General features: G+C 63.4%; 84 protein-coding genes, 1 tRNA gene, 4 pseudogenes and 1 riboswitch. Of the genes and pseudogenes, 40 read left to right on the plus strand and 49 right to left on the minus strand.

Annotated features, from left to right (window positions below):
- Positions 1 to 350, plus strand: a pseudogene (locus H620_RS27095) (hypothetical protein); the annotation flags it as partial.
- Here H620_RS27095 and H620_RS0112550 read toward each other — a convergent pair.
- On the minus strand, positions 344 to 1,927 hold the full coding sequence (locus H620_RS0112550) for a methyl-accepting chemotaxis protein (protein ID WP_027907446.1): 1,584 nt from the start codon (positions 1,925 to 1,927) through the stop codon (positions 344 to 346). The pseudogene H620_RS27095 and the gene H620_RS0112550 sit on opposite strands and share 7 nt — an antisense overlap.
- 224 nt (positions 1,928 to 2,151) lie before the next feature.
- Here H620_RS0112550 and H620_RS0112555 point away from each other — a divergent pair, with 224 nt between their 5' ends.
- From H620_RS0112555 to H620_RS0112585, 7 genes are all read left to right on the plus strand, one after another.
- On the plus strand, positions 2,152 to 3,315 hold the full coding sequence (locus H620_RS0112555; RefSeq protein ID WP_027907447.1) for an efflux RND transporter periplasmic adaptor subunit: 1,164 nt from the start codon (positions 2,152 to 2,154) through the stop codon (positions 3,313 to 3,315).
- On the plus strand, positions 3,312 to 6,404 hold the full coding sequence (locus H620_RS0112560; protein WP_027907448.1) for a multidrug efflux RND transporter permease subunit: 3,093 nt from the start codon (positions 3,312 to 3,314) through the stop codon (positions 6,402 to 6,404). Before H620_RS0112555 ends, H620_RS0112560 begins: the two co-directional genes overlap by 4 nt.
- A gap of 9 nt (positions 6,405 to 6,413) precedes the next feature.
- Positions 6,414 to 7,088, plus strand: a complete 675-nt coding sequence (locus tag H620_RS0112565) for a heavy metal response regulator transcription factor (RefSeq protein ID WP_023382289.1) — start codon at positions 6,414 to 6,416, stop codon at positions 7,086 to 7,088.
- Positions 7,063 to 8,475: a heavy metal sensor histidine kinase gene (locus H620_RS0112570; protein ID WP_023382291.1), complete on the plus strand. Its 1,413-nt coding sequence runs from the start codon at positions 7,063 to 7,065 to the stop codon at positions 8,473 to 8,475. The genes H620_RS0112565 and H620_RS0112570 overlap by 26 nt, the downstream gene beginning before the upstream one ends.
- A gap of 132 nt (positions 8,476 to 8,607) precedes the next feature.
- Positions 8,608 to 8,829: a hypothetical protein gene (locus H620_RS0112575; RefSeq protein WP_023382293.1), complete on the plus strand. Its 222-nt coding sequence runs from the start codon at positions 8,608 to 8,610 to the stop codon at positions 8,827 to 8,829.
- Positions 8,830 to 9,034: 205 nt separating this feature from the next.
- The gene (locus H620_RS0112580; protein ID WP_023382294.1) at positions 9,035 to 10,366 is read left to right on the plus strand and encodes an OprD family porin; all 1,332 of its coding nucleotides are present in this window, start codon (positions 9,035 to 9,037) and stop codon (positions 10,364 to 10,366) included.
- 185 nt (positions 10,367 to 10,551) lie between these two features.
- On the plus strand, positions 10,552 to 12,048 hold the full coding sequence (locus tag H620_RS0112585) for a sensor domain-containing diguanylate cyclase (RefSeq protein ID WP_023382295.1): 1,497 nt from the start codon (positions 10,552 to 10,554) through the stop codon (positions 12,046 to 12,048).
- Here the strand turns inward: H620_RS0112585 and H620_RS0112590 are convergent.
- Positions 12,045 to 12,521 carry a ferritin-like domain-containing protein gene (locus H620_RS0112590; RefSeq protein WP_023382296.1) on the minus strand — a complete coding sequence of 159 codons (477 nt, stop codon included), beginning with the start codon at positions 12,519 to 12,521 and terminating at the stop codon, positions 12,045 to 12,047. The two genes, H620_RS0112585 and H620_RS0112590, sit on opposite strands and share 4 nt — an antisense overlap.
- 200 nt (positions 12,522 to 12,721) lie before the next feature.
- Between H620_RS0112590 and H620_RS0112595 the strand changes: the two genes are divergently transcribed.
- Complete coding sequence (locus H620_RS0112595) at positions 12,722 to 12,943, plus strand: DUF3820 family protein (protein WP_023382297.1); 222 nt, start codon at positions 12,722 to 12,724, stop codon at positions 12,941 to 12,943.
- 83 nt (positions 12,944 to 13,026) lie between these two features.
- Here H620_RS0112595 and H620_RS0112600 read toward each other — a convergent pair whose 3' ends face one another.
- Genes H620_RS0112600 through ptsP form a run of 3 tightly spaced genes read right to left on the minus strand, consistent with a single transcriptional unit; the run spans position 13,027 to position 18,563 of the window.
- The gene (locus H620_RS0112600) at positions 13,027 to 14,766 is read right to left on the minus strand and encodes a PTS fructose-like transporter subunit IIB (RefSeq protein ID WP_023382298.1); all 1,740 of its coding nucleotides are present in this window, start codon (positions 14,764 to 14,766) and stop codon (positions 13,027 to 13,029) included.
- Entirely contained in the window at positions 14,763 to 15,710 is a 948-nt protein-coding gene (gene pfkB, locus H620_RS0112605) for a 1-phosphofructokinase (protein WP_023382299.1), read from the minus strand. Before pfkB ends, H620_RS0112600 begins: the two co-directional genes overlap by 4 nt.
- Positions 15,711 to 18,563 carry a phosphoenolpyruvate--protein phosphotransferase gene (gene ptsP / locus H620_RS0112610; RefSeq protein ID WP_023382300.1) on the minus strand — a complete coding sequence of 951 codons (2,853 nt, stop codon included), beginning with the start codon at positions 18,561 to 18,563 and terminating at the stop codon, positions 15,711 to 15,713.
- Positions 18,564 to 18,847: 284 nt separating this feature from the next.
- On the opposite strand from ptsP, the gene cra reads away from it, so the two are divergent.
- Both cra and H620_RS0112620 read left to right on the plus strand, forming a co-directional pair.
- Entirely contained in the window at positions 18,848 to 19,843 is a 996-nt protein-coding gene (gene cra / locus H620_RS0112615; RefSeq protein ID WP_023382301.1) for a catabolite repressor/activator, read from the plus strand.
- Positions 19,844 to 19,845: 2 nt separating this feature from the next.
- On the plus strand, positions 19,846 to 20,622 hold the full coding sequence (locus H620_RS0112620) for a TatD family hydrolase (protein ID WP_023382302.1): 777 nt from the start codon (positions 19,846 to 19,848) through the stop codon (positions 20,620 to 20,622).
- Positions 20,623 to 20,706: 84 nt separating this feature from the next.
- Here H620_RS0112620 and H620_RS27805 read toward each other — a convergent pair whose 3' ends face one another.
- The 5 genes and pseudogenes from H620_RS27805 to H620_RS0112640 all read right to left on the minus strand — a co-directional run bounded on the left by H620_RS27805 (position 20,707) and on the right by H620_RS0112640 (position 26,520).
- Complete coding sequence (locus H620_RS27805) at positions 20,707 to 21,420, minus strand: methyl-accepting chemotaxis protein (RefSeq protein ID WP_420876032.1); 714 nt, start codon at positions 21,418 to 21,420, stop codon at positions 20,707 to 20,709.
- A gap of 144 nt (positions 21,421 to 21,564) precedes the next feature.
- A pseudogene (locus H620_RS27810) lies at positions 21,565 to 22,686 on the minus strand (HAMP domain-containing protein); the annotation flags it as partial.
- A gap of 168 nt (positions 22,687 to 22,854) precedes the next feature.
- The gene (gene ampE / locus H620_RS0112630) at positions 22,855 to 23,685 is read right to left on the minus strand and encodes a regulatory signaling modulator protein AmpE (protein ID WP_027907450.1); all 831 of its coding nucleotides are present in this window, start codon (positions 23,683 to 23,685) and stop codon (positions 22,855 to 22,857) included.
- The gene (ampD, locus tag H620_RS0112635; RefSeq protein WP_023382305.1) at positions 23,682 to 24,248 is read right to left on the minus strand and encodes a 1,6-anhydro-N-acetylmuramyl-L-alanine amidase AmpD; all 567 of its coding nucleotides are present in this window, start codon (positions 24,246 to 24,248) and stop codon (positions 23,682 to 23,684) included. The genes ampE and ampD overlap by 4 nt, the downstream gene beginning before the upstream one ends.
- A gap of 97 nt (positions 24,249 to 24,345) precedes the next feature.
- Entirely contained in the window at positions 24,346 to 26,520 is a 2,175-nt protein-coding gene (locus H620_RS0112640) for a DUF1631 domain-containing protein (RefSeq protein ID WP_027907451.1), read from the minus strand.
- Between the two features lie 242 nt (positions 26,521 to 26,762).
- Here H620_RS0112640 and nadC point away from each other — a divergent pair, with 242 nt between their 5' ends.
- Positions 26,763 to 27,611 (plus strand): carboxylating nicotinate-nucleotide diphosphorylase, encoded by an 849-nt coding sequence (gene nadC, locus H620_RS0112645; RefSeq protein ID WP_027907452.1) that lies wholly within the window; start codon positions 26,763 to 26,765, stop codon positions 27,609 to 27,611.
- An 86-nt stretch (positions 27,612 to 27,697) separates the two neighbouring features.
- On the opposite strand, the gene trxB is transcribed toward nadC, so the two are convergent.
- Positions 27,698 to 28,660, minus strand: coding sequence for a thioredoxin-disulfide reductase (trxB, locus tag H620_RS0112650; RefSeq protein ID WP_023382308.1), 963 nt, complete (start codon positions 28,658 to 28,660; stop codon positions 27,698 to 27,700).
- A gap of 328 nt (positions 28,661 to 28,988) precedes the next feature.
- Between trxB and cysZ the strand changes: the two genes are divergently transcribed.
- Positions 28,989 to 29,717 (plus strand): sulfate transporter CysZ, encoded by a 729-nt coding sequence (gene cysZ / locus H620_RS0112655; protein ID WP_023382309.1) that lies wholly within the window; start codon positions 28,989 to 28,991, stop codon positions 29,715 to 29,717.
- 74 nt (positions 29,718 to 29,791) lie between these two features.
- On the opposite strand, the gene H620_RS27815 is transcribed toward cysZ, so the two are convergent.
- Both H620_RS27815 and H620_RS27820 read right to left on the minus strand, forming a co-directional pair.
- Complete coding sequence (locus H620_RS27815; protein ID WP_390897466.1) at positions 29,792 to 30,223, minus strand: methyl-accepting chemotaxis protein; 432 nt, start codon at positions 30,221 to 30,223, stop codon at positions 29,792 to 29,794.
- 162 nt (positions 30,224 to 30,385) lie between these two features.
- Positions 30,386 to 31,108, minus strand: a pseudogene (locus H620_RS27820) (PAS domain-containing protein); the annotation flags it as partial.
- A gap of 178 nt (positions 31,109 to 31,286) precedes the next feature.
- On the opposite strand from H620_RS27820, the gene H620_RS0112665 reads away from it, so the two are divergent.
- Positions 31,287 to 32,489 carry a glycosyltransferase family 4 protein gene (locus H620_RS0112665; RefSeq protein ID WP_027907453.1) on the plus strand — a complete coding sequence of 401 codons (1,203 nt, stop codon included), beginning with the start codon at positions 31,287 to 31,289 and terminating at the stop codon, positions 32,487 to 32,489.
- Here H620_RS0112665 and H620_RS0112670 read toward each other — a convergent pair.
- From H620_RS0112670 to H620_RS0112680, 3 genes are all read right to left on the minus strand, one after another.
- The gene (locus H620_RS0112670) at positions 32,458 to 33,561 is read right to left on the minus strand and encodes an NADH:flavin oxidoreductase (protein WP_023382312.1); all 1,104 of its coding nucleotides are present in this window, start codon (positions 33,559 to 33,561) and stop codon (positions 32,458 to 32,460) included. The genes H620_RS0112665 and H620_RS0112670 overlap by 32 nt on opposite strands.
- Positions 33,562 to 33,742: 181 nt before the next feature.
- On the minus strand, positions 33,743 to 34,225 hold the full coding sequence (locus H620_RS0112675) for a glutathione peroxidase (protein ID WP_023382313.1): 483 nt from the start codon (positions 34,223 to 34,225) through the stop codon (positions 33,743 to 33,745).
- A gap of 145 nt (positions 34,226 to 34,370) precedes the next feature.
- Positions 34,371 to 34,856 (minus strand): FKBP-type peptidyl-prolyl cis-trans isomerase, encoded by a 486-nt coding sequence (locus H620_RS0112680; RefSeq protein ID WP_023382314.1) that lies wholly within the window; start codon positions 34,854 to 34,856, stop codon positions 34,371 to 34,373.
- Here H620_RS0112680 and H620_RS27635 point away from each other — a divergent pair.
- Together H620_RS27635 and pta are read left to right on the plus strand one after the other, a co-directional pair.
- Positions 34,825 to 35,158, plus strand: a pseudogene (locus H620_RS27635) (DUF3565 domain-containing protein). The gene H620_RS0112680 and the pseudogene H620_RS27635 sit on opposite strands and share 32 nt — an antisense overlap.
- A gap of 31 nt (positions 35,159 to 35,189) precedes the next feature.
- Positions 35,190 to 37,277, plus strand: coding sequence for a phosphate acetyltransferase (gene pta / locus H620_RS0112690; protein WP_023382316.1), 2,088 nt, complete (start codon positions 35,190 to 35,192; stop codon positions 37,275 to 37,277).
- Positions 37,278 to 37,358: 81 nt separating this feature from the next.
- Here pta and H620_RS0112695 read toward each other — a convergent pair whose 3' ends face one another.
- The 8 genes from H620_RS0112695 to H620_RS0112730 all read right to left on the minus strand — a co-directional run bounded on the left by H620_RS0112695 (position 37,359) and on the right by H620_RS0112730 (position 50,010).
- The gene (locus tag H620_RS0112695; protein ID WP_023382317.1) at positions 37,359 to 38,078 is read right to left on the minus strand and encodes a YiaD family glycine zipper/OmpA-like lipoprotein; all 720 of its coding nucleotides are present in this window, start codon (positions 38,076 to 38,078) and stop codon (positions 37,359 to 37,361) included.
- A 109-nt stretch (positions 38,079 to 38,187) separates the two neighbouring features.
- Positions 38,188 to 38,829, minus strand: coding sequence for an MBL fold metallo-hydrolase (locus H620_RS0112700; protein WP_041925550.1), 642 nt, complete (start codon positions 38,827 to 38,829; stop codon positions 38,188 to 38,190).
- A 356-nt stretch (positions 38,830 to 39,185) separates the two neighbouring features.
- Complete coding sequence (locus tag H620_RS0112705) at positions 39,186 to 39,878, minus strand: sensor histidine kinase (protein WP_023382319.1); 693 nt, start codon at positions 39,876 to 39,878, stop codon at positions 39,186 to 39,188.
- Positions 39,875 to 41,482 (minus strand): tetratricopeptide repeat-containing response regulator, encoded by a 1,608-nt coding sequence (locus H620_RS0112710; RefSeq protein WP_023382320.1) that lies wholly within the window; start codon positions 41,480 to 41,482, stop codon positions 39,875 to 39,877. The genes H620_RS0112705 and H620_RS0112710 overlap by 4 nt, the downstream gene beginning before the upstream one ends.
- 162 nt (positions 41,483 to 41,644) lie before the next feature.
- On the minus strand, positions 41,645 to 44,362 hold the full coding sequence (locus tag H620_RS0112715) for a winged helix-turn-helix domain-containing protein (protein WP_027907454.1): 2,718 nt from the start codon (positions 44,360 to 44,362) through the stop codon (positions 41,645 to 41,647).
- A gap of 315 nt (positions 44,363 to 44,677) precedes the next feature.
- Entirely contained in the window at positions 44,678 to 46,042 is a 1,365-nt protein-coding gene (locus tag H620_RS0112720) for a DUF1329 domain-containing protein (RefSeq protein WP_027907455.1), read from the minus strand.
- A gap of 17 nt (positions 46,043 to 46,059) precedes the next feature.
- Positions 46,060 to 47,997, minus strand: coding sequence for a DUF1302 domain-containing protein (locus tag H620_RS0112725; protein WP_023382323.1), 1,938 nt, complete (start codon positions 47,995 to 47,997; stop codon positions 46,060 to 46,062).
- Positions 47,998 to 48,327: 330 nt separating this feature from the next.
- Complete coding sequence (locus H620_RS0112730; RefSeq protein ID WP_023382324.1) at positions 48,328 to 50,010, minus strand: fatty acid--CoA ligase; 1,683 nt, start codon at positions 50,008 to 50,010, stop codon at positions 48,328 to 48,330.
- 160 nt (positions 50,011 to 50,170) lie between these two features.
- On the opposite strand from H620_RS0112730, the gene H620_RS0112735 reads away from it, so the two are divergent.
- The 3 genes from H620_RS0112735 to H620_RS0112745 all read left to right on the plus strand — a co-directional run bounded on the left by H620_RS0112735 (position 50,171) and on the right by H620_RS0112745 (position 53,020).
- Positions 50,171 to 51,136: a 2-hydroxyacid dehydrogenase gene (locus H620_RS0112735; RefSeq protein WP_023382325.1), complete on the plus strand. Its 966-nt coding sequence runs from the start codon at positions 50,171 to 50,173 to the stop codon at positions 51,134 to 51,136.
- 53 nt (positions 51,137 to 51,189) lie between these two features.
- Positions 51,190 to 52,185 carry a methyltransferase gene (locus tag H620_RS0112740; RefSeq protein ID WP_023382326.1) on the plus strand — a complete coding sequence of 332 codons (996 nt, stop codon included), beginning with the start codon at positions 51,190 to 51,192 and terminating at the stop codon, positions 52,183 to 52,185.
- 42 nt (positions 52,186 to 52,227) lie between these two features.
- Positions 52,228 to 52,348, plus strand: a riboswitch (yybP-ykoY riboswitch).
- Positions 52,349 to 52,438: 90 nt separating this feature from the next.
- Positions 52,439 to 53,020, plus strand: a complete 582-nt coding sequence (locus H620_RS0112745) for a TMEM165/GDT1 family protein (protein WP_177325268.1) — start codon at positions 52,439 to 52,441, stop codon at positions 53,018 to 53,020.
- A 38-nt stretch (positions 53,021 to 53,058) separates the two neighbouring features.
- Here H620_RS0112745 and H620_RS0112750 read toward each other — a convergent pair whose 3' ends face one another.
- The 4 genes from H620_RS0112750 to H620_RS0112765 form a co-directional block, all read right to left on the minus strand.
- Positions 53,059 to 53,874, minus strand: coding sequence for a M48 family metallopeptidase (locus H620_RS0112750; RefSeq protein ID WP_023382328.1), 816 nt, complete (start codon positions 53,872 to 53,874; stop codon positions 53,059 to 53,061).
- A 74-nt stretch (positions 53,875 to 53,948) separates the two neighbouring features.
- Complete coding sequence (locus H620_RS0112755; protein ID WP_023382329.1) at positions 53,949 to 54,569, minus strand: SOS response-associated peptidase; 621 nt, start codon at positions 54,567 to 54,569, stop codon at positions 53,949 to 53,951.
- Positions 54,570 to 54,584: 15 nt separating this feature from the next.
- Complete coding sequence (locus tag H620_RS0112760; RefSeq protein ID WP_027907456.1) at positions 54,585 to 54,845, minus strand: putative signal transducing protein; 261 nt, start codon at positions 54,843 to 54,845, stop codon at positions 54,585 to 54,587.
- Positions 54,845 to 55,030, minus strand: coding sequence for a CPXCG motif-containing cysteine-rich protein (locus H620_RS0112765; RefSeq protein ID WP_023382331.1), 186 nt, complete (start codon positions 55,028 to 55,030; stop codon positions 54,845 to 54,847). The genes H620_RS0112760 and H620_RS0112765 overlap by 1 nt, the downstream gene beginning before the upstream one ends.
- Positions 55,031 to 55,152: 122 nt before the next feature.
- On the opposite strand from H620_RS0112765, the gene H620_RS0112770 reads away from it, so the two are divergent.
- Positions 55,153 to 56,322: a 1-acyl-sn-glycerol-3-phosphate acyltransferase gene (locus H620_RS0112770; protein WP_162144447.1), complete on the plus strand. Its 1,170-nt coding sequence runs from the start codon at positions 55,153 to 55,155 to the stop codon at positions 56,320 to 56,322.
- Between the two features lie 36 nt (positions 56,323 to 56,358).
- On the opposite strand, the gene H620_RS0112775 is transcribed toward H620_RS0112770, so the two are convergent.
- Together H620_RS0112775 and H620_RS0112780 are read right to left on the minus strand one after the other, a co-directional pair.
- Positions 56,359 to 56,619: a hypothetical protein gene (locus tag H620_RS0112775; RefSeq protein WP_023382333.1), complete on the minus strand. Its 261-nt coding sequence runs from the start codon at positions 56,617 to 56,619 to the stop codon at positions 56,359 to 56,361.
- 165 nt (positions 56,620 to 56,784) lie between these two features.
- Positions 56,785 to 57,369 carry a YajG family lipoprotein gene (locus H620_RS0112780; RefSeq protein WP_023382334.1) on the minus strand — a complete coding sequence of 195 codons (585 nt, stop codon included), beginning with the start codon at positions 57,367 to 57,369 and terminating at the stop codon, positions 56,785 to 56,787.
- Positions 57,370 to 58,133: 764 nt separating this feature from the next.
- Between H620_RS0112780 and mqo the strand changes: the two genes are divergently transcribed.
- Positions 58,134 to 59,639, plus strand: a complete 1,506-nt coding sequence (mqo, locus tag H620_RS0112785) for a malate dehydrogenase (quinone) (protein ID WP_027907458.1) — start codon at positions 58,134 to 58,136, stop codon at positions 59,637 to 59,639.
- Positions 59,640 to 59,761: 122 nt separating this feature from the next.
- On the opposite strand, the gene H620_RS0112790 is transcribed toward mqo, so the two are convergent.
- From H620_RS0112790 to H620_RS0112805, 4 genes are all read right to left on the minus strand, one after another.
- A complete protein-coding gene (locus tag H620_RS0112790) occupies positions 59,762 to 60,052 on the minus strand; it encodes a PA4642 family protein (RefSeq protein ID WP_023382336.1) in 291 nt (96 codons plus the stop codon).
- Positions 60,053 to 60,120: 68 nt separating this feature from the next.
- Complete coding sequence (locus tag H620_RS0112795; protein ID WP_023382337.1) at positions 60,121 to 60,591, minus strand: hypothetical protein; 471 nt, start codon at positions 60,589 to 60,591, stop codon at positions 60,121 to 60,123.
- 112 nt (positions 60,592 to 60,703) lie between these two features.
- On the minus strand, positions 60,704 to 61,177 hold the full coding sequence (locus H620_RS0112800) for a WbuC family cupin fold metalloprotein (RefSeq protein WP_023382338.1): 474 nt from the start codon (positions 61,175 to 61,177) through the stop codon (positions 60,704 to 60,706).
- Between the two features lie 2 nt (positions 61,178 to 61,179).
- Positions 61,180 to 61,737: a hypoxanthine-guanine phosphoribosyltransferase gene (locus tag H620_RS0112805; RefSeq protein WP_023382339.1), complete on the minus strand. Its 558-nt coding sequence runs from the start codon at positions 61,735 to 61,737 to the stop codon at positions 61,180 to 61,182.
- Positions 61,738 to 61,899: 162 nt separating this feature from the next.
- Here H620_RS0112805 and upp point away from each other — a divergent pair, with 162 nt between their 5' ends.
- Together upp and H620_RS0112815 are read left to right on the plus strand one after the other, a co-directional pair.
- Positions 61,900 to 62,538 (plus strand): uracil phosphoribosyltransferase, encoded by a 639-nt coding sequence (gene upp / locus H620_RS0112810; protein ID WP_023382340.1) that lies wholly within the window; start codon positions 61,900 to 61,902, stop codon positions 62,536 to 62,538.
- A 2-nt stretch (positions 62,539 to 62,540) separates the two neighbouring features.
- Positions 62,541 to 63,815 (plus strand): uracil-xanthine permease family protein, encoded by a 1,275-nt coding sequence (locus H620_RS0112815; protein WP_023382341.1) that lies wholly within the window; start codon positions 62,541 to 62,543, stop codon positions 63,813 to 63,815.
- 77 nt (positions 63,816 to 63,892) lie between these two features.
- On the opposite strand, the gene hemH is transcribed toward H620_RS0112815, so the two are convergent.
- Entirely contained in the window at positions 63,893 to 64,906 is a 1,014-nt protein-coding gene (gene hemH, locus H620_RS0112820; RefSeq protein WP_023382342.1) for a ferrochelatase, read from the minus strand.
- A gap of 13 nt (positions 64,907 to 64,919) precedes the next feature.
- Positions 64,920 to 65,825: a TIGR01777 family oxidoreductase gene (locus H620_RS0112825; RefSeq protein WP_023382343.1), complete on the minus strand. Its 906-nt coding sequence runs from the start codon at positions 65,823 to 65,825 to the stop codon at positions 64,920 to 64,922.
- A 199-nt stretch (positions 65,826 to 66,024) separates the two neighbouring features.
- On the opposite strand from H620_RS0112825, the gene H620_RS0112830 reads away from it, so the two are divergent.
- From H620_RS0112830 to H620_RS0112850, 5 genes are all read left to right on the plus strand, one after another.
- A complete protein-coding gene (locus tag H620_RS0112830) occupies positions 66,025 to 67,011 on the plus strand; it encodes an NAD(P)/FAD-dependent oxidoreductase (protein ID WP_027907459.1) in 987 nt (328 codons plus the stop codon).
- Positions 67,012 to 67,117: 106 nt separating this feature from the next.
- Entirely contained in the window at positions 67,118 to 68,086 is a 969-nt protein-coding gene (locus tag H620_RS0112835; protein WP_023382346.1) for a YbgA family protein, read from the plus strand.
- Entirely contained in the window at positions 68,076 to 68,972 is an 897-nt protein-coding gene (locus tag H620_RS0112840; protein ID WP_023382347.1) for a MerR family transcriptional regulator, read from the plus strand. Before H620_RS0112835 ends, H620_RS0112840 begins: the two co-directional genes overlap by 11 nt.
- A complete protein-coding gene (gene phrB / locus H620_RS0112845) occupies positions 68,963 to 70,405 on the plus strand; it encodes a deoxyribodipyrimidine photo-lyase (RefSeq protein ID WP_023382348.1) in 1,443 nt (480 codons plus the stop codon). The genes H620_RS0112840 and phrB overlap by 10 nt, the downstream gene beginning before the upstream one ends.
- Positions 70,402 to 71,100 carry an SDR family NAD(P)-dependent oxidoreductase gene (locus H620_RS0112850; protein WP_023382349.1) on the plus strand — a complete coding sequence of 233 codons (699 nt, stop codon included), beginning with the start codon at positions 70,402 to 70,404 and terminating at the stop codon, positions 71,098 to 71,100. The genes phrB and H620_RS0112850 overlap by 4 nt, the downstream gene beginning before the upstream one ends.
- A 37-nt stretch (positions 71,101 to 71,137) precedes the next feature.
- Here the strand turns inward: H620_RS0112850 and H620_RS0112855 are convergent, their stop codons facing one another.
- The 6 genes from H620_RS0112855 to hemA form a co-directional block, all read right to left on the minus strand.
- Positions 71,138 to 71,656 carry an acyloxyacyl hydrolase gene (locus H620_RS0112855; RefSeq protein ID WP_023382350.1) on the minus strand — a complete coding sequence of 173 codons (519 nt, stop codon included), beginning with the start codon at positions 71,654 to 71,656 and terminating at the stop codon, positions 71,138 to 71,140.
- A gap of 104 nt (positions 71,657 to 71,760) precedes the next feature.
- Positions 71,761 to 72,558, minus strand: a complete 798-nt coding sequence (gene murI / locus H620_RS0112860) for a glutamate racemase (RefSeq protein ID WP_023382351.1) — start codon at positions 72,556 to 72,558, stop codon at positions 71,761 to 71,763.
- Positions 72,551 to 73,306: a molybdopterin-synthase adenylyltransferase MoeB gene (locus H620_RS0112865; protein ID WP_023382352.1), complete on the minus strand. Its 756-nt coding sequence runs from the start codon at positions 73,304 to 73,306 to the stop codon at positions 72,551 to 72,553. Before H620_RS0112865 ends, murI begins: the two co-directional genes overlap by 8 nt.
- Positions 73,300 to 74,130 carry a peptide chain release factor N(5)-glutamine methyltransferase gene (prmC, locus tag H620_RS0112870; protein WP_027907460.1) on the minus strand — a complete coding sequence of 277 codons (831 nt, stop codon included), beginning with the start codon at positions 74,128 to 74,130 and terminating at the stop codon, positions 73,300 to 73,302. Before prmC ends, H620_RS0112865 begins: the two co-directional genes overlap by 7 nt.
- Positions 74,130 to 75,212 (minus strand): peptide chain release factor 1, encoded by a 1,083-nt coding sequence (gene prfA / locus H620_RS0112875; protein WP_023382354.1) that lies wholly within the window; start codon positions 75,210 to 75,212, stop codon positions 74,130 to 74,132. The genes prmC and prfA overlap by 1 nt, the downstream gene beginning before the upstream one ends.
- The gene (gene hemA, locus H620_RS0112880) at positions 75,209 to 76,486 is read right to left on the minus strand and encodes a glutamyl-tRNA reductase (protein WP_023382355.1); all 1,278 of its coding nucleotides are present in this window, start codon (positions 76,484 to 76,486) and stop codon (positions 75,209 to 75,211) included. Before hemA ends, prfA begins: the two co-directional genes overlap by 4 nt.
- A 187-nt stretch (positions 76,487 to 76,673) precedes the next feature.
- On the opposite strand from hemA, the gene H620_RS0112885 reads away from it, so the two are divergent.
- The 9 genes from H620_RS0112885 (at position 76,674) to H620_RS0112925 (ending at position 85,410) form a co-directional block, all read left to right on the plus strand.
- Positions 76,674 to 78,395: a tetratricopeptide repeat protein gene (locus H620_RS0112885; protein ID WP_023382356.1), complete on the plus strand. Its 1,722-nt coding sequence runs from the start codon at positions 76,674 to 76,676 to the stop codon at positions 78,393 to 78,395.
- Positions 78,396 to 78,399: 4 nt separating this feature from the next.
- Positions 78,400 to 79,017 carry a lipoprotein insertase outer membrane protein LolB gene (lolB, locus tag H620_RS0112890; protein ID WP_023382357.1) on the plus strand — a complete coding sequence of 206 codons (618 nt, stop codon included), beginning with the start codon at positions 78,400 to 78,402 and terminating at the stop codon, positions 79,015 to 79,017.
- Positions 79,018 to 79,021: 4 nt separating this feature from the next.
- Complete coding sequence (gene ispE / locus H620_RS0112895) at positions 79,022 to 79,882, plus strand: 4-(cytidine 5'-diphospho)-2-C-methyl-D-erythritol kinase (RefSeq protein ID WP_023382358.1); 861 nt, start codon at positions 79,022 to 79,024, stop codon at positions 79,880 to 79,882.
- 19 nt (positions 79,883 to 79,901) lie between these two features.
- Positions 79,902 to 79,976 (plus strand) — tRNA-Gln (locus tag H620_RS0112900).
- 47 nt (positions 79,977 to 80,023) lie between these two features.
- Positions 80,024 to 80,965 (plus strand): ribose-phosphate pyrophosphokinase, encoded by a 942-nt coding sequence (locus H620_RS0112905; RefSeq protein ID WP_016391678.1) that lies wholly within the window; start codon positions 80,024 to 80,026, stop codon positions 80,963 to 80,965.
- A gap of 121 nt (positions 80,966 to 81,086) precedes the next feature.
- On the plus strand, positions 81,087 to 81,680 hold the full coding sequence (locus H620_RS0112910) for a 50S ribosomal protein L25/general stress protein Ctc (protein WP_023382359.1): 594 nt from the start codon (positions 81,087 to 81,089) through the stop codon (positions 81,678 to 81,680).
- Between the two features lie 79 nt (positions 81,681 to 81,759).
- A complete protein-coding gene (pth, locus tag H620_RS0112915) occupies positions 81,760 to 82,344 on the plus strand; it encodes an aminoacyl-tRNA hydrolase (RefSeq protein ID WP_023382360.1) in 585 nt (194 codons plus the stop codon).
- Positions 82,345 to 82,366: 22 nt separating this feature from the next.
- The gene (gene ychF / locus H620_RS0112920; protein ID WP_023382361.1) at positions 82,367 to 83,467 is read left to right on the plus strand and encodes a redox-regulated ATPase YchF; all 1,101 of its coding nucleotides are present in this window, start codon (positions 82,367 to 82,369) and stop codon (positions 83,465 to 83,467) included.
- Positions 83,468 to 83,688: 221 nt separating this feature from the next.
- Positions 83,689 to 85,410: a SulP family inorganic anion transporter gene (locus H620_RS0112925; protein WP_027907461.1), complete on the plus strand. Its 1,722-nt coding sequence runs from the start codon at positions 83,689 to 83,691 to the stop codon at positions 85,408 to 85,410.
- A gap of 102 nt (positions 85,411 to 85,512) precedes the next feature.
- On the opposite strand, the gene H620_RS0112930 is transcribed toward H620_RS0112925, so the two are convergent.
- The 7 genes from H620_RS0112930 to ycaC all read right to left on the minus strand — a co-directional run bounded on the left by H620_RS0112930 (position 85,513) and on the right by ycaC (position 93,691).
- Positions 85,513 to 86,532: a DUF2955 domain-containing protein gene (locus H620_RS0112930; RefSeq protein ID WP_027907462.1), complete on the minus strand. Its 1,020-nt coding sequence runs from the start codon at positions 86,530 to 86,532 to the stop codon at positions 85,513 to 85,515.
- Positions 86,522 to 87,622 carry an HlyD family secretion protein gene (locus H620_RS0112935; RefSeq protein ID WP_027907463.1) on the minus strand — a complete coding sequence of 367 codons (1,101 nt, stop codon included), beginning with the start codon at positions 87,620 to 87,622 and terminating at the stop codon, positions 86,522 to 86,524. The genes H620_RS0112930 and H620_RS0112935 overlap by 11 nt, the downstream gene beginning before the upstream one ends.
- Positions 87,619 to 89,133 (minus strand): efflux transporter outer membrane subunit, encoded by a 1,515-nt coding sequence (locus H620_RS0112940; protein WP_027907464.1) that lies wholly within the window; start codon positions 89,131 to 89,133, stop codon positions 87,619 to 87,621. Before H620_RS0112940 ends, H620_RS0112935 begins: the two co-directional genes overlap by 4 nt.
- Positions 89,134 to 89,145: 12 nt before the next feature.
- Positions 89,146 to 90,243, minus strand: coding sequence for an AI-2E family transporter (locus H620_RS0112945; RefSeq protein WP_027907465.1), 1,098 nt, complete (start codon positions 90,241 to 90,243; stop codon positions 89,146 to 89,148).
- Between the two features lie 82 nt (positions 90,244 to 90,325).
- Positions 90,326 to 92,047 carry a monovalent cation:proton antiporter-2 (CPA2) family protein gene (locus tag H620_RS25765; RefSeq protein WP_081669693.1) on the minus strand — a complete coding sequence of 574 codons (1,722 nt, stop codon included), beginning with the start codon at positions 92,045 to 92,047 and terminating at the stop codon, positions 90,326 to 90,328.
- Positions 92,048 to 92,146: 99 nt separating this feature from the next.
- Positions 92,147 to 92,965, minus strand: coding sequence for a polyphosphate kinase 2 (gene ppk2 / locus H620_RS0112955; protein ID WP_023382368.1), 819 nt, complete (start codon positions 92,963 to 92,965; stop codon positions 92,147 to 92,149).
- 105 nt (positions 92,966 to 93,070) lie between these two features.
- Positions 93,071 to 93,691, minus strand: a complete 621-nt coding sequence (ycaC, locus tag H620_RS0112960) for an isochorismate family cysteine hydrolase YcaC (protein WP_023382369.1) — start codon at positions 93,689 to 93,691, stop codon at positions 93,071 to 93,073.
- Between the two features lie 242 nt (positions 93,692 to 93,933).
- On the opposite strand from ycaC, the gene H620_RS0112965 reads away from it, so the two are divergent.
- The 3 genes from H620_RS0112965 (at position 93,934) to H620_RS0112975 (ending at position 97,363) form a co-directional block, all read left to right on the plus strand.
- Positions 93,934 to 94,323 (plus strand): YybH family protein, encoded by a 390-nt coding sequence (locus tag H620_RS0112965; RefSeq protein WP_027907466.1) that lies wholly within the window; start codon positions 93,934 to 93,936, stop codon positions 94,321 to 94,323.
- A 96-nt stretch (positions 94,324 to 94,419) separates the two neighbouring features.
- Positions 94,420 to 95,919, plus strand: a complete 1,500-nt coding sequence (locus H620_RS0112970; RefSeq protein WP_023382371.1) for a purine-cytosine permease family protein — start codon at positions 94,420 to 94,422, stop codon at positions 95,917 to 95,919.
- Positions 95,920 to 95,932: 13 nt separating this feature from the next.
- Positions 95,933 to 97,363 (plus strand): aldehyde dehydrogenase family protein, encoded by a 1,431-nt coding sequence (locus tag H620_RS0112975; protein WP_027907467.1) that lies wholly within the window; start codon positions 95,933 to 95,935, stop codon positions 97,361 to 97,363.
- Positions 97,364 to 97,630 lie beyond the last annotated feature (267 nt).

Raw genomic sequence — 97,630 nt, forward strand, 5'->3', positions numbered from 1 at the left:
TGCCTGCCATGCTCGAAGCCGCCGGCCAGACCGCCAGCCAACTGTTCGGTGGGCTGGCCGGGCTGCTCAAGGACGCCGCTAGCGGCAACCTCGACGCCGAGGTCAATCATGCCCGGGCCCGCCAGCAACTGGCCCAGGTGGCGCTGTACGACTCCATGTTTGAAGTCGACGCCTGGACCCTGGCCGCCGCGCCCCTCGCGCCAACGGATGGTCAAGTGGCGTTGGATAACTCGACCCAGGTAAAAGCTACATCTGCACGACGTGTAGGCGTTGACTCAAAAAATATGGAGCTAGTCGTTTTGGATAGAACTGAGGTGCATGTAAATGGGGGCGCCCAATCCCCCTACTGACAACGCCGCCAAAACTCATCCGCCAACCGCCGCAAGTCCTGCGCCAAATACGCCACATCACTGGCACGTGAGTGGCTATGCTGCCCCACCTCCACCGTCGCTTCACTGGCCAGACGAATACTGACGATATTGCGGTTTATGCTCTCGCTGACCTGGCTTTGTTGCTCCACCGCCGCGGCAATCTGCAAGCTCATCTCGTTGATCTGGTTGACCCGGGCGCTGATGCCATCCAGGGCGCTGCTGGCCAGTTGCGCCTGCTCGACGCTGTGTCCGGCATGCTCGCTGCTTTGCTGCATCACTTCTACCGCGGCGCGGGTGCCGTCCTGGAGGGCACCGATCATGCGCTGGATTTCATGGGTCGACTGCGCGGTGCGCTTGGCGAGGTTGCGTACTTCATCGGCCACAACGGCAAATCCCCGACCTTGCTCGCCGGCTCGGGCCGCCTCTATCGCCGCGTTCAATGCCAGCAAATTGGTCTGTTCGGCAATACCGCGGATGACATCGAGCACACCCGATATCTCGCTGCTGTGGGTTTCCAGCCGGTGAATCACCTGACTGGCCTCGGCCAACGCGCCGGCCAGACCCTGGATGGCGTTGCGGTTACGGTCCACCAACCGATGCCCGGCCTGGGTCTCGCCCTCGGCCTCATCCGCCGCCACCGCTGCCAACTGCGCGCTGCTCGCCACCTGGGCAACACTGGCGCTCATCTGGTGGATCGCCGTGGCTACCTGGTCGGCTTCGCCTTGCTGCTCGAGGCTATGGCTATGACTGGTGTGCAAGGCGTCGACCAAGGCGCCGGAATGGGCCGCCAGGCGTGTCGAGGTGTCGCCGATACGCCCCACCACCGCGCCCAGTTGGGCCTTGAGCATGCGCATGGCGAAAGCTACCTGGCCGATGTCATCACGTCGGCCGGTGTACAACTGCTGGCTCAAGGGGTTGTCGGCTATGGCCAGGGCCTGTGCGCGCAGGCGTTCGAACGGGCGTAGCAAGACGACGATCACCAGGCCGCTCAAGACTGCAGCCAGCCCCAACTCCAGCAGTGCGGGCAAGCCGCCTATACCCAGGCCCCAATGGCCCAGCGCGGCCACCGACGCCAATACCGTGCCGACGCTGAGCATCAGCCGGCTGCGTAACCCCAGCACCGGTATGCGCTGGCGCCAACCGCCACGGCCCTGGCGCAACTGCGCATAGCAACGCTCAGCCGCCGCGACCAGCTCGGGGCTGGGCTTGGTCCGTACCGATTGGTACTCGATGGTCTGGCCGCCACTGCTGATCGGCGACACGAATGCACTGACCCAGTAATGATCGCCATTCTTGCAACGGTTCTTCACCAGCCCCATCCACGAACGCCCGCCCTTGAGCGTCTGCCACATCTGCTCGAAAGCCTGGGGCGGCATGTCCGGGTGGCGGACGATGTGGTGGGCATTGCCCAGCAACTCATCATGGGAGAACCCGCTGACCTTCACGAAATCCTGGTTCGCATAGGTGATACGGCTGTCCAGGTCAGTGGTGGAAAGAATGTTGGCATCGCCGGGGTAATCCACTTCGCGACCGGTAACAGGCAAATTGCACTTCATCGGAGGCACTCGTTGTTGTAGTTGGGAAGATCGGCAGGGCATTCGACTCTAGGGGTAAAAACCGGCGTTGAATTGATCCAGCGCAGGATATTGGCAATTGGCCACCAACGAGCCGAAACTGTCGGCGCTGTCAGCCAGGCGTCACGCTGCCGACCCGGTCAGGGGGCTATAAGCTTCACTACGGACACGTGTTTCCCACCCCTCTTGGCCAAGGTGCTTGCCCCATGCGACGCCCGTCCCGCTCTCTTTTTCTCGCCGCTGTGGCGCTCCTGGCGCTGGCTGCGCTGGGCCTGTGGTTCGGCCAGCGCGAGCAAGCGCCCGGGCCACGTGCGCAGGCGGCGATTCCGGTACGGGTGGTCAGCGTCGTTCAGCAGGACGTGCCGCGTTATGCCAGTGCCATCGGCTCGGTGCTGTCGCTGCACAGCGTGGAAGTGCGGCCCCAGGTGGAGGGGGTATTGACCCAGGTGCTGGTCAAGGAGGGGCAATGGGTGAAGCAAGGCGACTTGCTGGCCACCCTCGATGACCGGGCGATTCGCGCCAGCCTGGACCAGGCCCGCGCCCTGCTCGGCCAGAGCCAGGCGCAGATCCAAGTGGCCGGCGTCGATCTCAAGCGCTACCGCCTGTTGAGCGCCGATGACGGCGTTTCGAAACAGACGCTCGATCAGCAACAGGCGCTGGTCAACCAGTTACAGGCTACGGTCAAGGGCAACCAGGCGGCCATCGCCAACGCCCAGGTGCAGCTGTCGTACACCCAGATCCGCTCACCGGTGACCGGTCGAGTCGGTATTCGCAACATCGACCCTGGCAACCTGGTGCGTACCAGCGACACCCAAGGCCTGTTCAGCGTCACCCAGATCGACCCGATCGCCGTCGAATTCTCCCTACCGCAGCACATGCTGCCGACCCTGCAACGCCTGCTCAAGGCCCCCGCCCCTGCTCTGGTCCAGGCCTACATGGACGCCGACGGCGAACGCAACCTGCTGGGCGAAGGCCACCTGGCCCTGATCGACAACCAGATTTCCGCCACCACCGGCACGGTGCGGGTCAAGGCCGAGTTCGACAATAAGGATGGCCGCCTGTGGCCCGGACAACTGGTCACCATTCGCCTGCGTACCGCCGTGGACGAAAACGCCCTGGTGGTGCCGCCTCCGGTGGTGCAACGTGGCGTCGATGGGCACTTTGTCTACCGCCTGGACGGCGACAAGGTCACCAGCGTGCCGGTCAAGCTGATATACCAGGACAGCGAGCTGAACGTCATTGCCGGGGTCAAGCCCGGTGAGCGCCTGGTACTCGATGGCCAGTCACGGCTTAAGCCGGGGTCGCGGGTCGAGGTCACCCCTGACGCCCCTGCCGCGTCGGCAATGGCCGACCGCAGGAGTCAGCCATGAATACGCGCAATGGCGTTTCGGCCTGGTGCATCGACCACCCGATCGCCACCCTGCTGCTGACATTCGCCCTGGTGCTGCTGGGCGCCATCGCCTTCCCGCGCTTGCCGGTGGCACCGTTGCCGGAAGCGGACTTCCCGACCATCCAGGTCACCGCCCAGTTACCCGGCGCCAGCCCGGAAACCATGGCATCGTCGGTGGCGACGCCGCTGGAGGTGCAGTTCAGCGCCATTCCGGGCATGACCCAGATGACCAGCAGCAGCGCCCTGGGTTCGACCAACCTGATCTTGCAGTTCACCCTCGACAAAAACATCGATACCGCTGCCCAGGAAGTGCAGGCGGCGATCAACACCGCCACCGCACGCCTGCCCCAGGACCTGCCCAACCCGCCGACCTGGCGCAAGGTCAACCCAGCCGACAGCCCCGTTCTGGTGCTGACCGTAAGCTCCTCGCAGATGCCAGGCAATGACCTGAGTGACTATGCCGAAACCCTGCTGGCCCGCCAGTTGAGCCAGATCGAAGGCGTCGGTCTGATCAACATCACCGGGCAGTTGCGCCCGGCAATACGGGTCCAGGCGCAGCCGGAGAAACTCGCAGCCATCGGCCTGACCCTCGCCGACCTGCGCCAGGCCATCCAGCAAACCAGCCTGAACCTGGCCAAGGGCGCGTTGTACGGCGAGCACAGCGTGTCGACCCTCGCCGCCAACGACCAGCTGTTCCACCCGCAGGACTACGCCAAGCTGATCGTCTCCTACCGCGACGGCGCGCCGGTGTATCTGCAGGATGTGGCGAAAGTGATCCATGGCGCCGAAAACGCCTACGTCAAAGCCTGGTCCGGCGCGCAACCAGGGCTGAACCTGGTGGTGTTCCGCCAGCCCGGTGCCAATATCGTCGACACTGTCGACCGGGTGCTGGAAGCGCTGCCAAGGCTGCAGGAGATGCTGCCTGCGTCGGTCGAGGTCTCGGTGCTGCAGGACCGGACACAGACCATCCGCGCCTCGCTGCACGAGGTGGAGCTGACCCTGTTGATCGCCGTGGTGTTGGTGATCGGGGTGATGGCGTTGTTCCTGCGGCAATGGTCGGCGACGCTTGTGGTGTCCAGTGTGCTAGGGGTGTCGCTGATCGCCAGTTGCGCATTGATGTATGTGTTCGGTTTCAGCCTGAACAACCTGACCCTGGTGGCCATCGTCATTGCCGTCGGCTTCGTGGTGGACGATGCCATCGTCGTGGTGGAGAACATCCACCGCCACCTTGAAGCGGGCGACGACAGTCGCACCGCCGCGCTCAAAGGTGCCGGGGAAATCGGCTTCACCGTGATCTCGATCAGTTTCTCGCTGATCGCTGCGTTCATTCCGCTGCTGTTCATGGGCGGTGTGGTCGGCCGGTTGTTCAAGGAGTTCGCCCTTACCGCGACGGCCACCATCCTGATCTCGGTGGTGGTGTCGCTGACGCTGGCGCCCACGTTGTGCGCGCTGTTCATGCGCCGCCCGCCTCGCGAGCAACACGGCGGCCTTGGCGAGCGCCTGGTGCGCCGGTACGCGCGTGCCCTGGACCATGCCCTGGCCCACCAGCGCCTGACCCTGGGTGTGTTCGGCATCACCCTGGCGTTGGCAGTGGCCGGATACGTGGCAATCCCCAAAGGTTTCTTCCCACTGCAGGACACCGGTTTCATCCTAGGCACCACCGAGGCGGCGGCGGATGTGTCGTACCCGGCCATGATCGAGAAGCACCAGGCACTGGCCAGGATCATCGAAGCCGACCCAGCCGTGCGCGCGTTCTCCCATTCCGTCGGCGTGACCGGCAGCAACCAGACCATCGCCAACGGCCGATTCTGGATCGCCCTGAAACCCCGTGGCGAACGTGACGTTTCCGCCAGCGAGCTGATCGACAGGCTGCGGCCAAAGCTGGCCCAGGTGCCTGGCATCGTCCTGTACATGCGCGCCGGGCAAGACATCAACCTCAGCTCCGGCCCTTCCCGCACCCAGTACCAGTACGTGCTCAAGAGCAATGATGGCATGGCCTTGAACCTATGGACCCAGCGCCTGACCGACCGCCTGCGGGAAAACCCGGCACTGCGCGACCTGTCCAACGATCTGCAATTGGGCGCCAGCGTCACCCGCATCGACATCGACCGCCAGGCCGCGGCGCGCTTTGGCCTGACCACCACCGACGTCGACCAGGCGCTGTACGATGCCTTCGGCCAGCGGCAGATCAGTGAATTCCAGACCGAGACCAACCAGTACAAGGTGATTCTCGAACTCGACGCCCGCCAACGAGGCAAGGCCGAAAGCCTGAACTACTTCTACCTGCGCTCGCCGCTGACCCACGAAATGGTCCCCCTGTCGGCGCTGGCCCATGTCGCCCCGCCCAGCACCGGGCCGCTGTCGATCAGCCACGATGGCCTGTTCCCGGCCGCCAACCTGTCGTTCAACCTGGCGCCAGGCGTGGCCCTGGGCGATGCCGTGCAGATCCTTGAGCGCACCCAGCGCGAACTCGGCATGCCCGACTCGATCAGCGGCAACTTCCAGGGTGCGGCCCAAGCCTTCCAGAGCTCGCTGTCGAGCCAGCCGTGGCTGATTCTGGCAGCACTGGTGGCGGTGTACATCATCCTGGGCGTGCTCTACGAGAGCCTGGTCCACCCCCTGACCATCATTTCCACCCTGCCATCGGCGGGCCTGGGCGCGCTGATCCTGTTATGGGCCATGGGGCAGGACTTCAGCATCATGGGACTGATCGGCGTGGTGCTGCTGATCGGCATCGTCAAGAAGAACGGCATCCTGCTGATCGACTTCGCGCTGGACGCCCAGCGCACGCAGGGCATCACGCCCGAGCAGGCGATCCACCAGGCCTGCCTGACGCGCTTTCGGCCGATCCTCATGACCACCCTCGCCGCCCTGCTCGGTGCCGTACCGCTGATGTTCGGCTTCGGTACCGGCGCCGAGCTGCGCCAGCCCTTGGGCATCGCCGTGGTCGGCGGGCTGTTGGTGAGCCAGGCCCTGACGCTGTTCACCACCCCGGTCATATACTTGGCCCTGGAACGCTTGTTCCATCGCCGCCGGGCCATCCAGGCGGCTGCGCCCAGTGCCACTTGAGACAAGACCATGCGTGTGCTGATCATCGAAGACGAAGAAAAAACCGCCGACTACCTGTATCGCGGCCTGAGCGAACAGGGCTTCACCGTGGACCTCGCACGCGACGGCATCGACGGCCTGCACCTGGCCCTGGAAGGCGACTACGCGGTGATCGTGCTCGACGTGATGCTGCCTGGCCTGGATGGCTATGGCGTGCTGCGTGCACTGAGGGCGCGCAAGCAGACGCCGGTGATCATGCTGACCGCTCGCGAACGGGTCGAGGACCGTATCCATGGCTTGCGCGAAGGTGCCGACGATTATCTGGGCAAACCGTTCTCGTTTCTGGAACTGGTCGCTCGCCTGCAAGCCCTCACCCGCCGCAGCAGCAGCCATGAACCTTTGCAGGTCCAGGTCGGCGACCTGTGGATCGACCTGATGGCGCGCAAGGCCAGCCGTGCCGGCCAGCGCCTGGACCTCACCGCCAAGGAGTTCTCGCTGCTCAGCGTACTGGCCCGGCGGCAGGGCGAGATCCTGTCCAAGACCGCCATTGCCGAACTGGTCTGGGACATCAATTTCGACAGCGACGCCAATGTGGTCGAGGTGGCGATAAAACGCCTGCGCGCCAAACTCGACGGCCCGTTCGACAACAAGCTGCTGCACACCATACGAGGCATGGGCTATGTCCTGGAAAACCGTGCCGGCTAACTCCATCGCCCTGCGATTGTCGGCGCTGTTCATCCTGGTGGCGATGGGCGTGTTCCTGTTGATTGGCTCGGCGTTGTACCGCCAGGTCGATCGCAGCCTCGACCTGCTGCCCGCTGCCGAGCTCGATGCGCGTTTCAGCGTGCTTGAGTCGACCCTCAACCGCTATGGCACCCCTGAGCACTGGGCCAAGATCACCAACAAGCTCAACCTGCTCAGCGAAGAAGACCGGCGCATCCGCTTCTGGGTGGTCAGCCAAACCCCGGCATTCGAGTATGGCCAGCCGGACGCGCTTATCCGCACATTCGCCGAAGGGCCGCAGGGTATGCGCGAGCTGCGCCTGCCCGATCGGCCCTACCCCTACAAAGTGCTGGTCAGCGAACTCCCACCTTTGGCGGGCCGCCCCGCGTTGCGCTTTCTGATCGGCATCGATACCGAAACCTTCTGGCAGGCCCAGCACAGCTTGTTGGTGGCCATCGTTGGTCTTGCCGTGCTCGGTGTGCTGTTGGCCTCGCTGCTGGGCTACTGGGTGGCGCGCATTGGCCTGCGTCCGCTTCTGGCCCTCTCCAACGAAGCCCAGGCGCTGGCGCCGCCACGTCTGGACGGACGCCTGCAAACCCACGACCTGGCGCCTGAGCTGGCGCAATTCGCAGGCGCCTTCAATGCCGCGCTCGACCGGGTCAGCCAGGCGTATTCGCGGCTCGAGGCCTTCAACGCCGACGTCGCCCATGAATTGCGCTCGCCACTGACCAACCTGATCGGCCAGACCCAGGTCGCCCTGACCCGTGGTCGCAGCGCCGAGCACTACTTCGAAGTGCTGCAATCGAACCTCGAAGAGCTGGAGCGACTGCGCAGCATCATCAACGACATGCTGTTCCTGGCCAGCGCCGACCAGGGCAGCAAGGCCACGGCCCTGACCCAGGCCTCGCTGGCCGAAGAGGTGGCGACCACCTTGGACTACCTGGACTACATCCTTGAAGACGCGCAGGTCAGCGTCACCGTCAGCGGCGACGCCCAGGCGCCCATCGAGAAAGCCCAATTGCGCCGGGCACTGATCAACCTGATCAACAATGCCGTGCAGCATACCGCGCCCAAGCAGGTGATCCAGGTGCACATCGCTGCCGACGCCGAACAGGTCAGCATCGCCGTGAGCAACCCCGGCCCCGCCATCGAGGGTACCCACCTGCCGCTGCTGTTCGAGCGCTTCTACCGGGTGGACGCGGCGCGCAGCAACAGTGGCGGCGGCAACCACGGCCTGGGGCTGGCCATCGTCAAGGCCATTGCCCTGATGCATGGCGGCGATGTTTTCGTGCGCAGCGAAGCCGGCGCCAACACCTTCGGCATTCGCCTTCCAAGCGCTCAACTACGCGGGTTTGAGGCAAAAATCTAAGCCAGTTCAGCGGCGATCATTACTTTTTGTGCAACAGTGCTTATCGTACCCGATACTGTTTCCCGGGCATTGAAAGGACTAACTTTAGTCCTGTCTCAATCAGCACTTGCCAAGCAAGAAGGTAGTTTCAAAATGTCCAACAGTATGGGTATTGCCAGCGTCTTCATCCTGTCTTCCCTGTTGTTGTCGCCCCTGGCCATGGCCGAAGAATCCCAGGCTTTCGTCGCCCGTAACGCACAACTGGCCGCAGCTCAGCAAGAAGCTCGCGAAGCCGTGGCACACAAGGCAGACACTCTGAAAGACGCCAAGCAGACAGCTTCCAAAGCTTCTGTCGACGCCAATGCCGACAGCTGAGTTGTCGCTGTCACCGTTTCCGATTTCCCTTGGCTACGCCATGGGCACCTCCCGTGCCGGTATGTTAGCCTTTTAAAGCCGCTGATCGCTCAGCGGCTTTTTTTATGTGCTTTAACCATCAGCGCGGCCGAAGCGTCACTAATAAGAAAGTTGCACATTCAAAAATAAAAACTGCCCCACCGATAGACCAAAGGAGCTCATACCGGTGCTTACCGCGTATCGTCTTACCCCGTTATTCGTTGCATTGGCCGCAACGATTCCCTTCGCCGCCCAGGCCGATGAAGACAAAGCTGAAGGCTTCATCGAGGGTTCTTCGCTGAACCTGCATTTCCGCAACGCCTACTTCAACCGCGATAACCACCTCCCCGGCGTGCGTGACACCCGTGAGTGGGGCCAGGGCGCGGTTGCCCGGTTCGAGTCCGGCTACACACCGGGTGTCGTCGGCTTCGGCCTCGACGCCCATGCCATGCTGGGCCTGAAACTCGATGGCGGTGGCGGCCATGCCGGCACCAGCATCCTGCCTACGCACTTCAAGAACGAGGACGAACTGGGTGCCGCGCCGCACTCGTTCTCGACCGCAGGTGCAGCCGTCAAGCTCAAGGCTTTCGACACCGAGCTCAAGGCCGGTGACCTGTTCCTTACCAATCCGGTGATCGCTGGCGGTGAAACCCGCATGCTGCCGCAGACGTTCCGCGGCGTGCATCTGACCAACAACAGCATCGATGGCCTGATGCTCGAAGCCGGTCAGGCCAGTTTCACCAAGCCGTACAACCAGAGCGGACACCGCCGCATCGACACCTACTACGGCAAGCTGGGTGACAACGAGAGCAAGCACCTGAACTGGGCAGGCGCGTCCTGGACGGGCACCGAGAACATCACCGCCAACCTGTATGCCGCAGAGCTGAAGGACATCTGGAACCAGTACTACGCCGACTTCGACTACACCTACGTAGTCAACGACCTGGTCAGCCTGAACCCAGGCGTGCACTTCTACCACACCCAGGACACCGGCCAGGCGCTGCTGGGCAAGATCGACAACAACACCTACAGCGTGCACTTCACCGTCAACGCCGGGTTCCACAGCGTCACCGCCGCTTACCAGCGGGTCAACGGCAACACGCCGTTCGACTACATCAACCTGGGTGACAGCATCTACCTGGACAACTCGCGTATGTACTCGGACTTCAACGCCCCCAACGAGAAGTCCTGGAAGCTGCAGTACAACTACGACTTCGCAGGCCTGGGTGTACCGGGCCTGACGTCGTCACTGTCGTACTCGCGCGGTGAAGCGGACCTGACCAAGGCTGACAAGGACCTGACCCACTACGACTACTACCGCGCGGACGGCAAGAACGCCATGCACTGGGAACGTGACCTGGACGTGAAGTATGTGTTCCAGGAGGGCAACCTGAAGGATCTGTCGGTACTGCTGCGCTATGCCACCCACCGTGGCAGCCAAGGCTATGCGTCCATCGACAGCAACAGTGACAACGATGAACTGCGGGTGATCGTCGATTACCCGGTGAACATCTTCTGACGCATTGATCGCCAGCCAGCCGACGACTACCGGGTTGCAAACGCTCAGTAGGAGCCGGTTGGCCGGCGACTTGGGCTGAAAAACAGCCCCCACAGGTAATTCCGTCGGACAAATCTTGTCCGACAATCCTCGCTTCCCTAGAATACTGCCGCCGCATAACGGCCCCTGCCTCAGCAGTAGCGAGCATGCCCACCCGATCTCCGCGTATCGCACTCTACAGGTCGCACCCCGAACTGATCCTGAACCTGGCCAGTTGCCTTGCCGTGCTCGCTATCGTGGCCATCGTCAGCTACCTGCTGGCACGCGAAAGGGACAGCGTCGAGCTGTCGGCCATTCGCTCGTCCAACAACATCGTCCAGCTCATCGAAAGCGATATCCTGCGCAACGTCGAGCTCTACGATCAGTCCTTGCAAGGCCTGATCTGGGCCGTAAGCCGAAAGGAATTGCCGGACATACCCACCAGCTTGCGCCAGCGTCTGCTGTTCAATGGCGCCTTCGTCGACCACAAGCGCGGCGATCTGCTTTGGCTCGACAAGCAAGGCAACGTAGTGGGCGATTCCACCAGCACCGTCCCACGCACGGCCAACTTGGCCAACACCAGCATTTTTCAGGCCCACCTGCATAACCCCAATCTGGGGTTGCTGGTCGGCCCGCCCTTTAAGTCCAAACTCAGCGACCTGGATTGGTGCATCAGCTTCAGCCGACGTATTTCAGGGCCTGACGACGCGTTCGTTGGGGTAGCTGCCGGCGCACTGCGCCTGTCGTACTTCAGCGAGCTGTTCCGGCGACTGGATATCGGCGACGACAGTAGCATCAACCTGATCAACACCGACGGACAACTGCTGGCGAGACAACCGACGCGCCCCCAGGACCCGATGATCGGGACCAACGTCAACGACAGCCCCAACTTCAAGCGCATCCTCAGTGAGCACCGGGGCAGCTTCACCGCCCGCTCCAGCTTCACTGGCGCACCCCGTATCTACACCTTCGCACGTGTTGCCGACCTGCCATTGATCGTGCTGGTAGTGCACTCGGCCGACGAGGTGTTCCAGTCCTGGCGACGCACCGCGATTCTGGTCAGCGGTGCCACCGGTGTGCTGTGCATCGGTATCCTCTGGCTGAGCCTGTTGCTGGGCCGAGAGCTGCGCCGCCGCCAGGAAGCCGAACAAGGCCTGGCGACACTGGCCGCCACCGACAGCCTGACCGGACTGGCCAACCGCCGCCGCCTGGACCAGGTGCTGCGTCAGGAATGGGCTCGTGCCCAGCGAAATCGACAGCCATTGGCGGTGCTGATGGTGGATGTGGATCACTTCAAGGCCTTCAACCAACGTCACGGCCATGCCGGCGGGGACCATGCGCTACGGGAAGTGGCCAAGACGATCGAACAGTGCATCCGGCGCCCGGCAGACCTTGCGGCACGCTATGGCGGGGAGGAGTTCCAGGTGGTGCTGCCGGAGACCGACCTGGCCGGCGCCAAGCTTCTTGCCGAACGCATCCGTTCGAGCGTGCAAGCACTGGCACCTTTTGCCGACGATGCCCATTCGGTGACGGTGAGCATTGGCATCGGCCTGTACCTGCCGGGCACCCAGCACGATCTGGCAAGCGTGCTGGGTGCGGCAGATGAGGCGCTCTACCGGGCCAAGGCCAATGGCCGTAACCGGGTCGAGGCGCCTGCGGTTTAGGAACGTGCGCGAGCAGCGTCGCGCAGTGCCTTCACCTGGTCGTGGTTGCGCTGCACACCCTCGAGTTGCTTCTCGACGATCATGTAGGTCTGGTCGTTGGCGCCCCGGCCCAGTTTGACCAGTTTTTCGCGGGCTTCCTTATAGGCCTTCAAGGCGTGGTCTTCACCGCGCTCGACTTCGTTGAGCACCGCTTCTTCATCCTTGCCGGTGACCATCGACTTGAGGTTGACCCAGCCACGGTGCAGGTCGCCGCTGATGCTGGTGGAAGTTTCCGGATCGCCACCCAGGCGGCGCACATCACTCTGCAACTCTGCGGCGGCCGAGGCGCATTCGCCTGCGCGCTGCACGAAGAAGGCTTTGAGCTCAGGGTTCTTCACGTCTTCAGCCGACGTCTTGAATCCTTTCTCGCCATCCTTGCTGTACTCGATCAGGTCGTTGAGCACGTTGATAACGTCTTTGTTCGGGTTGCTCATGGCATGAACTCCTTGGCAGGTGGAAGTCCCTAGGAACAGAGCAGCGTTCATGCCAAGCGCCAACGAATCGTTAAAACGTTGTAAATCAATAAGTTATCTAATGAGGCAAACGAACTGGAAGCGGCGTTCTGCATGATTGCCGCTTGGGCACCCGTGCAGATTGCAGTATGGTCTGCGCTTTTACTCAGCCAGATGCGCCCATGAAACCGGAAACCCTCGAACTACTGGTCACCCGTACCATGCCCTTCGGCAAATACCAGGGCCGGATCATCGCCGACCTGCCTGGGGATTATTTGGCCTGGTTCGCTCGCAAGGGGTTTCCCACTGGAGAGCTGGGCGGGTTGCTGGCATTGATGCACGAGATCGACCACAACGGGTTGATGGACCTGCTGGTGCCGTTGCGTCAGAAGCACCGGCGATAAGGCCCCCGCAGCGTCGATGCTGCGGGATTCTGGATTGTCTTGCGCGGCCTCATCGCCGGCAAGCCGGCTCCTGCAGGGCATACCTAGCCTTTGGCAGGCGCTACCGCCAGTTCCACGCGCTCGCTCTTCTTGATCACGGCATACACCACCGCTGTCAGCAGGCTGCCCGCCACGATCGCCAGCAGGTAGAGCAGCGCGTGGTTGATCGCATTAGGGATCAGCAGCACGAACAACCCACCATGCGGTGCCATCAGCTTGCACCCGAAATACATCGACAAGGCACCGGTCAACGCACCGCCTGCGATACTCGCCGGAATCACCCGCAAGGGGTCTTTGGCAGCGAATGGGATGGCCCCTTCGGAAATGAAGCAAAGCCCTAGTACCAGCGCAGCCTTGCCGGCCTCACGCTCGCTCTGGGCGAACTTGCGCCGGGCGAGGAAGCTGGCGATGCCCAGTCCAATCGGCGGCACCATGCCGGCAGCCATGGTCGCGGCCATCGGTGCATAGCTGGACGAAGCCAGCAGCCCCACCGAGAAGGCGTAGGCCGCCTTGTTGATCGGGCCGCCAAGGTCCACGCACATCATGCCGCCCAGCAACAGCCCGAGAAGAATCGCATTGGTGGTGCCCATACTGTCGAGGAAGCGGGTCAGGCCTTCGAGCATGGCCGCCACCGGCTGGCCAACCACATAGATCATCACCAGCCCAGTGAACAGGCTGGCCAGCAACGGAATGATCAGAATCGGCTTGAGGGCATCGAGACTGCTGGGCAGACGCGCCCAGCGGGCAATGGCCTTGGCGCTGTAGCCGGCGAGAAAACCGGCGACGATGCCGCCAATGAACCCAGCCCCCAGGGTGCTGGCCAGCAGGCCACCGATCATGCCGGGGGCCAGCCCCGGGCGGTCGGCAATCGACCAGGCGATATAGCCGGCCAGCAAAGGCACCATCAGCTTGAACGCGGCCTCACCCCCGATCTGCATCAACGCAGCCGGCAAAGTGCCTGGTTCCTTATAGGCTTCGATACCGAAGACGAACGACAACGCGATCAACAAGCCGCCAGCCACCACCATCGGCAGCATGAACGACACCCCGGTCAGCAGGTGCTTGTAGATACCCGTTTTCTCGGCTTTGCCGGCAGTCGGCGCACCAGCGACATCGGCGGCGCCCTCCAGCTTGCCTTCGGCCAGGGCCTTGTCCAGCGTGGCACGGGCCTGCTTGAGGGCGGTGCCGGTGCCACAACGATAGATGCGCTTGCCGGCGAAGCGTGCCGTCGGCACCTCGATGTCGGCCGCCAGCAACACCACATCGGCTTCGGCGATGGCTTCGGCGGACAGCGGGTTGCGCGCGCCCACCGAACCCTGGGTCTCGACGGTCAGCTGGTAACCCAACTGCTGGGCAGCCTGTTGCAAGGCTTCGGCCGCCATGAAGGTATGCGCTACCCCAGTCGGGCAGGCCGTGATCGCCACGATGCGCGGCGCAACGGCAGTTGCCGATGTGGGGCTGGTGGCAGACGCCCTCAGCACTTGCGCATTGGCCGCGGCTTCATCGAGGAACCCCTCACGGTCGGCCAACGCCTGGGATGGGGTGCTCTGGTACAGGCGCTTGCCGACGAAACGAGCCAGATCGACCGGGCCCGTGCTGATCACCAGCACACAGTCGGCGTCGGCGATCTGTGCAGGCGTCAGTTGTCGCTCGGGATGTTCGCTGTCCTGTACTTCGACACTGGTGCTCCAGCCCCGGCGCTGAGCCGCCGCGGCCAGCAGGCGAGCACTGAGCACGCTCGACACCTGCCCGTTGGGGCAAGCGGTGACAATGGCAATGTTCATCGGCAACCCTCTTGTTGTTCTGTCAGTTGCACACCCGCTTCCAGGCGAGCCAGCTGCTCGCGATCACGAATGCCGAAGCCGACCTGGGTGACGGCCTGGGCAGCAATCGCGGTGGCCCGGCGCAAGGTATCGGTCGGCGCTTCGCTCTGCAGCAAGCCATGCACCATGCCGGCTACCAGGGAATCGCCCGCCCCCACCGTGCTGGCGACCCGCACTTTCGGCGGTCGAGCCTGCACCGTGAGGTTATCGGCGAACCAACGGACCCCTTCCGCCCCATCGGAAACCACCACATGCTCGACGCCATCGGCCAGCAGGCGCAGGGCCGCCGCGCGCTGCTGCGCTGCACTGTCCACGGTCAGGCCAAGCACTTCGCCCAACTCCTCGGTGTTGGGCTTGACCAGCCACGGCGCGCTGCGCAGCCCGGCGCGCAGGGCTTCGCCGCTGCTGTCGAGCGCGACTTTCAGGCCCAGGCCCTTGAGGCGCACGAGCAATTGGTTGAACCACTCAGGGCTCACTCCACGCGGCAGGCTGCCTGCGACCACCACGGCATCCTGTCCGGGGGCCACCTGCTCCAACACACGCAGCAGGGCCTCCTGAGCCGCTTCGTCGACTTCAGGCCCCTGCCCGTTGATATCGGTCACGCGGCCGTCGGCCTCGACCAGCTTGATGTTGCTACGGGTTTCGCCTGGAACGCGTACGAAGCAGTCGGTAAAACCGCGCCTCTCGATCAGGGCTTCGAAGGCCTGGAGGTTGTCGCGGCCAAGGAAGCCGCCGACCGTGACGCTGTGCCCCAGGTCAGCCAGCACCTGGGCAACGTTCAGGCCTTTACCGGCGGCATGACTCTGCTGGGCCTGGCTGCGGTTCACGTGGCCGGGACGCAGGGCATCGAGGCTGACTGTGATGTCCAGCGCCGGGTTCAGGGTCAGGGTGAGGATCTTGGCCATTCAGTAACGCTCCACCAGCGCGCGAACCGCCGCGGCGCTGTCTTGTTGCAGGGCCTCGCGCGCCAGGGCGCGGGCCGTCTGGTGATCGGCCTGGCGAACCAGGGCTTTGACTTCTGCAATGCTGCGGGCCGCGACGCTGAGCTCGTCGACGTCCAGGCCGAGCAGCACGGCGACTGCCTGCGGGTCCGCGGCCAGCTCGCCGCACACGCCCACCCACTTGCCCTCGGCATGGGCGGCGCGCACGGTCATGTCGATCAGGCTCAACACCGCCGGGTGCAGGCCATCTGCCTGGGCCGATAGGCTCGGATGGCCACGGTCGATGGCCAGGGTGTACTGGGTCAGGTCGTTGGTGCCGATGCTGAAGAAATCCACCTCACGGGCCAGCTGTGCGGCCAACAAGGCCGCCGAAGGCACCTCGACCATGATTCCGACCTGCAGGTCTGCCACCGGGATTTCCTCGCGCAGACGTTCGACCATGGCCCGGGCTTCGCGCCATTCGTGAATCTGGCCGACCATCGGGAACATGATCCGCAGCGGCCGTTGATCGGCCGCACGCAGCAGGGCGCGCAGCTGCTCTTCCATGACCTGCGGCCGTTGCAGGGTCAGACGCACGCCGCGCACACCGAGGAAGGGGTTCTCCTCCGCGGCGATGGGCCAGTAAGGCAGCGGTTTGTCGCCTCCCACATCGAGAGTCCGCACCACCAGTGGCCGACCCTGCAGGCCGTCGAGCACGCGGCGGTACTCGGCCTCCTGGGTGGCGACGTCGGGTGCTTGGGGGTGGGCCATGAAAATCAGTTCGGTACGCAGCAGGCCGACACCTTCGGCGCCTTGATCCACCACCTTGTCGATACCCGTGCTTTCACCGATATTGGCGAACACTTCGACGGCATGGCCGTCGCGGGTCACCGCCGGCTCATGACGACTGGCCCAGGCCGCCTGCAAACGCTGCTCGCGCAGGTCGCGTTCGGCCAGGGCACGTTGCAGCTCGTCAGCGCCAGGCGCGACGCTGACCAAACCACGCTGGCCGTCCAGCAGCAGCGCGGTGCCAGGCGCCAGCAGCAGAATCGACTCGCCCACGCCCACCACCGCCGGAATGCCCAAGGCACGGGCGACAATCGCGCTATGAGCGGTGGCCCCGCCGTGCGCAGTGACGATACCGGCGACCCGGGCCGGGTCCAGCCGGGCGACATCGGATGGGCCAACTTCGGCCATCACCAGCACGTAGGGTTGCTCCGGGGCCTCCTGGGTCTGCACGCCGCACAGCTGGGCCAATACCCGCCGACCGATATCGCGCAGGTCGGCCGCGCGCTCAGCGAGCAGGGCATCGTGCAGCGCTTCCTGCTGGCGCGCAGCCGCTTCGATGACCGCCATCCATGCAGCCGCGGCGCTTTCGCCCTGAGCCAGACGCAGTTCGACATCGTCGGTCAGCGCGGGGTCGGCGAGCATTTCCTGGTGGGTGACGAAGATCTCGCCAATGGCCTTTTCGCTACGTTGTACCAAGGCCTGGAGTTCAGCATTCACCGCCTCCAGCGCTTGGCGCAGCTTCACCCGCTCCTGGGCGGGCGATTCGCCGCGCAGGGGGTAATCGATGTCACGCTCGACACACAGGTGCGCAGGGCCAGCGGCAATGCCTGGGGCAGCACCGACGCCCTGGATATGGCTACCGGCCAGCGGAGGCTGAAGCGCGTCGGCCTCTACCATAGGCTCCGGCACCACACATTTGGGCAGAGGCTCCACCTCTTCGCCAAGGCCTTGCTCGATGGCGGCCAGCAACACCGGCAGCGCATCGGCGGCGATGCCAGGCTCGGCGATCAGTTCGAGCGCCTGGCCTCGCCGCGCCCCTAGGCTCAGCAGCTTGCTCAGGCTCTTGACCGATACTGCTGGCTGCGCGCTGTCCAGCAGACGCACCCTGATTTCCCCCTCGAAGCCCTTTGCAAGCTGCGCCAGCGCTTTGGCCGGGCGGGCGTGCAGACCATGGGGGTTGGCCAGCACCACCCGTACGCTCGGCCAGTCGGCCGGCACCTCGCCGCCCAGCACCTCGAGCACGGCACGGCTGCTGGTGGCCTGGTAGAGCATCTGTCCACGGCCCTCGATCAACACTTCGCACAGGCGTTCGAGCAAGGCCTGATGGGCGGCGCCAAGGCTGGCCAGGCAGAACAGACCGTTGAGCGGTTGCTCACGGTAGCGCAGTGGCTGCTGGGGCGTGATGAAGGCCAGGCCGGGCTGCAACACCTGACGCTCGCTGTGCAGCCACCACAACCCTTCGCCCAAGGGCAAGGGCTCAGCCTGTTGCAGCGCGGCGGCAAAGCCATTGTCGACACACCCGGCGCGTTGCAGCAGGCGCGAGCCACGCCAGGCCAGTTCGTCGAAGTCTTCGGCAGCAAGGTTCAGGCTGACCAGTTGGGCGTCCAGCGCCAATGCCTGGGGAGCACCCTGCAGCAACTTGAGCAGCGCTTCGGCAGAACTGGCCCGACGCAGGGCCTCGGCCAGGTCGGTTTCGCCCAACGCGCGGGTCAGCAGTTGCAGCAGGCGCAGGTGCTCGTCGGAGCGGGCCGCGATGCCGATGGCGAGGTAAACCCTCTGCCCATCGCCCCAGTCCACGCCTTCGGGAAACTGCAGCAGGCGCACGCCGGTGGCGAACACCAGGTCGCGGGTCTGCGGTGTGCCGTGGGGAATGGCAATGCCCTGGCCAAGGAAGGTCGACCCCTGCGCCTCGCGGGCCTGAAGCCCCTCCAGATACCCTTCGGCGACCAGGCCGTCAGCGACCAACCGATCCGCCAACAGGCGCAAGGCCTGGGCCTTGTCGGCGGCCTTCTGGCCCATGGCTATCTGCTCTTTGGCGAGCTCGAGCATGACCTTCTCCTTTTGCAGTTCCCAGGTGGGTACTGAGGTATTGTTGTGAAATTCACGAAAACGACCAGTGCTACAGTCGGACGCAGGCAACGACCCCGGCAGAAAATTTGCCTGCTGAAACGATTAATCTGACCAGGCGGCCACGTTACTCGATAATCTGCCGAGGAAAAAGCCCCATCCTGTCGGACAATTGCGACAATGGTCGTCTGCGCGCGGTGCCTGTCCTGGGTCAAACTACCCGGTCTGGCTTCGCGGTCAGCCCCGGTAATAACAAGGAAAACTCGGTGAAACTCAGCGATATCGCCCGTCTGGCCGGTGTGTCCGTGACCACTGCCAGTTACGTCATCAACGGCAAGGCCGAACAGCAGCGCATCAGTAACGCCACGGTCGAGCGGGTACGTGCGGTGGTCGAGGCTCACGGCTTCACCCCCAACCCCCAGGCTGCCGGCTTGCGCAGCCGCCATACCCGCACGCTTGGCTTCATTCTCCCGGATCTGGAAAACCCCAGCTATGCCCGCATTGCCAAGCAGCTGGAGCAAGGCGCCCGCGCCCGTGGCTACCAGCTGTTGATCGCCAGCAGCGACGACCAGCCTGATAGCGAACGTCAGTTGCAGCAGCTGTTCCGCGCCCGCCGCTGCGACGCCCTGTTCGTCGCCAGTTGCCTGGAGCCGCACGACGAAAGCTACCGAGAGCTGCTGGACAAAGGCCTGCCGGTAATCGCCATCGACCGGCGCCTGGATCCAGCCTATTTCTGCTCGGTGATCAGTGACGATCGCGATGCCAGCCGACAGTTGGCCCAAAGCCTGTTGGCCACGCACCCACGCAGCATCGCCCTGATCGGTGCACGCCCCGAACTGTCGGTCAGCCAGGCCCGTGCCGGCGGTTTCGATGAAGCCCTGCAAGGCTTCGGCGGTGATGTACGCCGTTACCAGGGCGAAGCCTTCAGCCGGGAATGCGGGCAGCGCCTGATGCAGCAACTGACCGACGAACTGGGCGGCCTGCCCGATGCGCTGGTAACCACCTCCTACGTGCTGCTGCAAGGCGTGTTCGACGCGCTGCAAGCGCGCCCTGCCAATTCGCGCCAACTGCAGTTGGGCACCTTCGGCGACAACCAGTTGCTCGACTTCCTGCCGCTGCCGGTCAATGCCATGGCCCAGCAACACGCACTGATCGCCGCCACAGCCCTGGAGCTGGCCCTGGCCGCCATCGAGGACAAGCGCTACGAGCCTGGCGTACATGCCATAGGCCGCACCTTCAAGCAACGCATCGCGGCTGCCTGACCATGCGCCTGATCGACACCCACACCCACCTGGACTTCCCCGATTTCGACCCTGACCGCCGGCGCCTGCTGGACGATGCGGCAGCGCGCGGGGTCGAGCGGATGGTGGTGCTGGGCGTGTATCAGGCCAACTTCCAGCGGGTATGGGACCTGGTCTGTGGTGACCGACGCTTGTTCGCAGCCCTGGGCCTGCACCCGGTCTACCTCGACCAGCACCGTCCCGAGCACCTGACGCAATTGCGCGACTGGCTGGAACGCCTGCGTGGCGATCCACGGTTGTGCGCAGTCGGCGAGTTCGGCCTGGACTACTACCTGCCGGCGCTGGACAAGGCGCAGCAACAGGCGCTGTTCGAGGCGCAGTTGCAGATGGCCTGCGACTTCGAACTGCCGGCCCTGCTGCACGTGCGCCGCAGCCACGCGCAGGTGATCGCCACGCTCAAGCGCTACAAGCCGGCGCGGGCAGGCATCATCCATGCGTTCGCGGGCAGCTACGAGGAGGCCCGCGAATACATCAAGCTGGGCTTCAAGCTGGGGTTGGGCGGCGCCGGCACCTGGCCGCAGGCGTTGAGGCTGCGCAAGACCTTGCCGAGGCTGCCGCTGGAGTGTGTGGTGCTGGAAACCGACTCACCCGACATGGCGCCGGTGATGTTCCCAGGGCTGCGTAACAGCCCGGAGCACTTGCCGGAGATCGCCGCGGCCTTGGCGGAGTTGATTGGCATCGATGTACAGCGGTTGGCCGAGGTCAGCACGCACAATGCGAGTGAATTGTTTGGCTGGTAGTGGCCGGCAATGCCCTATCGCCGGCAAGCCGGCGCCCACAGGCATTGCCCTCGACCCAAGCGAGGGCGGTCCCGCAGGACCGACCTAGACCCGAAAAGCTCCGATCAAACGCTTCAACTCGATTACCTGTGCCGACAGCGCCCGGCTGGCATCTTCGGTCTGGCAGGCTCCCTGGGTGGTGTCCTGCGCCGCCCGGTTGATCGCCACGATATTCTGGTCGATGTCATGGGCCACCGCTGTCTGTTGCTCGACGGCAGCTGCGATTTGCTGGTTCTGCTCGACGATCCCGCCAACCGCGCCGAGGATATTGCCCAACGCCTGCTGTACCTGGCGTGCCTCATCCACCGTGCCCGACGCCATTTGGTGACTGCTGCCCATCGCCTGGACTGCAGCGGCCACGCCGGCTTGCAGGCGCTGGATCATCAGCGCGATTTCTTCGGTGGAGTCCTGGGTGCGTCGGGCCAGCGTGCGCACTTCGTCGGCGACCACGGCAAAGCCCCGGCCCTGCTCGCCGGCGCGGGCCGCCTCGATGGCGGCGTTGAGTGCCAGCAAGTTGGTCTGCTCGGCAATGCTGCGGATCACCTCCAGCACTCGGCCAATCGCCTGGCTGTCGCCGGCCAGTTGGTTGATCGCCGATACCGTCTCGTCGATTTCCGCCGCCAGACGGTCGATGCTGCCTTGCTGGTGCTCCACCAGGCCTCGGCCATTGGCACTCTCACGGTTGACCTGCTGCGCCCCCTCGGCTGCCAGCGCCGCACTGCGCGCCACTTCCAGGGCGGTCGCGCTCATCTGGTTCATCGCCGTGGCCACCTGTTCGATCTGCTCACGCTGACCACTGACCGCCAGGTTGCTGCGAGCCGACACAGCCAGCACCTGCTCGGCCTGCTCCTCGACCGTAGCCACGGTGCGCCCCACCTGGTCGATCAACCCCCGGATGCGCTTGACGGTTTCGTTGAAGCCCTGGCCCAGCTCGCCCAGTTCATCGCGGCTATGGGCCTGGAAGCTGACCGTCATGTCACCGTCCGCGACCTTGTCCATGGCACTGCCCAACTTGCGCAAGGTGGCCTTGGTCGAGACGAAGAAACCACCATAGAGATAGAGAATCAGCGCAAAGACGCCCGCCAGCACGCCGACCAGGCCCACCATACGTAGGCGCTGCTCGCTCAGGCGCGCCTGCAGTTGCCCTTGCAACTGGGCAAGAATGGCATCGTTGAGCTGGTAGGTCTGGCCGATCAGGTCGCTGACTTGTTGATAGAACGTCGCCCAAGGCGCATCCAGGGTCTCGGCCACCACCACCTGCTCCTCGAACAATGCCGCCGCCTGCTTGACCGTGGCCTGGCTAGCCTGCGCGGCCCCTGCCAAGCCTGCCTTCACGGCCTGGTCCCCGGCCAGTGCATCGTCCAGGCGAATGGCATAGTCGGCGGCCAGGCGCTCCAGACGTTGCAGCAGGTCTTCGAACCGAGCGCTGCCGGCAGAGTCGATGAAGCCCCGGCCCAACGCCACGGCACCCATGGCCCTGCCTTCGCCCAGGGTCTGGGTGACCTGGGCCGTAGCAGTGCCTACCAGCTCGCTCAGCTGACGGACCGACGCCTGGTCGTCCTGGCCCAAGCCGGACTGGTTGACCTGCAATTTGCCAAACACTTGGGCAAGGCCCAGCAGCTTGTCGAACAACGCGACCTTGTTCTGCAGCGAGGACTCCACCCGGGCCTGGGCAAAGGCTGCCGACAGCTCCTCGCGCTTGGCCTCCAGCAGTGGGTCATGGCCTTGCAAGGCAAGCAATTGCGCCTGGACCCTGTCCTGCAGCGCAGCGATGCGTGACTCGATGTCTCCAGCCTGACCCGACTGGCCAAGTACCGCGTTGATCTGCAACAGGTTGCCCAGTGATTCCAGATCGCCTCGCAGCGCCAGGCTGCCAGCCAGGGGTGAAATACCCTCGAGTTCGACGCGAGTGGACTGGAATTGCTGGTAGGCATCACGGACCAGATAAAAGCTGGTCACCAGCATGGGCAGGAAGAACAGGACACTGATGAGGCTGAATTTCTGGCCGAAGCTCAGCCGATTCATCAATGCGATGGCCGGATAGAGCAAACGCTTCACAGGTCACCTCCATGGATTCTTATTGTTCTGCGAGATAGCACCAGGCCACTGGTATAACGCAGATCGAATCGGAGGTTTGTAAAGTAAGGTTAACCGATGGCGGCAGGGCCGCAGTGCAAGCCGGCCCCTCCAGGCTCAAACCAGCACGGTCCACAGCGCGAAGCACGCGTACCACAACACGGCGGTGCGCAACAGCAGCTCCCAGAGGCTGTCCAGACGGCCAAGCCCACGCTGACTGTCTTCCTCATCGGGAATGTCGTCGGCAACTCGACCCACCCGGGTCACCAGGTGCGCGGCACTGATGTGCCAGTTCAACAGTTCGTGCAGCATCAAACGCATCACGGCAACGAAATTGCCCACCAAGGCGAAGCTCACGGCGATGATCCGCACCGGCAGCCAATCCATGACATGTCGCAGTCGCTCGGCGCTGGCCTTCAATGCGGGCTGACCGCTGTGCGCGATGCTCAGCGACAACAAGCGGTAGGCCAGCGCGGCAGCGGGGCCGAGCACGAAATACCAGAAGATCACTGCGAAGAAGCTTTGGTAGGCCTGCCACAGCAAATACCCCTGAACCTGCACCAGCAAGGCCCGAGGCTCCTCGGCAACCAGGCCCAGGTCCCGCTCGGCCACATGCAACGCGGCCTGCTCGTCGCCCCGGCGCCAGGCGTCACGAAACGGCCCCAGCGCAGCCTTGGCATCTCCCCGGCCCAGACTGTAGATCAGCACCAACAGGTGCACCGGCATGGCCAGCAGGCCATAGGCCACAGGCTCCAGCACATGCAGTAGCAGGGTCAGCAGGATGACCGGTGCCAGCACCAGAATGGCCAGCGTCCACCAGGGATGGACCTTGCCGCTGCGCTCCAGGCGCACCAGCTCTCCCAGGAAAAAGCCATCGCGCTGCAGTCGATGACGCAAGGCCGAAAACTTCTCGACCCAGAGCACCAGCACCAACACCAGAAAACTCATGCGTTCTCCTCGTTTTCCTTGACAGCTTTTCGGTAGCGGGGCCAGTCGAATGCCGGCCCTGGATCGGTCTTGCGTACTGGCGCGATGTCGCTGTGACCCTGGATCCGTGCCAGGTCGATGGCCGGCCAGGCGCGGCGTATCTGTCGCGTCAGTTGCTCCAATGCAGCGTACTGGGCATCGGTGTACGGTAGGTCGTCAGTGCCTTCGAGCTCGATGCCGATGGAGAAGTCGTTGCAGCCTTCACGCCCATCGAACGACGACACACCCGCATGCCAGGCGCGATCGAGCAGTGACACGAACTGGGTAACGGCGCCATCGCGCTCGATGAACAGGTGCGCCGATACCGTCAGGTGGCAGATGCCTTCGAAATAAGGGTGCGCCTTGGGATCGAGCTGGTTCTGGAAGAATGCCTGGACATTGCCCGTGCCAAAGCAGGCAGGCGGCAAGCTGATGTTGTGGATAACCAGCAGGGAAATCGACTCACCTGCAGGGCGCGCGTTGAAGTTCGGCGAGGGGCAATGGGTGACGCCGTCGAACCAGCCTGTCGCACGGTTCAGTTGCATGGGGAGTTCCTGAATAGCAGGGGTTACCCGCGCAGTATGCCCTGCCACCGACACCGGGTGCATGTAAATCATTGTGACGATTGGCCAGCGGGCCGCTTCAGTGGGCGTGTTGCTGCCGCAAGCGGTCCAGGACAGTCTCGAGCGCCCGCTCGAACAGCTGGCCGTCGTCCAGCAAGCGGGCTTCTCCATGGCGCAGGGCTTGTGCCAGGCCCGCCGTGCTCCACTCGCGCGCTTTCATTCCGGTGCGGTTGGCGAAAACCAGGCGGTCAGTGCCGTCGATGCGCGCCACCAGCTTGCAGCGCAGCGGCTCCTCGTCATCGAACACCTCGACCCAGCTGCCGATACGCAGGCGCTGGACCTGCTGCATGTGCATGGCCAGGCCATCGGACTGACGCAAGGGCGCACAGGCCGGTTCTTCGGCAATCGCCAAGACGATGTCGTCGCCGACCAGCACCTCTGCCAAGGCCGGATCGTCGTCGACTGTAGACGGCTCTCCCCCGGCGCAAGCACGCAGGTGCAACCGCTCCAGGGCAAGGAAGAATTCGCGAGTGGCGGCCGAATCCTGCGCCACGCCCGCCAGGCCGTCGCGCAGGGCCTTGAGCAGCCCCGGCACCTGCTGCAACAGGCGCTCACAAGCCCGCGGCCCGTGGTGGGGGGCAATACTGGCCAGCAATGCGTCCAAGGTTGCCAAAGCGTTGACCCAGGCCAGGGACGCCTCGCCTTGCTTGAGCCATGCCAGCATCATCACCTGGCTCCATGACTGCACCAGCATCTGCACCACCACCTGCGGCCATACATGCCCGCGCAAGCGCTGATTGAGCGCCTGCTGCACCTGCTGTCGGGCCTGCAAGGCACGCGCACGGCCTTCCTCGGCATCGCGGGTGCGCTGCTCAAGCAGTTCGTTGCGTCGCCGTTCGTCCTGGTTGAACGTCACGAAGTCTTCCAGCAGTTCGGCAAACAGACCCACGTCGTCGGTGAAATCGTTCAGCAGCCGCTGGACGATGCGCTCCACACGCAGATGCAGGCTGTCGCGCAGGCCCTGCGCATGGGCATCCCAGCCGAACGAGGCAGCGGCCAATTCGTTGAGCAAGCGCCGCACGGGATGGCTGGGCCGGCTGAACACGCCCTTGTCGAGCAGCGCGACCTTCAGCACCGGTATATGCAAACGGCCCAGCAATGCGCGCAGGGATGGCGGCAAGTTGTCGTCAGCCAGGATGAAGTCGAACAGCAGGCCGACGAGGTTGATCATGTCTTCGTCGGCCGTGGCGATACGCCTGCGGGTACCGCTGCGAACACTGACACGCAACAACAGCTGCTCGAGCTGCTGGCCAAGGACGAAGTCCTCAGGCTCGTAGGTGGCCGGTACGTACTGTTGAAGGTGCGACAGCAGGCGCAACAGGTCGGCGGTGCTGATCGGATGGGCAGTCGCCACCGCTTGCAAGCGCGGCGCGAACCGCCCGCGTTCGGGTGCCAGCAGGCCTTGCAACGAATCGAAGAACGCCTGACCGGCCGCATTCTGGCCGGTAACATCCTCGCGGACCTCGGCTGCCAACGCACGCCGGGATGCCCGTTGCCGATCTTCTGCCCGGCGGCGCGGCGCAGGCTGCAGGTCGGGCAGCACGCCTGCCGCGGCGAGCAACTGGTTCGCCTCGCCATATAGCACGTCGATGTCACGCAGAACGTAGCGTTCGAACAACTTCAACAGCACCAGCTTGACCCGCAGCCCGACCCCCAGGCTGCGCCCGGCGTCGAGGAAGTAGCCGCACAGCGCGCCAGGCTCCAGCGGGTTGTGCCAGTCGTCCAGCGCATGGCCAAGCAAAGTCTGGAACCGAAGGTTCAGTTGCCCCAGCGCAAGGCCATCGCGCGACAGCACCCGCGCGATCATGCCATCGACCGCGGCGGCCCGCTCCAGCTGCGCCTGTCCGCGCGGGCTGTCAGGCTGACTGAGGCCAGCCAAGGGGTCGACCCGGCCCAGGCGCGCGAAGGCATCGTGGTAGATATCGAGAAAACCGCGCTCGATGCTCTTGCGCTTGAGCCGCAAGTCGCGCATCGCTTCGAAGTACAGGTTCTGGTCGAAACGCTCAGCGGCCTTGTCCGCCATTTCGAAAAGGGTGTCGTCGGCATTGTCGAACAAGTCCTGCAGGGCCTGGCGCAACTGCAAGGCAGCTTTGTCGCGTACCTGCAGCAGCAACATGGGGAGGCAAGGCAAAGGCGTACGCACGCCACGATCGATGGCCGCCGCCAAGGGCACCACCTTGCCTTCTTTTTGCATCCCTGACTCCTTGCTGGGTGTTTTCAAGTCTTAGCGCGAAAATCGTCAAAGCTATGACGCCAAATATTGGTCGATATTATCGGTAAAAAAGCGGGCCTCTGCCAGCATCCATTGCATCGCAGGGTAAAGACCATGGGTTGAAGCGAATGCTCGGCGCACCTGACCAAAGGTCACCTGCAAGGCGGCTGTACACACCGTCCCCCTGCCCTATAATCGCCGGCACCTAGCTTGTGGAGCCGAACATGCCGAACCTACGCCTCGCCGACCTGACTGCCGAAATCGAAGCCAATGTGCGCCGTGCGCTGCTGGAGGACATCGGCAGTGGCGACATCACCGCACAGCTGATCCCGGCCGAGCGCCTGGCCAAGGCCACCATCATTACCCGCGAAGACTGCGTGATCGCCGGCACTGCCTGGGTCGATGCGGTGTTCCGCCAGCTCGATCCGCGGGTGGCCGTGCACTGGCAGGTTGCCGATGGCGAGCGGGCCAAGGCCAACCAGGCCTTGTTCCACCTCGAAGGCCCGGCACGCTCGCTGCTGAGTGGCGAGCGCTCGGCGCTGAACTTCCTGCAGATGCTGTCGGGTGTCGCTACCCGCGCGCAGGCGCTGGCCGACAGGGTGAGCGATACCCAGGTACGCCTGCTCGACACCCGCAAGACTTTGCCCGGCCTGCGCCTGGCGCAGAAATATGCGGTCACCTGTGGTGGCTGCTACAACCACCGCATCGGTCTGTACGACGCCTTCCTGATCAAGGAAAACCACATCGCCGCCAGTGGTGGCGTCGCCGAAGCCGTGGCGGCGGCGCATCGCATCGCTCCGGGCAAGCCGGTGGAGATCGAAGTGGAGAGCCTGGACGAGCTGCGTCAGGCACTTGATGCCGGGGCCGATATCATCATGCTCGACGAACTGACCCTGGACGAGATGCGTGAAGCGGTGCGGATCACGGCGGGCAAGGCGAAGCTCGAAGCCAGCGGCGGGGTGAACGAGAGCACGCTGCGGGTGATTGCCGAGACGGGCGTGGACTACATCTCGATTGGTGCGATGACCAAGGATGTGAAGGCGGTCGACCTGTCGATGCGGTTGAGCCTGTAAGAGACGGTTGAGCCTGTAAAAAGTCCAGATACGAAAAGGGGCTGCCTAGCAGCCCCCTTCCGGTTCGGTCGTGAAACGCCCTGCGATCAGTGCGAGGCGTTTGCCAGGCCATCCAGGTAGCGCTCGACGTCCAGCGCTGCCATGCAGCCTGCGCCGGCCGAGGTGATGGCCTGACGGTAAACGTGGTCTGCCACATCGCCGGCCGCGAACACGCCCTCGACATTGGTGGCGGTGGCGTTGCCGTCACGGCCGCCGTTGACCACCAGGTAGCCGTCCTTGAGGGTCAGCTGGCCTTCGAACAGCGAAGTGTTCGGGGTGTGGCCAATAGCGATGAACACGCCGTCGACCTTGATTTCGTCGCTGCTGCCATCGTTGTTCTTCAGGCGCGCACCGGTGACGCCCATGTTGTCGCCCAGCACTTCATCCAGCGTGGCGTTGAGCTTGAGCTCGATCTTGCCTTCGGCGACACGGGCGTTGAGCTTGTCGACCAGGATCTTCTCGGCGCGGAAGGTATCGCGGCGATGCACCAGGGTGACCTTGCTGGCGATGTTGGCCAGGTACAGCGCCTCTTCCACGGCAGTGTTGCCACCGCCCACCACCGCTACCGGCTTGTTGCGGTAGAAGAACCCGTCGCAGGTAGCGCAGGCAGAAACGCCTTTGCCCATGAAGGCTTCTTCCGACGGCAGGCCCAGGTAACGAGCGCTGGCGCCGGTGGCGATGATCAGTGCGTCGCAGGTGTACTTGCCGCTGTCACCTTGCAGGGTGTAGGGCTTGTTGGCCAGGTCAACGGCATTGATGTGGTCGAAGACGATTTCGGTCTCGAAACGCTCGGCGTGCTCCTGCATGCGCTGCATCAGGGCTGGGCCGGTCAGGCCGTGGGGGTCGCCCGGCCAGTTGTCGACTTCGGTGGTGGTGGTCAGCTGGCCACCGGCCTGCATGCCAGTGATCAGCAGGGGCTTGAGGTTGGCGCGGGCGGCATAGACCGCGGCGCTGTAACCGGCAGGGCCGGAACCGAGAATGATGACGCGCGAATGACGTACTTCGGACATGTCGAACTCCTGTCGAGCCGGCCGCACAGGGCCGGTATCGGTGTACCAGCTGCGCAGCTGAAATTAAAAGGACCTACGCAACACTTGGGGAAGTGCTACATCGCGCAGGCCCGAAACCTGAAAAGTTGAGCGCACTGTAGCGAGGTCGCAGAGATTAAGGAAATATCCTTCGACAATCCACCTCATAGGCATCCTCTATACCCCAATTTCGACGAAGGAAAACACCTGGCGCTTTTGTTACAGCCGGTTTCCCAACCACCGTCCGCCTTTCGTCGGCGCCGCAAACTCGGTAAGGTCAGCGCGTTTTCCCTCTGTGCGGAGTGTCCCGATGCAAGCCCCTGTCCTTTCCGGTCCCCAGTACCTTCGCGAAGGGTTGAAACTGGTGCTGAGCCCGAACCTTCGGTTATTCGTGCTGCTGCCCCTGGCGGTCAACCTGCTGCTGTTCGGCGGGCTGATCTACTTCGCAGGCCATCAGTTCAGCCTCTGGGTCGACGCCCTGATGCCGACCCTGCCTGAGTGGCTGAGTTTTCTGACATACATTCTATGGCCACTGTTCGTCGCCCTCGTGGTGTTGATGGTGTTCTTCACCTTCACCATGCTGGCCAACGTGATCGCCGCGCCGTTCAACGGTTTTCTCGCCGAGAAAGTCGAAGTGGTGGTCCGCGGCCAAGACACCTTCCCGCCGTTCAGTTGGGGCGAGCTGGTGGCGATGGTGCCGCGAACCCTTGGCCGCGAAATGCGCAAGCTGGGCTACTTCCTGCCACGGGCCATCGGTCTGTTCATCCTGTCGCTGATCCCGGTGGTCAACGTGATAGCGGCGCCTCTGTGGCTGATCTTCGGTGTGTGGATGATGGCCATCCAGTACATCGACTACCCGGCGGACAACAACAAGATGAGCTGGCAGGACATGCTCGCCTGGCTACGTAGCAAGCGCTGGCAGTCGCTGGGCTTTGGCGGCATCACCTACCTGGCGCTGATGGTGCCGCTGGTGAACGTGCTGATGATGCCGGCGGCGGTGGCGGGGGCTACGTTGTTCTGGGTGCGCGAGCGTCATTGAGCTCAAGGCGCCGCAAAGCGGCGCATCGCCGGCAAGCAGGCTCCTGCAAACCGCACGGGAGCCGAGCGCCTGACTCAGTGGCTGAGCTGGCTGGAGAACTGCCCCACCGCATCCACCACTTTCTTCGCCCCTTCCTGAATCTCGACGATCACCCCACCGGTATCGGCCGCCAGCGCCAGCCCCTGCTCTGCCTGGCGCTTGCTGGTGTCGATGATCTCTACCGCGGCCTGGGCAAGCTGCTCGTTCTGCTGCACGACCCTGGCGATCTCCTCGGTGGCGGTACTGGTGCGCGAGGCCAACTGACGCACTTCGTCGGCTACCACGGCAAAGCCTCGGCCCTGCTCGCCTGCGCGGGCTGCCTCGATGGCGGCGTTGAGGGCCAGCAGGTTGGTCTGGCCAGCGATGTCGCTGATGGTCTTGATGATCGAACCGATCACCCGCGACTGGGTGTCCAGCGCCTTGATCCCTTCGGCAGCCTCCTGCATGGACGTTTCCAGGCCCCGCATCACGCTTACCGACTGGGTCACCACGTCAGTGGCCTTGCGCGCGCTGGAGTCCGTCTCCAGCGACGTGTTGTAGGCAATATCGGCCGCCTGGGCCACCGCCAGTTCCTGATTGACCTGGTCGGTGATCACCGTGGCGAACTTCACGACTTTGTACAACACATCCTGGGCGTCGAAGATCGGGTTGTAGGAAGCTTCCAGCCAGACCACCCGACCGTGGGCATCGACACGCTTGAACCGGTCGGCCACGTATTCGCCACGACGCAGTTTTTCCCAGAATGCCTGGTACGCCGTAGAGTTCGCTTCTTCCGGCTCGCAGAAAATACGGTGGTGCTTGCCACGCACTTGCTCAAGGCTATAGCCCACCGACTGCAGGAAGCGGTCGTTGGCCGTTAACACATAGCCATCGAGGTTGAACTCGATCACGGCAGTGGAACGCATCAGCGCGTTGATCAGGCTCTCGTGCTCGCGCGACGTTTCGATGGTGCGGGTCAGGTCGCTGGAGTGCATGGTGAAATGCTTGATCCGCCCATCGCTGCCCTTGACCGGCTGCAGGATCGAACGCAGCCAGGCCTCCTGGCCGTTGCCACGCAGCAGCCGGAAAGCGCCGTTGAGGTGTTCGCCACGGGTGATGGCGTTCTTCATCCGCTCATAGAAATCAAGCTTCTTCACGTGCGCGGGGACGATCTCTTCGATATTGCGTCCTATCAACTGCTCGCTGCGGTACAGCATCTCGCTTTCGAAGTTGCTGTTGACCGCGTCGATGCGTCCCTGGGGGTCGAGCTGGAGCACGAGCATCTCGCTGTCGAGGCTGCACTTGACCTGCTCGATGGACAACAGGTCCTCGCGCAACTGCTGGATTTCTTTCTTGAGCTTTCTGTTGAACATCACCGCTCTCCCGGAGCGCGACCCATGATGGAATGCATCTGCATCGGCTACAGGTCCACGGTTCTTGAGCACTTTGCAACGAAATATTCACAGCGCCGGCGTCGCCGGAAATCAGGCGTCATCCGTGCGTCACTTCATCGTCACATGAGCGCAATGAAGCAGGCGGAAACTTTTTGTCATGAATATGCCAGCCCTTCGCATCGCCCTTGTCAGTGAAACCTTCCCACCCGAGATCAACGGTGTGGCCAATACCCTTGGCCACTTGAGCGAAGGGCTTCGGCAACGCGGCCATCAGGTGGAAATAGTACGGCCACGCCAGGCCGGTGATGGTCGTGACGAAAGTGACCAGGACCTGCTGCTGTGTCGAGGCTGGGCCCTGCCCGGCTACCCTGGGCTGCAATGGGGCGAAGTATCGATGCATACCCTGTGGCGCCGCTGGCGCAAACTGCGCCCGGACGTGCTGTACATCGCCACCGAAGGGCCGCTGGGGCTCAGCGCCTTGCGCGCAGCGCGGCGCCTGGGCATCGCGGTCGTCAGCGGCTTTCATACCAACTTCCCGCAGTACTCCGGCCAGTACGGGCTGGGCTTGTTGGCACGGCTGCTGACCCATTACCTGCGCTGGTTCCACCGGCGCACCGCCGCCACACTGGTACCCAGTGCCAGCCAGCAGCTTGAACTCGAGCGCCGGGGGTTCGAACGCCTGGCATTGATGGCCCGGGGCGTCGATGCCTGCCTGTTCAACCCGGCGCGACGCAGCCAGGCGCTGCGCGACAGTTGGGGGCTGGGGCCCCATGACATTGCCGTCCTGCATGTCGGGCGACTGGCCGCGGAAAAGAATCTCGGCCTGCTGCGGCCCTGCCTGCAAACCTTGCAGAACACTTATCCACAGCTGCGCCTGCGCCTGGTGGTGGTGGGTGACGGCCCACAGCGAGCAACCCTCGAGCAGCAACTGCCGGAGGCCGTCTTCTGCGGCGCGCAACGAGGCGAATCCCTGGCCGAACACTATGCCAGTGGCGACCTGTTCCTGTTTCCGAGCCTGACCGAGACCTTTGGCAATGTCGTGCTCGAAGCGCTGGCTTCCGGCCTGGCGGTGGTTGCTTATGACGAGGCCGCCGCCGCCCAGCACATTCGCCATGGTCACAGCGGCGCCCTGGCCATGCCAGGAGACCAGGCCGCCTTCATCGACGCTGCCTGCTGGTTGCTGGAAGAGCACGAAACCCTGCGCCGTGTGCGCCTGAACGCTCGCCAGCATGCCAGCCGTCAGGGCTGGCCGGCGATTGTCGAGCAGTTCGAGGCGCACCTGCAAAGCGCCTGCAACCAGGCGCTAGCGACAGCCCCTGCGCTGACGATCAAGCCAGGGTCGACAATGCCTCGCGGCTAAAGGGCAGTACCTCCGTCTCACGCCCCTCGCGGACCTTGAGTGCCCACTCGGCATCCACCAGCAGCGCCCTACCCACTGCCACCAGGTCGAACTCTTCATCGCCGAGGCGACGCAACAGCCCTTCGAGGCTGGCCGGCTTGGCCACTTTGTCGGTGTCGACCATGAACTGCAAAAACTCCCCCTCCAACCCGACGCTGCCCACGGTGATGGTGGGCTTGCCGGTGAGCTTGCGGGTCCAACCCGCCAGGTTCAGTTCAGAGCCTTCGAACTCAGGCTCCCAGAAACGTCGAGTTGAACAGTGGAAGATATCCACACCGGCTTCGGACAACGGCTTGAGGAAAGCGCCCAAGGCCTCCGGGGTGTCTACCAGTCGTGCACTGTAGTCCTGCTGCTTCCACTGCGAGAAACGCAAGATGATCGGAAAGTCCGGGCCGACCGCGGCGCGTACTGCCTGGATCAGCTCGATGGCGAACCGCGAACGGGCGGCCAGGTCGCCGCCGTATTCATCCTCGCGCTGGTTGCTGGAGGCCCAGAAGAATTGGTCGATGAGGTAGCCATGGGCACCGTGAATCTCCACCCCATCCATGCCAATGGCCTGGGCATCGCTGGCGGCCTGGGCGAAAGCGCTGATTACCTCACGGATATCGTCATGGGTCATTCCATGCACCAGCACCTGGCCGTCTTTTACCTTCTCGCTCGGCCCGTAGCCCGGCACACTGGCATCTGGCTCGGTACCCAGGCGGCGTACCGCGCCCACGTGCCAGAGCTGCGGCACGATGCGCCCGCCTTCGGCGTGAACCGCATCGACCACCTGTTTCCAACCCGCCAGGGCATCCGCGCCGTAGAAACGTGGAACGTTGGGGTAGCCATTGGCCGCCCGGTGACCCACTGTGGTGCCCTCGGTGATGATCAACCCCACACCTGCGGCCGCGCGGCGGCGGTAGTAATCGACGACGCCATCGTGAGGAACGCCACCCGGGCAGAAGGTCCGGGTCATGGGGGCCATGACGACGCGGGTCGGCAACTGCAGGGCGCCGAAGGTAAAGGGTTGGAACAGCGGGTTGGTTGACATGGGGGCGCGTCCGTCTGGGGAGGAATTGCGCCTGAGGTTAGGGGGAGAGGAAGGCCTGGCCCAGTATTATTGATCTGGGTGATTCTGGGGTATCGCCGGTACCGGCCTCATCGCCGGCGAACCGGCTCCCACAGGACCTGCGCGGTCCTCTGTCGGAGCCGGCCTGCCGTCGATGAAGACTTCAACCCAGCGCTTTCTCGATGGCCTGCACCACGGACGGATCATCCGGCGCGGTACGCGGTGCGAACCGGGCCAGCACACGCCCGTCCTTGCCCACCAGAAACTTTTCGAAGTTCCAGGTGATATCCCCCGGGAACTCGGCGCCCTCGCCCGCCAGCAGGCGATACAACGAGTGACGTTGCGGCCCGTTTACTTCGAGTTTGCTTCCCAAAGGGAAGCTCACGCCGTAATTCAGGCTGCAGAACGCCTGAATCTCCTTTTCGCTGCCCGGTTCCTGGCCGGCAAACTGGTTGCATGGCAGGCCAAGCACGTTGAAACCTTTGTCCTTGTAGTCCTGGTAAAGATTCTCCAGGGCTTTGTACTGCGGCGTCAGACCACACTTGGAGGCAACATTGACCACCAGCACCACCTGGCCCTTGAACGGGGCCAGGGGCAGGTCCTCGCCGTTCAACGCCTTCAACGTCAGGTCGTGAAATGCACTCATGATAAATCCCCTCTGAGGTTCCTGGTTGCCGCTGGGGCGAAACCCGCCCACTAAAAAGGCGCTCGTTCAAGCCGTCCACCTTCCGTTGGGAAGGCTGGTCGGCTTGCCCGAGCGCCTGGCGACTTTCTGAGCTTAGCGCAGAAAATCAGTGGTGATGGCCACCTTCACCATGGATGTGACGGTGAGCGATCTCTTCCTCGCTGGCGTCACGCACGTCGACGACCTTGACCTTGAAGTTCAGGCGCTGGCCAGCCAGAGGGTGGTTGCCGTCGACAGTGACGTCATCGCCGTCGATGTCGCGGATGGTGACGATCTGCATCTGGCCGTCCGGCGCCGAAGCGTGGAACTGCATGCCGACTTCCAGCTCGTCGACGCCTTCGAACATGCTGCGGTTCAGGGTGCTGACCAGCTCGGCCAGGTATTCGCCGTAGGCTTCTTCCGGCTCGATGGCAACGGCCAGCTCGTCACCGGACTCTTTGCCTTCCAGGGCTTTTTCCAGGCCCGGGATGATGTTGGCGGCACCGTGCAGGTACACCAGCGGCGCGCCGCCGACGGAGCTGTCGATGACCTCACCGGCGTCGTTGGTCAGGGTATATTCGATGGAGACAGCCTTGTTGGCGGCGATCAGCATGGGGGCACGACCTTTTGCAAAAGTATGTAGAGGACACCAGTGTAACCAAGGCACCGTCCGAATGCGAACGCACCGCGGACCAGGAGCGGCCCATCAGTCGGATCACCGGCTTTCACCAGGACGAAGAAGGCCACTGGGTGGTCGAGCTTTCCTGCGGCCATACCCAACATCTGCGCCACCAACCCCCTTGGCAGGCTCGCCCGTGGGTGCTCGACGCCGGACAACGGCGACAGCACATCGGACAGGCTTTCGCCTGCGGCTGGTGCGCACAGGGGGCCGATAGCGCTACCCTTGGCCGTTGATTCCTTGCACCGCTTATTTCGAGAAGCACGCATGCAGACATTTTTCATTGCGCCGACCGACTTTGGTGTCGGCCTGACCTCCATCAGCCTGGGCCTGGTGCGCACCCTGGAGCGCGCCGGGCTGAAGGTGGGTTTCTTCAAGCCCATTGCCCAGCCTCATCCGGGCGATACCGGCCCCGAGCGCTCCAGCGAGCTGGTGGCCCGCACCCACGGCATCAAGCCGCCTGTTCCGCTGAGCCTGGCCCATGTGGAACGCATGCTCGGCGACGGCCAGCTGGACGAACTGCTGGAAGAGATCATCCGGCTTTACCAACAAGCTTGCGTCGGCAATGACGTGGTGGTGGTCGAAGGCATGGTGCCAACCCGGCATGCCAGCTATGCGGCGCGGGTCAACCTGCACCTGGCCAAGAGCCTGGACGCCGAAGTGATCCTGGTTTCGGCGCCGGAAAACGAAGTGCTCAGCGAGCTCTCCGGCCGCGTCGAGTTGCAAGCCCAGCTGTTCGGTGGCCCACGCGACCCGAAAGTGCTCGGGGTGATCCTCAACAAAGTGCGAACCGATGAGAGCATGGCCGAGTTCGCCACGCGCCTTCGCGAGCATTCGCCCCTGCTGCGCGGCGATGACTTCCGACTGCTCGGCTGCATTCCCTACCAGCCCGAGCTCAATGCCCCGCGCACCCGCGACGTGGCCGAGCTGCTGGGTGCGCAAGTGCTCAACGCCGGCGACTACGAGCAGCGGCGCATGAACAAGATCATCATCTGCGCCCGCACAGTGGCCAATACCGTCCCCTTGCTGACGCCGGGCACCCTGGTGGTCACGCCAGGCGACCGTGACGACATCATCCTCGCAGTGAGCCTGGCGGCGATCAACGGCGTCCCCCTGGCCGGGCTGTTGCTGACCAGCGACAGCAAGCCAGACACCCGCATCCTTGGCCTGTGCCGTGGCGCCCTGCAGGCTGGCCTGCCGATCCTGTCGGTCAGCACCGGCTCGTACGACACCGCCAACCAGCTCAACTCGTTGAACCGCGAGATACCGGTGGATGACCGCGAGCGCGCCGAATTCATCACCGACTTCGTGGCCAGCCACCTCGACGCCGCTTGGCTGCACCAGCGTTGCGGTACCCCGCGCGAGCTGCGCCTGTCACCCGCGGTGTTCCGCTACCAGTTGATCCAACGCGCCCAACAAGCCAACAAGCGCATCGTGCTGCCCGAAGGTGCCGAGCCGTTGCTGGTGCAGGCGGCTGCCATCTGCCAGGCGCGCGGCATCGCCCGCTGCGTGCTGCTGGCCAAACCCGAGGACGTCGAGGCGGTAGCCCGCGCGCAGGGCATCAGCCTACCGGCGGACCTGGAAATTCTCGACCCGGAACAGATCCGCGGGCGCTATGTCGAACCGATGGTCGACCTGCGCAAGAGCAAGAACCTCAATGCGCCCATGGCCGAGCAGCAACTGGAGGACCCGGTCGTGATCGGCACCATGATGCTGGCACTGGATGAGGTCGACGGCCTGGTTTCTGGCTTGGTGCACTCCACCGCCAACACGATCCGCCCTGCCCTGCAACTGATCAAGACCGCCCCGGGCGCCAGCCTGGTGTCCTCGGTGTACTTCATGCTGTTCCCCGACCAGGTGCTGGTGTACGGCGATTGCGTGATGAACCCGCACCCCAGCGCCAGCGAACTGGCCGAAATTGCCCGGCAGAGCGCCGAATCCGCGCAGGCGTTCGGCATCGCGCCACGGGTTGCGATGATCAGCTATTCGAGCGATTCGGCGAGCGATGATGAAGTGGAAAAAGTGCGAGAAGCGACACGCCTGGCACAGAGCGTCGAACGCAACCTGCTGATTGACGGCCCGCTGCAGTACGACGCGGCAGCCAACCCCGAGATCGCCCGTCAGCTGGCACCGCAAAGCCCAGTGGCCGGGCGTGCCACGGTATTCGTATTCCCCGACCTGAATACCGGCAATACCACCCACAAAGCGGTGCAGCGCAGCACCGACGGGGTCAGCCTGGGACCTATGCTGCAGGGGTTGCGCAAGCCGGTGAACGACTTGCCGCGTGGAGCACAGGTGGACGATATCGTGCACACCATTGCCTTGACGGCGATTCAGGCCAGCGTGGTGCGCTAGAGAGAAGGGGCTGCATGGCAGCCCCGGATCAAGGCCGCTGCGACAGTGGTTGAAGACACTGCGCAGCAGCCCCTATCTCAATCAAGGGTACTGCTGAACCTGACCCTGCTGGTCATACTGCTGGCCAGGAATCGGCTTCAGGTTGACCTCGACACGGCGGTTCTGCGCCCGGCCATTGGCATCGGCATTGCTGGCGATCGGTTGGTCCGGGCCCATACCGCGCACCGTGACGCGCGAGGCATCGACACCTTGGGAGGTCAGGTAGCTGCTGACTGCCTGGGCACGGCGCTGGGACAGGTCCATGTTGTGCTGGCGGCTGCCGGTGCTGTCGGTGAAGCCAACCACTTCGATGGTGTTCTGGTTGAACTGCTTGAACGAACTGGCCAGGTTGTTCAGCGGTGTGTAGAAGCTAGGGGCAATGTTCGCCGAATCGGTAGCGAAGGTAATGTTGCCTGGCATGATCAGCTTGATCTGGTCACCCTGACGCTGAACCTCGACGCCGGTGTTTGCCATTTGCGCGCGCAGCGCGGCTTCCTGCTTGTCGGCGTAGTAGCCATAGCCTGCGGCAGCGGCACCGACGGCGGCTGCACCGATCAACGCACCCTTGCCACGGTTGTTGTGGTCGATGGCGGCACCGGCGATAGCACCGGCCAGCGCGCCCAAGCCACCGTACTTGGCGGTTTTGCTCATCCCGGTGGAGCCCTGCGCCTGACCCTGGCTGTCATAGGGGTTCTGGTTGGCACAGCCGGCCATCAGGGCCGCGGCGGTTGCGACGATAATCAGACGACGCATGGTGAACATGGACAAGCTCCTACTGAAATTCATGTGTACGGCAGAGCGCGAATGGATCTTCGCCAGCCTTGGATGGGTAATTTACGGAAAAATTCCATGAAAGGCTTTTCATGATGGCTCACGCCCGCACGAAAGGGTTCTCGCGCATTTCGTCGCCCAGGCGTGTGTCAGGGCCGTGGCCAGTCACCACGATGGCCTCTTCATCCAGGCGATACAACCGTTCCTTGATAGAGCGCACGATGGCCCGCTGATCGCCACCCCACAAATCGGTGCGGCCAATTCCACGGCGGAACAGGGTGTCACCGGCTACCAACAGCTTGGCCTCGGCGAACCAGAAGCTCATCGAACCCGGCGTGTGTCCCGGGGTGTGCAACGCCACGCCACAACCGCAGGCCAGTTCCTCGTCGTCCCCAAGCCAGCGGTCTGGCGAAGGCACCGGCGTGTAGGGCACCCCGAACATCTGGCACTGCATTTCCAGGTTGTCCCACAGCGGCTGGTCATCCTTGTGCAGATGCAGGGTGGCGCCAGTCAACTCCTTGAGCTTGCCTGAGGCAAGGAAATGGTCGAAGTGCGCGTGGGTGTGAATGATGCTCACCAAGGTCAGGCCATGGGCCTGCAGGCGGGCGAGAATCTTGTCCGGGTCACCCCCGGGATCGACCACGATGGCTTTTTTGCTGACAGGGTCGCCGATCAGCGTGCAGTTGCACTGCAGGGGGCCGACGGGGAACGTTTCGCGGATGAGGGTGGTTTGCGGGGGCATCTGGCTACCGGGCATGTCCGAGTATGTTTGGGGCGATTCAGACGAGAGCCTACCATCAGTTCTGTAGTGAGGCGCAGATCGAGCGCCGCCCGCGCGGCGAATCGCGAGCAAGGCTCGCTCCTACGTTTGTTTCGGGCCAGTCATGGCTACGGGATTTGCGCGCGACCGCTTTGGTGCACGGCGCGAAACCGAGTCTTACGAACAAGGCGGTCGCGCGCGTCTGCCACTGGTGTTCCTGGCCAAAAAAACGTAGGAGCGAGCCTTGCTCGCGATTCGCCCCGCGGGCGGCGTTCGCATTCATAGGCGCTAAAAATACATGCGTACGCCAATACCCTCAACGCAATTCACCACCAGCCTCAAGGCAAATACAACCGGAACAACCCACCGCCAAGCGCCCCGCCATTGGCAATCTCGATCCGTCCGCGTACGCCATTGCGTTCATGCAGTGCCGCAATCCTGGCCGCGAAGTAAAGACCAAGCCCGGTGCTGCCACTCTGCGGGTCGATCCCTTGCACATAGTCCAACTGCCGTTCGAGCATGCGTGGCGGGTAACCCGCGCCATCGTCGTTGACGCTTATCACCAACTGCTCACCGTCTTCCTCGATGCTGATCAGCAGCGCATGGCCGGCATAACGGATGGCGTTGGTGAGCACATTGGCCACCACCGTGGCGACCAGTTCGCGGTCGAAAAAACCCAGCGGGTTGTCGCTGTCGATACGCCAGGTAGCGAGGATATCGCGGTGCTTGAGCACCTCCTCGTGAGCGGCGAGCTGGGCCTCGATGAAGTCGTCCAGCTCGTGGTAGTCCGGGCACACCGGCAACTGGTTGACGCCCAGTTTGTAAAGGCCCAGCAGCTGCACCAGCATGCCGTTGAGATGACGAAACTCATGTTCCATGACCCCTTGCTCGGACCCGCCGCGCAACTCCTCGGGCAAGCGCGCCAGCCACTGGTCGTGTGCCTGGATCAACGCTGACAGCGAGTTCTTCACGTCATGCACGGTGGAGGCGATCACCGTGGAGAAATCCAGCCCCTGGTTGTCCTGGTTCATGCGCCGAATATCCGAACGTGCAATTTGCGATAGCGGTCGTAGCGGCTATCGCTGGCGGGGATGCCGGCCACGCTGTTCAGGCAACTGCGGCACTCTTGCATGATGTCGGGCGATGGCGTTTCACCCCCGATGCGCAACAACGCCTGGGCCGTGTTCAGCGCGATACTGATGTTCTTCGGTTGCAGCCCCAACGCCTTGCGGAACATCTCCAGCGCCTCGTTCAACTGCCCGCCCTGGTAACTGCGCACCCCCTGACGGTTGAGGTCGACAGCCTCGGTGACAGCGCCAAGCACCGCCGGGTCGTCAGTCAGCTTGGCGACGCTTTGCATGACCTTGGGGTCGTCGCCATAGGTTTCCACGCAACCTTTGAGAATGGCGCCGCCCGCTGCCTCCTGGCCAAGCGCTTGCAACTGCTTGGCCACGGTAAGGGCAGCCTCGACCGAGAAGAACTGCTCCATCTTGTCCAGACGCTGCATGGCTTGCTCAGTCAACTTGGCGGCGGTTTCGGCATCACCTGCCTGCTGCAGGCTGGCGGCCTTCATCAAGCGGGCGCGAACCTGCAGACCCTGGTCCTCGACGTTCTCCTTGGCCACCTCGCTGAGCACGGTATTGATCTCGACGCGAGTACGCGCATCGAGGCCAAAACCCGCGTTCTTGTTCATCAATGCCTGAACCAGGCCAAGGTTGCTTTCGGCATCCTTGTAGCGCGAGCTCTGCCCCTGGTTCACCGCATGCCGATAAGCCTTGGAGGCACTTTCGAAATCTTCGTTGCTCAACGCCAGCTTGCCCAGGGCCGCCTGACGCCTTACCGCGAGGGGCGACAGGCGCACGGCTTCTTCCAGCATGTGCTGGGCACGCTTGGTTTCGCCTTGGGCGACCAGCACCTCGGCCATGCCGTCGTACAGCGCCGGCATGATCGGGAAGGCCTTGAGCGCCTGTTCATACACGCCCTGGGCCTGGGCATGCTGACCACGCTTGTGCAGCAGGCTGCCCAGCGCCGAGTACGCCCACGGCTGCGGTCGGCTGGCGAGAATGGCCTTGAGGAACTTGTCCAGCTCGTCGAAGCGGCCGAGATCGCGCAAGGCATCGGCCCGATAGCGCAGGCACAGCGGGGCGAAGCGCGGGTCCTGCTTGCACAGCTCGGCGCACGCGGCCAGCACTTCGGCCGGACGACCGCGGTCCAGGGCCTGGAGTATCGGCTTGAGCAGGGTCTTGCGCTGCACTAGCTTTTCCAAGCGCTGAGCCAGGCCAACACGGTTGAACGGCTTGGTCAGGTAGGCATCGGGCTCATGTTCGATCGCGCTGAGCACGATGGCTTGGCTGCTTTCGGCCGTCACCATGATGAAGACGCACTCGTGGCTGATCAGCTTGTCGAGGATCAGGTCCTCCAGCACCTGCTGGCCGTTCTTCTTGCCGTCGCCCAGGTGGAAGTCCTGGAGGATAAAGTCGTAGCGCTTCTGCCCGCACATGCGGATGGCCTGCTCGCCACTGTCGGCGGTGTCCACATCACGCACGCCCAGTTCGCGCAGCATGGAACGGGTCGACGTGCGAAAGTCGGTGAAGTCGTCGACGATCAGAAAGCTTTTTTGCCCGTACTGCAGCATCAACACGACCTGTCTTGGGATAATTGGAAAATGGCGCGTGGCGATGCATACCGCCGATTTTTTTATCGGCAGCACTTCAGGAAAGATGAGCCCGGAGAACGCGACGCCCAATTAATGGCACTGAGCCATCATTTTACAAGGCGACAGCCTGCAGAACCAGCTTCAGGCCAGCAGGCCAAGGGACTTGGCCTTGGCCACGGCCTGGGTGCGCCGCTCTACCCCCAGCTTGCTGTTGATATGACTGGCGTGGGTCTTGACGGTGTGCAAGGAAATGAACAACCGCTCGCTGATCTGCTGGTTGGAACAACCTTGGGCGATCAGCTCCAGTACGGCGAGCTCCCGGCTGCTGAGGGCTTCAGCATTGCCAGCGCTGGCCAGCGGCAGTTCGGGTAGACGCGCAAGCAATTGGGCCTGGGCATAACCGCCTGCATTCACCAGCAACTGTTCGCGCAGCCAAAGCGGATGCGCCTCGATCAAGCGCTGGAAGGGCTGCAGAATGCCACCTTGAGCCGCCGTCAGCGCCTTGGGCAACAGGGCCGAGGCCTGCGCCTCCAGCCCCTGCTCCAGCAGCAGGGCCATCCACTGGCACAGCGCAAACACCGTCAGCATCATCCCGCCGCTGGCCTGGCCTCGCTCGACCAGGCTCGAAAGGCGCCGCACCGCCTCTTCGCTGCGCGATTGGATACGCTCGAGCAGCGCCTGCTGCAGCTCGATGTGCAGTGGCAGCAAGGGGTGGAATTCCGGGGGCGCCGCCGCATGCTTGCCACCGTAGGTCTGGCCCAGCCGCAGCAACCAGGACTCGGCAAGGTCGGTGCGCCCCTGGGCCAGCCACAATTCACATTTCACCAAGGTGATCATGGCCAGGTAGTAGATCGGCGGCACGTCCCAGATGTGCATCAACCGCTCTGCCTCGGCCAGCTCGGCGAACGCTTCGGCAAACTGGCCTTCGCGGCCATCGAGCGAGGCGATCACGCAGTGCCCGATCAGTACGCTGATATCACGACAGGCGCGCGCTTCGCCGAGCCCCGCCCGCAAACGCGCCCGGCCCTGCGCCGGCTGCAGGTTCGAAGCGAGCAGGTATCCTTCATACAGCGTCAACCGCGCGCGCACGGCATAGAGCCGCTGGCCCGACAGCCCTTGCAGACGCTGCAACCCCTGGCGAACTTCATCCAGAGCCCGCAACACTTCGCCACGGGCATGCAGGACACGGGCACGGTCGTAATGAGCAAGCGCCTCGAACAACGGGTTACCGACCCGCTGGGCCAGCTCCAGCGCCTCGCGGTTCCAGCCCCTGGCACGCCAGAAGTCGGAATCGGCGATGGCCAGGTTGGAGAGCGTCGAAAGGCATACCAGGCGCTGGCCATAGCGTTTGTTCGGCAGACTCTGCAACGCCTCGCCGCAGTAAGTCAACGTGCGCTCACGGTCACCACGCCCCCGGGCGATCACACCGCTCAGCGCCAGCCACTGAGCCAGCATGGACTTTTGCGCAGTGGCCGATGGCGCAGGCAGGAAGCGGCTCAGATACCCCGCCAGTTCCTCCGCGGCATCCAGCTGACAGGCCAGCCCCAACGCCCAACTGTACAGCACGATCAGCCGCGGCGTGCTGATCAGCAGGCTGTCCGGCAAGTCCATCTTCCAACGCAGCAACATGCCGACATTCTGTTCGGCTAGCAGTTGTTCTTCCGACAGGCTCTGCACCAGATCGGCAGCCACATCCAGGTGGCCGGCGCGCAGGGCTTGCTCCACCGCTTCATCCAGCAGGCCTTGGGCCTCGAACCAACGACAGGCACGCAAGTGCAGTTGCGCCAGCGGTTCACTGGCCTGGCGACTGCGCAGCAGGTCCGAGAACAGGTGGTGGTAGCGGAACCAGTGGCCGTGCTCGTCCAAAGGCACCAGGAACACCTGGTGAGCCTGCAGGTAACGCAGGATCGTGGCGCTGTCTTGACGCTCGCGCAGGGCATCGCACAGCGAAGCGCAGAATCGCTCCTGGCAGGCGGTGTCGTACAGGAACGTCTGCACATCGGCCGGCAGGATGTCGATCACTTCTTCCAAGAGGTAGTCGCGGATCAGCCCCTCGCCGCCATGCAGGGCCTGGGGTAAGGCATGTTCATCGCCGGACTCGCTGGCCGCCAACTGCCAGAAGCGCAGCCCGGCCACCCAGCCATCGCTGCGCTGGATCAGGTTGTCCAGGGCCTGGCCACGCAGCCCAATGGGTTGCCGGCCAATGACCGCCAGCGATTCATCAGGCGTAAGTCGCAAGTCCTGCTCGTTCAGTTCCACCAGTTGCCGCGACAGGCGCAGGCGCGCCAGGTGCCAGTCTGGTCGTTGACGGCTGGTGATCAGCAACACCAGCCCATTGGGCAAGTGATTGAGGAAAAACTGCAAGCACCGGTCGAGTACCGGCCCCTGCGCCAGGTGATAGTCATCCAGCACCAGCAACAACGGGGTGTCGGGTTGCAGGTACAGCGCCAATTCGTCGAGCAGGCCGTCGATCCACTCCTCGAACGCGAACGGCTGATGGCGCTGGCGCATTTTCAGCAGCCCCATGGCCTGGCCACCCAGCGCCGGACAGAACTGCTGGAGGCCTTCGAGCAACCGTTCGAGGAAACGCCCAGGATCGGCATCGCGGCGGCTCAACCCGAGCCAGAGGCTACGCCAGTGATCGGGCAGTGCCTGGCTGAACTCGACGGCCAGGGAGCTCTTGCCGAACCCGGCCGGGGCATTGACCAACAACAAGCGCCCCGCCAACCCTGCATGCAGGCGCTGGCACAAGCGTGGGCGCGGTACATGGCCCTCCGGCAGCGGTGGCCGGAAGAAACGCCCGTCCAGCAGGCCCAAAGCCTGGCTGGCGAATCCATTCATACGGGACAGATCTGTCATGGCCGGCTCGTTCTAGTTGGAAGACTTCGGCAGTACGGATTGCTGCGAGACTAGCGGGTAACTCGGCGTATTTGAAGATGATGGACGCTACAGGCACAAAAAAGACTACGACAAAAAGCAACAGCACCGATGGACAAAGGCTGGAGCGGGGGTTTGCCAGGGTATTCAGCACAATGATGGGGTGCTTATCGCTGGCCAGCCGATGCCCATGTGCAGCGCGACGACCTTGCGGGCGGCGGGGCCTGTGGCAAAAACAGAAACGCCCCGGCAAGCCGGGGCGTTCTGGGAGATAGCAAGGTGTTTTCAGGTTGGGGTTCAGCGTACCCCTGTCTGGCGCAGCGCAGCAGGCTGGAAGTCGGCCTTGCTGGCACTGAAGCCGAAGTCGTAGGCACGTTTTTCCTCGTTCTTCATGCCCAACGCCAGGTAACGGCCCGACTGCAGGTCGTAGATGGCTTCCAGGGTGTACCACGGCACCTGCACGTTGTAGTAGTCCTGGGAGTGGGCTTCGGAGACGCGCCACAGCTGGCCACGGCCGTCGTACTGGTCGATCACCGCCGCCTGCCAGGTGTCTTCGTCGATGTAGAAATCACGCTTGGCGTAGATGTGGCGCTGGCCAGGCTTGAGGGTCGCAACCACATGCCACACTCGGCGCAGCTCGTAACGCGCCAGGTCCTGGTTGATGTGACCGGCCTTGAGGATGTCGGCGTACTTGAGCTTCGGGTCATCGAGCTTGTAGGCGTTGGAGGCGATGAACATCTCCTTCTTGCCTTCGAGCTTCCAGTCGTAGCGGTCGGGTGCGCCGTTGTACATGTCCAGGTTGTCCGAGGTGCGCAGACCGTCGGCCGCGGTACCCGGGCCGTCGTAGGACACTTGCGGTGCCTGGCGAACACGACGCTGGCCGGCGTTGTAGATCCAGGCCTTGCGTGGCTCCTTCACCTGGTCCAGGGTTTCGTGCACCAGCAGTACGGTCCCCGCCAGGCGCGCCGGCGCGGTCACTTCCTGCTTGAAGTAGAACAGGATGTTGCCGGGGTTGTTCGGGTCGTAGTCCTTCATCTTGTCACGGAAGACGAACTGGTCCGCGAAGTACACCAGGCTGTAAGAGCCGTTCTGCTGCGGTGTAGCCTGGGTTACCAGACGGCTCACGCTGCCGCCGCGATAGCGAGTGATGTGGTTCCAGACCACTTCCAGGCCACTTTTCGGAATTGGGAATGGCACAGCGGTCTTGAAGTTGTTCAGACCATTGCCACCTTCGACCAGGGTGGTCTTGGTAGCGTTTTCCTTGATGGCGGCGAACACCTCATCAGGCACGGTGGCCCCGCGGTGGGTCGGGTAGACCGGGATCTTATAGGTGTCGGGGTAGCGCTTGAACATCGCTACCTGGCCGGGAGACAGCTTGTCCTTGTACTGGTCGACGTTCTGCGCGGTGATGGTGAACTTGGGCTTTTCGCTGCCGTACGGGTCCGACAGGAAGCCTTTGCTGTCGACACTGCCGGCAGTCTTGGACAGCGGCTGCCAGGCCGTGATCGAGCCGTCGGCGTTTCCGGCCTTCTCGGCGCCCATTGGGGTCAGGGTACTGCCCAGCTTGGCCGCTTCGTCGGCGGAAACCGCAGCCATGACGCTGGTCGCCAGCAGGGACAGGCCCAGTACCCCGGCTTTCAGCAGACTTTTGGTTGTTTTCATTGTCTGTCTCGTCCTGATTAGAAGTTCATGCCGAAGCTGAGGGCGACGAAGTCGCGATCATCCACGGTGGTGTACTTGCCGTCGAAGAAGTTGGTGTACGACAGGCTGGCGGTGTAGGTGTTCTGGTACTCGGCGTCCAGGCCGAGGCTGACTGCCTTGCGGCCTTCCTCGAAGTTGCCGCCTGGGCCTGGCGAGTAACCGTCGACGTCGTGGGACCACGCCACGCTGGGGCGCAGGTTCACGCCAGCGAAGACGTTGTTGTAGTCCCAGATGGCCCGCACGCGATAACCCCAGGAATCGGACGTGGTGAAGCCATCGTTTTCACAGTAACGCGACAGGTTGTTCTGCGGACCACCGGCCAGCGTGCTGCCGTTGAGCGCCTGGCAGGTACCATTGGGCAGCGGACCCGGACCGTACACCGGGTCACGCCCGTAGCGCGCCTTGGAGGTGCTTTCCAGGCCACCGACGTGGGTCCAGCCAACCTCGCCCACCATGGTCAGGCGCTCCGCGCCCATGACCTGGTCGAAGAAGTGGGTGAAGGTGGTTTGCAGCTGGGTGATTTCCTTGCGGCGATAGCCTGGCTGGTCGGTGTCGGCCTTCCCTTCCAGGACCGAGGCATTGGGGTTGAGCGGGGTCAGGCCCGAGTAGAGGATATCGGTGGTGTTCAACTGCACCGGTGCGTTCGGCCGGTAGCTGATCTCGCCGCTCCACGCCGTGCCGGTGGGCAAGGTGGTGGAGAAGCTCAGGCCGTACAGGCGGATGTCCTCCGGATACTCCACGTAGTAGCTGGAGTTGCCCGCCACATACAGCGGCATCAGCGCCTGGAGCAGCGCCGGGTTGGTCGCGGCAGCGGCCGGAACACCCGCAGCGATCAGTGCCCCGGCCAGGTTGCCCGGCTGGTAGAAGCCGGCAGCCGCGCCACGGCCGCTGAAGATCGGCGCACGGCTGTGGTAGTTCATGAAGTAACCACCGAACTCGGTGTTCAACGGCTCGTACATATAGCGCAGGGCCACACCGAACTGGCCGCTGTCACGGGCGTCACGGTCGGCGTCACGCTTCACGATCACACCCTCGTCAGGCGAGCCCCAGGTCACGCCTTGCCCGGCCAGCGCATTCATGGCCGGGCCGGCGAATGGGCCGATCTGAGCGCCAAGGCGGCTCGCCACGGCATCCTGGGTGGCCAGCACCGCCAGGTTGTTGTTGCAACCATCGGCAATCACGTCGGGCTGGGAGAAGAAGGTGCCGCAGTTGTCGACGACGGTCTGGTCCCACTCCAGTTGGTAGAAGCCTTCCATGGTCAAGTTGTCGGTGACGCTTTGCGACAGGTAGAACATGTTGACCGGGATCAGGCCTTCCTTGATTTCCGCGCCAGGCCGGCGGAACGCCGAGACATCGATTGGGTTGATGGCGTTGATGCCGCCGCCGATGAAGGTACTTTCGCCCCAGCTCACGACCTGCTTGCCGAAACGAACGGTACCCGGCAAGTCACCCAGGCTGTAGTTGTGATAGATGAATGCGTCGAGGATTTCCCCGCCTGCGGACTTTGCACCTTCCTTGCGGTTGGAGTCACTGATGTCCTTGAACTCGCGGTGCTCGTCCTTCAGTTCGAAGTCGTACCAGTACTTGCCACGCACGAATACGCCCGTGTCGCCGTACTTGAGTTCGAGATCGTGAATACCCTTGAAGATCTTCGAGAAGGTCTCGCCCTTCTTGAAGTTCAGGTGGCCATCGTCGGAGGTCTGCGACAGCCCCCGGCCGCCATTGTTGACCCCGATGAGGTTCTTGTTAGGGTTGGCGGTCGACCAGCTGGCGCCAATGGAGAGCGACGAGTCGAACTGGCCTTCGATTTCTCCGATGTTGAAACTGACCGCGAAAGCTGGACTTGCGAGCGTAGAAGCGAGGCTGACGGCCAGGGGCAGCTTGGCCCGGCGCCAGAACAGGTTTGCAGATTTCATCGACGCTACTCCATGTACTTTTTTGTTATGGCAGTGAGTCCTTTCAGAAACGGCCCGTGCGACCGGTATGCAGGCGTTTACCTGCGGCGACACGTGTTGCGCATGTCGCCCTCCCCCATTCCTGAAAAATCCCCTGGCCTCGACTATAGCCAGCAGGCACAGGTGCTTGATCCCTCTAAAGTGTGATTTGCGTTCCGTGCCTGCAACGCGACCCGTGACAGTGATCACGGCGCGCCAGCAGAGCGAAGCATGGCGCATTTTCGCCGTTTGGCAAGGCGCTGCCTCTCTAGCATGCGGGTCGCGACCGTTTGGAGGCGACCCGCGACAGTGTTACAGGGTCGACAGGAACGCACTGTTACTGGCTTGCCACTGAACGATGTCCTGGCGGATACGCTTCTTGTCGAGCTTGCCGACACTGGTCTTGGGAATTTCAGTAACAACGGCGATCTGGCTTGGAATGGCCCACTTGTTGATATGCCCTTCTTCGACGAACGGCTTGAGATGATCCTTGAGTCCCTTGGCATCGATTGCCTGCCCGTCGCGTACCACCAGCAAGGCAAATGGACGCTCGCCCCACTGCGGGTCGGCAACCCCCACTACCGCCACCTCGCGTACCGCCGGATGACGGCTGATCAGGTCCTCGAGGTCCAGCGACGAAATCCACTCGCCGCCAGTCTTGATCACGTCCTTGATGCGGTCGCGGATGTCGATGTAGCCCATGCCATCGAGGGTCGCCACATCACCGGTATGCAGCCAACCGCCCGCCCACAGCTCCTGGCTTTTTTCCGGTTCTTTGAAGTAGCCCATGGTCAGCCACGGCGCGCGCAGCACCAGCTCGCCCTGGGTCTCACCGTCGGCGGGGAGGAAATTGCCGTTGCCATCGACGATAGCGGCCTCCACCAACGGCACCGGCACACCGGCCTTGATCCGGTAGGTGACCCGTTCGTCCTCGCTGCCAGCCTGCAATTCGTCGTTCAGGTGCGCGGCGGAGATCAGCGGGCAGGTTTCGGACATGCCGTAGGCGGCCGTGAGCTGGATGCCACGGGCCAGGGCAGCGTCGTACAGGGAACGGTTGAGCGCGCTGCCGCCAATGATGATTTTCCAACCGCCGAAGTCCTCGCCTTGCGACGACGGACAGTTGAGCAGCATCTGCAAAATGGTCGGTACGCAGTGGGAGAAGGTGACTTTTTCCTCGCGCCACAACTTGACCAGCATGTCCGGTTCGTAACGCCCTGGGTACACCTGCTTCATGCCAAGCATGGTAGCGGCGTAGGGAATACCCCAGGCATGCACATGGAACATCGGTGTGATAGGCATGTACACGTCATTGCTGCCCAGCAGCCGCACGCTGTCGATGCTACCGGTGACCGAGGCTTCGGCCAGGGTGTGCAGCACCAGTTGCCGATGGGTGAAGTAAACCCCTTTGGGGTTACCCGTGGTGCCGGTGGTGTAGAACGTGGTGGCTACCGAGTGCTCGTCGAAGTCAGGGAAGTCGTAATGCGGGCTGGCGGCGGCCAGCAACTGTTCGTATTCGCCCACCAGGTTGGGCAAGTCGGCGGTTTTGTCCGGGCCGTCGGTCAGCAGCAGCGTCTTGTCGACTGTGGTCAGTTGCCCCGCGATAGCTTGGTAGAGGCCGACGAAGTCACTGTTGACCAGCACGAAGCGGTCTTCGGCATGGTTCATGGTGTAGAGGATCTGTTCGGGCGACAGGCGTACGTTGATGGTGTGCACCACTGCCCCGATCATCGGGATGGCGAACATGCATTCCAGGTAGCGGTGGCTGTCCCAGTCCATCACCGCGACAGTGTCGCCGGCCTTGACCCCGGCTTCGCTCAACACGTTCGCCAGCCGGGCGATCCGCTCGTTGAGTTGTGGATACGTCAGCCGCACCTGGTCGCGATAGACGATTTCGCGCGTCTTTTCGTAGCGGCTGCCCGACATCAGCAGGCGTTTGATCAGGAGCGGGAAGGCATAGGCGCCCTCGGCGGGCTTGATGATGCGAGTCTGCAGCATGGGTATCCCTTTTCTTGAAAGCGTGTCGGACAACTCTGATACCAACTCTAGTTGGCCAATGTGACGGCTAAATCAGCCAAAGGAATGATTTGGCTCAACCAAGGTATGAGTGGCATTGTTCGGGTGTTGGCCCTTCTCAACCCTCCACCGGAGCTTCCTGATGCCAAGCCCGCGTCGCGCCGTGTTTCTCGACCACCTGTCCCTGGACCTCGGTGACCTCGACCTGTCGCCGTTGCAAAGCCAGTTCGACGAATTCCAGCTGTTCGATTCGACCCGCCCTGACCAGGTAGCCGAACGCTTGCACGGTGCCATCGCAGTCATCAGCAACAAGGTCGTGCTCGACGCCGCGGCCATGGCCGCCAACCCGCAGCTCAGGCTGATCCTGGTGGCCGCGACCGGCACCAACAACGTCGACCTGGCGGCGGCCAGGGCCCAGGGCATTACCGTGTGCAACTGCCAAGGCTACGGCACCCCTTCGGTGGCCCAGCACACCCTTGCCCTGCTGCTGGCCCTGGCCACGCGCCTGTGTGACTACAACCAGGCAGTAGCCGATGGCCGCTGGGCCAAGGCCAGCCAGTTCTGCCTGCTGGACTTCCCGATCGTTGAGCTTGAAGGCAAGACCCTCGGCCTGCTCGGTCACGGTGAACTGGGCGGTGCGGTGGCGCGCCTGGCCGAAGCTTTCGGCATGCGCGTGCTGAGCGGGCAGATCCCCGGTCGCCCGGCGCGGGACGACCGCCTGCCGCTGGACGAGCTGCTCCCGCAAGTCGATGCCCTGACCTTGCATTGCCCGCTGAACGAGCACACCCGGCACATGATCGGCGCCGATCAGCTGGCCCTGCTCAAACCCGGCGCGTTGGTGGTCAATACCGCACGCGGCGGCCTGATCGATGAACAGGCCCTGGCCGACGCCCTGCGCAGCGGTCACCTGGGCGGCGCTGCTACCGACGTGCTGAGCGTCGAGCCACCGGTCAACGGCAACCCGTTGCTGGCCACCGACATTCCCCGCCTGGTCATCACTCCGCACAGCGCCTGGGGCGCGGTGGAGTCACGCCAGCGCATCGTTGGCCAGCTCAGCGAAAACGCCCAGGCCTTTTTCGCCGGCCAGCCACGGCGCGTGGTCAGCTGAGCCGCACGCCGGCCTCTGCTACACTGCGCCACTTTTTTCAGGAGGCGTCGTCCATGGACCCGCGCAGTGAAGTATTGCTCCGCCAGGCGGACCTGTTCCAGGGGCCGCTGCTGATCGCCGGTGCGCCCGCCGACGACTTGCTCGGCCAGTTGCCCAGTGCCCATGGCTGGACCTGGCATGCGGGCGACCAGTCCGTGCTCGACAGCCGCTTCCCGGGGCGCAGCCATTACACGGTGGAAGCGCCTGAGGTGGCATTCGAGGCGGCGGTGCTGTTCCTGCCCAAGTCCCGCGAGCTGGCCGCCTACTTGCTCAACGCCCTGGCTTCGCGCCTGAAAGGACGCGCGCTGTACCTGGTGGGCGAGAAGCGAGGCGGCATCGAAGGCGCGGCCAAACAGTTGCAGGCCTTCGGCAAGCCCCGCAAGCTCGACAGCGCCCGTCATTGCCAGCTGTGGCAAGTGACGGTGGAAAACGCCCCCGAGGCCAAACCGCTGGAAACCCTTGCCGAGCGCTTCGAACTGGACCTGGAGGATGGCCCCCTGCACGTGGTCAGCCTGCCGGGTGTGTTCAGCCATGGCCGACTCGACCGTGGCACCGCCCTGTTACTCAAGCACTTGGACGACCTGCCTGTGGGCCATGTGCTGGACTTCGGCTGTGGCGCCGGTGTGCTGGGGGCCACGGTCAAGCGACGCTACCCGCAAAGCAGCGTGACCTTGCTCGACGTCGATGCCTTCGCAGTGGCCGCCAGTCGCCTGACCCTGGCCGCCAACGGCCTGGAAGGTGAAGTGATCAGCGGTGACGGGATCGACGCAGCGCCCCGCGACCTGAGCTTGATCCTGAGCAACCCACCGTTCCACACCGGCGTCCATACCAATTACCAGGCATCGGAAAACCTGTTGAAAAAATCAGGCGAACACCTGCGAAAAGGCGGCGAAATCCGCCTTGTGGCCAACAGTTTCCTGCGCTATCAGCCGCTGATCGAAGCGGCCTTGGGCCAGTGTCACACGCTCGCCGAGGCGGATGGGTTCCGGATCTACAAAGCGACCCGCTGATAAAAACAGGGCTTGCCGAAACCGTTTCGACTAGGCAGAATCCGCACCGTCCTAGGGGAGTAGTCTCCCGCGAGCGCCCTGCTCGCCCGGTACGCGTCAACACACTTGGCCCACAGGCCATGGCGCGTGCGACCCATGATCTGCGCAGACAGGTCCAGGGTTTGACAAGACCTATGACACGCACACCTTACCCGGGGCGGGGAGGTCGTACGTGTCATAGCCGTGTCGACCCGCCCCCGTAGGAAACCTGATGCTGGAATCTTTGCTCGTACCCACCGCAATCGTTGCCCTGGCCGAAATCGGCGACAAGACGCAACTGCTCGCACTCATCCTCGCTGCACGCTTTCGCAAGCCCTGGCCAATCATCGCCGGCATCATTGCAGCCACGCTGGCCAACCATGCCGCTGCCGGCGCGGTAGGCGCCTGGGTCAGCGGGTTCTTCAGCGAGACGACGCTGCACTGGATTCTGGCCGCGAGCTTTGCCGCCACGGCGCTGTGGACCCTGGTACCGGACAAGATGGATGACGACGAGAATCCGGCCCGCCGTTTCGGGCCGTTCCTGACCACGCTGATCGCCTTCTTCCTCGCCGAAATCGGTGACAAGACACAGGTAGCCACCGTAATGCTGGCCGCTCAATATCCGCACCTGATCATGGTCATCATCGGCACCACCCTGGGCATGCTGATTGCCAACGTGCCGGTGGTACTGGCGGGTAACTTCGCGGCGGAGAAACTGCCGTTGGCGCTGATTCGTCGCCTGGCAGCTGCTGCGTTCTTCGTGCTGGCGATCGTCGCCGTCTACTCGGCGATGAAGGCCAGTGGCTGGGTGGGGTAAGGCAGTGCCCTGGGGCCGCGTTGCGGCCCCAGGCAACCTTACTTCTTGGCAGCTTCGTACAGCGGCATCACCTTCGGAATGGCCGCCTGCAACGAAGCGATCCGACTGCTGGACGCCGGGTGGGTGCTCATGAACTCGGGCGGTGCGCCTTCGGACGCCTTGCTCATCTTGTTCCACAGGGTGATCGCGGCATTCGGGTCGTAGCCGGCACGTGCCGAAAGCTCCAGGCCAATCAGGTCGGCCTCGTTCTCGTTGGCACGGCTGTTGGGCAACGTCATGGCGTAGTTCACCACGGTGTCGGCCAAGGCCATGCCGCTCTGGCCGAGGCCGAACAGCGCGCCAGCACCCTGGCGGGCCATCTCGACCCCATAGGCCTTGGACATCGCTTCGCGGCTGTGCTCGCGCAGGGCGTGGGCGATTTCGTGGCCGACGACCGCGGCAATCTCGGCGTCGGTGAGCTTGAGCTTATCGATCAGGCCGGTGTAGACGATGATCTTACCGCCTGGGCCGCAGTTGGCGTTGAGCTCATCGCTCTTGATGACATTGACTTCCCATTTCCACTGCGCGGCATCCGGGCGGAAGATCGGCGCCTGGGCAATCAGACGGTCTGCGATGGCGCGAACCCGCTTGGCATCGCTGCTGGACTTGTCCAGCACACCCTTGCTCGAAGCCTCACCCAACGTTTGCTGGTAAGACTGCGCGTACATCTGATTGACCTCATCGGTCGAAAGCATACTGAACATGTACTGCTGGCGCTCGACACCGACGGCACCGCCGCTGGTGGTGTTCACCGCCTGGCAGCCAGCCAGCAGGATGCCAGCACTCAACAGGCTGACAACGAATGACTTACGCATGAAAACACTCCCTTTTTACATGCGGCGTATCCTAGGACGAGTCCCCTGCCCCTTGCCATAGCCGCAGGTAAGATTTATGCCGGAGTCAGACACTCGGGCGCATCCAGCTTCGGGTCGTTGACGAAATTGGCCAACGCCCGCTCGCGCAGGGTAACGGTCGGCAAAGCCAGCAACTCGTGCAACCGCAGCACCGGCGTGTCCGGATCCAGCCACGCCGCCTGCGCTGCCTCGTCGAGAATCAGCGGTCGGCGCTGGTTCATCGCTGCCTGGGTCACCACCGCGCAACTGAGCCACACCTGGTCCTGCACTGGATACGCCTCCCAGATCGCGGCGAAGTACAGCGACGAACCTTCTGCCGGCGTCAGCCAATACGGGCGCTTGCGCACCGAACCGCGCCACTCGTAGAAACCATTGGCAGGCATCAGGCACCGGCGCTGACGAAAGGCCTCACGGAACATCGGCTGTTCGGCGAGGGTTTCGGCGCGGGCATGGGCAGGCGTGCGGGAAAGGTCGGTAAGCCAGGCTGGGGTCAGCCCCCAGCGTGCCTTGTCCAGTTGCTGCCGACCGTCGAGCTGTCGCTGGATCAGCACCGAGTGGCCGGGGGAGATATTCCATTGCGCCGGCTGGCCGGCAGGGAAGCCCGGCAGGCTGGCAAGCGCCTGGGGCCAGCGAAACAGGGCATAACGTCCACACATGGGCGAATTCTGAACCTAGCAGATCAAGGTACCGGGAAAACTCTCCGGTTCGTCGCCGGCAAGCGGCTGGGCATCATTGTACGCTTCGATCAGATGCCGTGCGTAACCGGCCTGCTCATCCGGCACGGCAATGCCGAGCAGGCCGTATACCGGCAACTCGCCTACACCACCCACGAGGTCGCGCCCAATCAGGTGCACCTCGATGCCTTCGCTGGTCAGCATGCTCAACAGCATCTGCGCCTCCAGCAGGTTTTCCGGATCGTAGATTCTCTGCATCAGGCATCATCCTCGCGTCTGACGTCGAGCATCCATTCGTCACCGTGCACCTGCAGAATGAACACGACAGGCTGGCAACACACCTGGCAATCCTCGGTGTAGACCTGATCGCCACCGGACAGGTCGACTGTGGTTTCCACCCGTTCACCACAATAAGGACAATCGTAGAAGTCGGTTTCCAGCATCGCGGCCTCCGCAGTGACTTATGCGTATAATTGCCGGTCTGTTTACAGGGCCTGTGAGTGTCCGAGCCGTTTTTCGGACCCCATCCCTACTTTATTACCCTAGCCGTTTCCAACAAGAGAGCATGATGGGCGAATTCGATGCCATCCGACCGTACGACGACGCTGAGGTCCCTGCCGTTCTGGCACGCCTGCTCAGCGACCCGGCATTCCTCGATATCCTCACCCACTTCCGCTTCCCGCGTGCAGCGGGCCCGCTCGGCTGGCTGCTCAAGCCGCTGATCGCCCGCCGCCTGCGCAAGGAGTTCGCGGGCGTCACGTGCGTCGCGACCTTGCAGGACAAGGTCGAGTACTACGTCGACCACACCATCGAACGCGCCACCGACGGCGTGACCTATTCCGGCGTAGAGCAACTCAAGTCCGGTACGGCCTACCTGTTCTTGGCCAACCACCGCGACATCGTCATGGACCCGGCCTTCGTCAACTACGCGGTGTACCATGCCGGCCTGCCGACCCCGCGCATCGCCATTGGCGACAACCTGCTGCAAAAGCCCTTCGTCAGCGACATGATGCGCCTGAACAAGAGCTTCATCGTGCACCGTTCGCTGACCGGTCGCCGCGAAAAGCTGGCCGCCTACCAACTGCTCTCGGCCTATATCAACCACTCGATTCGTAATGACTGCGTATCGATCTGGATCGCCCAGGCCGAAGGCCGCGCCAAGGACGGTGACGATCGCACCGATTCGGCGATCCTCAAGATGTTCCACATGAGCCGCAAGGACGAGCCGTTCGGCGCAGTGATCCAGGGCCTGAACCTGATTCCGGTCTCGATCAGCTACGAGTATGACCCGTGCGACCTGGCCAAGGCGCGCGAGCTGTACATCCGCGCCACCACCGGCACCTACAAGAAGGCGCCTGGCGAAGATGACAACAGCATCGCCAAGGGCATCACTGGCTACAAAGGCCGGGTGCACATCAACTTCGCTCCGCCAGTGACCGAGTATTACGAAGACACCAAGCAGTTGGCGCAGGAAATCGACCGGCAGATCCTCGGCGGCTACCGGTTGTTCCCGGTGCACTACCTGGCCTACGCGATGTGGGCAGAGAAGGATGAAGCGCTGCACGTGCCGAGCGCCGAGACCCTGTTCCCGGCAGACGAACTGGCCCGAGCCAAGGAAGAGTGGCAGCGCCGGCTGGAGGCATGCCCTGAAGAGCAGCGACCGTACCTGATATTGCAGTATGCGACGCCAGTACGTAACCAGTATCAGGTCAAGCAGCAGGCGCCCGTGGCCTGATCGGCCGAACCCCATCGCCGGCGTGCCGGCGATGGCTCAGATCCAGGTGCTGAACCAGGACAGCAGCAGTGCCATGGCCAGGCAGGAAAAGCCCAGGATGTAGTAGTAGCGCGGCACGCGCAGGTCGAAAGCCTCCACCACGCCTTCGTCCATCGCCAGGCTTTCGCGGGTTACGGCTTCGCGCCGCCGGGCGCTGTGCAGCAACAATCCGCCCGGGCACGTCATCAACAGTGCCAGCAGATTGATCAGCTTGGTCGGGTGGGCAACCAGGAAGCCCCAGAGCACTTGCAACGACATCACGCAACCTCGGTTAGAACGACAGCGAAGGCCGGCATTCTACCCAACTCCGCTTGCACCGCCCGGCCCAGGCGACAAAGTGTCATGCGATTTCATGTCGAGGCCGTTTGAAACGTGTCGACCCCATCCCCGGCGAGCCGGCGATGGGGCCGATCGAGCCGAAGGTTACTCGCCCAGGACCTGGCCGATGGTCGGGTCCTTGAACAGGCGCGTGAGGGCATCGCTCAGCACGTCACCGACCAGCTTGGTGTTGGTTTCCTGATTCGGCGCCATGCCGAAACGCTGGTCCAGCGATGCACCGTAGCGGCCGCTGTAGCGACGGTTGGCATTGGACACGTCGGCACGGAAGGTGGCACCGATGGTAGCCTCGGTCACATACAGGTTGTCCTTGGGCGACTGGTATTTCAGCTCGGCCAGGGTCACGGTCAGTTGCGGTGCGTTGTAGGCGTTGGGGGTCGGGGTGAAGCCAAGCAGGCGCACGGCTGCTTCTGCCTGGGCTTGCAGCTTGGGCACGATGTCGTTGCCACTGACGCTGATGGTGCTGGTTTCAGGGTACATGCCACCGCGAGTACCCAGCGATTGCGAAGCCCGCCCATCGACGACCTTGACCACCACGGGCTGGCCATGACCGACCGGCGCGAGCTGGGCAGTGAGTTTGGGTTGCGGGCTGAGTTGTTGCGGGCTGTGGGCACAACCGACCAGGCTGAGGCTGGCCACGGCAATCAAACCGAACAACAGACGTTGCAACATGCGCGTTTCTCCAGAAAATGCGGCAAAGGCCCCCAGTATACTCAGCCAGGCCCTGACCAGTCATCGGCCTGCCCCGTCGTAAAGCCACTCTGGCACCCGACCAAAGCCGGGATTTGCACCCGCGCAAGCCCCGATGGCACCCACGCACCGCATTTCCCAGACAAACGCTGCAATAAAAACTACGAATTACGACCTTTCTGCCCGCGACATCGTTATAATCTCCCCCCGATTATAAGGACGTCTCCTGATCGGGCCCCGCATTCGCCGATTGACCCCGGCACCTTCAACGCTTCGCCCACAGAGAGCCTTCCACTCAGGTCTTGCATCGGCTGTCGTGCCTGCTTTTCCGGCCCTTCGCACTGCATGAACCTGTGGGTTGCCATCGCGCAGTCCCCTTTTGAGGTTCACGTCTCCAAAAGAGCGTGAAAAAACGGTTTTTCACAACTTCACGAGAGTGTGGCGAGCAAATGAACAGTCTGGCATGTGTAAAAGCGGCAGATGTGTCCCGAACAGCCCTGAACAGGCGGCTAACGCGTTCATCCCGGATGGATGTCTGAGGTCGTTCCATAACGCACGCACGACACCTTGACCATTAGTCGAATTGCCGCACCTGTGGCAAGCGGCGTTCAATAGCCGAACCCGAAGACTGATTGGCGGTGTCCGCGGAAGTTGCAAGAACTGCGAAAAGTCGGACATGGCGATCCTGGCGACCCTGGGGTCCTATGCTGTCAATTAGGTAGCTGTAGATTGTGGAGACGCGTTAAATGGCGCAGAACGAATCGGTTGATGTGGTACTGGTAGGCGCGGGCATCATGAGTGCCACCTTGGCCGTACTGCTCAAGGAGCTTGACCCGACCCTGAAGCTTGAGGTCGTCGAGGCGATGGACTCCGGAGCCGCGGAAAGCTCCAACCCCTGGAACAACGCAGGTACCGGCCATGCCGGGCTGTGCGAGCTGAACTACACGCCCCAGGCCGCCGATGGCAGCATCGACATCAAGAAGGCCGTGCACATCAACACCCAGTTCGAGGTTTCGCGCCAGTTCTGGGCCTACCTGAGCAAAAAAGGCAGCTTCGGCTCGCCGCGCGCCTTCATCAACCCGGTGCCGCACCTGAGCTACGTCGAAGGTGACAAGGGTATCTCCTTCCTCAAGAAGCGCTTCGAGCTGCTCAAGCAGCACCATGCCTTCGCCGAGATGGAGTACACCGAAGACAAGGAAGTGATGAAAGAGTGGATGCCGCTGATGATGCCGGGCCGTCCGGCCGACCAGCGCATCGCCGCCACTCGCGTGCTCAAGGGCACCGACGTCAACTTCGGCGCCCTGACCAACAAGCTGCTCAAGCTGCTGAGCACCAGCCAGGACGCCCAGGTCAAGTACAGCAAGAAAGTCGTCGGCCTGCGCCGTAACGGCAGCGGCTGGACCGTCAGCATCAAGGACGTCAACAGCGGCGGCAGCCGTGAAGTGGACGCCCGTTTCGTCTTCCTCGGCGCCGGTGGCGCGGCCCTGCCGCTGCTGCAAATGTCCGGCATTCCGGAAAGCAAAGGTTTCGGCGGTTTCCCGGTGAGCGGCCAGTGGTTGCGCTGCGACAACCCGGAAATCGTCAAGCAACACCAGGCCAAGGTCTACAGCCAGGCCGCGGTTGGCGCGCCGCCCATGTCGGTACCGCACCTGGATACCCGTGTGGTAGATGGCAAGAAATCGCTGCTGTTCGGGCCGTACGCCGGCTTCACCACCAAGTTCCTCAAGCACGGCTCGCTCATGGACCTGCCGCTGTCTGTACGCATGGGCAACATCGGCCCGATGCTGGCGGTCGCGCGCGACAACATGGACCTGACCAAGTACCTGGTCAGCGAAGTGATGCAGTCGATGGAGCAACGCCTGGAATCCCTGCGTCGCTTCTACCCGCAGGCCAAAGCCGAGGACTGGCGCCTGGAAGTGGCCGGTCAGCGCGTGCAGATCATCAAGAAGGACCCGAAGAAAGGCGGCATCCTGCAGTTCGGTACCGAGCTGGTCTCGGCCCAGGACGGCAGCCTCGCAGCCTTGCTGGGTGCATCGCCAGGTGCTTCGGTGACCGTGTCGATCATGCTCGAACTGATCGAGCGCTGCTTCCCCGAGCAGGCCAAGGGCGCCTGGGCTGCCAAGCTCAAGGAGATCTTCCCGGCTCGCGAGAAGACCCTGGCCAACGATGCCGCGCTGTACCACAAGGTCAGTGCCGACAACGATGCGGCCCTGGATCTGGTCGAAAGCAGCCCGGCCAAGCACTACGCCTGATCTGGCTGAAACGAAAAAACGCCCCTCGGGGCGTTTTTTTGTGTCTGCTCGCTGTGCCGCCTATACCGCCCTGCCCCTGTAGGAGCCGGCTCGCCGGTGATAAGGCCGGTTCAGGCGGCCGATCAGCCGCGGGCTTTATCGATGATCTCGATGTACTCCGGCGCATTGCGCTGGTCGGCGATCAACTCGACGAAGGTCTTGCCGTGCTCGTCCTTGCCGTCCAAGTCATGGCCGGCCTCGACGAAGAAACCGACAAAGCGCTCGAAATCGTCGACACGCAGACCACGATAGGCCTTGACCAGCTTGTGCAGCGACGGCGAGGTCACGCCATCGGCCGGCTCGAACTGAAGGAACGTCTTGACGTAGTCATCGCTGATCTCGTCACCAATCACCTGCTTCTTGTCTTTGCGCATTGCCGGCTCCAACTGGACCATCACGGGATTTCGAAGGCCGGCAGTTTACCCCCCTCAGGCGACAGGCCTCAACGCGTACGTACAGTGCCGGTGTGCAGGTCGGCCCAGACATGGCCGTTGGCGTAGGTCAGAAATTGCACGTAGACAGTTTCGTTACGCAGCAGGTCCATGACCACGCGATAATCGCTGACCGGGTAATTCAGGCTCAGCGTGCGGGTCTTTTCGTCGTACACCGGCTTCTTCAAACTCTTGCCGGCCTCACCGTCGAAGGTCAGCAGCACCTGGCCGATGGTCGCGCCCTTGCTCAGCGGCTTGCCCTTGAGGCGCATCTGCAGCGAGGCGGTGATCGGGATCGGTTGCTGGTCGGACTGACGTTGTGCTCCCACCACCACCGAGTAGTCGGTCACTTGCAGCAACTGCTGACCAGTCGGCGCTTCCTGGCGCAATGACAAGTCATCGGGTGGGAGAAACTGGCTGTGCAACGGTGCGGCGCAAAGCGGCAGGCTTACGACCAGCAACAGGGAAAGAATCGCACGCATGTGAGGCTCCTTGGCATGAAGGAGCACTCTAGCACGCCGGGTTTTGGCTGTACGGCCCTATTGCCACGGATCGGCACCAGCACACGCCGGCGTCCTGGCTGGGCAGCACGCCTCAATCGAATTGCGCGATCATCCAGGCCAGGTATTGCGCCACGCCCTCGTCGCCTTCACGCGGCGCCCAGTGGGCATGCTCGCCTTCAGCCAAGGCCCGGTACGGCCCAGCCTTGCACTCGAACAGAATGCTGTCAGGCTCCAGTACGACCAGCCCGTGATAAAGCCCAGGCACAAGATCCACGCCCAGGCAGTCGCCACCGGCCTGCAGCACGCGCTTGTCGCATACCTGGCCGTCTTCATTGAAAATCAGCAGGCCCAGGCGCCCCTTGAGCACCAGCAGGGTTTCAGCCTTGTCGGCGCTCAGGTGCCGGTGCGGCGCGATGTAGGTGGAGGGCTGCAAGCCGACCGCCACCCGGTGGCACGGCTCATCCATTTCATGAAAGGTGTGATGATGCCGCTGGCGCGGCACCTCGGCGGCTGTGCTGGCCAGCCTGGCGAACAGCGTTTGGTCGATGAACTCAGGCCGGCGCATGCTTACAACCCCTTGACCGCGAAGATGCCGTTGGCGTTGCGCCAGTAGCCCTTGTAGTCCATACCATAGCCGAAGATGTAGCGATCGACGCATGGCAGGCCGACATAGTTGGCCTTGAGGTCCGGGCTGGCCTTGCGGTCGTGGTCCTTGTCGATCAGCACGGCAGTGTGCACCGAACGGGCGCCGGCATGCTTGCAGAAGTCGATGATGGCGCTGAGGGTGTGGCCTTCGTCGAGAATGTCATCGACGATCAACACGTCGCGGTCGATGAACGACACTTCCGGCTTGGCCTTCCAGAACAGCTCGCCACCGCTGGTTTGATTGCGGTAGCGGGTAGCGTGCAGGTAAGAGGCTTCGAGTGGGAACTGCAGGTGGGTCAGCAGCTTGCCGGCGAAGATCAGGCCACCGTTCATCACGCAGAAAACCACCGGGTTCTTGTCGTGCAGGTCCTTGCAGATCTGCTCGCCGACTTTGGCGATGGCCGCTTCGACCTCAGCTTCGTTGTACAGGCAGTCTGCTTCGCGCATGACTTGACGGATGTGCTCGAGATCAGCGGACATGGCGCTCTCCAGGGGGTGCATTTTGGAAAAGCGGGCAAAGGTACGCATCCGCTCGTCCCGAATCAAGCATTTATGGACTAACGTCCAGAATGACTGCACGACAGCACAGGCTGAATAGATTAATCTAGCGCGGTTTTTTTGCCCGCCTTTCGGAGCCCCCCTATGCCCACTCGTGAGATCCGCCATCCGCTGATCCGCCATAAGCTCGGCCTGATGCGCCGTGCCGATATCAGCACCAAGAATTTTCGCGAACTCGCCCAGGAAGTCGGCGCGCTTCTGACCTACGAAGCCACCCAGGACCTGCCGCTCGAAACCTACGAAATCGACGGTTGGTGTGGCAAGGTCCAAGTGGAAAAAATCGCCGGCAAGAAGATCACCGTGGTGCCAATCCTGCGGGCCGGTATCGGCATGCTCGACGGCGTGCTCAGCCTGATTCCGGGCGCCAAGGTCAGCGCCGTGGGCGTTGCGCGCAACGAAGAAACCCTCGAAGCGCACACTTACCTGGAAAAGCTCGCCCCGGACATCAACCAGCGCCTGGCCCTGATCATCGACCCGATGCTGGCCACCGGCGGCTCGATGGTCGCCACCATCGACCTGCTGAAGAAGGCCGGCTGCAAGGAAATCCGCGCCATGGTCCTGGTCGCCGCGCCAGAGGGCATCGAGGTGGTGGAAAAAGCCCACCCGGACGTCCAGATCTACACCGCGTCGATCGACCAGCACCTGAACGAGCACGGTTACATCGTTCCAGGCCTGGGCGACGCTGGCGACAAGATCTTCGGCACCAAGCAGAAGGACGCCTGACCATGCAGGACGGCTTCAACGACCCGCTCTGGCGCCAGGTCGTTTCGGGCGCGCAGATGCTCTTCGTGGCATTCGGCGCGCTGGTGCTGATGCCACTGATCACCGGCCTCGATCCGAACGTCGCGCTGTTCACCGCAGGCATCGGCACCTTGCTGTTCCAGTTGGTCACCGGTCGGCAAGTGCCGGTATTCCTGGCGTCGAGCTTTGCCTTCATCACCCCGATCATTCTCGCCAAGGGCCAGTTCGGCCTGGCCGAGACCATGGGCGGCGTGATGGCCGCAGGCTTCGTGTACACCTTCATGGGCCTGATGGTGAAGATCAAGGGCACCGGTTTCATCGACCGCATGCTGCCGCCTGTGGTCATCGGCCCGGTGATCATCTCCATTGGCCTGGCCATGGCCCCGATCGCCGCGAACATGGCCATGGGCAAGGCCGGTGACGGCAGTGTGCTGCTGCCGTACAAGACCGCCATGCTGATCTCCATGCCGGCACTGCTGACCACCCTGATCGTCGCCGTGTTCGGCAAGGGTATCTTCCGCCTGGTGCCGATCATCGCCGGTGTACTGGTGGGCTTCGCCCTGTCGTTCGCCTTCGGCGTGGTCGATACCGCCAAGATCGCCGCCGCGCCATGGCTGGAGCTGCCCAACTTCACCGCGCCCGCGTTCAACTGGCAGGCCATCCTGTTCATCGTGCCCGTGGCGCTGGCCCCGGCCATCGAACACATCGGCGGCGTGATCGCCGTCGGTAGCGTGACCGGTCGCGACTACCTGAAGAAGCCAGGTCTGCACCGCACCTTGCTGGGCGATGGCCTGGCGACCACCGCGGCCGGCCTGTTCGGTGGCCCGCCCAATACCACCTACGCCGAAGTGACTGGCGCGGTGATGCTGACCAAGAACTACAACCCGAAGATCATGACCTGGGCGGCGATCTTCGCCATCAGCCTGGCCTTCATCGGCAAGTTCGGCGCATTGCTGCAGAGCATTCCGGTTCCGGTGATGGGCGGCATTCTCTGCCTGTTGTTCGGCTCGATCGCGGCGGTAGGCATGAACACCATGATCCGCCACAAGATCGACCTGGCCGAGGCGCGCAACCTGGTGATCGTGTCGGTAACACTGGTGTTCGGTATCGGCGGCGTGTTGATCGGCAGCGGCGACGGCCCGGACGACTGGGGCCTCAAGGGCATTGCCCTGTGCGCCATCGTGGCCATTGCGCTGAACCTGATTCTGCCGGGCAACGACAGCTGGAAGCACAAGAAACTGGACGACCAGTTGCCCTGAGTGACTGAGCCCCCATCGCCGGCAAGCCGGCTCCTACGGGAGCCGGTTCACGGCTGAGAGAGGGGGGCGCAAACGCCTTATACCTTCTCGCACATTCCCGCCAGCACCCTCACCCACTCCGGGTGGTCATTCAGGCAAGGCACCAGCACCAACTCCCCGCCCCCCGCCTCGACAAACTGCTCACTCCCCCGCTGGCCAATTTCCTCCAGCGTTTCAATGCAGTCGGCCACGAATGCCGGGCACATCACCAACAGCTTCTTCACACCGGCCTTGCCCAGTTCGTCCAGACGCGTTTCGGTGTAGGGCTCGATCCATTTGGCCCGCCCCAGGCGAGACTGGAACGACACTGACCATTTGCCATCCGGGAGGCCCATCCTGGCTGCAAACGCCTTGGCCGTGGCCAGGCACTGCCCGCGATAGCACACCGCGCGCATTTCGGCGCTGGCGTCCTTGCAGCAATCGGCGGCCTGGAAATCGTGCTGGCCGGTCGGATCGAGCTTTTTCAAATGGCGCTCTGGCAGGCCATGGAAACTCAGCAACAGGTGATCGTAGTCCTGCTGCAGATAAGGCTTGGCACTGGCCACCAGGGCGTCGATGTATTCGGGGTGATCGTAGAACGGTTGCAGCACACGCATCTGCAAGGGCAATTGCTTATCGGCAATCGTCTGGTTCGCCAGCGTCACCACGGTGGTGACCGTGCTGTCGGCAAACTGGGGATACAGTGGCGCCAGGGTAACCTTGCGCACCCCCTGTGCGGCCAATCGCGCCAGCACATCGGGCAATGCCGGCTCGCCGTAGCGCATGGCAATTTCAACGGGGCCGTGGGGCCAGTGCTCGACCATGGCCGCCTGCAAGCGTCGGGTCAGCACCACCAGAGGCGAACCCTCGTCCCACCAGATCGAGGCATAGGCATGGGCCGACTGCTCCGGGCGCTTGATCAGGATCAGCGATACCAGCAGACGCCGCACCGGCCACGGCAGGTCGATCACATAAGGGTCCATCAGGAACTGGTTGAGGTAACGGCGTACATCGGCCACCGAGGTGCTGGCGGGTGAACCCAGGTTGACCAGTAGCAGGGCGTGATCGGTCATGCAGCGTCCTATGTCAGAGGCGGCTGGACAGGCTGTCCAGCGCCGATTGCAGATCGTTGAAACGGAACGTGAAGCCCGCCGCCAGCAAGCGCGCTGGGCGGGCCCGTTGGCCGCCGAGCAGCAGGATCGACAACTCGCCCAGGCCTGCCTTCAGCAGCAGCCTGGGTACCGGCAGCACTGCTGGCCGGTGCAGGGTCCGGCCCAGACGCCTGGCGAACTCGCGGTTGCGCACAGGTTCAGGGGCGCAGGCATTATAAGGACCGCTAGCGTCCTTATGCTTCAACAGAAAATCAATCAAGGCGATTTCATCGTCTATGTGGACCCAGGGCATCCACTGCCGGCCATCGCCCAAAGGCCCGCCCAGGCCGAGTTTGAACGGCAGGCGCAGGCGCGACAAAAAGCCGCCATCGGCAGCCAGTACCAAGCCGGTTCGCACCAGCACCACACGTATGCCCAAGGCTTGGGCGCGCGATGCGGTTTCTTCCCAGGCGATGCACAGCTGGCTGGCGAAATCCTCACGCACAGGCGGCGAGGACTCGGTCAGCTCACGCTCACCGCCATCTCCGTACCACCCCACGGCGGACCCTGAAACCAGCACCTCGGGACGTTGTGCCCTGGCCTCGAGCCAGGCCAGCAATTGTTCGGTCAGGGTGACCCGGCTGGCCCAGAGCACGCTGCGCCGGCCCGCCGTCCAAGGTCGGTCCGCAATGGGCGCGCCGGCCAGATTGACCACCGCATCAAGCACTTCGTCGGCGGCCAGGTCTTCCAGCCGGGCTATCCCACGCACCCCACTGCCACACAACCTGGGCACTTGTTCGGGGCGGCGGCTCCAGACCGTGAGACGATGACCCTGGCTTGACCAGAGTTGGCACAGGTGCTGGCCAATCAAGCCGGTACCGCCTGTCAGCAATATATGCATGGCTGTGTCCTCGTGGAGTGCCGCTGTGGTCTATTTTTAAGATCAAGGCACTTTCCTGACCAGATGTTTGACCCAACGCTCTCGTTAAACATAGGCCACCCTGTTCCATGAAGCAGCATAACCTTATACAAAAATTATGCATTGTACAGGTTTGCCTGACAGCGTAGTCTGCGTAACAGCACGGTTCGAAGAGGCCATCATGACAGTACCAATCGCTATCATCGGTGCCGGCATAGCCGGCCTGTCCGCCGCCCAGGCCTTGCAGAAGGCCGGGCAGGCCGTCCATTTGTTCGACAAGGGCCATGGCAGTGGCGGTCGCATGGCCAGCAAACGCAGTGAGGCCGGTGCGCTCGATCTGGGCGCCCAGTACTTCACTGCCCGCGATCGACGCTTCGTCGAGCAGGTGCAACAGTGGGTCGCCAACGGCTGGGCCGCGCAATGGAAGCCGCAGTTGTACAACTACCGCGACGGCGAACTGACCCCCTCCCCCGACGAGCAGACCCGCTGGGTCGGCGTGCCTCGCATGAGCGCGATCACCCGTGGGCTACTCAAGGATGTGACAGTCAACTTCGGCTGCCGCATCGCCGAGGTCTTCCGTGGCAAACAGTTCTGGCACCTGCAGGACACCGAAGGCTGCAGCCATGGTCCCTACAGCCGCGTGGTCATCGCAGTGCCGGCGCCTCAGGCCACTCCGCTGCTTGCCGCTACGCCCAAGCTCGCCGCCGTCGCGGCAGGGGTGACGATGGAGCCGACCTGGGCCATTGCCCTGGGCTTCCAGACACCCTTGGACACCCCGATGCAAGGCTGCTTCGTCCTGGACAACCCGCTCGACTGGCTGGCCCGTAATCGCAGCAAGCCAGGACGGGACGGGCATCTCGATACTTGGGTCCTGCACGCCACCTCCACCTGGAGCAGACACCACATCGACCTGCACAAGGACGAAGTGATCGAACAACTGTTGGGAGAGTTCGCCGAGTTGATCGGTTGCGTGGTGCCACCTCCGACGTTCTCCCTCGCCCACCGCTGGCTATACGCGCGCCCAGCGGGCAATCACGAATGGGGCGCCCTGGCCGATGCCGACCAAGGCCTGTATGCCTGTGGCGATTGGTGCCTGTCCGGACGGGTCGAAGGTGCCTGGCTCAGTGGCCAGGAGGCCGCACGCCGCCTTCTGGAACACCTTGAGTAAGCGAGCGCTAAACCTATACAAAAAAAACCAGGTTGCATAAATTTCTGGTTGTGCTGGAATAGCCTTGTACACACATTTATTTCTGTACAGGTCTCCGGAGACAACCATGCTCGAGCCTTCTGCCCACCGTAAGCCTCGAATCGGCATCAGCGCCTGCCTTACCGGGCACAATGTGCGTTACAACGGCGGGCACAAGGCGTCCGAATTGTGCCTCGGCCAGCTCGAACAGCACTTCGAATGGATGCCGGTGTGCCCTGAAGTGGCCATCGGCCTTGGCATTCCCCGAGACGCCATCCGTCTGGTGGGCGACCCCGAAAAGCCTGAAGTGGTCGGCACACGCAACCCCGGTACCGACCTGTCAGGGCCGCTGCGTGCCTACGGCGAGCAGATGGCCACTCAACTGCACGATATCTGCGGCTACATCTTCATGCAGAAGTCCCCCTCGTGCGGGCTGGAACGGGTCAAGGTCTATCAGGAGGCCGGGCACCCAGCGCGCAAAGGCGGGCGTGGCGCGTTCGCGGCGGCTTTCTGCGAACGGCGCCCAGACCTGCCGGTGGAGGAGGAAGGCCGCCTGCACGACCCGGTGCTGCGGGAAAACTTCATCAGCCGCGTCTACGCCTACGCCGATTGGCAACACCTGCTGGCCGAGGGCCTGAGCCGTGGTGCACTGATCCGCTTTCACTCGCGCTACAAGTACCTGCTGATGGCCAACAATCCCCAGGCCTATCGCGAGCTCGGCCGCCTGCTTGGCAACATGCGCAAGGACGACGACCCGTTGGTGATAGGGCCGCGTTACTTCAGCCTGCTCATGCAGGCCCTGCGTCGCTGTGCCAGCCGCGGCACCCATGGCAACGTCCTGCAGCACCTCACCGGCTACCTCAAGGACTCACTCAGTTCGCAGGACAAGGCCGAGTTGCAAACCATCATCGGCCAGTACCAGCAGGGCGTGATACCGCTGGTGGTACCCCTGACCCTGCTCAAGCACCATTTGCGCAAGCACCCGGATCCTTACTTGCTACAGCAGGCCTACCTGCAACCTCACCCCGAGGACCTGGGGCTGCGCAATGCCGTCTGAACTGCTACCCATCGGCGAGCTGGCTCGCCGCACCGGCGTAAACCCAGTCACCCTCCGGGCGTGGGAACGGCGCTATGGTCTGCTCAAGCCGCAGCGCACCAGCAAAGGCCACCGGCTGTATCCGCTGGACCAGCTGGCGCGCGTCGAGGCCATTCTTGCCTGGTTGGAACGCGGTGCATCGGTCGGCCAAGTACGCGAGCTGCTCGACCAGCCTGCCAACAGCGCGCCCCAGGGCGACTGGCAGGCCCGTCAGGAACACTTGATCGAGGCCGTCGCCAGCCTCTCGCAACGCGCACTCGACCAGCAACTGAACCAGGTGATGGCCCTCTACCCTGCCATCACCCTGTGCGAGCAGTTGCTGCTGCCCTTGCTCGACAGCCTCGCACAGCGCTGGCGCAGCTACTTCAACGCCCGCCTTGAGCAGGTGTTCTTCCACACCTGGCTGCGCAGCAAACTGGGCGCTCGGGTCTATCACGACAACCAGTTGCTGTCCGGCCCGCCAGTGCTGCTCGCCGAAGACAGCGAACGGCCTTTCGACATCAGCTTGTGGCTGTATGCCTGGCTCCTCAGCAGCAACGGCATCGCCGTGGAGGTGCTCGAATACCCCGTCAGCGGGCCAGAGTTGCAACGCGCCGTCGCCGCCCTGCGGCCCCGCGCACTGTTGCTGCACCTGGGCCCACGCGTCGACCTGAAAGCCCTGCACCGGACCCTGGCCGAAGTGGACGGGATGAAGTTGCTGGGCGGCTTGACCGTTGCCCTGCATACCCCACCGTTGCAGGCGCTTGATCTTGACCAGCTGTTTCTGTTCGATACACCACAGGCGGCCCTGCGTTTGCTCCAACGCCAGGGCCGTCTGCCTGAAGAGTTGACCCTGCCATGCAATTGATCTGGCTGCGCACCGACCTGCGCGTTACCGACAACACTGCCTTGAGCGCCGCCTGTGAGCGCGGCCCCACCGTGGCCATCTGGCTGGCCAGTCCCGGCCAATGGCAGGACCACGACGATGCCCCCTGCAAGGTCGACTTCTGGCTGCGCAACCTGCGCACGCTGCGTCAGTCGCTGAAGGCCCTGAACATCCCGCTGCTGATCCGCACGGTCGAACGCTGGGACCAGGCCCCCGAGACCCTGCTCGCGGTCTGCAAGCAACTGCAGGTAGAAGCCGTGCACTGGAACGAGGAGTACGGCATCCACGAACACCGTCGCGACGAAGCGACGCGTCGCCTGCTGGAGCAATCCGGCATACAGGCGCACAGCTACCTCGACCAGTTGCTGTTGCGCCCCGGCACCGTCCTGACGCGCAGCGGCCAGTACTTCCAGGTGTTCGGCCAATTCAAGAAGGCCTGCTTCGAGCGGCTGCATCTGGGCCTGCCGGCACTGGCTGGCCGGGTGCAATGCCAGGCCCCGCTGAACATTCCGAGCGACCCGGTCCCGGAGCGGATCGAAGGTTTCGATACGCCAACCGATACCCTGCGAACGCTCTGGCCTGCGGGCGAGGATGAAGCACAGAAGCGGCTCCAGCGTTTTCTCGATGAAACCATCGAGAACTACCAGCACCTGCGCGACCTGCCAGCTGAGCCGGGCACCAGTCAACTGTCTGCCTATTTGGCCGCTGGCGTGATCTCGCCCCGCCAGTGCCTGCACGCTGCACTGGCCCACAACCGAGGCGAATTGGACAGTGGCAGCGCAGGTATACAGACCTGGATCAACGAGTTGCTGTGGCGGGAGTTCTATAAACACATCCTCAATGGTTATCCACAGGTCTCCCGACACCGTGCCTTCCGCGACCAGACCGAAGCCCTGCCATGGCGCGACGCCCCTGCCGACTTCAACGCCTGGAAGGAAGGCCGTACCGGTTTCCCGATCATCGATGCCGCCATGCGCCAACTGCTGGAAACCGGTTGGATGCACAACCGTCTGCGCATGATCGTCGCCATGTTCCTGAGCAAGAACCTACTGATCGACTGGCGCCTGGGCGAGCGGCACTTCATGCGCCACCTGATCGATGGCGACCTCGCCGCCAACAATGGGGGCTGGCAATGGAGCGCCTCCACCGGCACCGACTCGGTGCCGTACTTCCGTATCTTCAACCCGGTCTCCCAGTCGCAGCGCTTCGACCCCCAAGGGCGCTTCATCCGCCACTGGCTACCGGAATTGTCGGACCTGGGCGACGAAAGGGTTCATGAGCCGATGAAGGCGGCCGATCTTTTTGCTAATAAATCCTATCACCATCCAATCGTCGATCTCACAAGCAGTCGCCAGCGCGCCCTGGAAGCTTTCAAAGGCCTTCCGCGCCGGCAGGATCAGAGGGCAGCACATTGAACAACACACTGGATTTCTGGGTAACAGGCGCCAGTAATGGACTAGGGCTGGCCTTGGTGGAGCAGTTGCTGGAAGGCGGGCACCGCGTCGCCGCCAGTGGCAGGGACAGCGAAGCGCTGGATGGATTGGCAAAGCGGTACCCCCAACAGTTGCTGCGCGTACCAGGGCAATTGCCGCTGCTCGAGCAGGCTCAGGCAGCCGCGGCGTCGATCCTGCGCAACTGGGGGGGACTGGACTGCCTGATCCTCAATGCCGGAACGTGCGACTACCTGGCCGATGACCTCCCTGAGGCCGAGCTGTTCGAAGCCATCGTCAGCACCAACCTGCACGCCAGCGAGCACTGCCTCACCAGCGCCCTGACCTTGCTGGTCAAGCGCGATGCGCCACAAGTAATGGCGTTGCTCAGCCGTTATTCCGCCCTTCAGTTGTACTCGCCGACACGCGTGCCCAGCGGCGCCAACAGCACCGCGCAGTGGCTGCGCGAACAGCGTCAAGAGCTGCAGATCCTTGGAGTCGGGTTGACGCTGGTGGCGCCGCAGGCCATGCAAAGCCCGGCATCATCGGCCCAGGCCATACCTGAGCAGTGGACGCCGGAGCGTACGGCCGATGAACTGATACGTCGGCTGCCTCAGCGTGAGCCTGAACTGGTGCTCGAAGCCCTGACGCTGAGCAACCTGTGGCCCTTGCCACGCTGAGGACACACGCCAGCATGGCCCCGCGGCGGGGCCGTGCTTACAGCGGCATGCGGTAATGCAAGCTGTAGCTTTCTACACCATCGTTGGGCTGCCTGATGCCCGCGTTGGAATAGTGAATGGCCCGGATACCCAACTCATGGCCACCGGCAAAGCGCAGGCCCACGCCGATGCGATCTTCGAACTGGAAGGACGAGCCAAGTTCGTTGCTTTCCAGCTCGGTGCTGGAGAACAACGCAACGCCAATACCGGCCTCGATGTAAGGCTTGACCGACTCCCCGGCGAACTCGTACACGAAGACAGGCGCAAACGACAGGCTGTGGTTGCTGGCGGTTTCGTCACCGTCCCAATAGCTGTAGGCCCCATCCCAGTAGCCCGTCAGCCTGCCCACGCGGGTTTGCCACCAACTGGCGTCCCAGTTCGATTGCAGCCCCAGGCGATAGACCTGTGTGGAGTCACCGGTCTGGCCCACCGAAAACGAAACATCGGCGGCCTGCGCCGTTACCACATGCCCCAGAATCCAGGCGGCAGCCGCCGCCACGCCAAGCCGTTTCTTCATGGGAAACTTCCTTCTTCCTGATGTGTTATGACTGTTCGCCTTGTGCCAGGCAAATAGTAGAAATCGGCGATAGCACGATAGTTCAGCTTTATTCCGCGCTGTGGTTACAACGGGAAGCGTTGCACACGATCGGACTCATGCCATAGCAAAGGCAGGATATCGCTCAGGGCTTGCGGGTCGGCACTGCTCCAGAAGCGTGCCGCCTGCGCCGGCCCGTCGGCCAGCAGATCGCGAGCGGCCAGCAAACGGTGCAACTGCCGCGCAACCGCGGCGCCGGTGTCGATGATCGCAACGTCCGCCGGCACCATTTCAGCCAGCAGCGGGCGTAGGAAGGGATAATGGGTGCACCCCAGAATCAGCGTATCGCAGCCCGCGTCCAACAGCGGCTGTACGTAGCCCAGCAGCAACTGGCGCAGCTGCGCACTGCCAAGGTCGCCGGTTTCGATCCGCTCGACCAGTCCCGGGCACGGCTGGGTGACAACCTGCACGTCATTGGCAAAGCGGTCCAGCAAGGCGGCGAACTTGGCACTTTGCAGCGTGCCGGTGGTGGCCAGAACACCGACCACCCCGGAGCGAGTCGCCGCCGCAGCCGGTTTTACCGCAGGCTCCATGCCCACCAGCGGCCAATCCGGGTAGCGCTCACGCAGGTCGGCCACCGCCGCCACCGTGGCGGTATTGCACGCCAGGACCATGGCCTTGGCCCCTTGTGCGTGGAAGAACTCGGCAATGTGCCTGCAGCGTTCACGGATGTACTCCGCCGATTTCTCACCGTAGGGCACATGGCCGCAATCGGCCACGTACAACAGCGACTCGCCAGGCAGCAGGCGCTGGATTTCGGCGAGCACCGACAATCCGCCGACCCCCGAATCCATCACGCCGACCGGCGCCGAGCGTTCAGCCATGCCGGTTACCACACACGGCACAAGCCGGGTCGCGCTTGACCCGCAGCTCGCGCATGCGCGTGCCCAGTGCGTCGATCAACAGCAAGCGCCCCACCAGCGGCTCGCCGAAACCAGCCAGCAGTTTCATCGCCTCAAGGGCCTGCAAGCTGCCCACCAGCCCGACCAGCGGCCCGATGACGCCGGCCTCGCTGCAGGTCAGCTCGGCCTCGCTGCCATGGCCATACAGGCAGTGGTAGCAAGGGCTGTTGTCGCGGCGCGGGTCGAACACCGAAAGCTGCCCTTCCAGGCGAATGGCCGCACCGCTGACCAACGGCTTGCAGGCGGCCACACAGGCCGCGTTGACGGCTTCGCGGGTGGCGAAGTTGTCCGAGCAGTCCAGCACCAGGTCAACCGCCGCCACCGCCGCAGCCAGGGAGTCCTCGTCTAGTGCATGGCGATGGGCAACCAGGTTCACTTCGGGGTTGATCGCCTGCAGACGCTGGATCGCCGAGTCCACCTTGCTCATGCCGACGCTGGTGCTGTCGTGGATCACCTGCCGTTGCAGGTTGGTCAGGTCTACGGTGTCGAAGTCCGCCAGGTGCAGTTCGCCCACGCCTGCCGCCGCCAGGTACAGTGCGACCGGCGAGCCGAGGCCGCCGAGGCCGACGATCAGCGCCTTGCTGCGCTTGAGCCGCAGTTGGCCATCGATATCGACTTGGGCCAGCAGCACCTGCCGGCTATAACGCAACAGTTCCTGGTCACTCAACATGGCAGACGTCCCATCGTGATGCGTTCGTGGCCGCCCAGGTCCTTGCGGCTGGCGACCTCGGTAAAGCCCCGGGCAGTCAGCAACGCCTGCACCGAAGTCGCTTGATCATAACCGTGCTCGAGCAACAACCAACCACCCGGCAGCAAGTGCTCCGGCGCCTGGTCGACGATTATCCGCAGATCATCCAGGCCATCGGGCCCCGCCACCAGGGCGCTGCTCGGTTCGAAGCGCACGTCGCCCTCCGCCAGGTGCGGGTCCTCGGCGGCGATGTAGGGCGGGTTGCTCAGGATGAGGTCGAAGCGTTGCCCCGCCAGGCTGTCGAACCAATGGCTGGCCATCACCTTCACGTTATCGAGGCCCAGGCGCTGGCGATTGCGCTCGGCAAGGGCCACTGCCTCGTCGACACGGTCCACCGCCGTCACCTGCCAGGCCGGGCAGTCGCTGGCCAGCGCCAGGGCGATGGCACCGGTACCGGTACCCAGGTCGAGCACCCTGGCTGGCGAGGCTGGCTGCAGCTGGAGGGCTGTTTCTACCAGCAGCTCGGTATCGGGACGCGGAATCAGGGTGTGTGGCGCGACCTCCAGGTCGATCTTCCAGAAGCCCTGCTGCCCGAGGATATAGGCCACCGGTTCTCCTGCGCGACGGCGCTCGAGGTAACTGGCGAAGACGTCCGCCGCCTCGCTGCTGACGATCCGCTCGGGCCAGGTGTGCAGGTAGCTGCGCGACTTACCGATGGCCGCGGCCAGCAACAGTTCGGCATCCAGTCGCTCAGTGGGCGAATCCGGCAGCTGCGCGTTGCGCAGCAAGCTGGCGATGATGGTCATTATTCCCCCAGGGCAGCCAATTGATCGGCCTGGTACTCGGCCAGCAACGGCTCGATCACGGCCTCCACGCCACCGGCGAGGATGTCGTCGAGGGAATAGAGAGTCAGGTTGATACGGTGATCGGTCACCCGGCCCTGTGGATAATTGTAGGTACGGATACGCTCGGAGCGGTCACCCGAGCCGACCAACAGCTTGCGCTCGCTGGCGATGGCGTTTTGGGCGGCACTGGTCTGCATGTCATTGAGCTTGGCTGACAACCAGGACATGGCCCGCGCACGGTTCTTGTGCTGCGAACGCTCCTCCTGGCACTCGACCACGATACCGGTCGGCAAGTGGGTGATGCGGATTGCCGAGTCGGTCTTGTTGACGTGCTGGCCGCCAGCACCCGAAGCACGGTAGGTGTCGACCCGCAAGTCAGCGGGGTTGATCTCGATGGCCACTTGCTCGTCGGGCTCAGGCAACACCGCCACCGTGCATGCGGAGGTATGGATGCGGCCCTGGGACTCGGTTTCCGGCACTCGCTGCACGCGGTGCGCGCCAGACTCGAACTTCAGCTTGCCGTAGACATTGTCGCCTTCGACACGCGCGATGATCTCTTTATAGCCGCCATGCTCGCCCTCGTTCTCCGAGAGGATCTCAAGGCGCCAGCCGCGCCGCTCGGCATAGCGTGAATACATACGGAACAGGTCACCGGAAAAGATCGCCGCCTCATCACCGCCGGTACCTGCGCGAATCTCCAGGAACACGTTGCGACCGTCGTTGGGGTCCTTGGGCAGCAGCATGCGCTGCAGTTGCGACTCCAGGCCCACCAGTTGCTCCTTGGCCTCCCGCACCTCCTCCACCGCCATTTCGCGCAGGTCGGGGTCGGCATCCTTGAGCAGAGCCTGGGCGCCTTCGAGGTCGTCCTGAACCTTGCGCCACTCTTTATAGGCAGCGATCACCGGCTCGACTTCGGCGTATTCACGGGAATAGGCGCGGAATCGGGTCTGGTCGGAAATGACTTCGGCGTCACCGAGCAGGGCGGTGAGTTCCTCGAAGCGGTCCTGGAGCGTGTCCAGTTTGTTCAGCAGCGACGCTTTCATTGCGGGGTTTTGTCCGTCGAGCCCTCGTTGAGGGCAAAGAGTTCCTGGGCCATGGCCAGCGCATCGAGGCGGCCCTCGGCCGAGAGCTTTTTCAGTTGCACGCTGGGCGCATGCAGGAGTTTGTTGGTCAGCCCCCGGGCCAGTTGGGCCAGTACATCTTCGGGGTTGCCGCCGTTGGCCAGCAATCGCTGGGCCTTTTGCAGTTCTTCGTCGCGCAGGCGCTCGCTTTGCTGGCGATAGGCACGCAGCACATCAACCGCCGCCAGCTCGCGCAGGCGCGCCATGAAGTCCTCGGCGCCCACCGAGACCAGCTCTTCGGCAGCCTGCGCCGCACCCTGGCGGCTCTTGAGGTTTTCGGCGACCACTTCGTGCAGGTCATCGACCGTGTACAAGTACACGTCATCGAGCTCACCGACTTCAGGCTCGATGTCTCGCGGCACGGCGATATCGACCATGAAGATCGGCTTGTGCCGACGTTGTTTCAGCGCGCTTTCCACCGCGCCTTTGCCGAGGATCGGCAACTGACTGGCAGTGGAGCTGATGACGATGTCGCTGTTGGCCAGTTCCTGCGGAATGTCCGCCAGCAGCACGGCATGGGCACCGAACTGTTCGGCCAGGATACTGGCCCGCTCCAGGGTCCGGTTGGCAACCACGATCCGGCGCACGCCTTGCTCGTGGAGGTGACGGGCGACCAGGGTAATGGTCTCGCCCGCACCGATCAGCAGGGCCTGGCTGCGGCCCAGGTCGCTGAAGATCTGCCGCGCCAGGCTGACGGCGGCGAAGGCAACCGACACCGGGTTCTCGCCGATCGCGGTATCGGTCCGTACCTGCTTGGCGGCGCTGAAGGTCGCCTGGAACAAGCGCCCGAGCAGCGGTCCGATGGTGCCGGCCTCGCGGGCCACGGCGTAGGCCGACTTCATCTGGCCGAGGATCTGCGGCTCGCCGAGCACCAGCGAGTCCAGTCCGGAGGCCACCCGCATCATATGCTTCACGGCATCGTGCTCTTCATGGATGTAGGCGCTGGCGCGCAGCTCATCCAGGCTCAGCCGGTGATAGTCGGCCAGCCACTTCAGGACGGCATCGGCGGACAGGTGGTCCTGCTCTATATAGAGCTCGCTACGGTTGCAGGTCGACAGAATCGCCGCTTCGCGGCTGGCGGTCAGTCGACAGAGCTGCTGCAGGGCGTCTACCAGCTGCTCTGGGGTAAACGCCACGCGCTCGCGTACGTCTACCGAGGCAGTCTTATGGTTGATACCAAGTGCAAGAAAGGCCATGCAAGGTCGCTGGTTGTGACGAGAAGCCGATAATTGTCCTCTTTCACAGGTTTTAGAACAACCACCGTTCGCTATTGTCCCAACAATCCCAGGCTATCCCTGTAAACCACGACCTTCGCCGGTGGGTTTGCCCCCGCGCTTGTGTCATCATGCTCCGACCGCCGGTTAGTCCTTCTAAGCCTCATTTATGAACAGACCCTACGCATTGCTGCTTGCCTTCGCCCTGCTCCAGGGCTGCCAGAACCTGGCCCCGCAACAAGCCGAACCGCCCGTCGCCGAGGCGGGCAAAGCCGCGGCCGACAAGCCCGTGGTGTATGGGTCATTCAAACAGGACACGCTCTACAGCCTGTTGGTCGCGGAGCTGGCCGGCCAGCGCAATCGCTTCGACATCGCCCTGGCCAACTACACCGACCAGGCGCAGAAGACCCAGGACCCAGGCGTGTCCGAGCGTGCCTACCGCATCGCCGAATACCTCGGTGCCGACGAGCCGGCCCTGGACAACGCGCTCATCTGGGCCCGCAACGACCCGCAGAACCTCGACGCCCAGCGCGCCGCTGCCGTCCAGTTGGCAGGCGCCGGCCGCTATGACGAATCCATGGCCTACATGGAAAAGGTGCTTCAGGGCCAGGGTGACACCCACTTCGACTTCCTCGCCCTGTCGGCCGCCGAAACCGATCAAGGTACCCGCGACGGCCTGTTGCAGAGTTTCGAACGGCTGCTGGTCAAATACCCGGACAACAGCCAGTTGGTCTTCGGCAAGGCCCTGCTGCTGAACCAGGACGGCAAGCCCCAGCAAGCCCTCGACCTGCTGGAGGAACACCCGCCACAAAACGGCGAAGTGGCGCCGATCCTGCTGCGCGCCCGCCTGCTCCAGGCCCTCGACCGCGGCCCCGAGGCGCTGCCGCTGCTGCGCGGCGCCATCCGCGACAACCCGGACGACAAGCGCCTGCGCCTGACGTACGCCCGAACCTTGGTCGAGCAGGACCGCATCGCCGACGCCAAGGGTGAATTCCTCGGCCTGGTCCAGCAGTACCCGGAAGATGACGAGCTGCGTTACTCCCTGGCACTGGTCTGCATGGAGAACAAGGACTGGGATGAAGCCGAAAGCTACCTGCAGGAGCTGATCGAGCGCGACAGCAACGTCGATGCCGCCCACCTCAACCTGGGCCGCATCCGCGAGGAACGCAACGACCCCGAGGGTGCCTTGCGCGAATACGCCCTGGTCGGCACTGGCCCCGATTACCTGCCAGCGCAACTTCGCCAGGCCGACATCCTGATCGCCAACGGTCGCGGCACCGAGGCCTCGCGCCTGCTCGCCGAGGCCCGCGAAGCCCAGCCGGACCTCGCGGTCCAGCTGTTCCTGGTCGAGTCGGAGAGCTACAGCAACAACAACAAGGACGCCCAGGCCAACCAGGTGCTGCAGCAAGCCATCAAGCGCTTCCCGGACGACCTTAATCTCCTTTACACCCGCGCCATGCTGGCCGAAAAGCGCGACGACCTGACGCAAATGGAACAAGACCTGCGCGCCATCATCGCCCGCCAGCCGGAAAACGCCATGGCACTGAACGCGCTCGGCTATACCCTGGCCGATCGAACCACCCGCTACACCGAAGCCAAGGCGCTGATCGACAAGGCCCACCAGCTCACCCCGGACGACCCGGCGGTGCTCGACAGCCTGGGCTGGGTCGCCTACCGCCTGGGCAACCTCGACGAAGCCGAGCGCTACCTGCGCCAGGCCTTCGAGCGCTTCCCCGACCATGAAGTCGCCGCCCACCTGGGCGAAGTGCTGTGGGCCAACGGCAAGCGTCGTGAGGCCCGCCAGGTCTGGGCCAAGGCCTTCGAGGCCCAACCCGACAGCCCTATCCTGCGCAAGACCGTCTTGCGCCTGACCGGATCCGAGACTCTTTAACGCCATGTTCCTGCGCCATTGCATTACCTTTTCCCTGATCGCCCTGCTTGCCGGCTGTGCCGGCTTCGGATCCCGCGAAGCCCTGCATGGCCAAGGCAACCCACAACAGTGGCGAGCCCACAAAGAACAGCTGAGCACCCTGGACGGCTGGCAGATCAACGGCAAGGTCGGTATTCGCGCCCCCCGCGACTCCGGCAGCGGCACCTTGTTCTGGCTTCAGCGCCAGGATTACTACGACATCCGTCTGGCCGGGCCGCTTGGCCGTGGCGCCGCACGCCTGACCGGCCGCCCTGGCGGCGTGGTGCTGGAAGTCGCCAACCAGGGCCGCTTCGAGGCCAACAGCCCCGAAGCCCTGCTCGAAGAACAACTGGGCTGGCAATTGCCCGTTTCGCACCTGGTGTGGTGGGTGCGCGGACTGCCGGCCCCGGACAGCAAGAGCCAGCTCACCCTGGATGACGACAGCCGCCTGGCCAGCCTGAACCAGGATGGCTGGCAGGTGCAGTACCTGAGCTACACCCAGCAGAACGGCTACTGGCTGCCCGAGCGCATGAAACTGCATGGCGAAAACCTGGACGTGACCCTGGTGGTCAAGGACTGGCAGCCACGCCAGCTGGGGCACTGAAACTATGCAAAAGCTCACCCTGCCCGCGCCGGCCAAGCTCAACCTGTGGCTGCATATCATCGGTCGTCGCCCGGACGGCTACCACGAACTGGAAACCGTGTTCCAGTTCCTCGAACACGGTGACGAGCTGAGCTTCGCCCTACGTGACGACGGCCAGGTCCGCCTGCACACCGAGATCGACTCGGTGCCACATGACAGCAACCTGATCGTGCGCGCCGCCCGTAAACTGCAGGAGCAGTCTGGCACCCACCTGGGCGCCGACATCTGGTTGACCAAGGTTTTACCCATGGGCGGTGGAATCGGTGGCGGCAGTTCCGATGCCGCGACCACCCTGCTGGCCCTGGACCACTTGTGGCAGCTGGGCTGGGATGAAGACCGACTGGCGAGCCTGGGCCTGTCCCTGGGCGCCGATGTCCCCGTATTCGTTCGCGGTCATGCAGCTTTCGCCCAAGGTGTCGGCGAGCAGCTGACCCCGGTCGACCCCGAAGAGCCCTGGTACGTCGTACTGGTGCCGCAAGTCTCTGTCAGTACTGTAGAAATTTTTTCGCATCCACAGTTGACACGTGATTCCCTCCCCCTTAAGATGCGCCCCGTTCCCGAGGGAAACAGTCGAAATGACTGCCAACCGGTGGTAGAGCAGAGTTACCCAGAAGTTCGCAATGCGTTGAATTCATTGGGTAAATTCACTGAAGCTCGACTGACCGGCACTGGAAGTTGTGTGTTTGGGGCCTTCCCAAGCAAAGCCGAAGCTGATAAAGTTCTGGCCCTTCTTTCAGAGACCCAAACAGGGTTTGTGGCGAAAGGAAGCAATGTTTCGATGTTGCATCGCAAGCTGCAAAGTCTGATCAAGAAGTCGAGTGCCTAGCGCTCGCAGCAACAGATACAGGGGCGTCGCCAAGCGGTAAGGCAGCAGGTTTTGATCCTGCCATGCGTTGGTTCGAATCCAGCCGCCCCTGCCATTTTCCTTATACTCATCCAGGTTACCCTCAGCCTTCAGGTACTGCGCGTGTCCAAGATGATGGTCTTTACGGGGAATGCCAACCCCGATCTGGCTCGGCGTGTCGTACGTCAGCTGCACATTCCACTGGGTGATGTTTCTGTCGGCAAATTCTCCGACGGCGAAATCAGTGCTGAGATCAATGAAAACGTTCGCGGTAAGGACGTCTTCATCATCCAGCCAACCTGTGCCCCAACCAACGACAACCTGATGGAACTGGTCGTGATGGCTGATGCCTTCCGCCGCTCCTCAGCGTCGCGAATCACCGCCGTGATTCCTTACTTCGGATACGCCCGCCAGGACCGCCGTCCGCGTTCGGCACGTGTAGCCATCAGCGCCAAAGTCGTCGCTGACATGCTCACTGTCGTGGGTATCGACCGTGTTCTCACCGTCGACCTGCACGCTGACCAGATCCAGGGTTTCTTCGATATCCCCGTCGACAACATCTACGGCTCGCCCGTACTGGTCGACGACATCGAAGACCAGCGTTTCGAGAACCTGATGATCGTTTCCCCGGACATCGGTGGTGTCGTGCGCGCACGTGCCGTCGCCAAGTCCCTGGGTGTCGATCTGGGTATCATCGACAAGCGCCGCGAGAAGGCTAACCACTCCGAGGTCATGCACATCATCGGCGACGTCGAAGGGCGCACCTGCATCCTGGTAGACGATATGGTCGACACCGCCGGCACTCTGTGCCACGCGGCCAAGGCCCTGAAAGAACACGGCGCTGCCAAGGTTTACGCCTACTGCACGCACCCTGTCCTGTCGGGCCGCGCGATCGAGAACATCGAGAAGTCGGTACTGGACGAGCTGGTGGTGACCAACACCGTTCCGCTGTCCGCCGCTGCTCAAGCCTGTGACCGTATCCGCCAGTTGGATATCGCACCGGTTGTCGCTGAAGCGGTACGCCGCATCAGCAACGAAGAATCGATCAGTGCGATGTTCCGCTAAGCGGAACACCTGCTGACGAAAAGCGCCCCGCCCCAACACCTGTTGTTGGGGCGGGGCTTTTTTGCCATCCCCGTTGGCGCTGGTCGCAAACGCCCTCGGGAGGCTATTTTGGAGATACAAAATGACTGACTTCATCCTGAACGCCCAAGCGCGTACTGACCTGGGGAAAGGTGCGAGCCGCCGCCTGCGTCACTCCGCCAACATCCCTGCCGTTGTCTACGGTGGCGATAAAGAAGCCCAATCCCTGACCATCCTGGCCAAGGAAATCACCAAGCTGTTCGAAAACGAAGCTGCCTTCAGCCACGTTATCGAACTGAACGTCGACGGCGCCAAACAGAACGTCGTGGTCAAGGCCATGCAGCGCCACCCGGCCAAAGGCTTCATCATGCACGCCGACTTCGTTCGCGTCGTTGCAGGCCAGAAGCTGACCGCCAAAGTGCCGGTTCACTTCATCAACGAAGAAGCCCCGGTCAAGAAAGGCGGCGAAATCTCCCACGTAGTGGCCGAGGTTGAAGTTTCCTGCGAAGCCAAGGACCTGCCTGAGTTCATCGAAGTCGACCTGGCCAAGGCTGAAATCGGCACCATCATCCACCTGTCGGACCTGAAAGCTCCGAAAGGCGTAGAGTTCGTCGCTCTGGCCCACGGTGATGACAAAGCTGTTGCCAACGTTCACGCTCCGCGCGTTGCTCCAGAAGCTGAAGGCGCTGCCGAGTAATCCACTCGCGCGCCGGTGTTGACCGGGTTACAGTGCCCCGCGCCCTGTAACCCACCAACTCCAAGGAAGAGCCCCTGACGTGACCGCCATCCAGTTGATCGTTGGCCTGGGTAACCCCGGCCCCGAATACGAACAGACCCGGCATAACGCAGGGGCTCTTTTCGTTGAACGCCTTGCCAGCGCCCAGCGCGTGTCGCTGACCGCTGACAAAAAATATTTCGGCCTGACGGCTAAGTTCAGCCATCAGGGTCACGACGTTCGTCTGCTGATCCCCACCACCTACATGAACCGCAGCGGCCAGTCCGTGGCGGCATTGGCCAATTTCTTCCGCATCAAGCCGGAGGCCATTCTGGTGGCGCATGACGAACTCGACCTGCCTCCGGGCGTTGCCAAGCTCAAGCGCGGCGGCGGCCATGGAGGGCACAACGGCCTGCGCGACATCATCGCGCAGCTCGGCAACCAGAACGACTTCCACCGCCTGCGGCTTGGCATCGGCCACCCGGGCGACGCCAAACTGGTCTCCAACTTCGTCCTGGGCCGCGCGCCGCGCGCCGAGCAGGAGAAGCTCGACGCCAGCATCGATTTTGCCCTCGGCGTGATGCCGGACGTGCTCGCTGGCGACTTCGCCAAGGCGATGCGCGAACTGCACAGCCAGAAGGCCTGATTTCCTAGAGAGGGGAACACCCATGGGTTTCAATTGCGGCATCGTCGGCCTGCCCAACGTCGGCAAGTCCACCCTGTTCAACGCCCTGACCAAGTCCGGCATCGCGGCGGAGAACTTCCCTTTCTGCACCATCGAGCCGAACAGCGGCATCGTGCCGATGCCTGATGCGCGCCTGAACGCGCTGGCGGAAATCGTCAAGCCGAACCGCATCCTGCCGACCACCATGGAATTCGTCGACATCGCCGGCCTGGTGGCGGGCGCATCCAAAGGTGAAGGCCTGGGCAACAAGTTCCTGGCCAACATCCGCGAAACCGACGCAATCGCCCACGTGGTGCGCTGCTTCGAAGACGAGAACGTGATTCACGTCTCCAACAGCGTCGACCCCAAGCGCGACATCGAGATCATTGACCTCGAACTGATCTTCGCCGACCTCGACAGCTGCGAAAAGCAACTGCAGAAGGTTGCCCGTAACGCCAAAGGTGGCGACAAGGAAGCCCTGGCACAGAAGGCCATCCTTGAGCAGCTCATTCCGCACTTCACCGAAGGCAAGCCTGCGCGCAGCCTGATGAAGAACATGAGCGCCGAAGACAAGGCCGTGATCCGTGGCTTCCACCTGCTGACCAGCAAGCCAGTCATGTACATCGCCAACGTTGCCGAAGACGGCTTCGAAAACAACCCGCACCTGGACGTGGTCAAGGCCATCGCCGAGGAAGAAGGCGCGGTCGTGGTGCCGGTGTGCAACAAGATCGAGGCGGAAATCGCCGAGCTGGATGAAGGCGAAGAGAAGGACATGTTCCTCGAGGCCCTGGGCCTGGAAGAGCCTGGCCTGAACCGCGTGATCCGTGCCGGTTACCAGTTGCTGAACCTGCAGACCTACTTCACTGCCGGCGTGCAGGAAGTACGTGCCTGGACCGTACGCGTCGGCGCTACCGCGCCTCAGGCCGCTGGCGTGATCCACACCGACTTCGAAAAAGGCTTCATCCGCGCTGAAGTTGTCGCCTACGACGACTTCATCCAATTCAAGGGTGAAAGCGGCGCCAAGGAAGCCGGTAAATGGCGTCTGGAAGGCAAGGACTACATCGTCAAGGACGGTGACGTGATGCACTTCCGCTTCAACGTCTGAGACCAGGCCAGTCGCGATACGAAAACCCCTTGGGCAGCAATGCCCAAGGGGTTTTCTTTTGCCCGCTGGGCAGCCGTGAGCCCTTCCTGGCCCCGGTAAGCCAATTCCCAAGCTGATGTGACCTCAAGCAGCGGGTTGCAAGTTCGCAAATGTCTTGCATCCTTGAGGTTGATGGGGGCGCGCTAGTGCTGTAGAGCCCCCCACTTCCCGGAGCCTGCACCATGGAAAAATCGCCTCGCGCCTCCCGCTTCGACTGGCAACGCTGGCTCCCCGGTCTGGCCACCCTGCTCCACTACCAACCCACCTGGCTCCCCAGGGACCTCGCCGCGGGCCTGGTCCTGACCACCATGCTGGTCCCCGTGGGGATCGCCTACGCCGAAGCCTCCGGGGTACCGGGCATCTACGGCCTGTATGCCACCATCGTCCCGCTGTTGGCGTACGCCCTGTTCGGCCCCAGCCGCATTCTGGTGCTCGGCCCGGACTCGGCACTGGCGGCCCCCATCCTCGCCGTGGTGGTGCAATACGCCGCCAGCGACCCACAACGGGCTATCGCCATCGCCAGCATGATGGCCCTGGTGGCCGGTGCGTTCTGCATGGTCGCCGGCCTGCTGCGGCTGGGCTTCATCACCGAACTGCTGTCCAAACCAATCCGCTATGGCTATATGAACGGCATTGCCCTGACGGTGTTGATCAGCCAGCTACCCAAGCTGTTCGGCCTTTCGTTCGACAGCCAGGGCCCTTTGCGCGATCTCTGGCAACTGGCCCAGGCCTTGTTCGCCGGCCAAGGCCATTGGCCAAGCTTCGCGGTGGGTGGCGCCAGCCTGGCGTTGATCGTGTTGCTCAAACCCTACAAACGTCTCCCCGGCATCCTCATCGCGGTGGTGCTGGCCACCGTGGCCGTGAGCGTGCTGAACCTGGACCAGCAGGGCGTGAAGGTGCTCGGCGAGCTGCCCCAGGGCCTGCCCAGTTTCACCTTTCCATGGCTGAGCGACATTGATCTGGTGGAGGTGCTACTGGGCGGCATCGCCGTGGCACTGGTGTCCTTCGCTGACACTAGCGTGCTGTCGCGCACCTACGCCGCTCGCTTGAAGGCTCCGGTGAACCCGAACCAGGAAATGTTCGGCCTGGGCGTGGCCAATCTGGCGTCCGGGTTGTTCCAGGGCATCCCCATCAGCAGCAGCTCGTCACGCACCCCAGTCGCCGAAGCTGCTGGCTCCAAGACCCAACTGACCGGCATCATCGGCGCGCTGGCAGTCACGCTCCTGTTGCTGGTGGCGCCCAACCTGATGCGCTATCTGCCCAACAGCGCCCTGGCGGCAGTGGTGATCGCCGCCGCGCTGGGGCTGTTCGAGTTCGCCGACCTCAAGCGCATCTTCCGTATGCAGCAATGGGAGTTCTGGTTGTCGTTCACCTGCTTCGTCGGCGTGGCGGTGTTCGGCGCTATTCCTGGCATCGGCATCGCGGTGGTGATCTCGGTGATCGAATTTCTCTGGGACGGCTGGCGTCCGCATTTCGCCGTGCTGGGCCGTGTGGATGGCACCCGCGGTTACCACGACATCGAGCGCCACCCGCACGCACGACGGATTCCGGGGCTGGTGCTGCTGCGTTGGGATGCTCCGCTGTTCTTCGCCAATGCCGAGCAGTTCCATAACACCGTAATGGCAGCGATCGACGAGTCGCCGACCCCGGTACAACGCCTGGTGGTGGCCGCCGAGCCTGTGACCAGCATCGACATCACCTCCGCTGACATGCTCGCCGAACTGGACCGCATCCTTGAATCCCGCGGCGTTGAGCTGCAATTTGCCGAGATGAAAGACCCGGTCAAGGACAAGATGAAGCGCTTCGAGCTGTTCCATTGCATTGGTGCGCAGGCCTTTCATCCCACGGTAGGCGCCGCCGTGGATGCCTACCTGAAGGATACCGGCGTCGACTGGCAGCCCTAGGGTCTACATGAAACGTCTTGAGACGAACGTCAGGCCCGAGGCTGTTTTCAACGCAGCATCACCGAGTATCAAAGCTTTTCATACAAAGCCTGGCGGATGACATCACGGCGTGACGACCTGCCTGGCACGACGCCTGTCGATCCAGATCAGCATCGCGCTGGCATACAACGACACCGCGACGAACAGTGCCATGCGCACGGCAAACGCACGGTACACATCCTGCCCGGCTGCACTGTCCTGCACCGATTGCCCCAGAAGGATCAGGAACGTCGTCAGGCAACTGATCCAAAAAGCCGGCGTCTGCTGCGTCATCACTGCCTGGTAGAGCCTGCGCGCCTGCCAAAGACAGAACAGCAGCCCCCACAAGAAGAACATCCACAGGTGCACGAACAGGCCAAGCGCACCCCACAGCAGGATCGCCAGCGCCCCGGCCAGCAGGGTCGAACCGATCAATTCGCGGCTGGCATGCCGCGCGCGGGTCTCGCCGGCCTGTTGCCCCAAGCTCACCGATTTCATGATCAGCGGCATGAACGTGTCCGGTGCGATCAATGCCAACAGAAACGCTGGCATCACGATCAGGGTGGCACGCAAGGCCACCCACCCAACCTCATTGTCATTCAGCCGTGCCGGGGGGGATGGGACGGGAGCATCGGCAGGTTCGGGGAACAACAGATGCGCCAGGGCACAGCCCAGGGTTGCCAGGAGCATGCCCTTGGCCATGGCCTCGACCACCGACAGCGCCAGGGTGAAGTCACTTGTGCCTGCCGCGGCGATCATGGTCAGGCCGATGACCAGCAGGTTCGCCAGCAAGCCGTTGCCCCCCAGCAGGGCATAGCGCAGTACCAGGTATACGCCGGTGCCAACCACCAGCACCCCGCTGACCGGGGCATGGCGCAGCAACGGAATCAGCAACAGGCCACTGCCGCAACTGAGCAGCACCAGCAGCGCCAGCAACGGCGCGGCGCGCAACGGCAGAGGTTGGCTGCGCATCGCCAGCAGCAGCACGGCGAACACAGGCGCCAGAATCGGCACCGGCAGGCCAAGGCCGAAACTGACCGCCAGGCACAACGCCGTGCCCCACGCCAAGCGCAGGGCGCGCAAGCGACGCAGCTCAATAGGCATAGGACATCCAGCTCATCAGCCACATGAACACCCTGGCCAACAGGTTCAGCGGGTTGCCTTCGCGAGGCAGCGCCATGACTTCGGCCTGACCGCCTACCCGCAGGCCGGCAGCGCTTTGCAGCTGATCGCGTTCCAGCTCGACGATTACCGGAAAGCGTTGCGCCGAACGCAACCACTCACGGCTGTTCTGCACCGTCGGTAAGCTGCCCGGCGGGGTACTCTGACCAACGCTCACGCCACGGCCAATACTGCGCACACGCCCGCGCAGCACCTTGCCCGGTAGTGCATCGAGCACCACCAGTACCGGCGTACCGGACTGCAGGTAGCCAAGGTTGTTCTCGGTCATGTCGGCACTTATCCACAGATCATGGATGGCGATCAGGGTCATCATCGGGCTGCCTGCCGCGACGTAGTGGCCCACATCGGTACGCAGGTCGGTGATCAGGCCATTGGCCTCGGCCCGTACCACGGTGCGCGCCAGGTCCAGACGGGCCTTTTGCACATTGGCCGCGGCACTGCGCAACTGGGCGTTGTCCGCTTCAGCCCCGCCCTGCTGTTCACGGGCCCGCTCGACTTCCGCGCGGGCTGCGGCGACCTGGCTGATGGCCTGGTCGCGGGTCGCCTGGGCCCCTTCCAGACGCCGCACCGACACCGTGCCGGGGTCCTCGTCGATCAGCCGCTTCAACCGTTCGGCATCTTGCCGCGCCTTGCGCTCGTTGGCCTGGGCGGCCACCAGCGCGGCCTGGGCCGAGTCGATGCCAGCAGTATGGGCGCCGATCTGCCGGCGCATGGTGTCCAGGTCCGCTTCGGCCCGTGCCAACGCGATGCGGTACTGCTCGGGGTCCAGTTCGAACAGCACATCGCCCCTGCGCACTTCCTGGTTGTTGCCCACCGCCACCCGCCTGATCTGGCCTGCCACTTCGGCACTGACCGGTACCACGTAGGCCTGCAAGCGGGCCTGCTGGGTGTAAGGCGTGAAGCGGTCGGCCAGCAGGTACCAGACCAGGCTGACGACAATCAGCAGCAGCACCCAGCGCATGCCCCGGTCCGGTGCTGCTGGTGTCGGCGGTGTACCCTGGGCGTCGCTCATCTTCGCGTACCTGTTTCCTGATGTTCAGGGGCTGGCCCATCGAGCAGCGTTCCCCAGTCGGTGCGTTGTTGCATCTGCTGGCGGGTCGCCGGCGGGATCGGCTCACCAACCTGCTCCCAGCCTCCACCTAGCGCCTTGTACAGGCTCACCAGGCTGCTGACGGCGTTGCCTCGGCTGACCAGGTATCCGTCCTGCTGCTGCAACAGCAGCTGCTGGGCATCGAGCACCCGCTGAAAATCGGCGAAGCCCTCACGGTACTGCGAGCTGGCCAAGCTCAACGAACGTTGCGCGGCCTGCGACGCCTGCTGGCGAATACCGGCGCTTTCCAGCGAGCGCACCAGGCCGCTGGCGGCATCGTCCGCCTCGCGTGCAGCGTCGCGCACATTCTGGTGATACCGCTCGATCAACTGCTGCAAACGCGCATCCTCCACCCGCACGGCGTTCTTGCGCCGGCCATAGTCGAACGGGTTCCAGATCAGGCTCGGTCCGGCTGCGAGGTCGAACGTATCGGGCACGTGATTGGCCGTGACGAAGCTCCAGCCAATGCTGCCCAGCAAGCTCAACGACGGATAAAGATCAGCCTCGGCCACGCCCACCAGGGCCGACTGCGCCGCCACCGCCTGCTCGGCGGCGCGGATATCCGGGCGGCGTTGCAGCAGGTTGGCGGGCACGTCCTGCAGAACCGCCCGATCCGGCAGAGGCAACTGGCCATGGCGCGCTTCGAGCTCCGGCAACGGACCAGGCGGCCGGCCGATCAGCGAACACAGCACATTTCGCAAGGCATTCACCTGGTTCTGGAACTCGGGAATGGTCGCCTGGGTGGCCAGGTACTGCGTGCGCGCCTGCTGCCAGTCCAGCTCGTCGTTTTCGCCATGGCGGAACAACCGCTCGGTGATTTCCAGGCTGCGGGCCTGGCGCCTGGCGTTTTCTTGGGCGATGGCCAGGCGCGCCTCGGCGGTGCGCAAGCCGAAATAGGTGTCGGCCACCTGCGCGCGCAGCAGCACCATGGCGTCGGCATAGTTGGCCTGGGAGGCGAAGTAGGCGGCATCGGCCGACTCGATGGCGCGGCTGAATCGTCCCCAGAAATCCACCTCCCAGGCAATGTCGAAACCCAGGCTGGACTGCCAGAACACCGAGTCACGAGCGGTCGGGGTGCCGGACTGGTCCTGCTTGAGGTACAGGCTTTGCGCACGTAACTGCTGCAACTGGGGATAGCGTCCGGTCTGCACAATGGCCAGTTGCGCACGTGCCTCGACGATGCGCAGGCCTGCCACCCGCAGGTTGGTATTCTGAGCGTCAGCCTCGGCAATCAGCGCATCCAGCGTCGGGTCGGCGAACACCGCCCACCACCGGCTCAGATCAGGTGTCGGTGCGGTACGCCCCGCCTGTTCCAGCAGGGGTGTGCTCCAGCCTTGCAACCACCGGTCCTGGGGCGCCGCGAAATCCGGGCCGACCTGGCTACAGCCGGTGAGCACCAGCAACAGGATCAGGCCATGGCAGCGCTTGGGCATGACAGGCCTGGCTCATGCTGCTGGCGGCACAGGTTGCTCCGGCACCTGCAACGCCACCCACTGCCAGAAAAGCACATAGGCAACGCCGAGGATGACTGGGCCTATGAACAAACCGATGATGCCCTTGACCACCATGCCGCCCAAGGCTCCGATCAACACCACCGGCATCGGCACGTCCACCCCGCGCCCCAGCAGCAGCGGTTTGAGCACGTTGTCGGCAAGCCCCGCGACGAAGGTGTAGACGGCAAAGACAATGGTCGCAGCGGTGAAACCCTCGACATTGAATACGTAGATGATCACCGGAACGGTCACCAGGGTCGCTGGCGCCTGGGCGATCCCCAGCATCAACACAACGATCGCCAACATGCCCGCCCCCGGCACGCCCTTGACCACGAAACCGACGCCAATCAGCAGCATCTGGATAAAGGCGATGCCAATCACGCCCTGGGCGACCGCCCGTATCGTCGCGGTGCACAGTTTGGCCAACGGCTTGCCGCGCTCTTCGCCGGATACCCGCATGGCGATGCGCTGTGCTGCAATCTCGCCACGCTCGCCGAAGGCCATGATCACACCCGAGATGATCACGGCACCGATGAACAACAGGAACGCCCCGCCCGCACTCGCCGCGGCGCCCAGCATGCTCAGCCCTACGCCTTTGAGATGTGGCATCAGGTTGTTCATCACCGGGGCCAGGCTTTCGGAAGCCGACTGCCAGAAGGCATACAGCCGAGGGCCGATGAGGGGCCAGCCTGCCACTAATTCCGGTGGCGCAGGCACACTCCAACCGCCCTCCTTGAGCAGCGCCACCAGGCTATGAACGGACTCGCCAATGGAAACCACCACCAGATAGATCGGGACCAACAACACCACCAGCACGAGCAAGACCACGAGCGTTGCGACATACCCGTTTTTCAGACCGATACGGCGCTTGATCCGGCTATAAAGCGGATACAAGGTGACCGCCAGGATCACCGCCCAGAGCATTAGCTCCAGAAACGGCTCGAACACCTGAAAGGCAAAGATCACCAGGGCCGCCACCAGCCCGGCCTTGATCAGCACGTCGAGCAGCCCTCGCGACAGGGCGCTGTCCAGCTTGAAACCCGACTGCATGGTTCACCTCCTGGCCGCATTCAGCGGATGAACGATCAGTGCGCCCCATGGCGCGTGTCTGTGCCGCGAAGCTTCAGGGCGCTCAGCGAGCACCTGGAAAATCACCCTTGCCGTGCTGCTGATCCAGCAGCCTGCGTGCCTCTTGCCGTTGGTATCGCTGAACCCAGGCCGACGCCTGCTCTTCGCTGTACCCCAACGCGATAAGGGCCCGGCGCGCCATCTCCAGGCTGGAATGGAAGGTCTCGCGCACTGGATCGACGCCCATGGCAAGCAGCCGCAGCGCCTCCTGGCTGTCACGCGCAGCGGCGATCACTGGGGTCTGTGGATAAAGATGCGCCAGCACATCGGCAGCCTTGAGGTTGGCCTGCGGGTCGTCGGTAGCGACGATCACCAGCTTGGCCTGGTCGACCCTGGCCGCCCGCAGGATCTCCGAGCGAGACGGGTCGCCAAAGAACACTAGTGGGCCATCCGGCTCGCTGCTGCGGCTTACTGACTCGATCGAAGTGTCCAGCGCCACCAGGCGCACGCCCTCGCCATGCAGCATGCGCACGATGGCACCGCCCATGCGCCCGAGGCCGGCCACCACTACCTGGGGTGTTTCGTCGACTTCCGGCAGGGCCGCAGCGGCTGCGGCCACCGTCGCGTCATCGCGCAACTGGCGGGCCAGGGCCATCATCACCAGCGGCACCACGGCCATCGACAGGGTGATGGCGAGCACCAGCAGGTCGTGTACCTGCTGCTCCAGCACTCGATGCTCCAACGCCAGCTTGAACACCACGAAGGCGAACTCACCGCCCGAGGCCAGCACCACCGCCAGGCACAGTGCCTGGGCCCGCTCCAGGCCGCCCGCGGTGCGTCCAAGCATGAACAGCAGCGGTAACTTGACCCCCACCAGCAACACGGTGAGCCCCAACACTTGCACCGGCATGCTCAGCAGCAGGCGCAAGTCGGCGGTCATCCCCACGCCGACGAAGAACAGCCCCAACAGCAGCCCCTTGAGTGGCTCGACCTGGGACTCCAACTCATGGCGAAACGGCGAATCGGCCATCACCACACCCGCGAGGAAAGCGCCCAAGGCCATGGAAACCCCGACATGCTCCATTACCCAGGCGGTGCCCAGCACCACCAGCAATGCCGTAGCGGTCGACAGTTCATGCAGCCCCGAGCCGACGGTCCAGCGGAATACCGGTTGCAGCAGGTAGCGACCCGTCACGATCACCAAACCAACGCCCAATGCCACCGCCAACAATGGCCAACTACCCTCCTCCGGCGGACTGATACCGGTACCAAGCAGGGGTACCACGGCGATCAGCGGAATGGCCGCGATGTCCTGGAACAACAGGATACTCACAGCCAGTCGCCCTTGCGGCTTACCCAGTTCCCGGCGCTCTGCCAGCACCTGCAAACCGAAGGCGGTGGACGACAGCGCCAGGCCCAGGCCCAACACAATCGCCGCCGCCCTCGGCTGGCCGAACACCAGGTACGCCAGCAACCCCAGCACCACGGCGGTCAGCGCCACCTGCAGCGAGCCGACGCCGAACAGCGACCGGCGCATGGTCCACAGGCGGCGCGGCGAAAGCTCCAGGCCAATCACGAACAACAGCATCACCACGCCCATTTCGGAGAGGCGGGAAACGTTCTCGGGATGGTTGATCAAGCCCAACATGGATGGGCCGATGAGGATACCGGCCAGCAGATAGCCCGGTACCGCCCCCAGTTTCAGACGCTGCGCCAGTGGCACCAACAGCACCACGGCCAGCAAGAAGACCACTGTCGCCTGTAGCAGACTGCCGTCGTGTGGCATGGCCGCTTATCCCCTGGCTTTGTCGGAAGCGAACCCCGACTGTCGATACGGACCCTCTTGCCAACGCCGACTGCCAACTGACGGGCTGTTTCACACGTGTCAAAACCGTTCCGGCACCACCTTGAAGGGGTAGTCCACGGACTTGTACTTGCCGATCTTGCCGCGCTTGGGCAGCTTGACGATCTCTTCGCGGGTCACGTCCTTGTACTCGATGCGCGACAGCAGGTGGCTGATGATATTGAGCCGCGCGCGCCGCTTGTCATTGGAGTGCGCCATGAACCAGGGCGCCCAGGATGAGTCCGAGGCGGCGAACATTTCGTCACGGGCATGGGTGTAGTCGTCCCAACGTGAATAGGACTTCAGGTCCATCGGCGACAGCTTCCACAGTTTGCGCCCATCGTTGATGCGGTCCTGCAGCCGTCGGGTCTGCTCCTCTGCACTGACTTCAAGCCAGTACTTGATCAGAATGATCCCAGACTCGACCATCATCTTCTCGAACAGCGGCACCACGGTGAGGAACTTGTTGGCTTGCTCCTCGGTGCAGAACCCCATCACCCGCTCGACCCCGGCGCGGTTGTACCAGCTGCGGTCGAAGATCACCACCTCGCCAGCGGCAGGCAGGTGGCCCAGGTAGCGTTGCACGTACATCTGGGTCTTTTCCCGCTCGGTGGGTGCCGGTAACGCAACCACCCGAAAGACTCGTGGACTGACCCGCTCGGTGATGGCCTTGATGGTCCCGCCCTTGCCCGCGCCATCACGGCCTTCGAAAACGATGCATACCTTAAGGCCCTTGGCCACGACCCATTCCTGAAGCTTGACCAGTTCGACGTGCAGGGACTTGAGCGCTTTCTCATAGTCCTTGCCGCTGAGCTTTTCGTCGGATGACTGGGTGGCTTTCTTTTTGGCCGACTTGGACATGGCCTGCTCCCGGAGGCGAATGATGACTGAGTATGGTCGATTAATGGGGGTTTGCTGGATGGCTCGCGGGGCTCGCTGCTGCCCCGCAAGCGTCGCACCGCTGCTTTACTTGGCCAGCTTGTTGTAACTGGTCATCAGGTTGCGGTAGTCGGGGATGTGGTTGGAGAACAGCGTTCCCAGCCCTTCGATGTCGTTGCGCCAGTCGCGGTGCAACTCGCAGGCCACGCCGAACCAGGTCATCAGCTGTGCCCCGGCCGCTTCCATGCGGCGCCAGGCCGAGTCGCGGGTGAGTTCGTTGAAAGTGCCGGAGGCGTCGGTGACGACGAACACCTCGAAGCCTTCTTCCAGTGCCGACAGCGCCGGGAAGGCCACGCACACCTCAGTGACCACGCCGGCGATGATCAGTTGTTTCTTGCCGGTCGCTTTCACCGCCTTGACGAAGTCTTCGTTGTCCCAGGCGTTGATGTTGCCGGGACGGGCGATGTACGGGGCGTCGGGGAACTGCGCCTTGAGCTCGGGCACCAGCGGGCCATTGGGGCCGGTTTCGAAACTGGTGGTGAGGATGGTGGGCAGCTTGAAGTACTTGGCCAGGTCCGACAGGGCCAGCACGTTGTTCTTGAAACGGTCGGGGTCGATATCCCGTACCAGCGAGAGCAGGCCGGCCTGGTGGTCGACCAGCAGTACCGCGGCATCGTTCTTGTCCAGGCGCTTGTATTGGAACGTCATGGCGCAACTCCTTGCTTCTGTGCGTGGGTAATTCAGCGTAGGCAAGGATGCGCAGACAGGATGACCGCCAGTCGGCAAGGGCTGCGCAGCGCGCTGGTTTCGGCAATACGCCACGGATGGGCATCCTCCCCTGGTCACTTCACAAATTCCTGAACTAATTATTTCCTGCCAGCGATTTTTCCCGTCAGCGCCCCCCACCAGAATCGCTTCACCACAATCACAAAAACCGTGAGGCCACTCCCGTGGACCAGACACTCCAGGTACGGCAGGCCGCTGCCGACCTCGTCGAAGCCTTCGCCAGCAACGATACCGCCCGCTACTTCGCCTGCTTCAGCGAAGACGCCACCTTCCTGTTCCATACCTTGCCGCAGCCGCTGCTTTCTCGTCGCGCCTACGAAGACCTCTGGGCGCAATGGCAAGCCGAAGGGTTCGCCGTGCTGGCATGCCGGTCGAGCAATGTGCAGGTGAGCCTGCAAGGCGATGTGGCGGTGTTCATGCACGATGTCGCCACGCATATCCGCATGGCCGATCAAGAGCACCAACTGGCCGAGCGCGAAACCATCGTGTTCCGTCGCCAGGGCGAACGCTGGCTGGCGTGCCACGAGCACTTGTCGGTCGTCACCGCCGCCTGACCTACACCTTTTACGCGGCCTTGCCGCTCTGCCATCGCACCCACAAGAGGGTCCGCGCACCGCGCCGACCTACAACAACCGCGCTGGAGCATCATCATGAGCCACTCGACCGGTATCGAGACCAATGGCGTCGAACAGATCCCCGACGATCAACGCGACGCTTCCCCACTGGACCTGTTCCGCCTGATCTTCGGCGGCGCCAACACATTCGCCACGGCGGTACTGGGCAGCTTCCCGGTGCTGTTCGGGCTGTCGTTTCAGGCCGGGGTCTGGGCCATTGTGCTGGGCGTCGGTGTCGGTTCGCTGATCCTTGCGCCAATGGGCCTGTTCGGTGCACTCAACGGCACCAACAACGCAGTGTCCTCGGGCGCGCACTTCGGCGTGCATGGACGAATCGTCGGGTCGTTCCTCTCACTGCTCACGGCAGTGGCGTTCTTCTCGCTGTCGGTCTGGAGTTCGGGCGACGCCCTGGTAGGTGGTGCCAAGCGCCTGGCCGGGCTGCCGGAAACCGACCTCACCCTGGGCCTGGCCTACGGTCTGTTCGCCGTGCTGGTGCTGGTAGTGTGCATCTTCGGCTTCCGCTTCATGCTGTGGGTCAACAAGATTGCCGTGTGGGCGTCGAGCCTGCTGTTCCTGCTGGGCATCTTCGCCTTTGCCGGGCCTTTCGACGCGGACTTTGCCGGTAGCGTGAACCTCGGCCAGCCTGGCTTCTGGGCAGCGTTCGTCGGTGCAGCGATCCTGGCCATGAGCAACCCGGTGTCGTTCGGCGCCTTCCTTGGCGACTGGTCGCGCTACATCCCGCGGGAAACGCCAAAGGCACGCATCATGCTGGCGGTCATCGCCGCCCAGGTCGCAACGCTGATCCCGTTCCTGTTCGGCCTGTGCACCGCCACCCTGGTGGCCAGCCAGGCGCCCGACTACATCGCCGCCAACAACTACGTCGGCGGCCTGCTGGCGATTTCGCCTAGCTGGTTCTTCCTGCCGGTATGCCTGATCGCGGTGATCGGCGGCATGTCGACCGGCACCACCGCGCTGTACGGCACCGGCCTGGACATGTCCAGCGTGTTCCCACGCCTGCTCAGCCGCGCCGGGGCGACCCTGCTGATCGGCGTAGCCGCGATCGCCTTCATCTTCATCGGTCGCTTCACCTTCAACCTGGTGCAGAGCGTGTCGACCTTCGCCGTGCTGATCATCACCTGTACCAGCCCTTGGATGGTGATCATGATCCTTGGCCTGATCACCCGCCGTGGCTTCTACCACGCCGACGACCTGCAAGTGTTCACCCGCGGCCAGCGCGGCGGTCACTACTGGTTCCTGCACGGCTGGAACTGGCGAGGCATGGGCGCATGGATCCCGAGTGCGGCGGTGGGCCTGTGCTTCGTGAACCTGCCTGGGCAATTCGTCGGCCCGCTGGGCGACCTGGCTGGCGGCATCGACCTGAGCTTGCCGGTGACCCTCGGGCTGGCCGGAGTGCTGTACCTCATTCTGCTCAACGTGTTCCCTGAACCTGCAGGCGTGTATGGCCCCAATGGCCCTCGCTGGGTGCCCAGCAAACGCACCCCGCACCTGCCCGTAACCACTGCCGAAATGGCCTGACCGGAGTCCGACCATGACCCATTCCCACTACATCGCTGGCCGCTGGGTCGAAGGCCAGGGCAGCGATTGCATCACCGTCAACGACCCGTCGCTCGGCCAGCCGTTCGCCGAGCTGAGGGCCGCCAGCGTGGCCCAGGTCGACCAGGCGGTCGCCGCCGCCCGCCAGGCACTGACCACCTGGAAAGCCGTCAGCGCCGCCGCACGCGCGGCGTTCCTGCGCGGCTTTGCCGAGCAGCTTGGGCAACGCCGTGAAGAGCTGATCGGCTTGCAGATGCGCAATAACGGCAAGCCACGCCACGAGGCCGAAATTGACCTGGACGACGCCGTGGCCACCTTTGCCTACTACGCCGACCTCGCCGAACAGCTGCCGGCAAAGAACCGCGACGTGCCACTGGCCGCGCCCGGCTTCACCGCCCGCACGCGGCTGGAGCCGGTGGGCGTGGTGGGCCTGATCGTACCGTGGAACTTCCCATTGGTGACCAGCGCCTGGAAGCTCGCCCCAGCCCTAGCGGCCGGCTGCACCGTGGTGCTCAAGCCATCGGAAGTGACCCCGCTTATCGAACAGGCCTACGGCCAGATCGCCGACACCCTGGGCCTGCCTGCAGGGGTGCTGAACATCGTCAACGGCAAGGCTGAAACCGGCGCTGCCCTGAGCGGCCACAATGGCCTGGACAAACTGTCGTTCACCGGCAGCAACAGTGTTGGCAGCCAGGTGATGCGCAGCGCTTCGGCCCAGTGCCGGCCGGTGACGCTGGAGCTGGGTGGTAAATCGGCCATCGTGGTGTTCGATGATTGCGATGTCGACCAGGCGGTCGATTGGATCGTCGCGGGTATCACCTGGAATGCCGGGCAGATGTGCTCTGCCACCTCACGACTGCTGGTGCAGGACGGCATCGCCGATGCATTGCTGCCGCGCCTGCAGCAAGCCTTGGACAAGCTGCGGGTTGGCAATCCGCTGATTGAGGAAGTGGACATGGGGCCGCTGACTAGCCAGGCGCAATGGCTGAAAGTGGCCAGTTACTTCGCCACGGCGCGTGAAGAGGGCTTGCAGTGCCTGGCCGGTGGCAAGGCGCTGGACCGTGACGGTTGGTTCGTCAGCCCCACGCTGTATGCCGAGGTGCCGAAGGACAGCCGCCTGTGGACGGAAGAAATCTTCGGGCCGGTGCTCTGTGTTCGTCGCTTCTCGACCGAAGCGCAGGCGATTGCCGAAGCCAATGACAGCCGCTTTGGCCTGGTCGCTACCGTCTGCTCCGCCGACCTTGAGCGCGCCGAGCGTGTGGCCGATGCGCTGGAGGTCGGGCACGTGTGGATCAACTCGGTGCAGGCGGTGTTCGTCGAAACGTCGTGGGGCGGGACCAAGGGCAGCGGCATCGGGCGCGAGCTCGGGCCTTGGGGGTTGTCGGGGTATCTGTCGGTCAAGCATGTGACGCGCTGCTTGGGTTAAGGGCAATACGGGGGCTAGCCAGACCAGCTTGGGTGCCTGGGAGACCGAGCGCCGCCTGCGCGGCGCATCGCGAGCAAGGCTCGCTCCTACGAGTCGCGCGCGTCTTTCACTGCCGTTACTGGCCCGAAACAAACGTAGGCGCGAGCCTTGCTCGCGATGCGCTACGAGTCGCGCGCGCCCGTCACTGCCGTTACTGGCCCGAAACAAACGTAGGAGCGAGCCTTGCTCGCGATGCGCCGCGCGGGCGGCGCTCGATTTGCGCCCCCC

The sequence above is a fragment of the Pseudomonas taiwanensis DSM 21245 genome, from assembly GCF_000425785.1.
In the GTDB taxonomy this organism is placed as follows: Bacteria; Pseudomonadota; Gammaproteobacteria; order Pseudomonadales; family Pseudomonadaceae; genus Aquipseudomonas; species Aquipseudomonas taiwanensis.

Bases quoted from the DNA above. Each gene is read 5' to 3' on its own strand.
- H620_RS0112550 (WP_027907446.1), bottom strand. From the start codon at position 1,927: ATGAAGTGCAATTTGCCTGTTACCGGTCGCGAAGTGGATTACCCCGGC.
- H620_RS0112555 (WP_027907447.1), top strand. From the start codon at position 2,152: ATGCGACGCCCGTCCCGCTCTCTTTTTCTCGCCGCTGTGGCGCTCCTG.
- H620_RS0112560 (WP_027907448.1), top strand. From the start codon at position 3,312: ATGAATACGCGCAATGGCGTTTCGGCCTGGTGCATCGACCACCCGATC.
- H620_RS0112565 (WP_023382289.1), top strand. From the start codon at position 6,414: ATGCGTGTGCTGATCATCGAAGACGAAGAAAAAACCGCCGACTACCTG.
- H620_RS0112570 (WP_023382291.1), top strand. From the start codon at position 7,063: ATGTCCTGGAAAACCGTGCCGGCTAACTCCATCGCCCTGCGATTGTCG.
- H620_RS0112575 (WP_023382293.1), top strand. From the start codon at position 8,608: ATGTCCAACAGTATGGGTATTGCCAGCGTCTTCATCCTGTCTTCCCTG.
- H620_RS0112585 (WP_023382295.1), top strand. From the start codon at position 10,552: ATGCCCACCCGATCTCCGCGTATCGCACTCTACAGGTCGCACCCCGAA.
- H620_RS0112590 (WP_023382296.1), bottom strand. From the start codon at position 12,521: ATGAGCAACCCGAACAAAGACGTTATCAACGTGCTCAACGACCTGATC.
- H620_RS0112595 (WP_023382297.1), top strand. From the start codon at position 12,722: ATGAAACCGGAAACCCTCGAACTACTGGTCACCCGTACCATGCCCTTC.
- H620_RS0112600 (WP_023382298.1), bottom strand. From the start codon at position 14,766: ATGAACATTGCCATTGTCACCGCTTGCCCCAACGGGCAGGTGTCGAGC.
- pfkB (WP_023382299.1), bottom strand. From the start codon at position 15,710: ATGGCCAAGATCCTCACCCTGACCCTGAACCCGGCGCTGGACATCACA.
- ptsP (WP_023382300.1), bottom strand. From the start codon at position 18,563: ATGCTCGAGCTCGCCAAAGAGCAGATAGCCATGGGCCAGAAGGCCGCC.
- H620_RS0112620 (WP_023382302.1), top strand. From the start codon at position 19,846: ATGCGCCTGATCGACACCCACACCCACCTGGACTTCCCCGATTTCGAC.
- H620_RS27805 (WP_420876032.1), bottom strand. From the start codon at position 21,420: ATGAACCAGATGAGCGCGACCGCCCTGGAAGTGGCGCGCAGTGCGGCG.
- ampE (WP_027907450.1), bottom strand. From the start codon at position 23,685: ATGAGTTTTCTGGTGTTGGTGCTGGTGCTCTGGGTCGAGAAGTTTTCG.
- ampD (WP_023382305.1), bottom strand. From the start codon at position 24,248: ATGCAACTGAACCGTGCGACAGGCTGGTTCGACGGCGTCACCCATTGC.
- H620_RS0112640 (WP_027907451.1), bottom strand. From the start codon at position 26,520: ATGCAAAAAGAAGGCAAGGTGGTGCCCTTGGCGGCGGCCATCGATCGT.
- nadC (WP_027907452.1), top strand. From the start codon at position 26,763: ATGCCGAACCTACGCCTCGCCGACCTGACTGCCGAAATCGAAGCCAAT.
- trxB (WP_023382308.1), bottom strand. From the start codon at position 28,660: ATGTCCGAAGTACGTCATTCGCGCGTCATCATTCTCGGTTCCGGCCCT.
- cysZ (WP_023382309.1), top strand. From the start codon at position 28,989: ATGCAAGCCCCTGTCCTTTCCGGTCCCCAGTACCTTCGCGAAGGGTTG.
- H620_RS27815 (WP_390897466.1), bottom strand. From the start codon at position 30,223: ATGCGGGGCCTGGAAACGTCCATGCAGGAGGCTGCCGAAGGGATCAAG.
- H620_RS0112665 (WP_027907453.1), top strand. From the start codon at position 31,287: ATGAATATGCCAGCCCTTCGCATCGCCCTTGTCAGTGAAACCTTCCCA.
- H620_RS0112670 (WP_023382312.1), bottom strand. From the start codon at position 33,561: ATGTCAACCAACCCGCTGTTCCAACCCTTTACCTTCGGCGCCCTGCAG.
- H620_RS0112675 (WP_023382313.1), bottom strand. From the start codon at position 34,225: ATGAGTGCATTTCACGACCTGACGTTGAAGGCGTTGAACGGCGAGGAC.
- H620_RS0112680 (WP_023382314.1), bottom strand. From the start codon at position 34,856: ATGCTGATCGCCGCCAACAAGGCTGTCTCCATCGAATATACCCTGACC.
- pta (WP_023382316.1), top strand. From the start codon at position 35,190: ATGCAGACATTTTTCATTGCGCCGACCGACTTTGGTGTCGGCCTGACC.
- H620_RS0112695 (WP_023382317.1), bottom strand. From the start codon at position 38,078: ATGTTCACCATGCGTCGTCTGATTATCGTCGCAACCGCCGCGGCCCTG.
- H620_RS0112700 (WP_041925550.1), bottom strand. From the start codon at position 38,829: ATGCCCCCGCAAACCACCCTCATCCGCGAAACGTTCCCCGTCGGCCCC.
- H620_RS0112705 (WP_023382319.1), bottom strand. From the start codon at position 39,878: ATGAACCAGGACAACCAGGGGCTGGATTTCTCCACGGTGATCGCCTCC.
- H620_RS0112710 (WP_023382320.1), bottom strand. From the start codon at position 41,482: ATGCTGCAGTACGGGCAAAAAAGCTTTCTGATCGTCGACGACTTCACC.
- H620_RS0112715 (WP_027907454.1), bottom strand. From the start codon at position 44,362: ATGACAGATCTGTCCCGTATGAATGGATTCGCCAGCCAGGCTTTGGGC.
- H620_RS0112720 (WP_027907455.1), bottom strand. From the start codon at position 46,042: ATGAAAACAACCAAAAGTCTGCTGAAAGCCGGGGTACTGGGCCTGTCC.
- H620_RS0112725 (WP_023382323.1), bottom strand. From the start codon at position 47,997: ATGAAATCTGCAAACCTGTTCTGGCGCCGGGCCAAGCTGCCCCTGGCC.
- H620_RS0112730 (WP_023382324.1), bottom strand. From the start codon at position 50,010: ATGCTGCAGACTCGCATCATCAAGCCCGCCGAGGGCGCCTATGCCTTC.
- H620_RS0112735 (WP_023382325.1), top strand. From the start codon at position 50,171: ATGCCAAGCCCGCGTCGCGCCGTGTTTCTCGACCACCTGTCCCTGGAC.
- H620_RS0112740 (WP_023382326.1), top strand. From the start codon at position 51,190: ATGGACCCGCGCAGTGAAGTATTGCTCCGCCAGGCGGACCTGTTCCAG.
- H620_RS0112750 (WP_023382328.1), bottom strand. From the start codon at position 53,874: ATGCGTAAGTCATTCGTTGTCAGCCTGTTGAGTGCTGGCATCCTGCTG.
- H620_RS0112755 (WP_023382329.1), bottom strand. From the start codon at position 54,569: ATGTGTGGACGTTATGCCCTGTTTCGCTGGCCCCAGGCGCTTGCCAGC.
- H620_RS0112760 (WP_027907456.1), bottom strand. From the start codon at position 54,845: ATGCAGAGAATCTACGATCCGGAAAACCTGCTGGAGGCGCAGATGCTG.
- H620_RS0112765 (WP_023382331.1), bottom strand. From the start codon at position 55,030: ATGCTGGAAACCGACTTCTACGATTGTCCTTATTGTGGTGAACGGGTG.
- H620_RS0112770 (WP_162144447.1), top strand. From the start codon at position 55,153: ATGATGGGCGAATTCGATGCCATCCGACCGTACGACGACGCTGAGGTC.
- H620_RS0112775 (WP_023382333.1), bottom strand. From the start codon at position 56,619: ATGTCGTTGCAAGTGCTCTGGGGCTTCCTGGTTGCCCACCCGACCAAG.
- H620_RS0112780 (WP_023382334.1), bottom strand. From the start codon at position 57,369: ATGTTGCAACGTCTGTTGTTCGGTTTGATTGCCGTGGCCAGCCTCAGC.
- mqo (WP_027907458.1), top strand. From the start codon at position 58,134: ATGGCGCAGAACGAATCGGTTGATGTGGTACTGGTAGGCGCGGGCATC.
- H620_RS0112790 (WP_023382336.1), bottom strand. From the start codon at position 60,052: ATGCGCAAAGACAAGAAGCAGGTGATTGGTGACGAGATCAGCGATGAC.
- H620_RS0112795 (WP_023382337.1), bottom strand. From the start codon at position 60,591: ATGCGTGCGATTCTTTCCCTGTTGCTGGTCGTAAGCCTGCCGCTTTGC.
- H620_RS0112800 (WP_023382338.1), bottom strand. From the start codon at position 61,177: ATGCGCCGGCCTGAGTTCATCGACCAAACGCTGTTCGCCAGGCTGGCC.
- H620_RS0112805 (WP_023382339.1), bottom strand. From the start codon at position 61,737: ATGTCCGCTGATCTCGAGCACATCCGTCAAGTCATGCGCGAAGCAGAC.
- upp (WP_023382340.1), top strand. From the start codon at position 61,900: ATGCCCACTCGTGAGATCCGCCATCCGCTGATCCGCCATAAGCTCGGC.
- H620_RS0112815 (WP_023382341.1), top strand. From the start codon at position 62,541: ATGCAGGACGGCTTCAACGACCCGCTCTGGCGCCAGGTCGTTTCGGGC.
- hemH (WP_023382342.1), bottom strand. From the start codon at position 64,906: ATGACCGATCACGCCCTGCTACTGGTCAACCTGGGTTCACCCGCCAGC.
- H620_RS0112825 (WP_023382343.1), bottom strand. From the start codon at position 65,825: ATGCATATATTGCTGACAGGCGGTACCGGCTTGATTGGCCAGCACCTG.
- H620_RS0112830 (WP_027907459.1), top strand. From the start codon at position 66,025: ATGACAGTACCAATCGCTATCATCGGTGCCGGCATAGCCGGCCTGTCC.
- H620_RS0112835 (WP_023382346.1), top strand. From the start codon at position 67,118: ATGCTCGAGCCTTCTGCCCACCGTAAGCCTCGAATCGGCATCAGCGCC.
- H620_RS0112840 (WP_023382347.1), top strand. From the start codon at position 68,076: ATGCCGTCTGAACTGCTACCCATCGGCGAGCTGGCTCGCCGCACCGGC.
- phrB (WP_023382348.1), top strand. From the start codon at position 68,963: ATGCAATTGATCTGGCTGCGCACCGACCTGCGCGTTACCGACAACACT.
- H620_RS0112855 (WP_023382350.1), bottom strand. From the start codon at position 71,656: ATGAAGAAACGGCTTGGCGTGGCGGCGGCTGCCGCCTGGATTCTGGGG.
- murI (WP_023382351.1), bottom strand. From the start codon at position 72,558: ATGGCTGAACGCTCGGCGCCGGTCGGCGTGATGGATTCGGGGGTCGGC.
- H620_RS0112865 (WP_023382352.1), bottom strand. From the start codon at position 73,306: ATGTTGAGTGACCAGGAACTGTTGCGTTATAGCCGGCAGGTGCTGCTG.
- prmC (WP_027907460.1), bottom strand. From the start codon at position 74,130: ATGACCATCATCGCCAGCTTGCTGCGCAACGCGCAGCTGCCGGATTCG.
- prfA (WP_023382354.1), bottom strand. From the start codon at position 75,212: ATGAAAGCGTCGCTGCTGAACAAACTGGACACGCTCCAGGACCGCTTC.
- hemA (WP_023382355.1), bottom strand. From the start codon at position 76,486: ATGGCCTTTCTTGCACTTGGTATCAACCATAAGACTGCCTCGGTAGAC.
- H620_RS0112885 (WP_023382356.1), top strand. From the start codon at position 76,674: ATGAACAGACCCTACGCATTGCTGCTTGCCTTCGCCCTGCTCCAGGGC.
- lolB (WP_023382357.1), top strand. From the start codon at position 78,400: ATGTTCCTGCGCCATTGCATTACCTTTTCCCTGATCGCCCTGCTTGCC.
- ispE (WP_023382358.1), top strand. From the start codon at position 79,022: ATGCAAAAGCTCACCCTGCCCGCGCCGGCCAAGCTCAACCTGTGGCTG.
- H620_RS0112910 (WP_023382359.1), top strand. From the start codon at position 81,087: ATGACTGACTTCATCCTGAACGCCCAAGCGCGTACTGACCTGGGGAAA.
- ychF (WP_023382361.1), top strand. From the start codon at position 82,367: ATGGGTTTCAATTGCGGCATCGTCGGCCTGCCCAACGTCGGCAAGTCC.
- H620_RS0112925 (WP_027907461.1), top strand. From the start codon at position 83,689: ATGGAAAAATCGCCTCGCGCCTCCCGCTTCGACTGGCAACGCTGGCTC.
- H620_RS0112930 (WP_027907462.1), bottom strand. From the start codon at position 86,532: ATGCCTATTGAGCTGCGTCGCTTGCGCGCCCTGCGCTTGGCGTGGGGC.
- H620_RS0112935 (WP_027907463.1), bottom strand. From the start codon at position 87,622: ATGAGCGACGCCCAGGGTACACCGCCGACACCAGCAGCACCGGACCGG.
- H620_RS0112940 (WP_027907464.1), bottom strand. From the start codon at position 89,133: ATGCCCAAGCGCTGCCATGGCCTGATCCTGTTGCTGGTGCTCACCGGC.
- H620_RS0112945 (WP_027907465.1), bottom strand. From the start codon at position 90,243: ATGCAGTCGGGTTTCAAGCTGGACAGCGCCCTGTCGCGAGGGCTGCTC.
- H620_RS25765 (WP_081669693.1), bottom strand. From the start codon at position 92,047: ATGCCACACGACGGCAGTCTGCTACAGGCGACAGTGGTCTTCTTGCTG.
- ppk2 (WP_023382368.1), bottom strand. From the start codon at position 92,965: ATGTCCAAGTCGGCCAAAAAGAAAGCCACCCAGTCATCCGACGAAAAG.
- ycaC (WP_023382369.1), bottom strand. From the start codon at position 93,691: ATGACGTTCCAATACAAGCGCCTGGACAAGAACGATGCCGCGGTACTG.
- H620_RS0112970 (WP_023382371.1), top strand. From the start codon at position 94,420: ATGAGCCACTCGACCGGTATCGAGACCAATGGCGTCGAACAGATCCCC.
- H620_RS0112975 (WP_027907467.1), top strand. From the start codon at position 95,933: ATGACCCATTCCCACTACATCGCTGGCCGCTGGGTCGAAGGCCAGGGC.